The 114,718-nt window shown below is 61.9% G+C and carries 103 protein-coding genes, 2 tRNA genes and 6 pseudogenes (2 of these 111 only partly in view); 50 read left to right on the top strand and 61 right to left on the bottom strand.

The features are described from left to right. Positions 1-572, bottom strand: partial view of an OFA family MFS transporter gene (locus RPMA_RS08490; RefSeq protein ID WP_211912396.1) — the 5' portion only. It extends 1,087 nt beyond the left edge of the window; the window shows 572 of its 1,659 coding nt (coding positions 1-572); the start codon lies at positions 570-572; the stop codon falls past the left edge of the window. A gap of 201 nt (positions 573-773) precedes the next feature. Next, on the bottom strand, positions 774-1,022 hold the full coding sequence (locus RPMA_RS08485) for a sulfurtransferase TusA family protein (RefSeq protein WP_211912395.1): 249 nt from the start codon (positions 1,020-1,022) through the stop codon (positions 774-776). A 65-nt stretch (positions 1,023-1,087) separates the two neighbouring features. Between RPMA_RS08485 and mobA the strand changes: the two genes are divergently transcribed. Both mobA and RPMA_RS08475 read left to right on the top strand, forming a co-directional pair. Further along, positions 1,088-1,726 (top strand): molybdenum cofactor guanylyltransferase MobA, encoded by a 639-nt coding sequence (mobA, locus tag RPMA_RS08480; protein WP_211912394.1) that lies wholly within the window; start codon positions 1,088-1,090, stop codon positions 1,724-1,726. 59 nt (positions 1,727-1,785) lie between these two features. After that, on the top strand, positions 1,786-2,994 hold the full coding sequence (locus tag RPMA_RS08475) for an ABC transporter substrate-binding protein (RefSeq protein WP_211912393.1): 1,209 nt from the start codon (positions 1,786-1,788) through the stop codon (positions 2,992-2,994). 99 nt (positions 2,995-3,093) lie between these two features. On the opposite strand, the gene RPMA_RS08470 is transcribed toward RPMA_RS08475, so the two are convergent. Continuing rightward, positions 3,094-4,056: a TAXI family TRAP transporter solute-binding subunit gene (locus tag RPMA_RS08470; RefSeq protein WP_211912392.1), complete on the bottom strand. Its 963-nt coding sequence runs from the start codon at positions 4,054-4,056 to the stop codon at positions 3,094-3,096. Between the two features lie 173 nt (positions 4,057-4,229). Between RPMA_RS08470 and RPMA_RS08465 the strand changes: the two genes are divergently transcribed. After that, positions 4,230-5,216 (top strand): Bug family tripartite tricarboxylate transporter substrate binding protein, encoded by a 987-nt coding sequence (locus tag RPMA_RS08465; RefSeq protein ID WP_211912391.1) that lies wholly within the window; start codon positions 4,230-4,232, stop codon positions 5,214-5,216. Positions 5,217-5,232: 16 nt separating this feature from the next. Here RPMA_RS08465 and RPMA_RS08460 read toward each other — a convergent pair whose 3' ends face one another. Further along, entirely contained in the window at positions 5,233-5,445 is a 213-nt protein-coding gene (locus tag RPMA_RS08460; protein ID WP_211912390.1) for a DUF1328 family protein, read from the bottom strand. A gap of 148 nt (positions 5,446-5,593) precedes the next feature. Between RPMA_RS08460 and RPMA_RS08455 the strand changes: the two genes are divergently transcribed. Beyond that, positions 5,594-5,669, top strand: a tRNA-Ile gene (locus RPMA_RS08455). A gap of 83 nt (positions 5,670-5,752) precedes the next feature. Here the strand turns inward: RPMA_RS08455 and RPMA_RS08450 are convergent. Next, a complete protein-coding gene (locus tag RPMA_RS08450; protein ID WP_211912389.1) occupies positions 5,753-6,145 on the bottom strand; it encodes an excisionase in 393 nt (130 codons plus the stop codon). A gap of 95 nt (positions 6,146-6,240) precedes the next feature. Between RPMA_RS08450 and RPMA_RS08445 the strand changes: the two genes are divergently transcribed. The 5 genes from RPMA_RS08445 to RPMA_RS08425 all read left to right on the top strand — a co-directional run bounded on the left by RPMA_RS08445 (position 6,241) and on the right by RPMA_RS08425 (position 9,485). Further along, positions 6,241-6,471 (top strand): helix-turn-helix domain-containing protein, encoded by a 231-nt coding sequence (locus tag RPMA_RS08445; protein ID WP_211912388.1) that lies wholly within the window; start codon positions 6,241-6,243, stop codon positions 6,469-6,471. A gap of 156 nt (positions 6,472-6,627) precedes the next feature. Further along, complete coding sequence (locus tag RPMA_RS08440) at positions 6,628-7,506, top strand: hypothetical protein (protein WP_211912387.1); 879 nt, start codon at positions 6,628-6,630, stop codon at positions 7,504-7,506. Further along, a complete protein-coding gene (locus tag RPMA_RS08435) occupies positions 7,490-8,377 on the top strand; it encodes a nucleotidyltransferase domain-containing protein (RefSeq protein WP_211912386.1) in 888 nt (295 codons plus the stop codon). The genes RPMA_RS08440 and RPMA_RS08435 overlap by 17 nt, the downstream gene beginning before the upstream one ends. 367 nt (positions 8,378-8,744) lie before the next feature. After that, complete coding sequence (locus tag RPMA_RS08430) at positions 8,745-8,930, top strand: hypothetical protein (RefSeq protein WP_211913877.1); 186 nt, start codon at positions 8,745-8,747, stop codon at positions 8,928-8,930. A gap of 78 nt (positions 8,931-9,008) precedes the next feature. Next, the gene (locus RPMA_RS08425; RefSeq protein WP_249225594.1) at positions 9,009-9,485 is read left to right on the top strand and encodes a TspO/MBR family protein; all 477 of its coding nucleotides are present in this window, start codon (positions 9,009-9,011) and stop codon (positions 9,483-9,485) included. Positions 9,486-9,506: 21 nt separating this feature from the next. On the opposite strand, the gene RPMA_RS08420 is transcribed toward RPMA_RS08425, so the two are convergent. Both RPMA_RS08420 and RPMA_RS08415 read right to left on the bottom strand, forming a co-directional pair. Beyond that, the gene (locus tag RPMA_RS08420) at positions 9,507-9,722 is read right to left on the bottom strand and encodes a hypothetical protein (RefSeq protein WP_211912385.1); all 216 of its coding nucleotides are present in this window, start codon (positions 9,720-9,722) and stop codon (positions 9,507-9,509) included. Between the two features lie 108 nt (positions 9,723-9,830). After that, entirely contained in the window at positions 9,831-10,292 is a 462-nt protein-coding gene (locus RPMA_RS08415; protein WP_211912384.1) for a hypothetical protein, read from the bottom strand. A gap of 978 nt (positions 10,293-11,270) precedes the next feature. Here RPMA_RS08415 and RPMA_RS08410 point away from each other — a divergent pair. Further along, a complete protein-coding gene (locus tag RPMA_RS08410; RefSeq protein ID WP_211912383.1) occupies positions 11,271-12,809 on the top strand; it encodes a hypothetical protein in 1,539 nt (512 codons plus the stop codon). Positions 12,810-12,915: 106 nt separating this feature from the next. On the opposite strand, the gene RPMA_RS08405 is transcribed toward RPMA_RS08410, so the two are convergent. The 9 genes from RPMA_RS08405 to RPMA_RS08365 form a co-directional block, all read right to left on the bottom strand. After that, complete coding sequence (locus RPMA_RS08405) at positions 12,916-13,365, bottom strand: CoxG family protein (protein ID WP_211912382.1); 450 nt, start codon at positions 13,363-13,365, stop codon at positions 12,916-12,918. Between the two features lie 26 nt (positions 13,366-13,391). Further along, positions 13,392-14,096 (bottom strand): ABC transporter ATP-binding protein, encoded by a 705-nt coding sequence (locus RPMA_RS08400; protein WP_211913565.1) that lies wholly within the window; start codon positions 14,094-14,096, stop codon positions 13,392-13,394. Beyond that, positions 14,089-14,844: an ABC transporter ATP-binding protein gene (locus RPMA_RS08395; protein WP_211912381.1), complete on the bottom strand. Its 756-nt coding sequence runs from the start codon at positions 14,842-14,844 to the stop codon at positions 14,089-14,091. Before RPMA_RS08395 ends, RPMA_RS08400 begins: the two co-directional genes overlap by 8 nt. Further along, positions 14,841-15,764 (bottom strand): branched-chain amino acid ABC transporter permease, encoded by a 924-nt coding sequence (locus RPMA_RS08390; RefSeq protein ID WP_249225706.1) that lies wholly within the window; start codon positions 15,762-15,764, stop codon positions 14,841-14,843. The genes RPMA_RS08395 and RPMA_RS08390 overlap by 4 nt, the downstream gene beginning before the upstream one ends. 82 nt (positions 15,765-15,846) lie before the next feature. Then, positions 15,847-16,713: a branched-chain amino acid ABC transporter permease gene (locus tag RPMA_RS08385; RefSeq protein WP_211912379.1), complete on the bottom strand. Its 867-nt coding sequence runs from the start codon at positions 16,711-16,713 to the stop codon at positions 15,847-15,849. 20 nt (positions 16,714-16,733) lie between these two features. Beyond that, on the bottom strand, positions 16,734-17,984 hold the full coding sequence (locus tag RPMA_RS08380; protein WP_211912378.1) for an ABC transporter substrate-binding protein: 1,251 nt from the start codon (positions 17,982-17,984) through the stop codon (positions 16,734-16,736). Between the two features lie 30 nt (positions 17,985-18,014). Next, complete coding sequence (locus tag RPMA_RS08375) at positions 18,015-20,387, bottom strand: xanthine dehydrogenase family protein molybdopterin-binding subunit (protein ID WP_211912377.1); 2,373 nt, start codon at positions 20,385-20,387, stop codon at positions 18,015-18,017. Next, a complete protein-coding gene (locus RPMA_RS08370; RefSeq protein ID WP_211912376.1) occupies positions 20,384-20,896 on the bottom strand; it encodes a (2Fe-2S)-binding protein in 513 nt (170 codons plus the stop codon). Before RPMA_RS08370 ends, RPMA_RS08375 begins: the two co-directional genes overlap by 4 nt. Further along, positions 20,893-21,756 carry an FAD binding domain-containing protein gene (locus RPMA_RS08365; protein ID WP_211912375.1) on the bottom strand — a complete coding sequence of 288 codons (864 nt, stop codon included), beginning with the start codon at positions 21,754-21,756 and terminating at the stop codon, positions 20,893-20,895. Before RPMA_RS08365 ends, RPMA_RS08370 begins: the two co-directional genes overlap by 4 nt. Before the next feature lie 147 nt (positions 21,757-21,903). On the opposite strand from RPMA_RS08365, the gene RPMA_RS08360 reads away from it, so the two are divergent. From RPMA_RS08360 to RPMA_RS08350, 3 genes are all read left to right on the top strand, one after another. Next, positions 21,904-22,572 carry a TetR/AcrR family transcriptional regulator gene (locus RPMA_RS08360; RefSeq protein WP_408056514.1) on the top strand — a complete coding sequence of 223 codons (669 nt, stop codon included), beginning with the start codon at positions 21,904-21,906 and terminating at the stop codon, positions 22,570-22,572. A gap of 207 nt (positions 22,573-22,779) precedes the next feature. Continuing rightward, positions 22,780-23,160, top strand: a complete 381-nt coding sequence (locus RPMA_RS08355) for a hypothetical protein (RefSeq protein ID WP_211912374.1) — start codon at positions 22,780-22,782, stop codon at positions 23,158-23,160. A 55-nt stretch (positions 23,161-23,215) separates the two neighbouring features. Beyond that, positions 23,216-24,139 carry a cation diffusion facilitator family transporter gene (locus tag RPMA_RS08350; protein ID WP_211912373.1) on the top strand — a complete coding sequence of 308 codons (924 nt, stop codon included), beginning with the start codon at positions 23,216-23,218 and terminating at the stop codon, positions 24,137-24,139. Between the two features lie 10 nt (positions 24,140-24,149). Here RPMA_RS08350 and RPMA_RS08345 read toward each other — a convergent pair whose 3' ends face one another. Then, positions 24,150-25,037 (bottom strand): LysR family transcriptional regulator, encoded by an 888-nt coding sequence (locus RPMA_RS08345; protein ID WP_211912372.1) that lies wholly within the window; start codon positions 25,035-25,037, stop codon positions 24,150-24,152. A 93-nt stretch (positions 25,038-25,130) separates the two neighbouring features. On the opposite strand from RPMA_RS08345, the gene RPMA_RS08340 reads away from it, so the two are divergent. From RPMA_RS08340 to RPMA_RS08330, 3 genes are all read left to right on the top strand, one after another. Continuing rightward, positions 25,131-26,321, top strand: coding sequence for a CaiB/BaiF CoA transferase family protein (locus RPMA_RS08340; RefSeq protein ID WP_211912371.1), 1,191 nt, complete (start codon positions 25,131-25,133; stop codon positions 26,319-26,321). A gap of 69 nt (positions 26,322-26,390) precedes the next feature. Then, positions 26,391-27,350 carry a Bug family tripartite tricarboxylate transporter substrate binding protein gene (locus RPMA_RS08335; RefSeq protein WP_211912370.1) on the top strand — a complete coding sequence of 320 codons (960 nt, stop codon included), beginning with the start codon at positions 26,391-26,393 and terminating at the stop codon, positions 27,348-27,350. 61 nt (positions 27,351-27,411) lie between these two features. Further along, a complete protein-coding gene (locus RPMA_RS08330) occupies positions 27,412-28,341 on the top strand; it encodes an NAD(P)H-dependent flavin oxidoreductase (protein ID WP_211912369.1) in 930 nt (309 codons plus the stop codon). Between the two features lie 30 nt (positions 28,342-28,371). Here RPMA_RS08330 and RPMA_RS08325 read toward each other — a convergent pair whose 3' ends face one another. Continuing rightward, positions 28,372-29,679 carry an MFS transporter gene (locus tag RPMA_RS08325; RefSeq protein WP_211912368.1) on the bottom strand — a complete coding sequence of 436 codons (1,308 nt, stop codon included), beginning with the start codon at positions 29,677-29,679 and terminating at the stop codon, positions 28,372-28,374. A 347-nt stretch (positions 29,680-30,026) separates the two neighbouring features. Between RPMA_RS08325 and flhA the strand changes: the two are divergent. Continuing rightward, positions 30,027-32,173: pseudogene (gene flhA, locus RPMA_RS08320) on the top strand (flagellar biosynthesis protein FlhA). Positions 32,174-32,500: 327 nt separating this feature from the next. Next, the gene (locus RPMA_RS08315) at positions 32,501-32,701 is read left to right on the top strand and encodes a hypothetical protein (protein WP_211912367.1); all 201 of its coding nucleotides are present in this window, start codon (positions 32,501-32,503) and stop codon (positions 32,699-32,701) included. A 230-nt stretch (positions 32,702-32,931) separates the two neighbouring features. On the opposite strand, the gene RPMA_RS08310 is transcribed toward RPMA_RS08315, so the two are convergent. From RPMA_RS08310 to fliI, 4 genes and pseudogenes are all read right to left on the bottom strand, one after another. Then, on the bottom strand, positions 32,932-33,810 hold the full coding sequence (locus RPMA_RS08310; protein WP_211913563.1) for an anti-sigma factor: 879 nt from the start codon (positions 33,808-33,810) through the stop codon (positions 32,932-32,934). After that, positions 33,810-34,357, bottom strand: a pseudogene (locus tag RPMA_RS08305) (sigma-70 family RNA polymerase sigma factor). The gene RPMA_RS08310 and the pseudogene RPMA_RS08305 overlap by 1 nt, the downstream one beginning before the upstream one ends. 262 nt (positions 34,358-34,619) lie before the next feature. Further along, complete coding sequence (gene fliJ / locus RPMA_RS08300) at positions 34,620-35,039, bottom strand: flagellar export protein FliJ (protein WP_211912366.1); 420 nt, start codon at positions 35,037-35,039, stop codon at positions 34,620-34,622. 109 nt (positions 35,040-35,148) lie between these two features. Further along, positions 35,149-36,474, bottom strand: a complete 1,326-nt coding sequence (gene fliI / locus RPMA_RS08295) for a flagellar protein export ATPase FliI (protein ID WP_211912365.1) — start codon at positions 36,472-36,474, stop codon at positions 35,149-35,151. A gap of 424 nt (positions 36,475-36,898) precedes the next feature. Here fliI and ctrA point away from each other — a divergent pair, with 424 nt between their 5' ends. The 4 genes and pseudogenes from ctrA to RPMA_RS08275 all read left to right on the top strand — a co-directional run bounded on the left by ctrA (position 36,899) and on the right by RPMA_RS08275 (position 39,715). Beyond that, positions 36,899-37,600: a response regulator transcription factor CtrA gene (ctrA, locus tag RPMA_RS08290; RefSeq protein ID WP_211912364.1), complete on the top strand. Its 702-nt coding sequence runs from the start codon at positions 36,899-36,901 to the stop codon at positions 37,598-37,600. A 141-nt stretch (positions 37,601-37,741) separates the two neighbouring features. Beyond that, complete coding sequence (locus RPMA_RS08285) at positions 37,742-38,152, top strand: DUF350 domain-containing protein (RefSeq protein WP_211912363.1); 411 nt, start codon at positions 37,742-37,744, stop codon at positions 38,150-38,152. Then, the gene (locus RPMA_RS08280) at positions 38,149-38,559 is read left to right on the top strand and encodes a hypothetical protein (protein ID WP_211912362.1); all 411 of its coding nucleotides are present in this window, start codon (positions 38,149-38,151) and stop codon (positions 38,557-38,559) included. Before RPMA_RS08285 ends, RPMA_RS08280 begins: the two co-directional genes overlap by 4 nt. Continuing rightward, positions 38,559-39,715 (top strand): annotated as a pseudogene (locus RPMA_RS08275) (glutathionylspermidine synthase family protein). Before RPMA_RS08280 ends, RPMA_RS08275 begins: the two are co-directional and overlap by 1 nt. A 118-nt stretch (positions 39,716-39,833) precedes the next feature. Here RPMA_RS08275 and RPMA_RS08270 read toward each other — a convergent pair. The 7 genes and pseudogenes from RPMA_RS08270 to chpT form a co-directional block, all read right to left on the bottom strand. Continuing rightward, positions 39,834-41,008, bottom strand: a pseudogene (locus tag RPMA_RS08270) (IS481 family transposase); the annotation flags it as partial. A gap of 110 nt (positions 41,009-41,118) precedes the next feature. Continuing rightward, complete coding sequence (locus RPMA_RS08265; protein WP_211912360.1) at positions 41,119-41,997, bottom strand: CheR family methyltransferase; 879 nt, start codon at positions 41,995-41,997, stop codon at positions 41,119-41,121. Beyond that, positions 41,994-43,157, bottom strand: a complete 1,164-nt coding sequence (locus RPMA_RS08260; protein WP_211912359.1) for a protein-glutamate methylesterase/protein-glutamine glutaminase — start codon at positions 43,155-43,157, stop codon at positions 41,994-41,996. Before RPMA_RS08260 ends, RPMA_RS08265 begins: the two co-directional genes overlap by 4 nt. A 101-nt stretch (positions 43,158-43,258) precedes the next feature. Beyond that, the gene (locus RPMA_RS08255) at positions 43,259-43,624 is read right to left on the bottom strand and encodes a response regulator (protein WP_211912358.1); all 366 of its coding nucleotides are present in this window, start codon (positions 43,622-43,624) and stop codon (positions 43,259-43,261) included. A 68-nt stretch (positions 43,625-43,692) separates the two neighbouring features. Further along, the gene (locus RPMA_RS08250) at positions 43,693-44,181 is read right to left on the bottom strand and encodes a chemotaxis protein CheW (RefSeq protein WP_211912357.1); all 489 of its coding nucleotides are present in this window, start codon (positions 44,179-44,181) and stop codon (positions 43,693-43,695) included. Positions 44,182-44,192: 11 nt separating this feature from the next. Beyond that, positions 44,193-46,916 (bottom strand): hybrid sensor histidine kinase/response regulator, encoded by a 2,724-nt coding sequence (locus tag RPMA_RS08245; protein WP_211912356.1) that lies wholly within the window; start codon positions 46,914-46,916, stop codon positions 44,193-44,195. Positions 46,917-47,120: 204 nt separating this feature from the next. Further along, entirely contained in the window at positions 47,121-47,768 is a 648-nt protein-coding gene (gene chpT / locus RPMA_RS08240; protein ID WP_211912355.1) for a histidine phosphotransferase ChpT, read from the bottom strand. 196 nt (positions 47,769-47,964) lie between these two features. Here chpT and cysQ point away from each other — a divergent pair, with 196 nt between their 5' ends. Continuing rightward, on the top strand, positions 47,965-48,765 hold the full coding sequence (gene cysQ / locus RPMA_RS08235; protein ID WP_328516569.1) for a 3'(2'),5'-bisphosphate nucleotidase CysQ: 801 nt from the start codon (positions 47,965-47,967) through the stop codon (positions 48,763-48,765). Here the strand turns inward: cysQ and RPMA_RS08230 are convergent. Then, a pseudogene (locus RPMA_RS08230) lies at positions 48,762-49,252 on the bottom strand (YHS domain-containing (seleno)protein). The gene cysQ and the pseudogene RPMA_RS08230 sit on opposite strands and share 4 nt — an antisense overlap. A gap of 114 nt (positions 49,253-49,366) precedes the next feature. Between RPMA_RS08230 and RPMA_RS08225 the strand changes: the two are divergent. The 3 genes from RPMA_RS08225 (at position 49,367) to RPMA_RS08215 (ending at position 51,566) form a co-directional block, all read left to right on the top strand. Beyond that, positions 49,367-49,948, top strand: coding sequence for a DUF1134 domain-containing protein (locus tag RPMA_RS08225; protein ID WP_211912353.1), 582 nt, complete (start codon positions 49,367-49,369; stop codon positions 49,946-49,948). A gap of 112 nt (positions 49,949-50,060) precedes the next feature. Continuing rightward, positions 50,061-51,320, top strand: a complete 1,260-nt coding sequence (locus RPMA_RS08220; protein ID WP_211912352.1) for a coiled-coil domain-containing protein — start codon at positions 50,061-50,063, stop codon at positions 51,318-51,320. 171 nt (positions 51,321-51,491) lie between these two features. Beyond that, positions 51,492-51,566: transfer RNA gene (locus RPMA_RS08215), tRNA-Val, on the top strand. Between the two features lie 493 nt (positions 51,567-52,059). Here RPMA_RS08215 and RPMA_RS08210 read toward each other — a convergent pair. After that, positions 52,060-52,302 (bottom strand): DUF6894 family protein, encoded by a 243-nt coding sequence (locus tag RPMA_RS08210; protein WP_211912351.1) that lies wholly within the window; start codon positions 52,300-52,302, stop codon positions 52,060-52,062. 338 nt (positions 52,303-52,640) lie between these two features. After that, the gene (locus RPMA_RS08205) at positions 52,641-53,342 is read right to left on the bottom strand and encodes a Crp/Fnr family transcriptional regulator (protein ID WP_211912350.1); all 702 of its coding nucleotides are present in this window, start codon (positions 53,340-53,342) and stop codon (positions 52,641-52,643) included. Between the two features lie 409 nt (positions 53,343-53,751). Here RPMA_RS08205 and RPMA_RS08200 point away from each other — a divergent pair, with 409 nt between their 5' ends. The 3 genes from RPMA_RS08200 to RPMA_RS08190 all read left to right on the top strand — a co-directional run bounded on the left by RPMA_RS08200 (position 53,752) and on the right by RPMA_RS08190 (position 58,399). Next, positions 53,752-53,964, top strand: coding sequence for a hypothetical protein (locus RPMA_RS08200; protein ID WP_211912349.1), 213 nt, complete (start codon positions 53,752-53,754; stop codon positions 53,962-53,964). A gap of 175 nt (positions 53,965-54,139) precedes the next feature. Further along, on the top strand, positions 54,140-56,713 hold the full coding sequence (locus tag RPMA_RS08195) for an HWE histidine kinase domain-containing protein (RefSeq protein ID WP_211912348.1): 2,574 nt from the start codon (positions 54,140-54,142) through the stop codon (positions 56,711-56,713). A 36-nt stretch (positions 56,714-56,749) separates the two neighbouring features. Further along, positions 56,750-58,399 (top strand): ATP-binding protein, encoded by a 1,650-nt coding sequence (locus RPMA_RS08190; RefSeq protein ID WP_211912347.1) that lies wholly within the window; start codon positions 56,750-56,752, stop codon positions 58,397-58,399. A gap of 26 nt (positions 58,400-58,425) precedes the next feature. Here the strand turns inward: RPMA_RS08190 and RPMA_RS08185 are convergent, their stop codons facing one another. The 4 genes from RPMA_RS08185 to RPMA_RS08170 all read right to left on the bottom strand — a co-directional run bounded on the left by RPMA_RS08185 (position 58,426) and on the right by RPMA_RS08170 (position 61,939). Further along, complete coding sequence (locus RPMA_RS08185) at positions 58,426-58,605, bottom strand: hypothetical protein (protein WP_249225593.1); 180 nt, start codon at positions 58,603-58,605, stop codon at positions 58,426-58,428. Positions 58,606-58,906: 301 nt separating this feature from the next. Then, entirely contained in the window at positions 58,907-59,887 is a 981-nt protein-coding gene (locus RPMA_RS08180) for an aldo/keto reductase (protein WP_211912346.1), read from the bottom strand. Between the two features lie 19 nt (positions 59,888-59,906). Beyond that, on the bottom strand, positions 59,907-60,758 hold the full coding sequence (locus RPMA_RS08175) for an SDR family NAD(P)-dependent oxidoreductase (protein WP_211912345.1): 852 nt from the start codon (positions 60,756-60,758) through the stop codon (positions 59,907-59,909). Positions 60,759-60,862: 104 nt separating this feature from the next. Next, positions 60,863-61,939: a substrate-binding domain-containing protein gene (locus RPMA_RS08170; RefSeq protein WP_211912344.1), complete on the bottom strand. Its 1,077-nt coding sequence runs from the start codon at positions 61,937-61,939 to the stop codon at positions 60,863-60,865. 130 nt (positions 61,940-62,069) lie between these two features. On the opposite strand from RPMA_RS08170, the gene RPMA_RS08165 reads away from it, so the two are divergent. From RPMA_RS08165 to RPMA_RS08155, 3 genes are all read left to right on the top strand, one after another. Further along, positions 62,070-63,548 carry an aldehyde dehydrogenase family protein gene (locus RPMA_RS08165; protein ID WP_211912343.1) on the top strand — a complete coding sequence of 493 codons (1,479 nt, stop codon included), beginning with the start codon at positions 62,070-62,072 and terminating at the stop codon, positions 63,546-63,548. Positions 63,549-63,642: 94 nt separating this feature from the next. Further along, positions 63,643-64,356 carry a glutamine amidotransferase gene (locus RPMA_RS08160; protein WP_211912342.1) on the top strand — a complete coding sequence of 238 codons (714 nt, stop codon included), beginning with the start codon at positions 63,643-63,645 and terminating at the stop codon, positions 64,354-64,356. A 151-nt stretch (positions 64,357-64,507) separates the two neighbouring features. Beyond that, the gene (locus RPMA_RS08155) at positions 64,508-66,001 is read left to right on the top strand and encodes an aldehyde dehydrogenase family protein (protein ID WP_211912341.1); all 1,494 of its coding nucleotides are present in this window, start codon (positions 64,508-64,510) and stop codon (positions 65,999-66,001) included. Between the two features lie 77 nt (positions 66,002-66,078). Here RPMA_RS08155 and RPMA_RS08150 read toward each other — a convergent pair whose 3' ends face one another. From RPMA_RS08150 to RPMA_RS08135, 4 genes are all read right to left on the bottom strand, one after another. Next, positions 66,079-67,710 (bottom strand): methyl-accepting chemotaxis protein, encoded by a 1,632-nt coding sequence (locus RPMA_RS08150; protein WP_211912340.1) that lies wholly within the window; start codon positions 67,708-67,710, stop codon positions 66,079-66,081. 199 nt (positions 67,711-67,909) lie between these two features. Then, positions 67,910-69,424 (bottom strand): acyl-CoA synthetase, encoded by a 1,515-nt coding sequence (locus RPMA_RS08145; protein WP_211912339.1) that lies wholly within the window; start codon positions 69,422-69,424, stop codon positions 67,910-67,912. Between the two features lie 79 nt (positions 69,425-69,503). Continuing rightward, complete coding sequence (locus RPMA_RS08140; protein WP_211912338.1) at positions 69,504-70,700, bottom strand: ABC transporter substrate-binding protein; 1,197 nt, start codon at positions 70,698-70,700, stop codon at positions 69,504-69,506. 31 nt (positions 70,701-70,731) lie between these two features. Continuing rightward, entirely contained in the window at positions 70,732-71,706 is a 975-nt protein-coding gene (locus tag RPMA_RS08135) for an NAD(P)H-dependent flavin oxidoreductase (RefSeq protein ID WP_211912337.1), read from the bottom strand. 108 nt (positions 71,707-71,814) lie between these two features. On the opposite strand from RPMA_RS08135, the gene RPMA_RS08130 reads away from it, so the two are divergent. Together RPMA_RS08130 and RPMA_RS08125 are read left to right on the top strand one after the other, a co-directional pair. After that, positions 71,815-72,705, top strand: a complete 891-nt coding sequence (locus RPMA_RS08130) for a LysR family transcriptional regulator (RefSeq protein ID WP_211912336.1) — start codon at positions 71,815-71,817, stop codon at positions 72,703-72,705. A 139-nt stretch (positions 72,706-72,844) separates the two neighbouring features. Then, a complete protein-coding gene (locus RPMA_RS08125) occupies positions 72,845-73,825 on the top strand; it encodes a Bug family tripartite tricarboxylate transporter substrate binding protein (RefSeq protein WP_249225592.1) in 981 nt (326 codons plus the stop codon). Positions 73,826-73,863: 38 nt separating this feature from the next. Here the strand turns inward: RPMA_RS08125 and RPMA_RS08120 are convergent, their stop codons facing one another. The 5 genes from RPMA_RS08120 to RPMA_RS08100 all read right to left on the bottom strand — a co-directional run bounded on the left by RPMA_RS08120 (position 73,864) and on the right by RPMA_RS08100 (position 79,564). After that, positions 73,864-75,513 carry a dipeptide ABC transporter ATP-binding protein gene (locus tag RPMA_RS08120; RefSeq protein ID WP_211912334.1) on the bottom strand — a complete coding sequence of 550 codons (1,650 nt, stop codon included), beginning with the start codon at positions 75,511-75,513 and terminating at the stop codon, positions 73,864-73,866. A 3-nt stretch (positions 75,514-75,516) separates the two neighbouring features. Continuing rightward, complete coding sequence (locus RPMA_RS08115; protein WP_211912333.1) at positions 75,517-76,347, bottom strand: ABC transporter permease; 831 nt, start codon at positions 76,345-76,347, stop codon at positions 75,517-75,519. Positions 76,348-76,360: 13 nt separating this feature from the next. After that, positions 76,361-77,380, bottom strand: coding sequence for an ABC transporter permease (locus RPMA_RS08110; RefSeq protein WP_211912332.1), 1,020 nt, complete (start codon positions 77,378-77,380; stop codon positions 76,361-76,363). Continuing rightward, a complete protein-coding gene (locus RPMA_RS08105) occupies positions 77,377-78,963 on the bottom strand; it encodes an ABC transporter substrate-binding protein (RefSeq protein ID WP_211912331.1) in 1,587 nt (528 codons plus the stop codon). Before RPMA_RS08105 ends, RPMA_RS08110 begins: the two co-directional genes overlap by 4 nt. Positions 78,964-79,333: 370 nt before the next feature. Further along, the gene (locus tag RPMA_RS08100) at positions 79,334-79,564 is read right to left on the bottom strand and encodes a hypothetical protein (RefSeq protein WP_211912330.1); all 231 of its coding nucleotides are present in this window, start codon (positions 79,562-79,564) and stop codon (positions 79,334-79,336) included. Positions 79,565-79,844: 280 nt separating this feature from the next. Here RPMA_RS08100 and RPMA_RS08095 point away from each other — a divergent pair, with 280 nt between their 5' ends. Further along, positions 79,845-80,171 carry a hypothetical protein gene (locus RPMA_RS08095; protein WP_211912329.1) on the top strand — a complete coding sequence of 109 codons (327 nt, stop codon included), beginning with the start codon at positions 79,845-79,847 and terminating at the stop codon, positions 80,169-80,171. A gap of 93 nt (positions 80,172-80,264) precedes the next feature. Here the strand turns inward: RPMA_RS08095 and RPMA_RS08090 are convergent, their stop codons facing one another. Further along, positions 80,265-81,809 (bottom strand): acetolactate synthase large subunit, encoded by a 1,545-nt coding sequence (locus RPMA_RS08090; protein ID WP_211913561.1) that lies wholly within the window; start codon positions 81,807-81,809, stop codon positions 80,265-80,267. 236 nt (positions 81,810-82,045) lie between these two features. On the opposite strand from RPMA_RS08090, the gene RPMA_RS08085 reads away from it, so the two are divergent. Further along, on the top strand, positions 82,046-82,654 hold the full coding sequence (locus RPMA_RS08085; protein ID WP_211912328.1) for a L,D-transpeptidase: 609 nt from the start codon (positions 82,046-82,048) through the stop codon (positions 82,652-82,654). A 137-nt stretch (positions 82,655-82,791) separates the two neighbouring features. Further along, positions 82,792-83,607, top strand: coding sequence for a DUF2927 domain-containing protein (locus RPMA_RS08080; RefSeq protein WP_211912327.1), 816 nt, complete (start codon positions 82,792-82,794; stop codon positions 83,605-83,607). 290 nt (positions 83,608-83,897) lie between these two features. Here RPMA_RS08080 and RPMA_RS08075 read toward each other — a convergent pair whose 3' ends face one another. Continuing rightward, the gene (locus tag RPMA_RS08075) at positions 83,898-85,070 is read right to left on the bottom strand and encodes an isovaleryl-CoA dehydrogenase (protein ID WP_211912326.1); all 1,173 of its coding nucleotides are present in this window, start codon (positions 85,068-85,070) and stop codon (positions 83,898-83,900) included. 220 nt (positions 85,071-85,290) lie between these two features. On the opposite strand from RPMA_RS08075, the pseudogene RPMA_RS08070 reads away from it, so the two are divergent. The 8 genes and pseudogenes from RPMA_RS08070 (at position 85,291) to RPMA_RS08035 (ending at position 96,009) form a co-directional block, all read left to right on the top strand. Further along, positions 85,291-86,549 (top strand): annotated as a pseudogene (locus tag RPMA_RS08070) (cytochrome P450). A 33-nt stretch (positions 86,550-86,582) separates the two neighbouring features. After that, positions 86,583-87,854 carry a cytochrome P450 gene (locus RPMA_RS08065; protein WP_211912325.1) on the top strand — a complete coding sequence of 424 codons (1,272 nt, stop codon included), beginning with the start codon at positions 86,583-86,585 and terminating at the stop codon, positions 87,852-87,854. A gap of 44 nt (positions 87,855-87,898) precedes the next feature. Beyond that, positions 87,899-89,074 (top strand): acyl-CoA dehydrogenase family protein, encoded by a 1,176-nt coding sequence (locus RPMA_RS08060; RefSeq protein WP_211912324.1) that lies wholly within the window; start codon positions 87,899-87,901, stop codon positions 89,072-89,074. A 153-nt stretch (positions 89,075-89,227) separates the two neighbouring features. Then, positions 89,228-90,325, top strand: a complete 1,098-nt coding sequence (locus tag RPMA_RS08055; protein ID WP_211912323.1) for a CaiB/BaiF CoA transferase family protein — start codon at positions 89,228-89,230, stop codon at positions 90,323-90,325. 9 nt (positions 90,326-90,334) lie between these two features. Further along, positions 90,335-91,183: an FAS1-like dehydratase domain-containing protein gene (locus RPMA_RS08050; protein WP_211912322.1), complete on the top strand. Its 849-nt coding sequence runs from the start codon at positions 90,335-90,337 to the stop codon at positions 91,181-91,183. Positions 91,184-91,345: 162 nt separating this feature from the next. Then, a complete protein-coding gene (locus tag RPMA_RS08045) occupies positions 91,346-91,738 on the top strand; it encodes a hypothetical protein (RefSeq protein ID WP_211912321.1) in 393 nt (130 codons plus the stop codon). A gap of 275 nt (positions 91,739-92,013) precedes the next feature. Next, on the top strand, positions 92,014-93,630 hold the full coding sequence (mdlC, locus tag RPMA_RS08040; RefSeq protein ID WP_211912320.1) for a benzoylformate decarboxylase: 1,617 nt from the start codon (positions 92,014-92,016) through the stop codon (positions 93,628-93,630). 24 nt (positions 93,631-93,654) lie between these two features. After that, a complete protein-coding gene (locus tag RPMA_RS08035; RefSeq protein WP_211912319.1) occupies positions 93,655-96,009 on the top strand; it encodes a molybdopterin guanine dinucleotide-containing S/N-oxide reductase in 2,355 nt (784 codons plus the stop codon). A gap of 154 nt (positions 96,010-96,163) precedes the next feature. Here RPMA_RS08035 and RPMA_RS08030 read toward each other — a convergent pair whose 3' ends face one another. The 3 genes from RPMA_RS08030 to trhA all read right to left on the bottom strand — a co-directional run bounded on the left by RPMA_RS08030 (position 96,164) and on the right by trhA (position 99,072). Continuing rightward, positions 96,164-97,342 carry an IS481 family transposase gene (locus RPMA_RS08030; protein WP_211912318.1) on the bottom strand — a complete coding sequence of 393 codons (1,179 nt, stop codon included), beginning with the start codon at positions 97,340-97,342 and terminating at the stop codon, positions 96,164-96,166. Between the two features lie 110 nt (positions 97,343-97,452). Then, positions 97,453-98,247, bottom strand: coding sequence for an SDR family oxidoreductase (locus RPMA_RS08025; RefSeq protein ID WP_211912317.1), 795 nt, complete (start codon positions 98,245-98,247; stop codon positions 97,453-97,455). 120 nt (positions 98,248-98,367) lie between these two features. Beyond that, on the bottom strand, positions 98,368-99,072 hold the full coding sequence (gene trhA / locus RPMA_RS08020; RefSeq protein ID WP_211912316.1) for a PAQR family membrane homeostasis protein TrhA: 705 nt from the start codon (positions 99,070-99,072) through the stop codon (positions 98,368-98,370). Positions 99,073-99,290: 218 nt separating this feature from the next. Between trhA and RPMA_RS08015 the strand changes: the two genes are divergently transcribed. Continuing rightward, the gene (locus tag RPMA_RS08015) at positions 99,291-100,754 is read left to right on the top strand and encodes a YcjX family GTP-binding protein (protein ID WP_211912315.1); all 1,464 of its coding nucleotides are present in this window, start codon (positions 99,291-99,293) and stop codon (positions 100,752-100,754) included. Then, a complete protein-coding gene (locus RPMA_RS08010; RefSeq protein ID WP_211912314.1) occupies positions 100,751-101,779 on the top strand; it encodes a YcjF family protein in 1,029 nt (342 codons plus the stop codon). The genes RPMA_RS08015 and RPMA_RS08010 overlap by 4 nt, the downstream gene beginning before the upstream one ends. A 22-nt stretch (positions 101,780-101,801) precedes the next feature. On the opposite strand, the gene RPMA_RS08005 is transcribed toward RPMA_RS08010, so the two are convergent. The 3 genes from RPMA_RS08005 to RPMA_RS07995 form a co-directional block, all read right to left on the bottom strand. After that, on the bottom strand, positions 101,802-101,948 hold the full coding sequence (locus tag RPMA_RS08005; protein WP_211912313.1) for a hypothetical protein: 147 nt from the start codon (positions 101,946-101,948) through the stop codon (positions 101,802-101,804). Between the two features lie 123 nt (positions 101,949-102,071). Beyond that, a complete protein-coding gene (locus tag RPMA_RS08000) occupies positions 102,072-103,175 on the bottom strand; it encodes a helix-turn-helix transcriptional regulator (protein ID WP_211912312.1) in 1,104 nt (367 codons plus the stop codon). A gap of 174 nt (positions 103,176-103,349) precedes the next feature. Beyond that, positions 103,350-104,576: a CaiB/BaiF CoA transferase family protein gene (locus tag RPMA_RS07995; RefSeq protein ID WP_211912311.1), complete on the bottom strand. Its 1,227-nt coding sequence runs from the start codon at positions 104,574-104,576 to the stop codon at positions 103,350-103,352. Positions 104,577-104,903: 327 nt separating this feature from the next. Here RPMA_RS07995 and RPMA_RS07990 point away from each other — a divergent pair, with 327 nt between their 5' ends. Then, on the top strand, positions 104,904-105,491 hold the full coding sequence (locus RPMA_RS07990) for a hypothetical protein (RefSeq protein WP_249225705.1): 588 nt from the start codon (positions 104,904-104,906) through the stop codon (positions 105,489-105,491). Positions 105,492-105,734: 243 nt separating this feature from the next. Here the strand turns inward: RPMA_RS07990 and RPMA_RS07985 are convergent, their stop codons facing one another. From RPMA_RS07985 to RPMA_RS07975, 3 genes are all read right to left on the bottom strand, one after another. Beyond that, the gene (locus RPMA_RS07985; RefSeq protein WP_211912309.1) at positions 105,735-105,935 is read right to left on the bottom strand and encodes a cold-shock protein; all 201 of its coding nucleotides are present in this window, start codon (positions 105,933-105,935) and stop codon (positions 105,735-105,737) included. Between the two features lie 301 nt (positions 105,936-106,236). Next, positions 106,237-106,476, bottom strand: coding sequence for a hypothetical protein (locus RPMA_RS07980; protein ID WP_211912308.1), 240 nt, complete (start codon positions 106,474-106,476; stop codon positions 106,237-106,239). Positions 106,477-106,604: 128 nt separating this feature from the next. Beyond that, entirely contained in the window at positions 106,605-108,368 is a 1,764-nt protein-coding gene (locus RPMA_RS07975) for an adenylate/guanylate cyclase domain-containing protein (RefSeq protein ID WP_211912307.1), read from the bottom strand. A gap of 118 nt (positions 108,369-108,486) precedes the next feature. Between RPMA_RS07975 and RPMA_RS07970 the strand changes: the two genes are divergently transcribed. Next, positions 108,487-110,088: a glycosyltransferase family 39 protein gene (locus RPMA_RS07970; RefSeq protein ID WP_408056513.1), complete on the top strand. Its 1,602-nt coding sequence runs from the start codon at positions 108,487-108,489 to the stop codon at positions 110,086-110,088. 7 nt (positions 110,089-110,095) lie between these two features. Here RPMA_RS07970 and RPMA_RS07965 read toward each other — a convergent pair whose 3' ends face one another. The 3 genes from RPMA_RS07965 to RPMA_RS07955 all read right to left on the bottom strand — a co-directional run bounded on the left by RPMA_RS07965 (position 110,096) and on the right by RPMA_RS07955 (position 112,783). Further along, a complete protein-coding gene (locus RPMA_RS07965) occupies positions 110,096-110,254 on the bottom strand; it encodes a hypothetical protein (RefSeq protein ID WP_211912306.1) in 159 nt (52 codons plus the stop codon). Positions 110,255-110,273: 19 nt separating this feature from the next. Next, complete coding sequence (locus RPMA_RS07960) at positions 110,274-111,758, bottom strand: hypothetical protein (RefSeq protein ID WP_211912305.1); 1,485 nt, start codon at positions 111,756-111,758, stop codon at positions 110,274-110,276. Between the two features lie 95 nt (positions 111,759-111,853). Beyond that, a complete protein-coding gene (locus RPMA_RS07955; protein WP_211912304.1) occupies positions 111,854-112,783 on the bottom strand; it encodes a hypothetical protein in 930 nt (309 codons plus the stop codon). A gap of 175 nt (positions 112,784-112,958) precedes the next feature. On the opposite strand from RPMA_RS07955, the gene RPMA_RS07950 reads away from it, so the two are divergent. Further along, complete coding sequence (locus tag RPMA_RS07950; RefSeq protein WP_211912303.1) at positions 112,959-113,570, top strand: glutathione S-transferase family protein; 612 nt, start codon at positions 112,959-112,961, stop codon at positions 113,568-113,570. A gap of 3 nt (positions 113,571-113,573) precedes the next feature. On the opposite strand, the gene RPMA_RS07945 is transcribed toward RPMA_RS07950, so the two are convergent. Both RPMA_RS07945 and RPMA_RS07940 read right to left on the bottom strand, forming a co-directional pair. After that, positions 113,574-114,071, bottom strand: a complete 498-nt coding sequence (locus RPMA_RS07945) for a TPM domain-containing protein (RefSeq protein WP_211912302.1) — start codon at positions 114,069-114,071, stop codon at positions 113,574-113,576. Beyond that, positions 114,071-114,718, bottom strand: partial view of a TPM domain-containing protein gene (locus RPMA_RS07940; protein WP_211912301.1) — the 3' portion only. The gene runs 240 nt beyond the window's last position; the window shows 648 of its 888 coding nt (coding positions 241-888); the start codon falls outside the window, past its right edge; it ends in the stop codon at positions 114,071-114,073. Before RPMA_RS07940 ends, RPMA_RS07945 begins: the two co-directional genes overlap by 1 nt.

Raw genomic sequence — 114,718 nt, 5'->3', positions numbered from 1 at the left:
AAGCCCATGATGGCCATGCCCGTGGCCATGCCGCGGCGATCCGGGAACCATTTCACCAGCGTCGAGACGGGCGAGATGTAGCCGAGACCGAGACCGATGCCGCCGATCACGCCGGAGCCGAGCCACAACAGCCAGAGCTGATGCGTGTAAACGCCGATCGCGCCGAGCGCGAGACCGCCGCACCAGCACAGCGCGGAAACGAAGCCAGCCTTGCGCGGACCGACGCGCTCGAGCCAGCCGCCCCAGATGGCAGCCGCAGCGCCAAGCAGCACGAAGAACAGCGTGTACATCCAGCCGAGGCTGGCGACCTTCCAGTTACAGTTGGTGGTGAACAGTTCGGACATCAACGACATGCCGTCGCAGACTTCCTTGGACGCCGGCGTCGGAATCGCCTGCGACAGCGGCAGCCAGAACACGCTGAAGCCGTATGCCATGCCGATACACAGATGAATGCAAAGTGCCGCAGGCGGCACCATCCAGCGATTGAAGCCCGCCGTGGCGATGATGCGCTCACGGTCCAATATGCCCGGCTTGGCGCCGGCCAGAGTTCCGGCATTGCCGATTGTTGTCATGAATTCCTCCCCTGCAGCGACCCTTCTGAGCCGAACTGCGTTTCGAAACAGTCTTGTCGTCGATCAATCCCCAGCCGCGTGCAGACGACAGATTCTCGCGCGTAGCTGATTAGAACAGGACCAAAGACCGTCACGGGAGTCGATAGGGCAAAAGTATCAATTCGCGAAATTTCTCAATTATCTCAGTGGTATACCAGAGGTTCAATCGTCATTTGCTATCGCAGCATTCATTTTTTCGATGATGAAAATGATGACGGCATCGCGGCGCTCTGACCTGTCGATGCGATCTCCGAACTGCTGCACCAGGACGGGAATGTCGATCACCGCCATCGGGTCAGTGCAGTGAACCTCGATGCGGTCGCCAACGGACAATGTCCGCAACGCCTTGCGTGTCATCAGCGCCGGCAGTGGGCATTTCAGTCCGGTGAGATCGAGTTTGGTCGCGGCCACGCAAGCGCTCCGATTGATGTGGATGCGTTATATCCGGGCGGCGGCGAATGTCATATGCAGGCGGCATGGCAACCATCGATGATCATCCACCGACACTCGGCCTGCTGCTGGCCGGCGGCCTCGCGCGCCGCATGGGCGGCGGCGACAAGCCGATGCTCACCATCGCCGGCCGTAGCATGCTGACACGGGTCGTCGATCGCTTGGCGCCGCAATGCGACGCGTTGATCCTCAACGCGAATGGCGATGCCGCGCGCTTCTCGGCGTTTGGCCTGCCGGTGGTCGCCGACAGCGTCGCGGATTTTCCCGGCCCCCTCGCCGGCATTCTCGCCGGGCTCGACTGGGCCGCCGCGCATCGGCCGGAGATCCGCTGGGTGGTGAGCGCCCCCGGCGACTGCCCGTTCCTGCCACGCGATCTCGCACCGCGTTTGCACCATGCGCGACGCGATGCGGATGCGCAGCTCGCTGTTGCGTCGTCTGCCGGACAGACGCATCCGGTGGTGGGATTATGGGACATTGCATTGCGAGATGAACTACGCGACGCGCTGGTGAAGGAGCAGCTCCGCCAGGTCGGCCGTTTCATGGCGCGCTATCGGTTGGCGACGGTGGACTGGCCGACCGAGCCGGTCGATCCGTTCTTCAATGCGAATACGGCGGAAGATCTCGGCGAAGCCGAGCGGCTCGCATTGCTCGACGACAAGGCCTGACCTAAGCTCCTTCCCAACATGCGGCCGCCACGAGCCGCAATCCATCGGGAGGACTGCTCATGCGCGGCACGCGTTTGTCCGTGATCTCTTCACTCGCCCTCGCTCTTCTCGCTTCCACCGCCTCCGCACAGGTCTCCGACGATGTCGTCAAGATCGGCGTGCTCACCGACATGAACGGCCCGGCCTCGACGCCGTCTGGCCAGGGCTCGCTCACCGCCGCGCAGATGGCGGTGGAAGATTTCGGCGGCACCGTGCTGGGCAAACCGATCAGCGTCATTGTCGGCGACCACCAGCTCAAGCCCGATGTCGGCGCCGCTTTGGCGCGACGCTGGTACGATGTCGACCAGGTCGATCTCATCGTCGATGTCCCCGTCTCTGCCGTCGGCCTTGCCGTGCAGAATGTCGCCAATGACCGCAAGCGGCTGTTCATCACGCATTCCACCGGTGCTGCGGATTTCCATGGCAAGTTCTGCTCGCCCTATACGATGCAATGGGTGTTCGACACCCGTGCGCTCGCCGTCGGCACCGCGCAGGAGGTGGTGAAGCGCGGCGGCGACAGCTGGTTCTTCATCACCGATGACTATGCGTTCGGCCATGCGCTGGAGCGCGATGCGGCCGCTGTCGTGACCAAGACAGGCGGCAAGGTGATCGGCTCGGTGCGCCCGCCCTTCGGTGCCTCGGACCTGTCGTCATTCGTGCTGCAGGCGCAGGCTTCGAAAGCGAAGATCATCGGCATTGCGGCGGGCCCGCCGAACAACATCAACGAGATCAAGACGGCCGGCGAATTCGGCGTGTTCAAGGGCGGCCAGCAGATGGCGGCATTGCTGGCGCTGATCACCGACATCGACTCGCTGGGATTGCAGACGGCGCAGGGCCTGCTGCTGACCACATCCTTCTACTGGGACATGGACGACAAGACCCGCGCCTGGTCGAAGCGCTATTTCGACAAGATGAAGCGCATGCCCACCATGTGGCAGGCCGGCGTCTATTCATCGACCATGGTCTATCTCAACGCCATCAAGGAGGCCGGCACGGATGATCCGCTGAAGGTCGCTGCGAAAATGCGCGAGAAGCCGATCGAGGATTTTTTCGCGCGTAACGGCAAGCTGCGCGAGGACGGCTTGATGGTGCACGACCTCATGCTGGTGCAGGTGAAATCGCCGGAGGAATCGAAATATCCGTGGGACTACTACAAGATCCTCGCGAAGATTTCCGGCGAGGACGCGTTCGGCCCGCCGGATCCGGCGTGTGTGTTTGGGAAGAAGTAGGTGCTCGTCATTGCGAGGAGCCCCTTGGCGACGAAGCAATCCAGCCTTCGCTTGCGGCCCTGGATTGCTTCGTCGCTACGCTTCTCGCAATGACGACAACTACTTCACCACCCCGATTTCCCGAAAATACTTCAACACGCCCGGATGGATCATCGCGAGCTCCGGCGCGGCGCTTACCGTATTCCCGGCCGTCGTCTCCTTCGCCTGCGCGAGTTTCGCGCCCAGCGTCGCCTCCGCGCCGTGCAGCGTCTTCGCCAGACGATAGGCCACGTCGTCCGGCAGCGTCTCGCGCGCGAGGATGTAGCTCCACGATCCCACCGAGGCGATCGGCGCCGGCTGGTTCGGATAGCTGTTCGCCCCCACCAGCAGCGGCTTGAGGAAACTGTGCTTGGCCCTGATCTGCGCGATCTCCCCCGCATCCGGCGCGATGAAACGCGCGCCGCCGGGGCTCTCGCTCATGGCCTTGAAGCCGGGCCAGCCGATACCGGCGCCCCATAGGGCAGCCACGCGGCCGTCCAGCACCATGGCCGGACCATCGCCCGCACGATCGAGATAGACCGCCTGGAAATCCTTGTCCTGATCGAGGCCGAGCCCGTCCAGCACATAGCGCGACAGGAACACCAGCCCCGAGCCCTTGGCGCCGAACGCCACGGGCTTGCCGACGAGATCGCGGATCGTCTTGTAAGGACTGTCCGCGCGGACCACGAACATGCCGGGATTTGAATAGAGCGCGGTCAGGATCTTCAGCTTTGTCGGCGCCCGCTTGATGCCCTTGAAGGCTTCATAGGCCGGCTCGCCCGCCACTAGCGCGAGATCCAGCTTCCCTTCTTCCAGCAGCGGGATGTTCTCGGTAGAGCCCTTGGTGTTCTGCGTCTTCAGTTGCAGACCGGGATCGGCGGCATTCATCACCTCCGCAAAGGCATCCCCATAGAGCGGAAAGCCGCCGCCCGGCGTCGCCGTGCCCAGGCTGAGGGTATTGGACGACATCGGCTTCGCTCCCTGCTGCGCCAGCGCACTGCCCGTCATCAGCACGGCCGCGCACATCCATATGACGATCTTCATGAGACATCCTGACGCGATGGCGACGACGATGCAGCTACAGATAGGCAAAGCCCGGATTCTATGAAAGCATGCGAATAACGGGCGGAAAAGCCCGATCAACGCCGCGCAGCCATGTCGATCATGATCGTGCAGATCAGATCGGCACCGATGCGGTTACAACACTGGGAGGGATCATGTTCGCATCTTTGCGTGCGAGGACGCGTCGCGTCGTCGCTGTTTGTGCCGTCGCCCTGATCGGTTTCACCGCCACCCCCGCATCCGCTGCCGGCTATCCGGACCGCCCGGTGCGCTGGCTGATCGGCTTTGCCGCCGGCGGCCCCGTAGACATCGTCGCCCGCATCATGGCGCAGTGGCTGTCGGATCACTTCAACCAGCAATTCATCGTCGAGAACCGCGCCGGCTCCGGCGGCAATCTCGCCGCGGCGGCGGCGGCCACCGCAGCGCCCGACGGCTATACGCTGCTGTTCGTCGCGCCGAACAATGCGATCTCCACCTCGCTCTACAAGAAGCTGCCCTTCGACTTCATGCGCGACATCGCGCCGGTCGCCAGCATCATGCAGCTCACCAATATGCTGGTGGTGTCGAACGCTTTCCCGGCCAAGACCGTGAAGGAATTCGTCGATTACTGTCTCGCCAATCCGGGCAAGATCTCCTACGCCTCATCGGGCAACGGCACGTCAGTGCATATGTCGGCCGAATTGTTCAAGGCGATGACGAAATGCGACATGACGCATGTGCCCTATCGCGGCTCGGCCATTGCCTTCCCCGACATCATCTCCAACAAGGTGCAGCTGATCTTCGACAACCTGCCGACGGCGCTCGAACAATCCCGCGGCGGCAATGTCCGCGCCCTCGGCGTCACCTCGCCGCAGCGCTGGCCGAGCGTGCCGGATGTGCCGGCCATCGCCGAGACCGTGCCGGGCTTCGAATCCATCGGTTTCTACGGCATTGGCGCCCCCAAAGGTACGCCGCCGGAGATCATCGCCACGCTCAACAAGGCCGTGGGTGAAGCGCTGAAGGACCCCAAGCTGATCGCACGACTCGCCGACACTGGCGGCGTGCCGAAGCCGATGACCCCCGAGGAATTCGGCAAGTTCGTCGGCAACGAAACCGAGAAATGGCGCAAGGTGGTGGACTTCGCGAAAGTCTCGGTGGACTGACGCGACGCCCAGGGGCCTACACGCTGACAGCGACCAGCGCCGGCAGCATTTCCGAATGACTGACGGCGCCGGCCACCAGCCAGGCGAAGCCGAGCAAGGCCAGGAAGCCGAGGAAGAACAGGCCGAACAGGATCAGGGAAATCTTCTTGGCAAAGGCGGAGATATTGGTGAAGCCGAGCCCGCCGGCAATCAGCGATATGATCAGAGAAATAATGGCCCAGCGCAGCATCCCGGCTCCCCCGCTTTGAAAATGCGGACGGAAACGCCGTCTGAACACCAAAGTTCCGCTCTGCGCGGTCCCGGCATTGCGGGGCGGCGGCGAGCCATATAAGGAGAACCCAGCACCGCCGTCCCCGTGCCCTGCGCTGGACGCCGGCGGGCCTATAGCTCAATGGTTAGAGCCGACCGCTCATAACGGTCTGGTTCCAGGTTCGAGTCCTGGTGGGCCCACCAATGATTTCAATGGGTTACGAGCAAAAATTTCCAGTGTAAAGATCTACGGTACAGGTGTCGGTACAGGTTGGTTCCACATAAATTCAACCATCTCGAATTGACTTCTTCTTTCCTTTCGCCATTCGCGCTTGCTGACGCTTTGCTCGACTACGCTCAAGATCAGCCTTCACAAGGCGTAGTAATGCCGAGCTTGCAGCGTGCGTTTCTTTCGCGGCGATGGACGCAACATCGCGCTGAGTCAGCGTCTCCGACGCTGCAGTATCCATCGGATTACTCCTGCATCGCTCTCGCATTCGTTCGATGGCAGCAAGCGTCGTGAAGTGTTTTCCGGCTATGAGTTCGACCTCCAAGCGCCCGCGAGCGATCTCCTTCCTGAGACCTGCAACAGTTAGGCCCCCTGCCGGAAATGCTGCCTTCACTGCTACCTCCAAGCGCAGCGGAGCATTTGGTGTAAACTTGCTGTGCTCTTCGTCCAAGTCCGGGTCTCCATCACGCGGCGCTATGCTCACTACATGATTCTTGAATACTATAGTCTGTGGAACTTTAGTGTTCAGCAGACGACGATGAGAATGTGGAAAACTCTAATGTCGCGTTCGGAAAAGTTCTCGCTTCGCTGAGACAGTCTGCCCGCCTCTCACAGGAGGAACTGGCAGAGCGTGCAGATATTCATCGGACATACGTGAGTCAGGTCGAACGAGGCCTAAAATCCCCGACGTTGATAGTTCTTTTCCGACTGGCGAGCGCGCTCGAGACAACACCCAGCAGAATACTTAAGCAGGTAGAAGCGAAGGTCAGCCTTTGAAGGTCGGGCTTCGTGCCTGGAGGCTTCCCCGGCCAATCTCCCAGCATCATCGCCAGCGGAGCGATCCGAAAAGACGCGGTGGACAGTGATCATCGACGCCTACTCGGCACCTCGTTTTTGCTGTAAAGATTGAGCTTTACAACCGTAAGGATTTTGATGTCTCTTTCATCGGCAAACCTTGTCGGCTATCTCCGCGCGGAATTTGCAAAGAGTGCTACGTACCGACTCTGGCTCTTCATCTTGCAGCTCGCTGCAGCAGTGCCCGCCGCAGTCGCCGTCCTGATCCCGGACCATCATAGCGACGCACTGTATTGCCTCGCCTTCTTGGGGACTGCGCTTATTGTAGTTTGGTGGTTTGTAAATGCACGTTACACCCGCATACGAGGTGCAGGACAGGCAGCGCTGCGAGGCGCTCTTCTGTTAGGTGGATTAAACACTTCACTTTCGCCAAGCGAAGCGCATGCGCTTCGTGAACGCTTCACCGTTTCTCCCAGTGAGGCAGCTAAGTGTGAAAAATCCGACTATTACGCAACGAAGCTTCCGCCTGGGCCAGCGCGCCTAGGAGAAATGCTTGAGGAGTCGGCCTTTTACAGTGAGCGCTTACAACGAATGAGCGCGCTTGTCATGCTAATCATCTTAGTTGGCTTCGCAGTTATATGTGCTGCAATTGCGTTTGGAGTAACGCCTTATGTTGGACGTGACACGGGGCAAGCTATCGTACGCGTAGTTCTCGCCCTCCTTGTTTTCGCAATGTCTGCAGACGTCTTCGGAGCATACCGGGCACATCGCGATGCAGCCAAAGAAATACGAGATGTTCGACAGCGTCTGATTACAGCTGATGCGGCCGCGTACCCTCTCGCTGACGTGCTTCTTGCTTATGCAGATTATCATAGTGCTGTCGAAGCAGCGCCCGAAAGCGTTCCACGAGCGTACGCAATGCAGGCCGATAAATTGAACGAAGGATGGGCAGCCTATCAACAAGATCGGGAAGAACGACGAGCAGCCCAGGAGCAGCCCAATGCCCTTAACGGTTGAGGATGCATTCGAGGCATTTCTCGTTACTCTAACAACATCTCGGCAAGAAACTCAAAGCGCGGCCTCCCATCGCGCTTCAGTGGAGGCAAAACTCAAAGCTGATTTCGAGCTTATTACAATGTTCCGTACTGGATCATTCGGCGCGGCAACCAACATACGCGGCTATAGCGACGTCGATTATTTTGCCGTCATTCCGACAAAAAATCTGAAAGCCAATTCGGCCTCGACGCTTACAGCGGTGGCTGCCTCCATGCGATCAAGGTTTCCCAATACGGCAAACATCCGCGTAAGCGGACCGGGAGTACAAATACCGTTTGGTGATGAAGGCGCAGAGCGCGTCGAGATCATCCCGGTCGACGCAACAGGTCAGACAAAGCTTGGTTTTCGTCAATTCGACATGCCCGACGAGAACGGAGGGTGGAAATTTAGTGCGCCCGAGTCGCACAAGGAATGGGTCGACTCGCTCGACAGGAAGCTAGATGGAAAACTCAAACCGCTAATCAGGCTTGTGAAAGCCTGGAAATTCTACCGGAACGTTCCCATTCGATCATTCTATCTCGAGATGCGTACAGCCGAACTGATGAGAAACGAGAGTGTCATCATCTATGACATTGATCTCAAAAACGTCCTGAAAACTTTGTGGAACGATCAACTTGCTGGCGTACCAGATCCAAGATTTCCAGATGATCAGTTCGTACTAAGCGCATGCTCCAGCGTTACTTCAAGAGCAGATGCCTTGAGCAAACTCAGCAACGCAGCCACATGGTCCGATCAAGCTGCCCAAGAAAAGAATGCAGGCAAACCCGCAGCTGCAATAGCGAAGCTGAATCTCCTCTACGCTGACCGCTTTCCAAAATTCGGACTATTGTGACCTAAGCAAGTCTTAACCTAGCGAGGGGAATGCATGTGCACGAATGCAAATGAGCGCGCATAAACAGCAACAAACGTGCAAGAAAAGCAAATGTGTTTGCGTGATTTTCACAACACCATTTGCAATGCAAACGTTTGATTTGATTTATATTTTTTGATCCTGCGCGGGGGATCGCTCATAACGGTCTGGTTCCAGGTTCGAGTCCTGGTGGGCCCACCAATGGTTTGAATGGTCTGTTTGCGCTCCTCACCGGACCACATAGATTCGCCAAAAGCGCTTCGCTTGCCCCGAGCTGGGTCCCGACCTACTTCGACATCTCACGATATAAGCGCGAAGAGATGCCTGGCCAGAAACAACGGAGCAGCGCGTGGCTGAACATGAACCCATCACCCATCCCGAAGAGATGCGCGCGGCTGGTGAAATCCAGATCGGCAAATACATCGATCTCCGGGGCACCGCGCGCGTGACACCGGCTGGATTGATCTGCGCTGGCATCGCCGGCGTGGCCATCTTGCTTGCGGCGGCTGCCTTGGTACGTGCGTCGCGGCGCTAGCCTGTTTCGAAAGACGGCAGCGAGCGGCGTGATTACTGAACACCTGAGCGCCGATCCATCGGACCATTGGAGATTCCCGTGCCCAACAGCAGATCACTGATCGCGCTCGCCGTCGCTCTCGCCGCTTGTTTTGCAGTGGCGGCGCTGGGCGCGACCGTTACGACGCCCGAGATTCCGACCTGGTATGCCGGGCTGCAGAAGCCATCATGGACGCCGCCACGGATCGCTTTTCCCATCGTGTGGCCGATCCTCTATTTCTTGATGGCCATTGCGGTCTGGCGCTTTTGGGAAGCCATGCCATCGCGTGCTCGGACGGCGGCGCTTCTGTTGTTCGTTGTGCAGCTGGCGCTCAATGCGATCTGGTCCCAGGTATTTTTCGGGCTGCATAGCATTGCTGGCGGGCTGGTCGTGATCCTATTGCTGGATCTTGTTCTGGCAGCCACTATCGTCGTTGGAAGTCGGGTCGACCGGATCGCAGCCGGCCTGCTTCTACCCTACATCGCATGGACGATCTTCGCGACGGCCCTGAACGGCCGCATCTGGATGATCAATTGAGCTATCCCGACACGACGCCGATCACTTCGGCTGAACCGGCGCCTTGCCGAGATCCTTCTCATGTATCGGGACCTCGCTGGGCTTGACCTGCCCCGACTGCTGCGCACGCGTGTCTTGTGCGTGTTGCATGTTCAGGCCGACGAACATCGTCACAATCATCAGCGCGACGATGATGCCGGCGATCACGATGAACTTGCTCGCACCACGCGGGGGCGGCGTCGGACGACCTTCTGCCATATAGCTGCGCTTTCGATTGCCATGATGTCGATGAGGGAACACCGACGGGATTGCATCGTTCCAGCGCATAAGCAGGCAGAAGGACGCGTCGATCAGCTTGCGGTCCCGCTATGGACAGGCAGGATATCCGAAACGCCGGATCATCTCGTCACCGGAAATAGTGTGAAAATCAAACCTGTCCATATAGCCATTGCTGGTCAGATATTTGCGCAGCGCGGGCTTGTAGGCGTTGAGCATCTGCCCGGTGTAATAGGGATCGACGCCCCGCCTCGGATTGCCGCCAGCGTGGAAGGCCAAACTCGCGCCGGGCGCGATGCAGACCTTTCGCACGCGCAGGAACATCGTGCATGCAGAGGGGCAATGCGTATCGATGCGAAATCGTTCGCCTGACGCATTGTAGCGACTGGCGGTCGCCTGAAACTGCTTGAACATTTCAGCAGACGGCGCCCCGTGGCCCATACCGATGGCCGCAAGAGACACATCCGCGATCGCTGACGTGCTGAAAATGCAGCAGGCAGTGATCAAAGACGCCAGGCTGGCGCCTCCCGCGATCCACATCCGTTTGGGCATAGGCTCCTCCTCAATGTTTTGGTTCTCAAATTTGAAGAACGTTGCCGTGCCCGATCATCGTGTCAAGCGCTCACGCACCGCCATGCGCTCGATATCGCCAGGCATTGCCGCTTGTTGCAAAATCAGACGTCGCGGATAGTCTCGACGTTTTGATATTGCGGATTTTGGAGTTCAAATGATCAAGTCAGTTTTCGCTGCCGGCGTTGCGGCCTTTTTATTGTTTGATGCCAGCGCCGCTTTCGCAAACGGCATGGACGGACGGCCGCGCCCTGGCGATTGCAATACAGCAGACTGCCGCCAGAACTTCGGCCTGCCCGGACGTGGCGGCGGCGGAGGTCGCATGATGGGCGGTGGAGGCGGTGGCGGTGCTTGCGCAAGTGACATCGCGACATTCTGCAGTCACGCTGCAAACGATCCCGACGCCCGCAGATCGTGCATGCGCCAGCATCGATCGCAACTGTCGCCTGGCTGTATCGCCGCGGCCCGGAGCCGTCGTGGTGGCGGAATCTAGATCGCTCCGCGACGGCCCTTAACCACGCCCATTCAGATTAGATGCCTTCTGATGGCGTCCAGTGGGACCGCGTAATAAGATACCCACGTTGTAAAAGTTCATTGTGCGGGTCCGATGTTCGACCTTCCTTCAATTGCATTCCTCGGATTTTGTCTGCTGGCCCTCGTTGTCAGCCTGTCCGATCGCTTCATGAAATGCTGATGCGCTATTGGCCATAGGCCAATAGCGAACGCGCACGTGATCGTTGCGACGTTCCTGCCAGCAGCATGTCTGTGTGTTCGACTGCTGATCGGTAGCATCTTCCGTGCAGTTCCCGGCGCGCCGCTTTCGAACTGATTTTGATGCGTAGTGCACTCAAACCATTAGCCTGAGATTTGCCCTGTCTGCCTCCGTGCGCAGCCATGGCGAAACGTTGCGCGTCTTTCACGATTTCTCCCGCGGTGCTGATCGACAACGGAGAAGTACAGATGTCCCAGGCGTACGAAACATCTTACGACGGCAACACGAAATACGTTTATGTCCCGGGCGGAGCCGGTGCCACGCCTCCGCCCGCCAGCGGTGATCCATCGTCGCCTGGTGGAGGCGGCAACACCGGCGGAAGTGGAAGCAATCCCGGTGGAGGCAATGCAGGCGGTGGCAATACCGGCGGATCCGGTGATGGCGGCGGTACGGGTGGCTCGGTGATCGGCATCGATCCGATTCTGACCGTCGGCGTTGGTGGCGACAACGGAAGCGGCCTGTCTGTGAACGTCCTTACGCCGCCCGATCCGACTGACACCGGCGGCCTCAATCTGAACGTCATCGGCGATGGTGACGGTCAGAACCTGCTCGATGTCGGCGTGCTGCCGGGAGCGGGCGGCCTTCTCCCTGGTCTCGTACCGGGTCTTGGCGGCGACGGATCGGATGGTCCTGTCGGCGGCCTGATCGGAAGCGACGGCTTGCTGGGTGGCCTGCTTGGCGGCGGTGAAAATGGCTCGATCGGTATCGATCCGCTTCTCACAGTGAATCCCGGCGGACAGGATGGCACCGGTCTTTCGTTGAATGTGCTGGCAGAGCCAAATGCGAGCGACACAGCCGGCCTCAACCTGAATGTGCTCGACACCGGTGACGGCCAGAACCTGCTCGATGTCGGCCTGTTGCCGGGCGCTGGCGGCCTTCTTCCCGGTCTCGGTGGTGACGGATCGAATGGTCCCGTCGGCGGCCTGATCGGTGGCGACGGCCTGCTGGGTGGCCTTCTCAACGGTGGTGAAAATGGTTCGATCGGCATCGATCCCCTTCTCACCGTGAACCCTGGCGGACAGGACGGCACCGGTCTCTCGGTGAATGTGCTGGCAGAGCCGAATGCTGACGACACGAATGCACTGAACCTGAACCTGCTCGACAGCGGCGATGGGCAGCACCTGCTGGATGTCGGCCTGCTCCCCAATGACGGTGGCCTCGGCCTGCCCGGCCTTGGTGGTGACGGGGCGGGCAATCCGGTCGGCAACCTGCTCGGTAGCGACGGCCTGGTCGGCGGTCTGCTTGGCGGGCTCGGCGGCGATGGCGCCTTGCTGTCGGGCGTCGTCGGCAATCCCGGTGCTTCGCCGACAGGTCACCTGATCGATGTCGATCTCGGTCCTGAAAGCACGAACGGCCTGGGCCTCGACCTGCTGTCGACGCCGGGCGCTGATCCGAACCATACCGTGAGTGTCAACGCGATCGACGTGGGCCCCAATGGACAGCAACTGCTCGGTCTCGGTGCACTCACAGGATCGGGAATCCTCGACATCCCTGCCCTCGGCGGCTCCGGCACCGATGGACTGACCGGCAGCCTGCTCGGCAGCAACGGCCTCATCGGCGGATTGCTCGGCGGCACCGGCCTTGCGGGCGGCTTGCTGAACGGCGACGTCGCGTCAGGCAATACGGTGTCCGCGCCAATCGATATCTCGGCGTTGACCGATATCCTGACGGCACCGCTCGGTGGCGAGCATGGCTTGCTCGATCTTCAGGGCGCTCACATTCTCTGAGCATCCATGACGGAGTGCCGCCCAAGAATGAAAAGCCTCGGATCTCAACGATCCGAGGCTTTTCAAATATCAGATGATATGAGCGAGTAGACTAGCTTTCGCGCGGCTAATTCGCGCCGGAGACAACGGCGCCGAATTTGGTGAAGAACTCGCCCGCCAGCTTCTTGGCTGTCGCATCGATCAGGCGACCGCCGAGCTGGGCGAGCTTGCCGCCGATCTGCGAGTCGACCTGATAGTGCAGGATCGTCTCGTTGTCGCCGACCGCTTCCAGCTGGATCGCCGCACCGCCCTTGGCGAAACCGGCGACGCCGCCGGAGCCTTCGCCGGTGATCTTGTAGCCGTTCGGCGGATCGAGATCGCTGAGCGTGACCTTGCCGCCGAAGGTTGCCTTCACCGGGCCGACCTTGATGACGACCTTAGCCGTCATCTCCGTCGGCGACGTCATCTCCAGCTCCTGGCAACCGGGAATGCACTGCTTCAGCACGTCGGGATTGTTGAGCGCGGCCCACACGGCTTCGCGCGAGGCCGGAATGGTCTGGCTGTCATTCATCTGCATGGGATTGATCCTCACCTGCTCGCGCGTCAGACCGCGCAATAACGTTCCTGCATGTCCTTGTCGGCGAGCAGCGCTTCCGAACTGCTCTCATAGACGACCTCTCCCTGATCCAGGATCACAGCACGATCGGCGAGGCGCAGTGCCCATTCGACATTCTGCTCGACCAGCAAAAGCGTGACGCCCTGATCGCGCAGCTTGCGGAACAGCACGCCCATCTCCTCCACCAGTACCGGCATGATGCCTTCGGACGGCTCGTCCAGCAGAATCATCTTCGGCTTGGCGATGGTGGCGCGCGCAATGGCGAGCATCTGCTGCTCGCCGCCCGACATGGTGACGCCTTCCTGATCGAGACGCTCCTTGAGGCGCGGAAAGCTCTCGGCGATCTCCTCGATGGCCTCGCGCTCGTCGATCTTGCCGCTCCCGGCAACGAGGCCGAGCTGCAGGTTCTCGCGCACGGTGAGCCCGGGCACGATGCGGCGTTCTTCCGGCACATAAGCGAGGCCGAGGCGATAGCGCTCATGGGCTTTCAGCGAGACAAGGTTCTTGCCATCGAACTGCATGCTGCCGGTGATCTTCGGCATCAGGCCCATGATGGAGCGGATGGTGGTGGTCTTGCCAGCGCCATTGCGGCCAACCAGTGCGACGACTTCGCCCTGCTTCACGTTCAGCGAGACGCCGTGCAGCGTGTGGCTGGAGCCATACCAGGCGTTCAGGTCCTTGATCTCAAGCATAGCCATGGTTCTGTCCCAGATAGACGCGACGAACCTCGGGGTCCGTCTGGATCTCGTGCGGCGTGCCGTCGGCGATGAGCTGGCCGTGATGCAGCACGAGGATGCGATCGCTGAGGCCGAGGATCATCTTCATCTTGTGCTCGACCAGAAGGATGGTGCGCTCCGCTGCGAGTTTCTCCAGCAGCGCGACCATTTCCTTGGTTTCCTCCGGGCCCATGCCGGCGGTGGGCTCGTCGAGCAGCAGCAATTCGGGATCGGAGATCAGGGCGATCGCGATCTCCAGCGCGCGCTGCTGGCCGTGAGCGAGGAATTTCGCCGTCTCATTGCGCTTAGCGATGAGGCCGACGGATTCCAGCGCCTTGTCGGCACGGGCATCGAGCTCGGGAAACCTGTTGCGGTTGGTCCAGATGTTGTAGCGCGCGCGGCCGGCTTGCGCCGCGACGCGGACGTTTTCGTGCACGCTCAGATCGGGGAAGATGTTGGTAATCTGATAGGAGCGCGCGATGCCGCGGTGAACGAATTCATGCTGGCGCGTGCCCTTGAGATCGTCGCCCTTGAAACGCACCGATCCCGTGGACGGCGTCAGCACGCCGGACAGCACATTGAAGAACGTGCTCTTGCCGGCGCCGTTCGGCCCGATGATGGAGGTGACGCGGCCGGGACGGAATTCGGTGGTCACGCCCTGCAGCGCGATGAAGCCCCCGAATTTCATGCCGACATTTTCGACGGCGAGCAGTGGCGCACTCATCGGACGACCCTCGACAGGAATGTGCCCCAGATGCCCTTGGGCAGGAACAGCACGAACAACACGAAGATGGAGCCGACGATGATCTGCCAGTGCGACGTCCACAGCGAGAACACGTCTTCCATCAGGAGGAACACCAGCGCGCCGATGAACGGGCCGAAGAAACTCGAGGCGCCGCCGAGCAGCGTCATCATGACGATCATGCCCGATGTCAGGTAGTGCAGCGATTCCAGCGGAACGAAAGCGAGATGTAGCGCCGACATGGTGCCGCCGAGGGCGCAGATGGTGCCAGACAGCGTGAAGGACAGCAGTTTCGTGCGCTCCACATCGTAGCCGCAGGTGCGGGCGCGGCGCTCATTCTCGCGGATCGCCTCGATGGCAGCGCCGAAGGGCGAATTGAGAATCCGCGACACCAGCCACAACGCGGCGGCGGCGAACACCATCAGCACGTAATATTTGTTCACGGGATCGAGGAAATTGATGTCGAAGCCGAACAGGTTGATCTTGTTCACGGTGAAGCCGCGCAGGCCGTTCTCGCCTCCGGTCCAGCTCGATGCCTGCAGCGCGACGTAATAGACGAGCTGCGCCAGCGCGAGCGTGACCATGGAGAAATAGATGCCGCGCGTGCGCGTGGACATGCCGCCGATGATGAAGGCGAGCACGGCGCCACCCGCAACGCCCATCAGGACGGCGAGATACCAGGGCACACCGAACTGACCGATGGCGATGCCGGTGATATAGGCGCCGGCGCCGAAGAAGGCGGCGTGGCCGAAGGACAGCAGGCCGGTGTATCCGAACAGCAGGTTATAGCCGACGCAGACGACGCCGTAGATCAGCACATTGACCGCCAGCGCCTTGGACGGCAGCAGCCATGGCAGGATGCACAGCGCCAGGATCGACAGCGGCACGCGATAGGTTGTCATGATCGCCTTGAGACGCGCAGGCTTTCGCGCCTCGGCAGGCAATGGGGCGGCAACGGATGGGGCATTCATGATTGTCTCTCCGTTACGCGAGTTTGCCGAACAGGCCCTGTGGCCGGATCAGAAGCACGATGGCCATCAGCGCGAACATCACGATGGTCGCCATTTCGGGCGCGAACAGCGCGGTCATGCTGATGACGACGCCGACCAGAAGGCCGGCGATGATGGCGCCGACCAGCGAGCCGAGGCCGCCGATGACAGTCACCACGAAGGCTTCGGCCAGCACCAGCGCACCCATCTCGGGATTGACCGAGCGCATCGGCCCGGCAAGCACGCCGCCGAGCGCGGCGAGACCAATGCCGAGGCCAAACACCGCGAGCCAGACCTTGCTGATATCGACGCCGAGCACGCGCATCATCATCGGATCACGCGCGCCGGCGCGGACGATGAGGCCGAATTTCGTTTTCTCCAACCCGAGCCACAGCAGCACGACGATGGCGAAGACGAGACCGACGACGAAGATGCGATAGATCGGGAAGAAGCCGACGCCGAGATCGACGACGCCGGTGAGCAGCGACGGGGTCGGGAACGGAATGCCGTCGCTGCCGAACACGATGCGCACGCCTTCGACCAGCACATAGCTGAGGCCGAAGGTGAGCAGCAGCGGATCGTCGATCGAGCGGCCATAGAGCCGCCGGATCAGGACGAATTCGATCAGCATGCCGAACACGCCGATCATGATGGGGGCGACGAGCAGCCCCCACCAGAAACTGCCGGTCAATGAGGCCACCCACAGCCCGGCATAGGCGCCGACCATGAACAGGGCGCCATGCGCGAAATTCACGACGCCCATCATGCCGAAGATGATCGACAGGCCGAGCGCGGTGATCACGAGGATGGCACCGAGGGCAACTCCCGAGAAGAGCTGCATCAGAATGAGTTCTGTATCCATGGGACGGCGCGTGCCTTCGCTTAGGTGGGGAAGCCGAGTTCGGTGCAGGTGCGCAGCACCTGTTCCGACGGCGCTTCATTGGCGACGATGCTGAACAGATCGCTGTCGCCCTTCATGTCGGCCTTCTTCTTGGACTCGAGGACGAGAACCGACTGCACCGACTGGTGATCGCACTTCCGATAATATTGCGGGCCCTTGGCGACGTCGTATTTCAGCGCTTCGAGGGCCGCGATCACCTTGTCGGTGTCGGTGCCGCCCGCAGCCTGCATCGCCTGCAGCAGCGACATCACGCCTGTATAGCCATAGGCGCCGTAATCGGTCGGGATGGCACCGCCATTGGCCGCACGATAGGCATCGTTGAACGCCTTGGCCGATGGCAGCGTGCCTTCGAGCCCCCAGTAATAATTGGAGCCACCGACGACGCCTTCGAACACTTCAGGCGTGACGGCGAGACGCTGGTTGTGCAGCAGCACTGGCACGACGATTTTCGAACTTTGCTTGAGGCCGAAATCGACCGCCTGCTTGATCGAATTTGCCTGGTCGCGACCAAAGTTGCTGATGCAGAGGATGTCCGGACGCATGGAGCGCAGGCGCGGCATGAAGGTGGAATAATCGGCGGCGCCGAACGGGTGCATGATCTCGCCCACCGTTTCCGCGCCGATCGCCGCTTGCGCGCGCTTGAAGCCGCGCAGCATCTCATGGCCATAGGCATAGTCGGCGACGAGATGGGCGACCTTGGTGCCCTTCTTGAACGCGTAACGCGCCACGGCGGCCGTGGTCATGGTCGGGTTCAGCGCTTCGTGGAAGGTGTATTTGCTGAAATCCTTGACCTCGTTGATGGTGTCGGACTGGCTGATCGAAACATAAAGCACGCCGCGGGCGCGGGTGACTTCGTTCACCGCGAGCTGCACGGCGCTGGACAGCGATCCGACGATCGCATGCACCTTGTCCTTCTCGATCAGTTCGAGCGTGCGCGTGGCGGCTTCGCCGCCATTCAGCTTGTCGTCGCGCACCAGCAGCTCGACCTTGCGGCCATTGACGCCACCCTTGTCATTGACCTGCTTGACGGCGAGTTCGGCGCTCTTGACCTGATCCTTCGCTTCAGCGGCGAACGGACCGGTCAGCGGCGTCGGAAAGCCGATGCGGATATTGTCGTCGGCCGCGCGGGCGATCCACGGCATGGCCATCACGCCGGCACCGGTGCCGAGCGCCGCCAGCATATGGCGACGGGAAATAGTGAAACGGTTCGAGTTTCGGTTGTCCTTGGTCATGTGCTCCCTCCCTGTTGTCAGTCTTGTCGATCAGATATGTCCAAGTGCCTTGAGAATACGCGCAGGCGTCATCGGCACTTGCGCGATGGTGCCGCCGAACGGCGACATTGCATCATTGATGGCGTTCATAGCTGCCGCCGAAGCCGCCGCCGTGCCAGCTTCGCCGACTCCCTTTGCACCAAGCTGGGTATCCAGCGTGGGCGTCTCCACATGGGCGACGACGATATCCGGCATCTCCACCGCCATGGGGACGAGATAGTCGGCCAGCGAGCCGTTGGTGAGCTGGCCGCCCTCGCCATAGACGCATTCCTCGAAGAACGCGGCGCCCAGCCCCTGCACCACGCCGCCGCGGATCTGCTCATCCACCAGCAACGGATTGATGACACGGCCGCAGTCTTCCACCACCCACACTTTCAGGATTTTCACCATACCGGTCTCGACATCGAGTTCGAGATGGCAGGCCTGCACGCCATTAGTGAAGGCGAAAGGATAGCCCTCCGGCGCATAGTGATGCGCGACGGAAAGTTGCGCCTGCGTGCCCGGCGGCAACGTATCCGAGCGGAAGTAAGCGATACGCGCGATCTCGGCGAGTTCGATGCGCTGCTGGCCGGTGGCCTTGTCGATGATCCAGCCGGCCTGCATGTCGAGCTTGCCGGCATCTTCCTGCAGGATCGCGGCGGCGACGGAGAGCACGTTGCCCTTGAGCTTCTGCGCCGCCTGCAGCGCCGTCTCGCCGCCGATGCCCGCGCCGCGGCAGGCATAGGTGGCGCCGCCATGGGGCGTCGTCTCTGTGTCGCCGGTGATCACCTTGATGCGGTCGCGATCGACACCGAGATGCTCCGCCACGATCTGGCCGACGATGGTCTCGGTGCCCTGCCCAAGTTCGGTAATCGAAATCAGGCAGCGCACATCGCCGGACGGCGTGATCTTGAGGATGGCGCCGTCCTGCGACGAGATGCGGACACCGCCGACGCCGTAGAAGGCCGGGCTCGGATTGGTGATCTCGACAAAGGTCGCGATGCCGATGCCGCGATGGATGCCCTGCTTGCGCAACTCGGCCTGCTCGGCGCGCAGGCCATCATAATCCATCAGTTCGCGGATCTTTGCGAGGCAGGCATGATGCGACAGCGACTCGAATTTGTAGCCGGTGGGGGACGTGCAGGGATAGGCGTCGTCCGGAATCAGATTGCCGCTGCGGATGGCGAACACATCCTGCGCCGTCTTCGCGGCGATCATGTCTACCAACCGCTCGGTCACCGTGCAGGCCACGGGATGGCCGACGGCACGATACTGGCTCATCTGCACCTTGTTCTGGAACACGACCTGCAGATCGGCGCGGTAGTTCTTGAACGTGTAAGGCGCGCCCATCAGGCGATAGACCTGATTGCCCTCCACCACGCTGGTGCGCGGATAGGCGGAGAAAGCGCCGATACCGGTGACATCCTCGACATCCATGGCCAAGATATTGCCGTCGGCATCCGCAGCCATCCGTGCGCGGACGCGATGATCGCGCGCGTGGATGTCGGAGACGAAGGATTCCATGCGGTCGGCGACATATTTCACCGGACGCCCCAGCATGATGCTGAGCCCGACCACCGCCATGTCCTCGTGATACATGTGCAGCTTCATGCCGAAGGAGCCGCCGATATCCGGCGCGATCACGCGCACGCAGGATTCGGGAATGCCGTAGTGGCGGGAATAGATATCCTGGAACTGATACGGCGTCTGGGTGGCATGATGCACCGTGAGCTTCGGCTCGCTGGCATCGTAGTCGGCAATGATCGCGCGCGGCTCCATGGTGACGGCGGTGTGGCGGCCGAAATGGAATTCCTCTTCCACCACCAGCGCGGCGCTCGCGAACACGTCATCGACACTGCCGGTGTCGAGCTTGCCCTGGAAGCAGAGATTGCTTCCGAGCTCAGGCGAGATCACCGGCGCATCGGGATCGCGGGCCGCATCGATATCGACGACGGCCGGGAGTTCATCGAATTCGATGTAGACAAGCTCAGCCGCATCCTCGGCCAAAGCGCGCGTGTCGGCAACGACGGCGACCACCGCTTGCCCGGCCCACACGACCTTGTCGATGGGCAACGGCAATTGCGGCGGCGACTTCATGCCCTTGAAGTGATCCATGGTTCCGACCCATGGCGTGCAAAGCTTTGCCAAGTCTTCACCGGTGGCGACAAGGCGAACACCCGGCGCCTCGCGCGCGGCCTGCGCATCGATGGACACGATCTTCGCATGCGCATAGGGGCTGCGCACATAAGCGACATGCAGCATGCGCGGCAGCGTGATGTCGGTGACATAACGGCCGCGGCCAGCGAGCAAGCGCTTGGCATTCGGCCGCGGAACCGAGCGGCCGATATAGGAATTCGGACGATCGAGGGAGGTGATCGCGCTCATGCCTCGACCTCCTCGTGCGCAGGCGCATCGCGGCCTTCGGCGCGGTTGCGCGCCGTGGTCTCGATGGCATCGACGATCGCTTCATAGCCGGTGCAGCGGCAGTAGTTGCCCGACAAGGCGTCGCGGATTTCCTCGCGCGACGGCACGCCCGGCTGCGACAGCAGGCTATAGGCGGTCATCAACATGCCCGGCGTGCAGAAGCCGCATTGCAAGGAATTGCGCTGATGGAAGGCGTCCTGGAGATCGGCGATCACCGCGCGCTCGGTGAGCCCCTCGACCGTCTCCACAGCCGAACCGCTCGCCTGCACAGCGAAGGTCAGGCAGGAATGCACAACGGTGCCATCCAGCAATACGAGACATGCGCCACAAACGCCCATCTCGCAGCCCGTATGCGTGCCGGTGAGTTCCAGCGTCTGCCGCAAAAAGTCGGCCAGCGTTGTCCGCGCGGGGACGCGATGCGACACTTCACTGCCGTTCACCTTCAGCGTGACATCGACGAGATCGCTCATGGCTTTTGCCTCGCGATGTCGCCGAGCAACCGGCCCAGCACCACGCGCGCCAGATGACGCCGCATGGCGGGTGGCACATTCTCATCTTCCGGTGGATCAAGGTCATGGATCACGGCGGCCTGCGCCGCAGCGATGGCGTCCTCATTGAGGACGCGGCCCATCAAAGCATCTTCCGCTTTCCACGCCCGCAAAGGTGTGTTGCCGACGGAGAAGAACACGATGCGGATTTGCTCAATTGCGCCGTCGATGACATCAGCCAGAATTCCGCAGCCGACCAGCGCGAAATCACCACGCCGGCGCGCGAGCTCGTGAAATGCCCAACGATGCGTCGGCCGAACGACAGGTACGTGAATGGCGACCAGCAACTCGCCGGGCTCAATGGCGGTCTGAAACAGATCGACGAAGAATTCATCCGCGGACACGCGGCGCGTCCCGTCGCGATTGGCGATTTCGAGTTCGGCGCCGAGCGCCAGCGTCATGGCAGGGAATTCCGAGGCGGGATCGGCATGCGAAATGCTGCCGCCAAGCGTCCCCTTGTTGCGGATCGCGGGATGCGCGACATGCGGCGCGGCTTCGCTATAGAGCGGCGCGTGTTTGCGGATCAAAGGATCGGCCAGCACCTCGGCATGGCGCGTCAATGCACCGATACGGAGCCAGCTGCCTTTGAGCTCGATGCCGCGAAGATCGGGAATATGCGCGATGTCGATCAGCAGTTCGGGCGCCTGCAAACGCAGGGCAAGCGACGGCACGAGGCTCTGCCCGCCTGCGATATAGCTCGCATCGCTGCCGGCTCCCTCGAATGCTTCAAGCGCCTCCACGATCGTGGAAGCCCTCACATAGTTGAACGCCCTCGCCTTCAACGTATCCCCCGAGGCGTCTCGCGGACGCCGCTTTGTGACCATTTGGTCTTAAATCTAGAACACGTCGAATACCGCCGGTCAAGAGAAATGACCATTTGGTCTCTTTTTGCGAATGCGATATTCAGTCACAAGTAAATCGAAGTGAAAATGGTCAAAAAGCCCGTCAAAACTGCCGAAAAGCCGCCCCGCCGCAACATGCGCGCCGCCGAGCGCGAGCGTTTCATCCTCGACGAAGCCATCAAGTTCTTCGCCGAACAGGGTTTTGGCGGGCAGACGCGGGAGTTGGCCAAGCGCATGGGAATCACCCATTCGGCCATCTATCGCCACTTCCCGAGCAAGGAAGCGCTGATCGAACGCGTCTATGAGGAAATCTACCTCAGCCGCTGGTCACCCACATGGGCCGGCCTGATCCAGGACCGCTCGCTGACGCTGGAGACGCGGCTGTCGCGCTTCTACCTCGAATATGTGCAGCAGGTGTTCGAGTATAACTGGGTTCGCATCTTCGTGTTTTCGGGGATGAAGTCGTTCGACATCACCAAGCGCTATCTGGAGATCGTGCGCGAGCAGATCATCGAGCCGGCCTGCCGCGAACTCCGTCACGACCTGAAGCTCGCATCGAGCGACAAGGTCCCGCTGTCGGAACGCGAAGTCGAGCTGTTCTGGGGCCTGCACGGCCGCATCTTCTACATGGCCATCCGCCGTTTCGTTTATGAGACACCGACGCCGGACAAGCTCGACGACATCGTCGTCGATGCCGTCAGAAGTTTCCTCGGGGGCGCTACGCGGCTGCTGCCTGAAATTCTGGAAGCCCGTTAGTCCATACGATCGAATCGACGCGGAACGCCCTTCACACGAAGGTGCGTGAGAGCGTGAAACACCACATTCTGGCTGACATGGAAACATGTTAGGTTCACCGGTATTTCCATTGTCCGGGCTCCTGTGACGTCGTCCTACGCCTCATTTTGCAGATTTTTAGCCGCCACCGCGGCGTGTTGCGCCGCGGTTTGCGCGCTCGCATCTCCGGTGACCGCAGATGTTCGACGCCTGTCGCTGATGCCCGACCCGCGCGGCGAGTTCATCCGCCTCTGCGCGCCCTTCATGGCGCCGCGCTACGTGCATCCTGAAGGCGTCTGCGATTGCGTCCGTAATGCGATGTTCGACGAGATCCCCGATTTCGAAATCCTGAACGCCGCCTTGTACGGGATGACCGAGCGCGGCGTGCCGACGCTGAACCGGAATTGGCTCGATCGGGAAAAGTGGCCACTGATCGAAACCACGATGACGGCCATCGCCGAACCCGTGATGGAATGTATGTTCGGCACCGGACCGGTCAAACGGGCTTACGAATATGTCCCTCCCGATGGCCTGCCATCGATGCCGCCGGTGCAGGACCTCATTCCCTAAGCGACCGCATCGCCTCAGCCTCGTTCCTTTTTCTCGAATTTCTTGCGTAAAAACCATGACCAGTTCGCAGCACGACTTAGACAATCGGAGTGAGCGCAAGACGCTCGTCTACTCCATCATCGTCACGGCATTCGACGCCGCGGTCGGCATCGCCGTGGGGCTGGCGATCAATTCCAGCTCGATCGTGTTCGACGGCATTTACTCGGTGATCGATGCGGCAATGACCGGACTGTCGGTCGGCGTCTCATTGTTGCTGGCGCGTGGATCGACACGATACTTCCAGTTCGGCTTCTGGCAATTCGAGCCGATGCTCGTCCTGCTCAACAGTCTCGTGCTCGCACTGTCCTGCGGTTATGCGCTGCTCGGCGCGCTGAACGACTTGTTCAGCGTCGGCCGTTCGGTCTCGTTCGGGCCAGGCGCGGCTTACGGCATCATCGCGGGATTGCTCGCGCTGGTGATGGCCTACGTGATCGGAACGCGGGCAAAGCGTCTGGACTCCGAGCTGTTGCTCATGGACGCTCGCAACTGGTTTGCTTCCGGTCTTGTCAGCGTTGCACTTGGCATCAGCTTCTGGGTGGCCGCACGGATGCACGGAACGAGTTACGATCATCTTGTGCCCTATCTCGATCCTGCAGTCCTGGCGACGCTGAGCTTGCTGCTCCTGCCATTGCCACTGCGCGCATGCTGGCGATCGGTGAAGGATATCATTCAGGTGGCGCCGGTCGATCTCGACGAAGAGGTGCGCGAGATCGCCCGCGACATCCAGAAGCGACACGGCTTCGAGAATTTCTCCACCTATGTCGCCAAGATGGGCCGCGCGCGGTTCGTCGATATCACCTTCCTCGCGCCGGACGATCTCGGGCCGCGCGAGGTCGATTACTTCGACGGCATCCGGCGGGAGATTGCGGAGCGGCTCGGAGCGGTGCCGCCGAGCCATTGGCTCAACATCGAATTCACCAGCGATGAGGCCTGGCTGTAACTTTCAAGCCTCAGCCGTTTCGCGCCAGTCCTTTGACGATCATGTCGGCACATGTTTCGGCCGCTGAAGAGAGCCGCCTTCCCTTCAGGGTGATTAGATAGAGCTGGCGCACCATCATCGGTTCGGTGAGGTCGGCAACGACATAATTGCCCGGCCGCCGCGGAACGCATGTCCGCGGGACCAATGCCATCCCCATTCCGTGTTCGACGAGACTGAGAAGCGTTTGCTGTTGTAGGACCTGGAAGAGAGGGACGAATGTCAACTTCCTGGCCTGGAAGGCACTCTCGATCATGGCCGCCGTCGCCGAAGCCGGTCCCATCGCCAGTTGCGGCAGATCGGCCACTTCGGCGAGCCTCACTTTCTTGCGGCCAGACCATGGGGCGGTGTTGGGAAGCACGGCCACCATCATATCCTTCATGACAGGCCGAAGGTCGAAGCCGGACAGTCCCTTGAGGCGAGGTCCGATCGCAAAGTCCGTCAGGCGTTCGGACAGGTCGGAATACATCCGCTTGGCAAACGACTCGTGCAGCTGCAACGCCACCTTCGGAAAATTTTTCTGATAGGCTGCCAGGATCTTCGGCAGCCGGTGGGCGCAGAGCGACGGCGCGCAGCCGATCGAGACATGGCCATGCTGCGCCGTCGAATCCTCCCTCAAATCCTGCACGACAGAACGCAGGTCGGTGAGAATACCCTTGCTGCGCATCAGCAGCTTCTCACCGGCCGAGGTCAGACTGACCTGGCGCGTCGTCCGTTCTAGCAACATCAAGCCGATCTCATCCTCGAGCTGCTGCACATGTGTGCTCACCACCGACGGGGAACGATGCAACTGCTCGGCCGCGCGCCGAAAGCTGCCACTCTGCGCAACCGCAAGAAATGTCTCGATCTGCCGAATATTCATTGTTGCGATATCCCGAACGATTGTCTCGATAATCCCGATTGTAACAAGCGAAAGCGCAGATAAACATCCGCGATCTTTGTTGGAGACGTCGTGATGCAATCCCCGGACACGCAGGTCCTGCGGAATCTCAAAGTTCTTGATTTCTCGATGGGCGTGGCGGGACCGCATGCCGCATTGCTGTGCGCGCAGAACGGTGCCTCTGTTGTGAAAATCGAGTCCCTGGAGGGAGACTGGTGCAGAACCCTCGGGACTCGCGTCGGCGATCTCAGCCCGTTCTTCATCACCTACAATCGCGGCAAGCGATCCGTGGCGATCGATACGAAAAATGCCGCAGCACGGGAGGCGGTGCTGAGCATGGCAAATCAAGCTGACATCATCATCGAGGCTTTTCGCCCCGGCGTGATGAACAAGCTCGGCTTCGGCTATGACACGATTGCCAAAACCAATCCGGGCATCATCTACCTGTCGGTCAACGGGTTCGGCAGCACGGGCCCGATGATGAACGCCCCTGCGACCGACGTGGTGCTGCAGGGATTTGCGGGCATCATGAACATGAACCGCGATACGAGCGGCGTGCCGCAACGCATCGACCATGTCGTCATCGATGTCATCACAGGCCTTTACGGATTCCAGAATATCCTGACCGCCGTGATGGCGCGGAACACGTCGGGCGGAAGCGGACGTCATCTGGAATGCACCATGCTCGGATCCGCCATGGCGTTCCAGGCAGGAAAGATCGTGGAAGACGCGATGCAGGTCGGCCAAAATCTGTGGTTCGTTCCGCAAGGTGGATTTTCCACCGCGGACGGCCAGATCAGCCTGTCGGTGAGGCGCGACGATGCGTTTGCCAGAATGTGCGAAGCGCTGGGCCGAGCGGACATGATGGCGTCCGGAAAATTCGACACCGTCGCGCTGCGACTGGAGCATGCGGATGAATTGCTCTCCATCCTGCGCGAAGACTTCAAACAACGCAGCACGGCGGAGCTCTCGGCCATTCTGACAAAGGCCGACATCCTGCATGCGCCGATCAACACCTATGCCAGCCTGCTTGCCCATGAGCAGACACAAGCTGCCGATGCCTATTACTGGGGCGACCAGAACGGCATCGACAAGCCCCTGCCCTTTCCCAAAGCGCCTGGCGCCACGCATGATGAATCGCTTTCGGACGCACCACATATCGGCCAGCATACGCACGAAGCGCTCAAGGATTGGGGCATCACCGATGAGGCCATCGCAGCGCTCGTCGCGTGCCATGCGATCGCTGCGGATGCGCGGTCTCCTTAGGGAGCGCCGGATCGACGCACAACGACAAGAACATCACATCAAGATGAAACAACCCCAAGGACAACGACCATGAAATTCGGACGCTATCTTCTTGCGAGCCTTGCCTGCTGCCTTGTTTCGACCACTCAGGTTCACGCACAATTCCCCACCCGGCCAATGACCATGGTCGTCACCTTCCAGGCGGGCGGTATCACGGACAGCATTGCTCGGCTGCTGGCGCAGAAAGTGTCGGAGAGCTTGGACAAGCCGATCATCGTCGATAACCGGCCGGGTGCCGAAGGCCAGATCGGCGCGCAATATCTCGCGAAAGCGGCGCCTGATGGCTACACGTTCGGCTTCGTGTCGTCAGGCAATTTTTCCGGCCTTCCGGCCATGAGCGTCAATCCGCCCTATGACGTCGTCAAGGATTTCACACCGATCGCCGAGGTCGGCCGTTATGCCTTCTACCTGTTCGTCAACACCAAGGTCCCGGTCAAGACGTTCAAGGAGTTCGTCGACTATGCGAAGGCCAAGCCCGGCGTTCTGAACTACGGCACGGGAAACAATACGGGTGTGCTGGCTTTCGCGCAGCTTCAGCGCATGTTCAACATCAAGCTGGCCCACATCCCCTACAAGGGAGAGCCGGCCGCGACCACCGACCTGATCTCGGAGCGCATCGATGCGATGATCGGCTCGAGCGCCGCCCTTCCCTATGTGCAGGAAGGCAAGTTGCGCAACCTGGTGACGCTGTTGCCGGAGCGCAGCAGCCTGGCACCCGACGTTCCGGTGCTGCGCGAAGTCGGCACGGAAAATCTCGGCATCTCATCATGGGCAGGCATTGTCGGCCCTGCCGGCATGCCGGCGGACATCCAGGAGAAGCTGAGCAAGGCCTTCGTCGCCGCCGCCAATTTGCCGGACGTGCGTGAGAAAATCGAAAAGCAGGGTTTTACGCTGACCCCGGCCGGACCTGACGGGCTTCGCAAGACGATCGAAACGCAGCTCGACGCTCACCGCACCCTCGTGAAAGAGTCGGGCATCCCGCTCAAATAGCCTGAACGCACATACATCTGATGACCCTGCTTCCCTCCGCTTCAACCGTGAATGTTGCATCATGACGTTTCCATCTTCACTTCGCCGTCGCATGACATTGCCGTTGATCGCCGCGCCCATGTTCCGGGTCTCCGGACCGGATCTCGTGATTGCGGCGGGCAAAAGCGGGGTCATCGGATCGTTTCCCACTGCGAATTGCCGGACGATCGAAGAGCTGGACTCCTGGCTCGTCAAGATCACAAGCGCGCTCGGCCCGGACGATGCGCCCTATTGTCCAAATCTCATCATGCGCCGCGATGCGCTGATGGGGGAATTGAAATGCCTCCTCAAATTCCGTCCGGAGATCGTCATCACCAGCGTCGGCTCGCCCAAGCCGGTGATCGAGCCGCTGCATGATATCGGCTGCCTGGTCTTTGCCGATGTCGCATCCATCAAGCACGCACAGAAGGCACTGGAAGCCGGTGCGGACGGACTGATCCTGCTAACCGCCGGTGCCGGCGGGCAGACCGGCTGGGCCAATGGCTTCGCCTTCGCCCGCGCCGTCCGCGCCTTTTTTGATGGCCCGCTCGTTATGGCCGGCGGTATTTCGGATGGCCAGGCGCTCTGGGCCACCGAAGCGCTCGGCTGCGACCTCGCCTATATGGGCACCAAGTTCATTGCGACGCAGGAGAGCATGGCATTGGAAGGCCACAAGGCTATGCTCGTGAACAGTTCGCTGGACGATGTCATGCTGAGCAACGCCTTCACCGGGCTGCTGTCGAACACGCTACGCCCGTCAGTGATCGCAGCCGGACTCGATCCCGAAAATCTGCCAACGAATCTCACGGAAGAGCGTGCAGCCCAGCTCTACGGAAGCGGCGCCGAAGGTCCCAAGCGTTGGCGCGACATTTGGTCGGCGGGCCACAGCGTGTCGGGCGTCACGAGCGTTCCGACCGTGCGAGAACTAACTGAAACGATCCGCGATGAATACGACCGTGCGCGTAACCGGTGACGTGAGGACGGAACTCATCTGTGTCAGCCGTTATGCCGGCGCACTCCGCATCACCGCCAGACGTTTCCGGGCACGCAGCAGCAGCCACGTGACAATGGTGACGTTGAACAGGTTAAAACCGATGCCATTGATGAAGGCCGCGCGATAGGAGCCTGTCGCGTCGAAGATCACGCCGGACAGCCAACCGCCCAGCGACATGCCGACAATGGTGCCGAGAATGACGATGCCGACGCGCGTGGCCGCCTGCGATGCCGGCATCGCCTCACGGACGATGATCGCATAGGCGGGCACGATGCCGCCCTGGAACAGACCGAACATCCCCGAGATGATGTAGAGCGAGGCCAGCCCGTCGAAGAACAGGTAGAACACCAGGGCCACGCCCTGGGCAATCGCGCCAACCAGAAGCGTCCGCAGCCCGCCAATGCGATCGGCAAGAAAGCCCGAGCCGACGCGGCTGATGATGCCGAGTGCCAGCATCACCGACAGCATCTCGGCGCCACGCGCCGCGCCATAACCGAGATCGGTGCAATAAGCGACGATATGCACCTGCGGCATCGCCATGGCGACACAGCAGCCAATGCCGGCAATGAACAGGATCGCCGTCAACGCATTGTGGCTGAGCTGCAGATCGACTTTCGGCGGCGGCGCATTGGCATGGCTGCGGCGTTCGTTCGCGCCCATTTTCGCGCGCAGCACCGCAAGCGTCACCAGCGTGAGAGCGGTCGTCACGACGGCGATGCCGATCTGCGTGGGGCGCCAGCCGAATGTGAGCATGCCCCAGCTCACCAAAGGCGGCCAGAACGTGCCGCCGATATAGCTGCCGGTCGCGGCCAGAGCGACGGCAATGCCGCGCTTGCGCTCGAACCAGTGCGAGGCTTCCGCCATCAAGGGTGCGAACGTGGCCGACGAACCCGCGCCGATCAGAAGATGCAGCAGGACAAATTGCCAGAGCGCTGTGGTGAAGGCGGACAGCACATAGCCGACAGCCATCAGTGCGGTGGCCAGCGCGATGCTCGCGACGATCCCGAACCGATCCGTCAGCCGGCCGACAACGACGCCGCCGATGCCGAAACCGGCCATGGTGAAGGTAAACGCTAGCGACGCCGCGCCGCGCGTGGCGGCGAAATCGGCCTGCACGGCCGGCAAGACCACCACGACGGACCACATGCCGACGGAGCCGAGCGAACCGACCACGAGGGCCAGGGTAAGGCGGGTCCATGCCTGAGGCGAGTCGGGCTGGAAGGCGGACGTTTCCGGGATGGCCGTTTCTGAATTCACGGAAGCAACCTGAAGGGGAGTTCCTTTCGGGTCAAGCGATCCTGCTGAAGGATTAGGCATGCGAAAGTGGTGGAGCGGAGGAAGAATTTCTCCGGCCCGGCCTCACCTGTGCAAGTCGCTCCGGCCGCGATGCCATTCTCCCGCTCTAGCGAAGCTTCGCTTCGTGGGGCCGCAAAGTGCAAGAAACCTGCGTCACACCGCCCTTCCGCCCCTCCGGTTAACCGAAATTAACCCTTTGCTAACCATACACACGGCAAAAATTGCCCAGTGAAATCGTGTCTCGTCAGCCGATCGGGGGAATGCCCGTGGATGCCAGTGCGGTGCCTCACTTGCGGATCGGCGGCCCTCCGGCTGCCAAGCATACGTTTGGTGCGCATGATCGACATGCGCGCGGGGAAGCAGTGACGATGACGGATTTGGTGGCGGGTCAAGGCATCGGCGGCCCGAGCGGCGGCGGCTTCGATCTCGAAAAGATCAAGCGCACGATCTTGCGCGGCGACATTGCGCTCGCGCTCGGCGTCCTGGTCATCCTGATCGTCCTGATCATGCCGTTGCCGGCCTTCATGCTGGACATATTCCTGGCGATCTCGATCATCATGTCGGTGCTGATCCTGATGACGGCGCTGTTCACGCAGACGCCGCTGGAATTCTCGTCGTTCCCGACCGTCCTGCTGATCTCGACCATGCTGCGGCTGTCACTGAACCTCGCCTCGACCCGCCTGATCCTGTCGCACGGTCATGAAGGCACTGCGGCAGCCGGCCACGTCATCGAGGCGTTCGGCCATTTCGTCATGGGCGGCAATTTCGTCATCGGCGTTGTCGTGTTCGCGATCCTGCTGATCGTCAACTTCATCGTCATCACCAAGGGTTCGGGGCGTATCGCCGAAGTCGCGGCGCGATTCCAGCTGGACGCCATGCCCGGCAAGCAGATGGCGATCGACGCCGATCTCTCTGCAGGCCTGATCGACGAAGCCACAGCAAAGGCACGCCGCAAGGATCTGGAAGACGAAAGCGGCTTCTTCGGCGCCATGGACGGTGCCTCGAAGTTCGTCCGCGGCGACGCGATCGCCGGTCTGCTCATCACCGCCATCAACGTCGTCGGCGGCATCATCATCGGCGTGGCCCAACAGGGCATGCCGTTTTCTGAAGCCGGCCGCACCTATACGTTGCTCACCGTCGGCGACGGTCTCGTCACCCAGGTGCCGGCGTTGATCGTCTCCACCGCCGCCGGCCTGCTGGTCTCCAAAGCGGGTATCACCGGCGCTGCCGACAAGACGCTGCTCAAGCAGTTCTCCGGCTATCCGCAGGCGCTTGCCATGTCGGCGGGCGTGATGTTCACGCTGGCGCTGCTGCCGGGCATTCCGATGCTGCCATTCATCACCCTCGGCGGCGGCGCCGGCTGGCTCGCCTACACTGCCAGCAAGCGCAACAAGGCGCAGAAGACCGTTGCGGCCCAGCAAGCTGCGGCCGGTCCGGGTGGCCCCGCGGCCACGGCAGCGCAAGCCGCTGCTGCCGAGGAAGAGCCGATCTCCGCATCGCTCAAAATCGACGACCTCAAGATCGAACTGGGCTACGCGCTGCTGCCGCTGGTCAACGGCCCGGACGGCACCGATCGCCTCACCGAACAGATCAAGGCATTGCGCAAGTCGCTGGCGGTCGAGATGGGGTTTGTGATGCCGTCGGTGCGCATACTCGACAACGTCCAGCTCGAAGCCAACACCTACGTCATCAAGATCAAGGAAGTCGAAGCCGGCACGGGTCGCATCTGGCCAAACCAGTTCATGGTCATGGATCCCGGCGGCAATCAGGTCAGCGTGCCCGGCATTCACACGACCGAGCCGACCTTCGGCCTGCCTGCGACCTGGGTCGACGCTGCACTCAAGGAAGAAGCCTCGTTGAAGGGCTACACGGTGGTCGATGCGGCCACGGTGCTGTCCACGCACCTGACCGAATTGCTCAAGGGCAACATGTCGGATCTGCTCTCCTATGGCGAAGTGCAGAAGCTGCTCAAGGATCTGCCGAAGGAACAGGGCGAGCTCGTCAAGGATATCGTGCCGGCGCTCATCACCGTTTCCGGCATCCAGCGCGTGCTGCAACTGCTGCTCACCGAACGCATTTCGGTGCGCGACCTCTCCACCATTCTCGAAGGCATCGCCGACGCCCTCGCCTTCTCGCGCAACCCATCGACCATCGTCGAACATGTCCGCACACGACTGGCCCGCCAGATCTGCGCGCAGAACACATCCTATGCCGGCTATCTCCCGCTCATCGCGCTGTCAGCGCAGTGGGAGCAGGCTTTTGCGGAGTCGATCATCGGCCAAGGCGAAGAACGCAGCCTCGCGATGCAGCCGTCAAAGCTGTCGGAATTCATGGTCGCCGTGCGCAACAGCTTCGAACAGGCGGCCCGCGAAGGCGAAGCGCCGGTGCTGGTGACGTCTGCCGGTATTCGCCCCTTCGTCCGGTCGCTGGTGGAACGGTTCCGCTCGCAGACGACCGTTTTGTCGCAGGCCGAAATCCACCCCGCGCTCGCCTGAAGACCGTCGGCAGCGTCTGATCGGCCAGGATCAGACGCAAATCACTGCAGCAAGAGCGATGCAAATTCATCACACACAAGAGCCTTGCCGATCTGTAATGTCTTTCGGCAAGTTCCGCACAAGCCGCGACAATCGTGACTACCGAACTGTAAACAAATAACTATTTTGTAAATTTCCGCTCCGATCCGGCTTTTACGCGCCTTAGTATCACGGACTCTCACCGTCTTGTGATGACGATTCAGGAACGTAAGGACTGGTTCTTACGTTTCTTGCCACACAGATGATGAACCTGATCAGCGAAGCTCGACACCAACGAGCAGTCAGGCAGTGAACGGCAGGAGCGTTCCATGAACCACTCGATTTACAGCGCGGATCGCATGACCCACCTGAAAGTGGTGGTCGTTGCTCTCATCGCCGGTATTTTCGTGGCCGGTGTGGGCATTTCAGCGCGCGTCAATTCTGGCGATGGATACACACAGGCCGCGCGCGTCATAAAAGCAGGCGCCCCGGTGACGACGGCAACGTCTAACGCGAGCATGGTCCGCTAACGAGTTTTACGAATTCGCATGCCGATGTCCCCCAAGGTCGTCATGCGATTATGCAGCAGACCCCACTCCCCCCAAGTGGACTGCAAAATGGAAAACGCCCGCTCCCCACGGGCGTTTTTCTTTTGTCTGGTGTTCATGCACAATGATCGTCATTGCGAGCGCAGCGAAGCAATCCAGTTCTTTGCTTGTGGCTTTCTGGATTGCTTCGCTGCGCTCGCAATGACGGAGCGTTACTTCGGCGGTGGTACCGTTTCGATCAGCTTGCCTGTGAACACGATCGGACCCGTCGCAGAACCCGTCGGCGAGCCGCCTTCGGGTTCGACGGTTACGGCGTAGGTCGCAGCATTGACGGTATCCGGATCGTAAGACGCAAGAGCAGCGCGGGTGGTGAATTCATCGCCGCCGATCACGCCGAGCGAACGCGGCGCCTGAAATTTGTCGGAGACGATCCAGAGCTCATAGCTCTTGCCAGTCTGCGGCTCGGCACCGACGCGGCGGACCGTGAAGTTCTTCGTGGCAGCATCCACCGTGAGGATGAAGGCCGGCGACGTTGCATCCGTCTGCAACAAAGCGACATATTGCGACTGGGCGGCGAGTTGCTGCACGGTCGGCGCCGGCGTGGGTGCCTGGACGACCTGAATTTCCGGCTTCGGACGCAGCCCGGCGGGCAACAGATCCGGCCGCGTCGCCTGCACACCGATCAAAGCGATCAGAGCAGCAGCGATCGCGGTCATCGTCGTCGCGATACCGCGCCAGCGCTGCGCACGGCGGCTGAGATCGATCACATTCGACGTGTCAGCCCGCACGGGCTCAGGCATCGCTTCGACAACGGGCGTTGCAACCGGCTCCGGCGTCTGTGGCAGAACCATTGATGCCTGCTGTCCCGACATGCCGATGGCGGTACGGATATTCTCCCACACTTGCGGACCCGGCTCGACCAGGCCGACCATCTGGTTGAGCACTGCGAGCGCACGCTCCCAGCTATCGACGACGGCGGCATAGTCCTTGTCGACCGCCATCATCTGCTCGACCTGCGCGCGCTCATCAGCATCAAGGGTGCCGAGCGCGTATTCCGCGGCAAGCGCGATATGGTCTTCGCTGTAGTCCATCATGCCAGTCCCAGACATGCGCGGATGTCCAACATGCTCCGGCGCAGCCACGTTTTCACGGTATTCACGGGCTTCTCGAATTTCACTGCGAGTTGCTCGCGGCTCCAGCCATTGTAGTAAGCAAGCAAGACCAACTTCTGCCGCTCGGGTTCGAGCTGTCCGACGCATTCCAGCAGACGCCGCAACTCTTCGGTCATCTCGCGGCGCGCGAGCGGATCGGGGTATCGGCGGCGACTTCCATGGCGGCCGGCTCTTCCTCTATCGACGTCTCGCCCTTCTTGCGCACGACATCGATCGCACGGTTGCGCGCTATCGAAGCCATCCATGTGATCGGCGAGGCAACGCCCGGATTAAACTGGCCGGCGCTGTTCCAGATTTTGACGTAGACCTCCTGGATCACTTCCTCCGCGAGGTCCTGTCTGCGCAAGATACGGAGCACGACACCAAACAGTTTCGCACGCGTAGCGGTATAAAGCCGCTCGAATGCAGCTTCGTCGCCCTTTGCGACCGCGGCGAGCAGCCAAACCAATTCTGCCGGCGTCAGCATTCCGTCTCCTCAACCTCAAAATACCTTCTTCTGCGCAACCGGGTCGCTCAGCGGTATTCGCGACTCGTAACATGAATACCGACGCGCAAGCCATGTTGCTCTTCACGCTGTGGACGGCAGACGCAAAAAACCCGGGCCGCGAGGGCCCGGGTTTTGGCAAAATCCTATCCGCCGTCATTGCGAGCGCAGCGAAGCAATCCAGAGCGACACGGAAGGAAGACTGGATTGCTTCGTCGCCAAGAGGCTCCTCGCAATGACGAAGTCAGGCCACTGCGCCGATGCGGGCGCGCATCAAGCCGATGCTGTCGAGATCGGCCTGCTCGCGGGCATTCTCTTCCTCGCGGGCGCGGGCCTGGTCGCGCTCGTCGAGCAGTTCGACCTTCTTGAGTTCTTCGAAGGCTTCGCCGAGCAGCGCCTTGGCGTCTTCGAGCTGGCCGCGCAGCTCATCGGCCGAGCGGGTCAGGTTCTCGCGGCGCTGGATCGCGGCCTTGGCATAGGTCGGATAGGCGAAATGGGTGGGATCCTGGATACCAGCGCGGTCCTGCTCGGTCTGGATCTCCCGTTCCAGATCCACCGACATGCGCTGGAAGTCGGCGATCATGCCTTCGATCTGATTGACGCGGCGGCGCTTCTCGTCGACCTGAAACTTCTTCAGGCGGATCAGGGTGTCACGTGACTTCATCGACTCATACTCCCCAGAAGTCCCTGTATCACAGCGGGACAACACCAGCTGTCCGAACAGGCCCAGCCGGCTGAATTCCATCTCTGGCGATCATGATGGCGCGACAAAGTTAGCGTTCCGTTGCCGAAGTACCAACAATTTGGTGCAGTTGCTGGTATCCCTCCAACAACCCACAGACCTCGTCCTTGCGCTGGCGCAGGAAGGCCTCGAGCGGCTCGTGCAGCTGGATGGCCTCGTCCACCTCCGGGCTGGAACCGGCCCGATAGGCGCCGAGGCGGATGAGCTCTTCCATATCCGAATAGGTCGCCATGATCTGGCGGGCCCGCGTGATGGTCGGCAAATAGGCGGGATCGCAGGACCGCGGCATCGTACGCGAGACGGATTTCAGGATGTTGATGGCGGGGTAGCGGCCTCGCTCGGCGATGCCGCGCTGCATCACAATATGGCCATCGAGAATGCCGCGAACGGCGTCGGCGACCGGCTCGTTGTGATCATCACCGTCCACCAGCACCGTGAAAATGGCGGTGATGGAGCCTTCATCGGTGCCCGGCCCCGCCCGCTCCAACAGTTTTGGCAGTTCCGTGAACACCGTCGGCGTATAGCCCTTGGCGGTAGGCGGCTCGCCGACGGACAGGCCGATCTCGCGCTGCGCCATCGCGAAGCGGGTGACCGAGTCCATCATGCACATGACGTCCTTGCCCTCGTCGCGGAAGTATTCCGATATCGAGAGCGTCAGATACGCCGCCTGGCGACGCATCAGCGCGGGCTCGTCGGACGTCGCGACGACGACTACGGCGCGGGCAAGGCCTTCATCGCCAAGATCTTCCTGGAGGAACTCCTGCACTTCGCGGCCGCGCTCGCCGATCAGGCCGATCACCGAGACATCGGCATCGACATTGCGCGCCAGCATGGAGAGCAGCACCGACTTGCCGACGCCGGACCCGGCGAAGATGCCCATGCGCTGGCCACGGCAGCAGGTGAGAAACGTGTTCATCGAGCGCACGCCGAGATCGAGCGGCGCGCCGACACGCTTGCGCGAATGCGCCGGCGGCGGCGACGCACGATAAGGCATCGGCGCCGGCCCCTGCGGCAGTGGCCCCTTGCCGTCGATCGGCTCGCCCATCGCATTGACCACGCGGCCGAGCCAACCGATCGAGGGACGCACCATGCTGGCCGCATTGGCAATGACGGCGCGGCAACCGCGGCGAACACCTTCTAGCCCGGCGAATGGCATCACCACCGCGTTGTCGCCGCTGAAGCCGATCACCTCGGCAGGAATGAAACGATTGGTGCCGGTTTCGATCACGATGCGCGCACCGACCGACATGGCATGGATCGGGCCAGCGATCTCGACCATGAGACCACGCACACCCACCACGCGCCCGTAGATGTTGATGCCGTCGATATCGGCGATCTGCTCGGCGAGTGCCTTCACGGAATTCGGGCCTTCACTGCCTTACCCTCGCCTTCAAGGTAAATCCTTCGTAGCGAAAGCTTTAAAGTTTCGCCTCATTGCCGTTGGGCCCTTAACTCCGTGTTTACCCGCATCGTTAATCATTCCATCACTGTCTTGGATGACTGAGAGCATTCGCGCCGGCAGAACGGTGGGGCGAATCGATGGAAGCGGCTAGCGCCTAATCCTAATGCGGAACTTAAACGGGCACGGTTACGAAAAGAGTCTTTGACGCAACATCTTACGGCGATTCGACAAAAATTGCACGATTAGAGCTTGCGAAGAAGAATCAGCATTTGTTAACCATATCCCGTCAGGATCCGAATCAGTTGTTCGTAGGCGTTTCTTGGTGCCGCAAGTATGGCGGCCGACCTGACGCCCAGCACGGCGACTAAAGGGGACTGGCATGCGCGTTTTGCTAATTGAAGATGATAGCGCTGTTGCGCAGTCGATTGAGCTGATGCTCAAATCCGAGAGCTTTAACGTCTATACGACGGATCTCGGTGAAGAGGGCGTCGATCTCGGCAAGCTCTACGATTACGATATTATTTTGCTCGACCTGAATCTGCCGGACATGTCCGGTTACGATGTGCTCAAGCAGCTGCGGGTCTCGAAGATCAAGACCCCGATCCTGATCCTCTCCGGCCTCGCCGGCATCGAGGACAAGGTCAAGGGTCTCGGCGTCGGCGCCGACGACTACATGACCAAGCCTTTCCACAAGGACGAGCTGGTTGCCCGCATTCATGCGATCGTGCGCCGCTCCAAGGGCCATGCCCAGTCGGTCATCCAGACCGGCGACCTGGTGGTCAATCTCGATACCAAGACGGTGGAAGTCGGCGGTCAGCGCGTCCATCTGACGGGTAAGGAATACCAGATGCTGGAGCTGCTCTCGCTCCGCAAGGGCACCACCCTCACCAAGGAAATGTTCCTGAACCACCTCTATGGTGGTATGGACGAGCCCGAACTGAAGATCATCGACGTCTTCATCTGCAAACTCCGCAAGAAGCTGGCCAACGCTTCCGAAGGCCGCAACTTCATCGAAACGGTGTGGGGCCGCGGTTATGTGCTCCGCGAGCCGAGCGAAGACGAGATCCGCATCCCGGCTTAAGTCATCTCTCCCCGAACGTTCTCACGAAAACCCCGCCGAAAGGCGGGGTTTTTGTTTGCGCTTATGAACTCTCCCATCGGCCGCCGCGACGAATACAATGGGTGCATCGGGCGATGGCGCCTGACAGCTATTCGGGGCGGAATGGTTCTGCAATCTCTGGCCGGGCTACCGGCATTCCTGGTCTATTTCTGCACCGGCATCGTCGCCGTGATGCTTTATCTATTCGTTTATCTGCGCGCGACATCCCATGACGAATTCGCGCTGATCCGCAATGACTGTGCGCCGGCATCGATCGCGCTCGGACTGAGCCTGCTCGGCTTCGTGCTGCCTGTGGCCAGCGCGATCGTGCATTCCGCCAATGTCATCGACTGCCTGATCTGGGCCGTCATTGCCCTGATCGTGCAGATCGCGGTCTATTTCATCCTGCGGATTCCCGTGCCGAAGCTCTCTGACCGCATCGCCGATGGCCAGATGGCGCCGGCCCTGTGGCTCGGCCTTGCCTCGCTTGCGGCCGGCATCCTCAATGCGGCGTCGATGGTGTATTCGCCATGACGGACGAGAGCATCAAGAACTTCAACAAGCGCCATTCGCCGCAAGCCGCGCCTGAGGAACCGACATCCCGCAAACGTTCGAGCCAGATCGCACTGCTCCTAATGGGAACCATGGCGGTGGGTGGCGGCGCCTATGCGCTGATGCCGAACGAGAACTGCGATCCGAACCGGGTCATCACGCCGGGACAACCGCGCCAGGAATGCCAGCAGCGCAGTTCGTCGTGGTCGTCTTCATCCGGTGGCCATGGCTACAGCAGCAGCGGCAGCAGTTCATCGTCATCGCGCGCGAATTTCACCGGTAGCAGCACCTCTTCCGGCACCAGCGTGGCAGGAACGTCGTCCAGCGGCACCCATGTGGCGCGCAGCGGTTTCGGCTCGTTCGGATCGCACTTCTCAGGCGGTGGCTGATGCAGCGTATCACCTGCAGCGAGCGCGATGACTGGCAGGCCACGGCCGCCAGCATGGGCTTCGCCTTCCACACCGATGGGGCGAACGCTATTGGGACGAGCGCGCTTACTATGCCTTCACGCTTGAGGAGATCGAGCAGCAGATCGAGGGGCCGACAGGCGAGCTCGACGCCATGTGCCGCGAGCTGGTCAGCCGCGTCGTCAAGGACGAGCAATACCTTCAGCAGCTAAAGATTCCCAAGGCCTACTGGACCTATATCACGGCGAGCTGGCAGCGCGGGGATCCGAGCCTCTATGGCCGGTTCGACTTCTGCTTCGACGGCAAGGGATCGGCAAAGCTGCTCGAATACAATGCGGATACGCCGACATCGTTGTTCGAAGCTGCCGTTTTTCAATGGACCTGGCTGGAACAGGCCATCGAGCGACAAATCGTGCCCAAGCGCGCGGACCAATATAATTCGCTGCATGAGCGACTGATCGACGCCTGGCGCAAGATCGGTGCCGGCCAAACACTGCATCTCGCCGCCGGCATGGACAGCGCCGAAGATCGCGGCACCGTGCAATATCTCGCCGATGTCGCGCAGCAAGCTGGGCTCACACCTGAGCTACTCGACATCACGCAGATTGGTTATGCCGATAGCGGCCACTTCGTGGACATGAAGGACCAACCGATCGAGCTGATCTTCAAGCTCTATCCCTGGGAGTGGATGTTCCGCGAGCAGTTCGGCGGCAAACTGAAAGGCGCATCGGCCCGCTGGATCGAGCCGCCCTGGAAGTCCATCCTGTCCAACAAAGGCATCCTGCCCTTGCTCTGGTCGATGTTTCCGAACCACCCGAATTTGCTGCCGGCTTATTTCGACGACGATCCGGCTGCACGCGCGCTCGGCACCAGCTATGTGCGCAAGCCGCTTTATTCGCGCGAAGGTGCAAACGTCACGCTGATCAGCGGCGGCAATGCCATTGATGCACAGCCCGGCCCTTACGGCGAGGAAGGTTTCATCCGGCAGATGCTAATGCCGCTGCCGAACTTTTCCGGAAATTACCCGGTGATCGGAAGCTGGCTGGTGGGGGACGCGCCATGCGGGCTCTCGATCCGCGAGGATGAGAACCCGATCACAGGCAATACGTCACGGTTTATCCCGCACGCGATTTTGTGAAGCGAGTTGGGTGAACTCTGCTTGTCACCACCCGCGAAAGCGGGTGGTCCAGTAAACGCGATCGTCTGAGCTCGCGCACTATAATCGGAGTGTACTGGATCGCCCGGTCGAGTGTATGGCCCGGAGACATGGGTAACGGGTGTTCGGAGACATAGGTAACGGTTTTCATGTTGCCTCGTTGCGCAGATCGATGGAAGCGATCTGATGGGCTCCGAAGAAGACACCGAACGCGCCATCGGTGGCGAGCGGCCGGATGGCCAATAGCTCGCCGCTAAAAGCTTCCGGCATCCGCCAGCGCTTTTTACCGAATCTGAACTGAGCCTTGTGCCAGCTCGCCCGGCGCACGATCGTGCCCTCGTCATAGTCTGGCTCCCGCAACTGGCCTGGCATGGCACGAGTGCTCGGTCGGTAGCGGTTCGCCGGCACGTCGTAGCCGAGCGCTTGGTGCGGCCGCTCGGCATTGTAGACATGCCGCCAGCGGTCGAAAGCCTGCTGCATTTGTTGGGTGGTGCGATAGGTCGCCATCGACAGGACTTCGCTCTTGAGGGTGCGATGGAAGCGTTCGTTCTTGCCCTTGGTCTGCGGGTGATACGGGCGGGCATAGATGACATCGACGCCGAGCTTGAGCAGCCAGACGCGCAGCCGCGTCCACCTGACTTCAGAGCAGGTGCCCCACGGTACGCCGTTATCGACCAGAAACGCCTGCGGCAGGCCGTAGCGCCGGAAGCAGCCGATGAGATGCTGCTGCACCGTATCCTGCCGCTCATTGCTGCAGGCCTGAAGGCACAGCGCATAGCGGGAATGGTCGTCGATCATGGTGAGTGGATGGCACATCCCCTCACCGAGCGGGAAGCGCCCCTTGAAGTCCATCTGCCACAGATCGTTGGGAGCCGGATGCTCGAAGCGCGTGTAGTGCGACGGCTGGTTAGGAGCCGGCACACGGTCGTGCCGTGCCAGCATGGCATGCACCGTCGAGGCGGCCGGCAGGCTTGCTTGCCGATCGTCGAGCCGGCGCCGGATCTTGCGCGCGCCCCAGGCCGGATGCGCATCGCGTATCGCCAGCACAGCGGCTTCGACCTCCAGATCGCTCCGCTTGGGCGAGACATGGGGTTGGCGCGATTGATCCTGTGCCCACCGGGCTTCAGTGGTTTGGGCACGGGCCAGCCATTTATAGCCGGTCTTCGGGCTGATCTGGAAACGGCGGCACAGTTCCCGCCGATTGACGTCCGGCTGCTGAAACAGCCGAACGAACTCCATTCTCTGATCCATGTGTGACACCTCGCGCCAAGGCATGCCGGCCTCCTTAAGCCATCCATGCCGACGATGTGTTACCCATGTCTCCGAACGGGTGTTACCTATCTCTTCGGGCCGTACATCGAGCCGGGCGATGACAGCTTACGCGATCACCGCGCCGGCATCGCTGTCTTCAGGCCCACCGGCGCCATCGGCGGCACGATCGACGGTGCGACGCGCATGGCCGTCGGACGGTACAGGCCACGCTTGTCGGCATGCGGCTTGAACGCGTCGGTGAGGCCGACCACGGTCTCTGCAGCGCCGAGGGCGAGGAAGCCATCGGGCTCCATGCACTTGGCGAGGCGACCGAAGATCTGCGACTTCATGTCCTGATCGAAATAGATCAGCACGTTGCGGCAGAAAATGATGTCGAACTTGCCGAGATGCGAGAAGTCCGTCAGCAGATTGAGCGGCTTGTACTGGATCATGCTGCGCAGCTCAGGCGCGATCTGCCACATGTCGCCGATCTGCTTGAAATATTTCACCAGCAACTGAATCGGCAGGCCGCGCTGCACTTCGAACTGGGTGTAGATGCCGGCCTTGGACTTCTCGAGCACCTGCTGCGAGATGTCGGTGCCGATGATTTCGATGCGCCAGCCGGCGAGCTGTGCACTCATCTCCTTGATCACCATGGCGATCGAGTAAGGCTCCTGCCCCGTCGAGGCAGCCGCACACCAGATGCGGAGGCTGCGACGGGCGCTACGCGCCTGGATCATTTCCGGCAGCACGACGTCGCGCAGATGATCGAACGGCATCTTGTCGCGGAAGAAGAAGGTCTCGTTGGTGGTCATGGCCTCGACGACCTCGGCAGCCAGTGCCGACGAGCCGTGCTTGATCTTCTGAACGAGATCGTCGATGCCGGCGAGGTTCGCCTTGCGGGCGAGCGGCACCAGGCGGCTTTCGACCAGATACTGTTTGTCCGCCGAGAGATCGAGGCCGGACTTTTCCTTCAGAAACTTGCGGAGGAAATCGTAGTCGGCGGGGGTCATGAACGATCTCCAGAGAACAAACGGGTAATTTTGGCGCCAATCTGATTCAGCGGCAGAATGGCCGAGCAGATGCCGGCATTGGCAGCAGCTCCAGGCATGCCCCAGACGACGCTGGTAGCTTCGTCCTGCGCGATCACGTTGCCACCGGCGGCGACGACTTCCTTGCCGCCGCGCATGCCGTCCGAGCCCATGCCGGTCAGCACCACGGCGAGAACACCGCCCTGCCAGACATCGATGCCGGAGGTGAACAGCGGATCGACCGCTGGCTTGCAGAAGTTGACGGGCGGCCCGTCATCCAATGCGATGACGATATTGGCTCCCTGCTTCGCCGCACGCATGTGCTTGCCGCCTGGCGCCAGATAGATCGTGCCGGGCCTGACGGGCTCGCCATCGATCCCCTCATGCGCAGGACGCTTGCTGGCCCGCGCGAGATGTTCGGCAAGAATGGTGGTGAAGGTCGGCGGCATGTGCTGGGTAATCAGCACCGGCACGCGATCGATCACCGAACCGATTTCAGCAACCAGCGCCATCAGCGCCTGAGGACCACCGGTGGACGATCCGATCAGCAGCGCACGCGGCATGGACGCGCTGAACGGGCGGGTGACGACCTTGGAGGGCGCGGTCACGAGCGGCGCGACAGCAGGGCGCGCTGCGGCGGCGACCGGTGCAGCCGGAGCAATCGACGGGCTCGTCACTGACTTCAGACGACGCGTCCGCGCACCGAGCTGGCGGATCTTCTGCAGCAGATCGTGCTTGAAGATATCGGCTGCGGAGATCTCGCGCGTGCTTTCCGGCTTCGGAATGTAATCGGCGGCACCGAGCGACATGGCCTTGAAGCTGATTTCCGCGTTCCGGCGGGTCAGCGTCGATGCCATGATCACGACGAGATTGCGCTTCTTCGCCAGCAGTTGCGGCAGCGCAGAGATGCCGTCGAGTTCAGGCATTTCGATGTCGAGAATGGCAACGTCGGGATTGATGCGCTCGACCTGATTGACCGCATCGAGGCCCGTGCGCAGCGAGCCGACCACCGTCATGTCCGGCTCAGCTTCGACCCACCGCGCGATCAGCCCGCGGATGACGACACTGTCATCCACAAGCATGACACGCAGCGGCTCATACCGCGACTCGGCCGTAGCCGGACTCACAACAGCAACACTCATCAACTCACCAGACGCAACTTACGCAACAGAAATATACTTCAACACAAAGGCATTAACTAAAAGCGGCACTGGAAACGAAACGCGCTTCCAGTGCCGAATAATCAGATCAAGCCAACTTCAGCAAACTTCGCCGAAACGATATCCTTGTCGAACGGTTTCATGATGTATTCGTTCGCACCCGCATGCAGCGCACGCGCGATATGAGCGACATCATTTTCGGTCGTGCAGAACACGACCTTGGGCGATTCGCCACCCGGCATCCGACGCAGATTGCGCAGGAATTCGTAGCCGTCCATCACCGGCATGTTCCAATCGAGCAGAACGGCATCCGGCAGATGCTGCTTGCACGCTTCGAGCGCCTTTTCACCATCCTCGGCTTCCGTGATCTCGAAATCGAGACCTTCAAGAATCCGGCGGGCGACCTTGCGGATGACGCTGGAGTCATCGACGACCAGACAAGTTTTCATGAGAGCCTCGTTTTCCATATCCCAGACGGGACGTTTCCACCGCGGACAGGATCGTCCAGTTGCTGGTCTTAAGCGGCCAGCTTGTCAGTCGGAATTTCAAGTACGCGATCAACATCGAGTACGACCATCAGCTGACCGTCGAGACGGTGCACGCCGTCAGCCATCTTGGCCATGCGCGGATCCAGATTAACCGGATTCACTTCACGGCTTTCGTCGGCGAGCTTCAGCACTTCGCCGATGGAGTCGATCAGCAAGCCATAGGATTCGCCGCGCAGTTCGACACCGACGGCCATCGGCGGCTTGCCATCATCGTTCTTGGGCAGGCCGAGACGCGAACGCATGTCGATTGCGGTGACGATGCGGCCACGCAGATTGAGCACGCCAGCGACATCGCTGGATGCGAGCGGCACGCGGGTCAGACGCTCCGGCATGAAGACATCCTGAACACGCGAGATCGGCATGCCGAACAGCTGACCACCGATCATGGTGGTAACGTATTCGGTGACAGCGCCATCGGCATTGTGGGTCACGTTGGTGGTCGTCGTGGTCGTGGTCATGATAGTGCCCCTTATGCCGCCTGCTGCTGAACTTCAGCGGTCTGTTCCTTGAGCGCGGCAATCAGGCCGGGCCGATCGAACTTGGCGACGTAATCGTGGAAGCCGGCGAGACGGCCGCGCTCGATTGCCGCCGGCGAAATCATCGCCGAGAGCGCGATGATCGGCGTCTGGCCGAGCTTCTGATCCGCGCGAATGGTTTCGGCAAACTCGAAGCCATTCATGTCGGGCATTTCGATGTCGGTGAGAATGACGTCGAATTCCTGACCCGAGCGCAGGACGGTGAGACCTTCCTGGGCGTTGGTGGCGACACGCACCTTGTAACCGGCAGCCTTGAGGACCGGCGACAGCATGTTGCGGAAGAACGCACTGTCATCGACCAGCAGCACCGACTGCGCGGTGGCCGAGACACGCATTTCCTTGCGCGAGAACCAGTCGGCGAAAGCCTGCGGCAGGAAGTGCCCGACATCGATGACTTCGGTAGCGAGGCCCTTGATCACGGCCGAACCGAGAATGCCTTCGCGGCCGGATGCCACTTCGATATGCAGACGCTCTTCGACGATATCGACGATCTCATCGACCACGAGACCCATCGAGCGGCCGTCGTCGGCGAAGACCAGGATCGCCTGGGTGCCCGAGCTGCGAACGGAGACATTCTCCATCTGCACCAGCGGCATCAGCTGATCGCGGTACTGAACCATGTAGCGGCCGTTCGACAATTCGATCTTATCGACGCCGATCTCTTCGAGGCGCGTGACGAGACCGAGCGGAACAGCCTTCGGCTGCGCGGAGCCGGCACGGAAGACCAGCAGCGAGGTGAGCTGTTCGGCACCGAGAGCGCGTGCAGCGGCGTTCTCGTCGGCGATCTCGCCCATATTGGAGGCGGCAGCGCCGAGTTCCTGCGCGATGCCGTTGGGATCGACGATCATGATCACGGCGCCGTCACCAAGAATGGTGTTGCCCGAGAACATGTTGATGTGGCGCAGCTTGGTGGACATCGGCTTGACGACGATTTCTTCCGTGTGGAAGACGCCATCGACGACGATGCCGAACGTCTGGTTGCCCACCTGCGTGACGACGATGAAACCGTTCTCCGGATCGGCCGACGAACCGTCGTCGATCTGCAGCAGCTTCTTCAGATGCATCAGCGGCAGCAGCTTGTTGCGCAGGCGGAGGACCGGGGTCTCCTTGATGCGCTCGATGCGATGTTCCGAATTGGCACGCGCACGCACCAGTTCGACCACTGCGAGCTGCGGGATCGCGAAACGATCACCACCGGCTTCGACGATCAGCGCCGAAACGATCGCCAGCGTCAGCGGAATCTTGATGGTGACGCTGGAGCCCTCGCCGGCCACCGACTTGATGTCGATGGTGCCGCCGATCTGATCGATATTGGTGCGCACCACGTCCATGCCGACGCCGCGGCCCGAGACGCTGGTGACAGCGGCTGCGGTCGAGAAGCCTGGCGCGAAAATGAACTTGTGGATCTGCGCTTCCGTCATCTTTTCGATGTCGGCTTCGGTGGCGAGACCGTTCGAGATCGCCTTCGACTTGATCCGCTCGGTGTTGAGACCACGGCCGTTGTCGGCGATGCAGATCAGGATGTGACCGCCTTCATGATAGGCGGAGAGACGGATCGTGCCCTGCTCCGGCTTGCCGGTAGCGGCGCGTTCGGCCGGGGTTTCGAGACCGTGATCCGCCGAGTTACGCACCATATGCGTCAGCGGATCCTTGATGAGGTCGAGCACCTGGCGATCGAGTTCGGTATCGGCGCCGTGCATTTCGAGTTCGATCTGCTTGCCGAGTTCACCGGCGAGATCGCGGACGATGCGCGGCAGCTTCTGCCAGGCATTGCCGATCGGCTGCATGCGCGTCTTCATGACGCCGTCCTGCAACTCGGCCGTCACGGTGGACAGACGCTGCAGCGGCACCTTGAATTCGGTATCTTCGTGACGACGCGAGATTTCGAGCAACTGGTTGCGGGTCAGCACCAGCTCCGAGACCATGGTCATCAGATGTTCGAGCGTATCGACATTGACGCGGATCGACTGGTTGGCGACCTTATCGGCCTCACCATGTTCGAGTTCGACGGCGGTCTTCTTGGCGGCGGGCTTCGGTGCGGCCGGCTTTGCAGCAGGCTTCTGCTCGGCAACCGGCGCCGCGACAGGGGCCGGCGCGACTGCGGCAGGCGCAGCAACGACCGGGTGAAGTTCGGTTTCGGTTTCCTGGAAAGCACGCTCAAGCTCGTCGAGCGATACTTCGCCCGGACGCAGTTCGCGCTCCAGCGCCTGCACGACCAGCGGCGGCGAATCCATGACAGGCGGAGCGACCTCTTCGACGGCGGCACCGTTCATCGCTTCCATGCCCTTTTCGACCATGTGGTGCAGTTCACCGATCAGGTCTTCATCCACGCCTTCCGGCTCGGCTTCCGTCGCTTCAAGTTGGCCGAGAATGTCCTTAATGCGGTCAATCGTCGTCAGGATCAGCGTCACCGCTTCGCCAGTCACGGGCATTCCGTCACGGAATTTGCCCATCAGCGTTTCAGCGGCGTGTGCAAGAGCCTCCAAACGAGGCAGGCCTAGAAAGCCGCACGTACCCTTGATGGTGTGAACGAGTCTAAAAATATTATCGAGAATTTTCGCGTTGTTCGGATCCTGCTCGAAGCGAACCAGCTGATTGTCAACTGTGTCCAAGCTTTCGTTGGTCTCGGTCAGAAACTCGCGGAGAAGATCATCCATGGAAATAGGCCTTCAACTCAAGGCTCGCAAAGGTGCTACGCCTTATCGCAGTAGGGCCACTCTCGCCGCAAAGCGTTTAATATTAGTTGAGCATTCCGCGAAACAGTGAACGTCCGCGCTGGAACGAAGCTGCATGAACGCAACGAGGCCGCTCTGAGAGCGGCCTCGTAAAGGGTTTGTTAAGTTAGCAGCTGCGCTGCGCGCTCATGCCGCAGAAATAACGGCCGCCTCGCCTTCCAACGCCATGGAGACTTTCAGAGCCGCGGCTGCGGCCAGCAGCCGCGTATAGTAAGGCTGCACGGCATGCGCATCGATATTACCAACCTGTTCGGCCGTAAGCATATCGACGATGTTCTGCGGCAGGCGTGCATTGATACCCGTTGCGGTGATGCGGAAGCCGGTCGGCTCCCCCTCACCAATCGGATCGACCTTGAGCAGACCGCCGCGCGGGATCGTCTGCTGCGCGATGATCAGCATGTTGAGCAACAGCTTCACCTTGTTCTTCGGCAGCAGCAGCCGGGGAAGATTCCACTCGATCTTGGTCTTGGCATCTTCAAGATGGCCACGCGCCATGGTCTGCGCATCGCCGAGATCGATCTGGGCGCCGGCCGACCCCGCCGCACCGAAAGCGAGCCGGCAGAACTGCAAGCGGGCTGATGCAGTCTTGGCGCTCTTGCGGATCAGGTCGAGCGCGAATTCCTTGTCTTCGGGCTTCGGATTGTCGTCGAGCACTTCGAGGCCATTGACGATGGCGCCCACAGGGCTGATGAGATCGTGACAGACACGTGACGACAGCAAAGCCGCAAGCTCGAGGGCATCGGGAGCCGGACCGGGCGATGGTGCATCAGACATGGGTTATGCTCCTGGAGCCGCGCAACATGACATGAACGGCGAATCAAACATTTGCTCTCAAGTTTGATACACTGCGACCGCGAGGCGGACCACCGCCGGACGGCACATCATCTGCACCATGCAACCGGCTGCAACGATAATAACGAGCGAGACACGAAAGCTTGCCATGACCAACGATTCGCGACCGTCCCTTGATATGAGTACCGCAGCTGCGCTGCTGGAGCCGCTCACACAGCTGGCCGCTGAAGCCGGCGCCGCCATTCTCGCGGTCAACCGGAACAGCATGACCATCGATGGCAAAGCCGACGGCTCGCCGGTGACGCAAGCCGATCTCGCGGCCGATCATGTGATCAGCGAAGGACTGGCCAAACTGTTTCCCGGCATTCCGACCCTCTCCGAGGAGCGGCTGCACCTCGCCGAGCCGCCTTATGCCGGCGCATTGTTTCTGATCGACCCCCTCGACGGGACCAAGGAGTTCGTCGCCGGCCGCCAGGAATTTACCGTCAACATCGCATTGATCGTCGATGGCACGCCCTTACTCGGCATCGTCGGCGCCCCCGCGCTCGGATTGATCTGGCGTGGACTGGTCGGGCAAGGCGCCGAACGCGTCGAGATCCGGCCAGACCTCAGCATCGGGAAAGTGACGGCGATCAAGGCACGGACCATACCAGACCGGGACCAGCCATGGGTTGCGGCTGTCAGCCGATCGCATGGCGACCTCCGCAGCGAAGCCTTCATCGCCAGTCGCCCGGGCGCCGTCAGGCAGGAATTCGGCTCGGCGCTGAAATTCTGCCGCGTGGCCGAAGGTCAGGCGGATATCTATCCCCGCCTGTCTCCCACATGCGAATGGGACGTTGCCGCGGGCCATGCGGTGGTGGTTGCGGCGGGCGGTTTTGTCGCCGACAGCCACGGCCAGCCGCTGCATTTCGGCGGCCGGAGAGAGGATTTCATCATTCCGGAGTTCATCGCCTGGGGCGGCCGTGGCGCGGCTGCCTAGCGCGCCAGGGTATCCTGTACCGCAGGCCAGCGTTTGACAGCCTCGGGCAGGAACCGGGACGGCGTTGCGGCAAAACTGTCGCGATTGTCTTCGCGGCCGAACAGATAGAGCCGCTGCCCGGACACCAGCCAGAACCGCGGATTGCCCGCGATGGCGATTCCGCGGGCCATATCGACGGGGTCATACCCCCGAATTGCGGCCCGTAGATGTCCGGATGCGCAATGAACTGGGCACGGTTGCCTTCATTGCGAAAGCGCCAAACGGCACCTTCCTCCGTCAATTCGAAGTCCGGCAGGCCCGCAACGGCCTCAGCCTCGACGAAATAGGCCAGCGGATCAAAACCGCCAATTGCCAGCCCGGTATAGCGATCGGTGACCACACGCTCGGTCGTTCCGGCCCCCGCGCTGGTCGCAAACAGGTGAATCGCCAGCAAGATCAAGGCAATTCCGCGGCCCAAACCGCTCCAATCCCGCCGTTGTGCCGTCATAGTTCATACCGATATTATAGAGGAGTCGGGGACATTGACCGCGGATTAGACGCCGTGCTTCTCAGCATCCGGTTAAAGCTGCGGTCGCTAGATTGAATACCAGGGGTTCTTTTCATGACCTTCGCATCACGCCTTGCAGCGCTGGCGCTTGCAGCGCTTGCACTCGCCTTCTCGCCGGCATCGGCCCAACAGGCCTCGCGCGGCCCAGCGCCCGATAGCTACCGGTCGGACGAACTGGTCAATGCCGGTCATCGCTTTTTCGGCAATGTCTCACGCGGGCTGGCTTCGGTGATCGAAAAAGCCGTCAGCCAGTGGGGCCTGCCGAATGGCTACATTCTCGGCGAGGAAGGCTCCGGCGCCATCGTGGCCGGCCTCCGCTACGGTGAAGGCACGCTCTACACGAAGAATGCGGGTGACCTGCGCGTGTATTGGCAGGGCCCCTCGCTCGGCTTCGACTGGGGCGGCGACGGCGCACGCACCATGACGCTGGTCTACAACCTGCCGGCCACCCAGGCGATCTATCAGCGTTTCGGCGGCATCGACGGTTCCGCCTATATCATAGGCGGCTTCGGCATGACCGCCCTGACGGCGAACAATATCGTGCTGGTGCCGATCCGTTCCGGCCTGGGTCTGCGTCTGGGCGCCAATATCGGCTACCTCAAATTTACGCCGACGGCGACCTGGAATCCGTTCTAACCGGGCGCCCGAGCCCGCCGCGGCGTAAAGGTTAACGAAGCGCTAAGCTGTCTTTGCCTGTGGCTGCATGGCATGTTAACCGCGACAATCTTCTGCGTGGGAGCACTCTGCCATGGTCGAGCCGATCATGTATCTGGCGATCGGTTTTCTGGCCGCGATGTTGTGCAGCCTGTTGGTCATGCCACTGGTGCATAATCGCGCCGTCCGGCTGACCACACGCCGCCTCGAAGCTGCGACGCCGCTGTCGATGGCTGAAATCCAGGCCGACAAGGACCAGCTCCGCGCCGAATTTGCAATGTCGGCGCGACGCCTGGAAATGAGCGTCGACCAGCTCAAGAGCAAGACGACCAATCAGCTGGCTGAACTCGGCAAGAAGTCCGACGCGCTCAACCGCATGAAGGTCGAACTGACGGAAAAGACTGCCAGCATCTTCGATCTCGAGGCGCGCGAGACGGCCGTCAAACAAAAGCTGGCCACGACCGAGAACGAATTTACGGCAAAGACCGAAGCGCTCGCCGCTGCCGAACGCGCCCTGGTCGACAAGCAGAACGAACTTGCCCGCCTCAACAGTGAATTGTCGGATCGCACGCAGACTGCCGAAAACCGGCAGATCGAATTGGTGGCCGTCCGCACCCAGGTTGAAGAGCTGCGCAGCCGCCTCGGCCTCGCCGAACAGGACTTCTCTACCACGCAGCACAAGCTTGAACTGCAGCGCGGCGAATCCGAGACCGCAACGCGCGACCTTCTGGAAGCGCGCGCACGCGTCGCAAGCCTCAGTCAGCGCGTCACCGACCTTGATCAGCAGCTGGCGATCCAGGTCAAGGAAGCCGAGGTGCTCGGCAATCGCATCGACGTGCTGGAGCAGCAATCGCTTCAACAGACCAAGCAGCTCGCCGAGCGCGATTTCGAGAATGCACAATTGCGGCAGGCCAACGAGGCGGCCGAGCAGATCGCGCGCGACCTGCGCGTGGAAATCGCCGCCAATGCCGGCGGCCGCAGTTCGGCGCTTGTCGAGAAGCTCCGCGCGGAGCGGCTCGCCGCCGAACAAGAGCTGAGCGTTGCGCGCGAGGAACGCGCCAAACTGCAGCGCGACCTCAATACCATCCATCAGCAGGCCGAAAACGCCTGGGCCACCGAGCGGACGGAAAACGCGATCCTGCGCGAGCGCATCAATGACATCGCCGCCGAAGTGGCGAAGATGGCGATGGCGCTGGAAGGGCCGAATTCGCCGATCGAGGCCATTCTGGCGGCAGATCCTAGCGCCAACCAGCCGCGCCCCGCCAATGACGTCGGATTTGCCCCCAACAGCACGCTGGCAGACCGCATCCGGGCCCTGCAGTCGCACGCCTCACGCGCCCGCCAGCCCGGCTGAAACCACCTTTTGGGCTTCCGTGTCCAATTATCTGCGGGTGTCCGGCCGGGTGCGCTTGACACCCTGCCCCCTATTCCCTAAATCGCGCCACTGACGTCACGCATCGCCGGGCACCGCTCGGCCGTTTCGTGTGCAGGCTTTCGGAATGAATACATTCTGGAACCGACGTCCGGGCGCATAGCTCAGCGGGAGAGCGTTCCCTTCACACGGGAGAGGTCCAAGGTTCGATCCCTTGTGCGCCCACCATCCAAACCCGAACCACCGCCAAGCGTAGCGATCAGAGGCGATACCTGCGCATACAGGCGGCGTAGCTCAGTCGGCTGAGGTCGATCGACGGCCCCGAGACCCTCGCCAGCTTGCCGGCGCGAAGGGCAATGCCGCGTTGAGGGAAGCGAGTTCCTGCACCGATGATTGTTGGGAAAGCTTGTCTTCTGTGCTGGCCGCAGCCCGGTCAGATGTCATGGCCTGACGCCTGGCCAGTGACGCTCGGGTGTTTGAGGAGATGGTGTTGAGGCCAAATTGCCGGGGCATACAATCCTCCATCGATACGCACCTGGGCGACTCAACGGATCATCAGCCCCAAGTGATCAATGTTTCGATACCCGACAATGCTTGCCGCAGACTTGCGTTAGATCAATCAATTGTATCGCTCATACACAGCATTACGCTTGGGCTGGAAAGCGCAGCAACCAGGGTGGAATCGCCTCGCCGGGCGAACCGCGTTTGCGGATAGATCGATCTACGCCAGACAGGACGGCAACATCGTCCTGATGTCTATCACGGCAACCTCGTTACCGCCTTCCGAGACCACCACGACGAAACGCGGGATGTGATGCTTACCGGCCTTGATCGCCTCGGCCAGAATTTCACGCGCCGATAGCACTGCCTGCTCACGCGCGATGGCCATACCGGGAAGGTCACTGCCTTCGGGATCGCAGATGACGTCCTCGCCATCCACGAGATGGATGAAATACCTGGTCATGATCGCGGCCGCTCATACAATGAGTGACAACTTGCCGTCGCAAAACTAGTTTCGCGAATACGCTTCCGCCGGCGGAGTACCGCCTTCACGATCTTGCGCTTGCAGCGAATTTACCTTTGCCGCGGTCTCACGAACACCGACAGCAGGTTCGTTGCTATCCGCCAGACGATCCCATCGCTGCGCTCTGGCGAGCCACAAGACCTCATCCACCCCGCGATGCCCGGCGCGCTCGCGGCACATGAGTGCCTGCGCCTTGCAGATTGTTGTCCGGTTCATGAGCAACACTCCGGCAAACTCAGGAGATGAGCCTATCCCTTTGCGCGCGCGCCATCTGCACGCTAGCCGACACTCGGCGGGAAAAGACGAATATAGTGCTGGCGCACATCCTCGTGACACTCGCAGGCCCAGCGGCGGATCTTTTCGACATCCATGATGTGGATCCGGCCACGGCTATGCGAGATCATACCGGCCTTCTGAAGCTCGATAGCCACGCCCGTCACGCTTGTGCGGCGCACACCCATCATCTGGGCGAGGAACTGCTGCGTCACGGTGAGTTCGTCGCCGGCCAGCTCGCGCATGCGCAATAGCCACTTGCATGTCCGCGCCTGCACCGAATGCACGGCATTGCATGCTGCCGTCTGCTGCACCTGTGCGAGATGGAAATGCTCGTAGGACATCAGCAGGCGACGGAACGACGGATGCTTGTCAGCGAACTGCACAATGACCTTTGCATCAAAAACCGACGCGACACCGCCAACCTGAACGGCCGAATGATTGAGCGAAATCCTGTCGTCAAGCGCCATGCCGGCACCAAACGAGCCGTCCCGGCCGATCATGCCGGTCTCGATTGCGCCGCCACCCGCGAGTTCCACCACGCATGAGATGATCCCTTCATGCGGAAAGTAAACCTTGTCGACAACATCATGCGACTCGGCAAGAACATCGCCCTGCCTCAACTCGACGAGCGTCGCATGCTTGACCAATTCATCGAATATTGAAGTGTCGATACGCGATAACAGGCTGTTGTCGTGCCTTCGCATAGTTGCTCCCGTGTCAGTACCGAAGGGAGCGCAGTCAACTTACCCGTGGTCGGAGCGGATCATCGTGATCCCCACCCTTCAGACCAAATACGGATAATTGTCTGTCCAAACCATGTCGGTCCGGTAGCCGACACAGGGTTTCGAAATTCACGTCAATTCGTGATGCCTTCGATCTATTTCCGGGTCATCGGCTGTTCTGCCGGCGCTCCCGCGGCAGACGGTCGCGAACAAACGCAACGAGGAAGCAACAAAGCCTGCCGCTCGGCGTTCCATACGAACATTGCTGTTCGCCTATTATGTCCGATAGCGGACCGACGCGATGTTTTTCATGCGTTAGTTTTTCGAGACGAGCTCACATCGAGCAGCCCCAGGGCGTACTGACGCTGTCATATCCGATCGATCAATCAGAATGCCTCGCCTCATCACTCGCAAATGGTCCGACGACGACATTGCCCGCTTGATCATACTGGCGGAGCAAGGCTCATCGCTGATGCGCGCTGCCAGCGCGCTCAATCGCAATACGGCATCCGTGCAGAAGAAGGCGCGACAGCTCGGCAAGAGCTTCCCTGGTGTTCGCGAAACGCGCGCCGAATTGCGGGCCATCAACGTTCAAGGCGAATGATCCGACTTGCAGATTTTCAGCCTGCGTGATTGCCAATAGTGCCGGCCATTGTTTCGCGGCATCCCCCACACGGCGAGGCCCCCGTCATCCAGATATGCCGACATGGAACCTAAAGCGATACGCGGCGTTATCGCCCGTTTAGCATCGCCATTTTCCATGTCAGGCTACGGACCGAGTGAACAAACACCAATTCCGGGTTGATCTCACCAATTGCGATCGAGAACCCATCCATATCCTCGGCGCCATACAGCCGATCGGCTTTTTGATCGCAGTGAGCTCGGACTGGATCGTGGCGCGCATGTCCGCGAACGCCGCAGAGTTCATCGGGCGCACGCATCAGGAAATGATCGGCCAGCCGCTTGCCGAGTTCCTGCCATCGATGGCGATCCACGATTTACGGAATCGCGTGGCATTGCTTCGCGGCCAGGACGCAGTGGAGCGCTTGTTCGGCTGCGAGCTCGTCAAGGGAGCAGCGACATTCGATGTGGCCTTGCACATGTCGGGCGGCCAGATCGTCATTGAGGCGGAACCTTCGACCGGTGAGCGCAGCGACACCACGTCCATGGTTCGCTCAATGGTCAGCCGGCTCGATCAGGCTCCGGACATGAGTGCGTTCTTCCGCGAAGGCGCGCGACAGATTCGCGGGCTTCTCGGTTACGACCGCGTCATGGTCTACAAGTTCGACCCGGAAGGCTCGGGCGAAGTCGTCGGCGAAGCCTGCCGTTCGGGCATTGGAACCTTCAAAGGCCTGCACTATCCAGCCAGCGACATCCCGCAGCAGGCGCGTGCACTCTACAAGCGAAACCTGTTGCGCATCATCACCGATGTGCATGCTCCGGCCGTACCGATACTGCCAGAGCGCGACGAAGACGGGCGTCCGCTCGATCTATCGCTATCGGTGCTGCGATCGGTATCGCCGATACATATCGAATATCTCAAGAACATGGGCGTCGGTGCCTCTCTCTCGATCTCGATCATTGTCGAGGGCGAGCTGTGGGGCTTATTCGCATGCCATCACTATTCCGCACGCTGCCCCGCGTTTCAAAAGCGTTCCGTCGCGGAGCTGTTTGCCCAGATGTTTTCGATGCGGCTGGAGAGCCGTGAGCGCCGGGAAGCCATGGAATATGAGCGCCGCGCCCGGGATATTTCGGATCAATTGCTTGGCGCCGTTGCGTCTGACGAAACGCTACTGAAAGATCCCGACTGGCTCGCCGACATTCTCACCCATGCCATTTCAGCGGAAGGCGTCGGCGTCTGGATCAATGGCAGCTACGCTTTCTCCGGCATCACGCCGCCGACCGACGGTTTTCGTCGCATCGTGCGCGCCCTCAATGGCACGGCAGCCGGAAAGGTATTTGCGACGGACAACATCTCGTCTCTCGTCGATGGCGCCAAGGAATATTCCTCGGACGTTGCGGGCATGCTGGCGATTCCGATCTCACGCTCGCCACGCGACTATGTCGTGCTGTTTCGATCCGAATTGATCCGCTCGGTGCGCTGGGCCGGAGATCCGCACAAGCCGATCGAATACGGCCCGAACGGCCCGCGCCTCTCGCCACGCGAAAGCTTTGCGGAATGGAAGGAACTGGTCGAAGGACGTTCGAAGCCGTTTACGTCGTCCGAGATCCGCGTCGCCGAGACACTGCGTGCCACGCTGATCGAAGTCGTGTTGCGCCTTGCCGATGAGGCGGCCGCCGAACGGCATCAGGCCAGCGCGCGACAGGAATTGCTGATCGCAGAACTCAATCACCGGGTCCGCAACATTCTCGGTGTCATCCGCGGCCTGATCCGGCAGTCGCAGCCGGATGAAGATGCGGTGAAGCAATTCGTCAAAGTCGTCGATGGCCGTATCCATGCGCTGGCGCGCGCGCATAATCAGATCACCGACGATCATTGGGGGCCCGCGCCGTTGCAGGCACTCATCGACGCCGAAGCCGCCGCCTTCGCCGACCGACCGGAAGCGATCGGCGCCAACGGGCCGCCGACCCTGCTCAACCCATCCGCCTATTCGACCATGGCCCTCGTGGTGCACGAACTCGTCACCAATTCCACCAAATATGGCAGCCTCAGTTCGCCGCAGGGGCGGGTGAGTATCGACTGGTATCGCGAGCGCAATCGTGACCTTGTTCTGACGTGGCGCGAAACAGACGGGCCACCGGTCACTCCGCCCACCCGCAAAGGTTTTGGCACGACCATCGTCGAGCGTTCAGTCCCCTATGATCTCGGCGGCACCGCTGAAGCGACGTATGGCGCAAGCGGTTTCAGCGCGCGCTTTTCCATTCCGGCCCGTCATGTGTCAGAGCCGAAGAACCATGCAGGGCCTGCCATCAAGCTGATGCGCCCGACCCACAGCCACGCGCCGAAGCCGCCGCCAAGCCTGCTGGTCGGCAAGACCGTCATGCTGGTCGAAGACAGCCTGATCATTGCTCTCGATGCCGAGGACATCATCACGCGCCTCGGTGCGACATCGGTCGCAACCTCATCCACAGCGGAAGCCGCATTCGACAGCCTGATGCGTTTCAAGCCATCGATTGCGATCCTGGACATCAATCTCGGCGACCAGACCAGCTTCGGCATCGCCGACCGTCTGCTCGAAATGGATGTGCCTTTCCTGTTCGCCAGCGGCTATGGCGAGCAGGCCAAACTCCCGATGGATCATCGCGCCCGGATCGTTGTACAAAAGCCCTACACCATGGAGAACCTCGCGCGCGGTATCGCCGAGGTTCTGGGTATTGATGGTGACGTCTAATCCCGCCGGACCGTTTTTGTTTAAAAGCTTGAAACGATGACCATTGCCGACGAGAGAAATGAACGGTCTGCTGCCGCTGCGGTACAGGATCGTTATCGGACCCTGTTCGAGTCCATGGATGAGGGCTTCTGCATCATCGAGTTCTTCGATGGTCCGCATGGTCCCCTCAGCGACTACCTGCACATCGAGGCCAATGCCGCTTATGCCCGGCATACCGGCATACCGAATGTCGTCGGACAGAAGCTGCGCGAAATGGTGGGCGAGGAAGCGGACGGCTGGGTCGAACTCTATGGCAGCGTATTGCGTACCGGCCAGGTCATCCGCTTCAGGCGAGAACTAGTGGCCACAGGCCGCCATCTCGAAGTCAGTTCGTTTCGCGTGGGGCCCATCGAGGACCGTCAGGTCGCCGTGCTGTTCAAGGATGTCACCGATCGCGTTCGCGCGGAGGCTGCACAACAGCAACTCAATGAAACGCTGGAAAGCCGAATCGCCGAGGCTCTTGCCGATCGCGAAAAAGCCGAAGGCGCATTGCGGCAAGCGCAGAAGATGGAGGCGGTCGGCCAACTGACCGGTGGCCTTGCCCACGACTTCAACAATCTCCTCGCCGGCATTTCGGGCGCCTTCGAGATGATCAGCGCACGTCTGGCACAGGGCCGGCATGCGGATGTCGAAAAATACCTGTCCGCCGGCCAGGGCGCTGCGCGCCGCGCGGCAGCGTTGACTCACCGCCTTCTCGCATTTTCACGGCAGCAGACACTGAGCCCGCGTCCCCTCGTCGTGAATCGCTTGCTGCCGGATTTTGCCGAACTGGTCCGTCGCACGGTCGGTCCCGCCATCGATGTCGAGACGATCGGAGCGGCCAGCCTGTGGACCACGCTGGTCGACTCCAACCAGCTTGAAAATGCGTTGCTCAATCTCTGCATCAATGCGCGCGATGCCATGCCGGATGGCGGCAAGATCACCATCGAGACTGGCAACCGCTGGCTTGACGAGCGCGGTGCGCGCGAACGTGGACTGGATGCCGGGCAATATATCAGCATCTGCGTCAGTGATACCGGCACCGGCATCGACAAGATCAATCTCGACCGGGTGTTCGATCCGTTCTTCACGACCAAACCGATCGGCCAAGGCACCGGCCTGGGCCTGTCGATGGTGTACGGCTTCGCCCGGCAGAGCCACGGCTTCGTCCGGATCTATTCCGAAGTCGGCCAAGGCACCATGGTCTGCATCTATTTGCCTCGGCATCATGGCGAGGAAGACATCGTCGGCGATAGCCACGACGCCGAATGGATCGATGCAGGCTCTGGCAAGACGGTGCTGGTGATCGATGATGAGCCGACCGTGCGCATGCTGGTGACCGACGCGCTGTCCGATCTCGGCCATGCTTGCCTCGAAGCTGGAGATGGGCCATCCGGCCTCAAGGTCCTGCAGTCGGACACGCCCATCGATTTGCTGATCACGGATGTCGGGCTGCCCGGCGGAATGAACGGCCGACAGGTCGCCGAAGCCGCACGCGCGCTGCGACCGGGGCTGCAGGTTCTGTTCATTACGGGCTATGCGGAGAATGCCGTGCTCAATCACGGCCATATCGAACGCGGTATGGAAGTGCTGACGAAGCCCTTCGCCGTCGATGATCTGATCAGGCGTGTCGGTCGCCTGCTGCAAAGCGATCCATCCGGCGACTAACGTCCAGGCCAGATCGCTGAGGTGACTTAGTGCAGAACGGCGTGCAGACGTGCCGGCTCTGCCTCTCGGGCGGCGAGCTGAGCCTTGAGCTCGGCCAGTTCGGTTTCGAGCTGACGGTTGACCATGATGAGCGCGCCGACAACGCCACGGGTATCGCCATGGCAGGCGGCAACGAGGTCATCTATTTCAGAATCGAGTTGGGTCACAAAAATCTCCTGCCACGCTTTCGGTTGCCTTCAATTATCGGCTAGGCGTTGCATCAATATTAAACGATACCGGAGTCCTCATCGGCATTTATGAGCGTGCATGATTACCGGTTAAGGGGCTCTTTCCGGGGTTGCAGAATCCACAGGCGAGTTTCTGCGATCATCCAGCCGCGCCGGAGGGCACCGCTTGGCTGCAGTTGCCGGGATAGTTGATGTCCACCAGAGATTTAGCTGATTTCTTGCAGCGCATTTGAACGATACCTCCGTGCCAGCCCAGCCGGCACGGAGGCGAAATATTTTACTAACCGAAGCCCGCCACCGCATGCGGGACGTAAGGCGCCTCCAGCGAGGCGATCTCCTCCTTCGTTAATTTGAGCGACAGCGCCGCCACCGCATCGGTCAGATGCGCCGGCTTGGACGCCCCGATAATCGGCGATGTGATATCCGGCTTCTGCAGCAGCCACGCCAGCGCAACCTGTGCCTGGGGCACGCCACGGGCCTTGGCAACGGCCGCCACCTGCTCAACGATATTGCGGTCGGCCTGCTCGGCCTGGACATAGAGCCCCTTGCCGAATTCGTCGGTCTTCTGGCGTTCGCTGGTCTCTTCCCAGGCCCGGGTCAGGCGGCCGCGGGCGAGCGGGCTCCACGGCATCACGGCAATACCCTGATCGGCGCAGAACGGCAGCATCTCACGCTCTTCTTCGCGGTTGAGCAGGTTGACGTGGTTCTGCATGCTGATGAACTGGGTCCAGCCATTCAGCCGCGACGTGTAGACCGCCTTGGCGAACTGCCAGGCATACATGCTGGAGGCCCCGATATAGCGCGCCTTGCCGGCCTTCACGACATCATGCAGCGCTTCCATCGTCTCCTCGATGGGCGTCTTCTTGTCGAGGCGATGGATCTGGTAGAGATCGACATAGTCAGTACCCAGGCGACGCAGCGAGTGATCGATCTCGGTCATGATCGCCTTGCGCGATAGACCAGCGCCGTTCGGCCCCGGGCGCATGCGGTTGAACACTTTCGTCGCGATCACCACATCGTCGCGCTTGGCAAAGTCCTTCAACGCGCGGCCAACGATCTCTTCCGACGTACCGTCCGAATAGACATTGGCCGTATCGAAGAAATTGATGCCGAGCTCGATCGCCTGCTTGATCAGTGGACGGCTGTTCTCTTCATCCAATGTCCAGGCATGCGACCCGCGATCCGAGACGCCATAGGTCATGCAGCCCAGACACAGCTTTGAGACTTCGAGGCCGGTATTTCCGAATTTAACGTAATCCACTGCGTCACTCCCTGATTGATTATTTGGTCTTCACGAATTCGGCAAAGGCATCGGCATAGTCGGGATGCCAGCGCGATAGCGCCGGGCGATTCTCGACGATGTCGTCGATCGCCCACAGCATGCGCCGCTCGTCGAGTGCGCGCGGCACGTCATTGTCTGGGCAAAGGATGTAGAAGTCGCCCGCGTCGATCCGCTGCATCATGAACGTCACCGTCTCCTCCGGTGTCCACGCCGCAGCTGGTTTCTCCTTGCGATCGCCCGCCGTGAGCCCGGTAAACACAAAGCCCGGGATCAACAGATGCGCGGTGATCTGGCAGCCATCTGTGTTACGCAGCTCATGCGACAGCGCTTCCGTATAGGCCTTCACGCCGGCTTTGGAGACGTTATAGGCTGGATTGCCGGGCGGCGTTGTGATGCCCTGCTTGGAGCCGGTATTGATGATCAGGCCCGGCTTTATGCCTGCGATCATGTTGGGCGCGAAAGCCTGGCAGCCGTTGACGACGCCCCACAGATTGACGCCGATCAGCCGCTCCCAATTGTCACGCGGACCGATCGCCGAAGTCGGCACCTGAATGCCGGCATTGTTCATCAGGACGTCGCAGGTGCCAAAACGTTGCTGAACGTCTGCCGCCAGTTTGGACATCGCCGAGAGATCGCTGACATCGATATTGGCTGTCATGACAGCGTCACGCCCACTTGGAGCTTCTCCTGCGATCTTGGCTGCTGCGCCGCTCAAGCGGTCGTCGCCGATATCCACAATGCAAATACGCAGGCCCAGTTTCGCAAACGCGACCGCCGCGGCAAGGCCGATACCCGACGCGCCTCCGGTGATGACGGCAACAGAGCCGGCGGACAGTGCGGGATGTGTCATGGGGATCTCCTGAATTCGCAGCGCGATCGTTGCCTATAGCATTCCCTGGCGGCAGCGCATGTCACATCATCGCCAGCGCAGGTCCGCTGCCCGCTTCTGCATGGCTAGGGCTTCTTGCCGAGAAAGACCTCGTTCACGGATTTGATTTGGCCCGTGTCCGACTCGGCATAGCCCGGCAGTTTGGCTAACGCGTCGCGAAACTCCCCACCACGCAGCACGGCCAGAACGTGTTGCATGGGCTCTTGCTCCAGCAAAGCCTCACGGCAGACGAAGTAGTAGTCTTCCGTCAGCAGCCGGACGAAATCGAGACCGAACTGACATGCAGCGGCTTCCACACCGAACGCCACATCGGCCATATCGCTTGCCACATAAGCAGCGACAGCAGCGTGGGTGAACTCGACCTGCTCGTAGCCATTGATCTGCTCCGGCGCGATCTTGTGCTGATGCAGGATCTGATCGAATAGCAGACCCGTGCCGGAATCCTGATCGCGATTGACGAAGCGGATGGCCGGGTTGACCAGTGCCTCCATCGACGTGATGCGCAGCGGATTGCCGCGTTTCACCATCAGCCCCATTTCGCGTGTCGCAAATCCAATGACACGATGAATGCGATTGTCGAGCCACTCCTTGCAGGCATTGACGCTCTGCTTGCGCAGCTCACCACACGGCAGATGCACGCCGGCGAGATCGCAGGTGTCATGCGCAAGAGAAACCAGCGACGTCTGATTGCCAACGTAACGGAGATCGATGCCGATCCCGCCTGCGGCATTCAGCATTTCGCGCAGTTTCGGCACAGCGAAACCATGGCTCGCATGCACCCGAATGATCGCGGGATGCCCGGGCAGAAACTCTTTCAACTCAGTGGCAAGCTCCTGGGCGAGATTTTCCAGCTGCGGACCAAGTCTCGCTTCGAGACGTTCGCCCGCCCATACGAGCTTCTCGCCAAATGCTGTCAGCCGCGTCCCCTTGCCCTTGCTGCGCGCGACCACGGGCGTACCGAAGAATATCGACCAGTCATTCACCAGGCTCCAGGCATGGCGATACGACATGTGATGACGGCTGGCGGCGACGGTGATCTTTCCGGTCTCGCTGATATCCTTGAGGAAAGAGAGCATCACCGCTGTCGGCTGCCGCGAGCCGGGCTTGCGAAAACGCCAAACGGTCTCGATGTCGATCCGCATCGCCTCCCCTCATTTTCTTGGCTAAGATATGTTCGTGACTTCATATCTGCAGCCGTTCTTTGTCTCTCGTTATCATATTTACTGCTGATGTCCCTGCTGATCCCATCTCTGGCATACCAGGGAGGATCTCATGCAGAAGATTTCCAGTGCCGAACTCGCATCCACCACAGAAGTGATGCGCAAGCGGCTTCTCATCGACGGACAACAGGTTGAGCCGTTGTCCGGGCGCTATTTCGATGTTCTCAATCCCGCCACCGGCGAGATCATCGCCGTGGTTGCCGAGGCCGATGCCGCCGATATCGATCGCGCCGTCATCTCTGCGCGCAACGCGTTTGAAGGTCCATGGGGCCGCATGCGCGCCGCCGATCGCGGTCTCGTGCTGCAGCGGCTGGCGCAGCTGCTCGAAGATCACGCCGAAGAACTGATCGCGCTGGAAAGCCTCGACGCCGGCAAGCCATTGGCGGCGGTCAAGCGTCAGGACCTGCCCGCGGCGATCGACACGCTGCGTTATTACGCCGGCTGGGCCGACAAGATCAGCGGCCAGGTGATCCCCGCGCGGCCGGATGCACTGACCTATACGGTGCGCGAGCCGATCGGCGTCGTCGGCGCCATCGTGCCTTGGAATTTCCCGCTGATGATCGGCATGTGGAAGATCGCGCCGGCGCTGGCCTGTGGCTGCACGGTGGTGCTGAAGCCTGCCGAGATTACACCGCTCTCTGCACTGCGGATCGGCGAATTGGCGCTTGAAGCCGGCCTGCCTCCGGGCGCGCTGAACGTCGTGCCGGGACACGGCAGGATCGCCGGCCGCGCCATCGTCGATCATCCCGATATCGACAAGGTCACCTTCACAGGCTCGCCGGCCGTCGGTCGCGAGATTCTGGCCGGTGCGGCCGGCAATCTCAAACGCGTCACGCTCGAACTCGGCGGAAAATCCGCCAATGTGATCTTTGACGATGCCGATCTCGATGCAGCCACCAAGGCTGCCGCATCGGGCATCTTCTTCAATTCCGGGCAGGTCTGCTCGGCCGGCTCCCGAGTCCTCGCCCACGACTCCGTTTATGACGAAGTGGTCGAGCGGCTCACCGCCCGCGCCCGCGCCATCAAGGTTGGTGATCCCCGCGAAGCCGGCGTCACCATGGGTCCGATCGTCTCGGAAGCGCAGATGAAGCGCGTACTCGACTATGTCGATATCGGCACCAGGGAAGGCGCGAAGCTCACTACCGGCGGCGAACGGATCGGCGATCGCGGCTATTTCGTCGCGCCCACGGTCTTCGCCAATGTCGATCACGACATGCGCATTTCGCAGGAAGAGATTTTCGGCCCCGTCGTCAGCGTGGTCCGTTTCAGCGACGAGGCGGATGCGATCCGCAAGACGAACGGTACGAAATACAGCCTCGCCGCCGGCGTCTGGAGCAAGGATATCGGCCGGGTGCAGCGCTTCGCCCAGCACGTGAAGGCTGGCACGGTGTGGATCAACACCTATGGCTACACGGATGTCCGGCTGCCCTGGGGCGGATCGCGGGATTCCGGCTTCGGCCGCGAGCATGGCGATGCGGCCCTGGAGAACTTTACCGAGCCCAAAGCGGTCTGGATGAACCTGAACGTCTGAACTGAACATGGTTGCAGCGCGCAAAAGCGGGTTTATCGATATATTCATGGCGATATAACGATCGTGTGAAAACCCGTCTTTGCGTGAGCCTTCCATGAACCGTCACCGGCGCTCTGCCGTAGCTTTGCGCCATGTGGCGTTCGAGGATCTCGGCCTGCTGTCGTCCGTGCTGGATCGTGCAGGCTGGGATGTCGCCTTTTGCGAGGCCGCCATCGACGACCTCGCTCATCCGTCCATCGAAAATGCCGATCTCCTGATCGTGCTGGGCGGCCCGATCGGCGTGTATGAGGCCGAGGCCTATCCGTTTCTCACCCGCGAGATCCAGCTGCTGGAACGGCGGCTGAAGCAGGATCGCCCAACCCTCGGCATCTGCCTCGGCGCGCAGCTGATGGCCCGCGCGCTGGGCGCCCGCGTCTATGCCGGCGCCACAAAGGAAATCGGCTGGGGCAACATCACCCTGACGGAGCAAGGTGCGGCGACGTGCCTCGCACCGCTCGCCGAAGACGGCGCAGCGGTTCTGCATTGGCATGGCGACACATTCGACCTGCCTAACGGCGCCATGCGGCTCGCCTCAAACGCGCATTACGAGAACCAGGCATTTGCCTACGGTCGTAATGCACTGGCCTTGCAATTTCATCTCGAAGCCGATCCGCGGCAGCTCGAGGAATGGTATGTCGGCCATGCCCTCGAATTGGCCGCCGCCGGCATTCCGGTGACGCAACTGCGCGCGGCGACCGTATCTGTCGCACCGCAATTGCAGGATCGGGCAAGCCGTATTTTCGGACGCTGGGTCCACGCGCTCGATTGAATGAGTCCAGACGCGAATTCACACTGATGAATTGCGCACGTAGACCTCCCATGCAGCGCGCGGCCAGTTCCACAGCTTTACCCGTCAGACGGAAACGATATATTCCGCGCGCCACAACGGCAGAAAAATTCAGACCTCCGGGAGGATCATCATGGGCTTGATGCAGCCAATCTCCGCCACCGCGCATCCCTACGCGAACGGCTCCTACAAGCAGATGCTGATCGACGGCAAATGGGTTGACGCGCAGTCCGGCAAGAAGTTCGAAACGCACAACCCCGCAACCGGCGAACTGCTCGCCACCGTCGCCGAAGGCGATGCCAAGGATATCGACCTCGCGGTTGCCGCCGCCCGCCGGGCCTTCGACGGTCCGTGGAGCAAGGTCAAGCCGTATGAGCGCCAGGCGCTGCTGCTGAAATTCGCCGAGCTCGTCGAAAAGCATTTTGACGAACTCGCGCTGCTCGACACGCTCGACATGGGCGCGCCGGTCAGCCGCACCTTCGCCGGCAAGCAGCGCATCCTCGGCATGCTGCGCTTCTATGCGGGCCAGGCCACGCTGATCTATGGCGAGACCATCGAGAACTCGCTCCCGGGCCAGATCTTCTCCTACACGCTGAAGGAGCCGGTCGGCGTCGTCGGCGCCATCATCCCGTGGAATTCGCCGCTCTCGGCCAGCGTGTGGAAGATTGGCCCCGCCATCGCCACCGGCTGCACCGTGGTGCTGAAGCCGGCCGAAGAAGCGCCGCTGACCTCGCTGCGCCTCGGCGAGCTGGCGATGGAAGCCGGCTTCCCCGCAGGCGTCATCAATGTCGTCCCGGGCTATGGCGAGACTGCCGGTGCCGCGCTTTCCTCGCATCAGGACGTCAACAAGGTCGCCTTCACCGGTTCGCATTTCACCGGTCAGTCGATCATCCGCGCCTCGGCCGGCAACCTCAAGCGCGTGTCGCTTGAACTCGGCGGCAAGTCGCCGAACATCGTGTTCGCCGATGCCGATCTCGACGCCGCCGTTCCCGGCGCCGCCATGGCGGTGTTCGCGAATTCCGGCCAGATCTGCAGCGCCGGCACCCGCCTGTTCGTCGAGAAGAAGATCTATAACGAATTCGTCGGCAAGGTCGCCGAATTCGCCAAGAAGCTGAGGGTCGGCAACGGCGTCGATCCCTCGATCCAGCTCGGGCCGCTGATCTCCAAGGAACAGTTCGACCGCGTCAGCGGCTATCTGACCACCGGCGCAGGCGAAGGCGCAAAGGCCTTGGCTGGCGGCGGTCTCATGACCGATGGCGATCTCGCCAAGGGCTTCTTCGTGCAGCCGACGGTGTTTGCCGACGTGCAGGACAATATGAAGATCGCGCAGGAAGAGATCTTCGGCCCGGTGATCTCGGCCATCGCCTTCGAGGAGATGGACGAGCTCGTGCAGCGCGCCAACAACACCATGTTCGGTCTCGGCAGCGGCGTCTGGACCAAGGATGTCAGCAAGGCCCATCGCCTCGCCAAGGCGCTGCAGGCCGGCTCGGTCTGGATCAACTGCTATCAGGCAATGGATCCCGCCGTGCCGTTCGGCGGCTACAAGATGAGCGGCTACGGCCGTGAGTCCGGCGTCCACCACGTCGAAGAATATCTCAACATCAAGTCGGTATGGATCAACACCTGATCCCGGCCGCCTGAAACAGAAACGGCGCGGGGTCATGAACCCCGCGCCGTTTTTCTTTTTGCATGCGCGCTCGTCGCTCAGGCCAGTTCGGCAGCGGCCTTCTGCATGTTGACGGACATGTCACTGGTGACCGTGCTCTGTTCCTCGACCGCTGCAGCCGTCGAATTGACGAACTCATTCACATCCTCGATGGCGATCTTGATCGCGCTTAGCGCCGCCACGACATCACCGCTGACGCCATTGAGGCCGTCGATTTCGGCCGTGATCTTGTCGGTCGCCTGCTTGGCCTGATTGGCGAGATTTTTGACCTCGGCGGCGACGACCGCAAAGCCGCGCCCAGCTTCGCCCGCACGCGCCGATTCAATCGTTGCATTCAGAGCAAGCAGATTGATCTGGTTGGTGATGTTTCCGATCAACTCGACGATGCCGCCCATGGACTCTGCCGCCTCATTGAGGCGCTGGGCCTGCGCATCGGCGGCTTCGACCCGCTCGGCTGCGCTCGTTGCGGTCTGACGTGACTTCACCATGGTCTCCGAAATCTCCCGAATGGACGCGCTCATCTCTTCACTGCCCGCAGCGACGGAATCGATGAGCGCACGCGCACGGGCTGCCTTGACGCGACCGATCGCCAGCGCCGTCGTATCCGTTGCGTATTTGACGACCTTGAACGGCTTGCCGTTGAGATCGAGGATCGGATTGTAGGACGCCTGGATCCAGATCTCCTTGCCGCCCTTTCCGAAGCGCCGATATTCGGCAGCCTGATATTGGCCCTGATTGAGCTTGGCCCAGAACTCCGCGTAAGCGGGGCTCGTGCGTTCGTCCGCCGCCACGAACATGCTGTGATGCTTACCCTTGATCTCATCGAGCCGATAGCCGACCGCGTCGAGGAAGTTCTGGTTGGCTGTGACGACCGTGCCGTCCATGCGAAACTCGATCACGGCCTGAGACTTGTCGATGGCGTCGATCTGGCCGCTGGTATCGGCAGAAATCAGTTTCTGCCGGGTCACATCGGTCGCGAATTTCACGACCTTGAAGGGCTTTCCGCGCTCATCAAGGATCGGGTTGTAAGTCGCGAGAATCCAGACTTCGCGACCGCCTTTACCGATGCGTTTGTACTCGGCTGACTGATAGTCGCCACGGTTCAGTTGATCCCAGAAGGCGCGATAGGACGCTGTTTCGCGCTCGGCCGCAGGCACGAACATGCCGTGGTGCTTGCCCTGAATATCCGACAGCGCATAGCCGACCACACCGAGAAAATTGTCATTCGCGGTGATGATCGTGCCGTCCATGTTGAATTCGATTACCGCCTGCGCGCGGTCGATGGCAGCAATCTTGCCATCGGCTTCCATGCTCCGGCGCTTTTCCGCCGTGATATCGGTGGCAAACTTGATAACGCCGGCCGGCTTGCCCTGTTTATCCAGCAACGGATTGTAGGACGCCTGGATCCAGATCTCCCTGCCGCCCTTGCCGACCCGCTTGTATTGGGCCGCCTGCGACTTACCATTTCCGAGCGTGGCCCAGAATGCGCGATATTCTGCGCTGTCGCGTGTCTCGGCCGCGACGAACATGCTGTGATGCTTGCCTCGGATCTCATCGAGGGAATAGCCGACCGCGGCGAGAAAATTCTGATTGGCCGTCACGATGGTGCCGTCGAGCGCGAATTCGATTACGGCCTGTGACCGGTCGATGGCATCCGCCCTCGCGGCCATGGATTGATATGACTTCTTCTCAAATAGATGAAACAAAACGGCCCCCCGGCCCGTGAGCCATCAATGCCTGCACGCGAATCGTGCAACAAGCTCGAGGGGTATTCTGCTACGCGAGAGTTACCAGAGTGTGATCGGCGGCATCAGGCTTTCTGATGCCGCCATAATCCACCCGGTCCTAATCGACGCCGGAACCTGGCGATCAGGCTGCCGTCGGCTGATACAGATCGCGCAGCTTGCGCTTGAAGATCTTGCCGGTGGACTCCCGTGGCAGCGCCTCGTGGAAGTGGATTTCCTTCGGCACCTTGAAGTTAGCCAGTCGCTGCTTGAGATAGGCCTGAATGTCGGCGCTGGTGAGCGTCGTCCCCTCCTCGAGTTCGACGCAGCCGACCAATCGTTCGCCGAACTCGTCATCGGGGACACCGAACACCGCGCAGTCGCGCACGCCGTCCAGACCGATCAGCGTGCTTTCGATCTCGGCGGGATAGATGTTGACACCCCCCGAGATGACCATATCGCGCTTCCGGTCGCACATGAAGAGATAGCCATCGGCATCGAGATAGCCGACATCACCCACGCTGATGAGACCGTCGCGCCCGGCTTCAGCGCGCGCATCCGGGCGTCCCTGATAGTCGAAGTCCGGCACCGAGGTCTGACGCATGAAGATTTCACCGGCCTCGCCCACGTCGCACAAGGTGCCATCGGGTCGATAGATGCGCACGACGCCGCCTTCGATGGTGCGGCCGACGGTGCCCGGCTTTTTCAATGCCTCTTCAGAGGAATGCCAGATCGGGACGCCGGTCTCGGTGGAACCGAGATACTCGTTGATCACCAGCCCCCACCATTTGATCATGGCCTGCTTCACATGCACCGGGCACGGCGCAGCACCGTGAATGATGAAACGCAACGACGAGAGGTCGTAGCGTGACTTCACCTCTTCCGGCAAACGCAGCAGGCGCACGAACATGGTCGGCACCATGTGCATATTGGTGACGCGGTGCTTCTCCGTCAGCTGCAGCAGATCTTCGGGATCGAACCGCGCCTCCAGCACGATGGTGCTGCCGTGTCGGAAGGCCATCAGGCCATATGAACTCGGCGCCGAGTGATACATCGGCCCGTTCATCATCACGACCTGATTCTCATTAGGCTTCAGACCATAGGCGATACCGCCGACGCGTTCGGAGGCCGCTGCCTGCTCCGGCGTCATCGGCGCACGCATCACGCCCTTCGGGCGGCCAGTGGTTCCCGACGTGTAGAACATGGTCAGCGCGCGCTTTGGCGGGTTCTCCATCGGCGCCTGCTGCTCACGCCATGCATCAAAATCGATACTGCCGGCGGGGACCCGCGTTGCCGCCTCCGGAACACCATAGGCGGCAGCGATCTCGGGCGGCGTCGCCACGATCAGGATCGGCAGATCCGCCGGCAACCCATCCTTGATCTGGGGCAGCAGATCGGCATGGCAGACCAGCAGCTTCGCTCCGCTATCCGCGAGGATATAGCCGACCTCCTCGCCCTTCAAATGCCAGTTGATCGGCACGACACGTGCACCGACCGCACCTGCGCCGAAGGCAGTCTCGAACAGCGCAAAATCGTTGCGCAGCATCATGCCGACCGGCGCACTCGCACCGGCACCGAGAGTCTTGAACCCCGTCGCCACGCGCGCGATACGCGCCATGATGTCGGGATAGCTGATCGTCCGGTCGCCGCTGATAATCATGGTCCGCCCTTACTTTCTTATGCAATCGACCGGAGCCATACCTGGCTCCGGTGCATTCCCTGTTTGATGACACATCCGCTCACTGATCGTCGAGCAATTCGCCAAAACCTTCCCAATTCTTGCCGTTGAAACGGCGAAGCCGGAGCTGCTGGAACGACAGGTAATCGTCCTTGCTGGTGCTCACCGAGACCCCCGTGAGCAACAATGGCAGCCTGACGTCTTTCATCGATGTCGCCTGGCGCAGGATATTCTCGCGGCTGATGTCGTTTCCGCAGGCCTTCAGAATATGCGTAATCAGATGCGCATTGAGGAAACCGGTGGCGTAATTGGTGTTCCGCGCATCGGCCGTCGGCAGATGCTCCTTCATGAAAGCGAAATAGGCTTTGACGTCATCGTCCTTCGCCCATTGCTCGTCATTGATATCCTTCTGATAGCTCGACGTGATCAGACCGGTTGCATTGTCCAGCCCGGCCGGCTCGAGAAAGGTGATCGACGAGGCCGATGTCGGCACGAACATCAAATTCGGCTTCCAGCCGATCTCGGCGACACCCTTGATCATCTGCGACGAGAATTTGCCAACCACGGCGCCGAACAGAACATTGGCGCCGGAAGCCTTGAGCGCAGCGAGCTGGGACGAGATAGTCGGCGAGCTGGTCTCATAGGTGACCTCGCTGACGATCATCTTGGCGGCCTTGTCACCCAGGCCGCGCTTGAAGCCGGCGACATAGTCTTTCCCGAGATCGTCATTCTGCGCGAGAACAGCGATCTTCGCATCCGGCTTGGTCTTAAGGATGTGCTTGGCATAGACAACGCCTTCGGACTCGTAAGCCGCCATGCCTGGCATGGTCCATGGAAAGGCTTTCGGATCGGCCCATTTGGTGGCGCCTGACAGCACGAACAATTGCGGGATCTTCTTGCCGTTGAGATAGCGATGAACCGCATTGTTCGTCGCCGTTCCCAGCGTGCCGAACATCATCAGTACCTCGTCCTGCTCGACCAGCTTGCGGGTCTGTTCGACGGTCTTCGGCGGCGAATAGGCATCGTCGAGGCTGATGAACTTGATCTTGCGCCCGTTGATTCCGCCTTCGGCGTTCAGCTTGTTGAAATACGCTTCCTGCGCGCGGCCGATCACACCAAATCCCGACAGCGGCCCGCTATAGGGCAGCGTCTGGCCGATTCGGATTTCATCGGCGCTGTTCGCAAAGACTCCACTCGCAATGCTCACACCTGCTCCAATAATGCAGATGCCGAGCGCCCTCCTTATCGCTACCGTCATGTCCCTCTCCCCGTTTTATATCGGACCGCGCTTATGCGCGTGCCCGTCTTGCAAAGTCGTTCGTCGCGTCCGCATATTCTGACTTCAGGCGTTCCACCAGCTCAGCCACCGGCGGCACGTCATGGATCTGGCCGATCCCCTGACCGCAGCCCCAGATGTCCCGCCAGGCCTTGGCCTTGGTGTTGCCGCCGGAGCCGAAATTCATCTTGGTCTTGTCGGCCACCGGCAGATTGGCGGGATCGAGGCCGGCGGCTGCGATCGACGGCCCGAGATAGTTGCCGTGAACACCAGTGAACAGGTTGGTATAGACCGTGTCATGCGCCGCGAATTCGGTGAGCGCCGTCTTGTAGGCGGCGTCGGCATTGGCTTCCTGCGTCGCGATGAAACGCGTGCCCATGTAAGCGAGGTCAGCGCCGAGTGCGAGCGCGGACGCAATGCCATAGCCATCCGAGATTGCACCGGACAGCAACACAGTGCCCTTGAACCACTGCTTCACTTCACGCACGAGCGCAAAAGGCGACAGCGTGCCGGCATGACCGCCTGCACCGGCGCAGACGAGAATGAGGCCGTCAACACCCTGCTCCGCGGCCTTGCGGGCATGTTTGACGTTGATGACATCGTGAAACACCACGCCGCCATAGGAATGCGCGGCTTCGACGATTTCCAATGGCGGGCGAAGCGACGTGATGATGATCGGGACCTTGTGCTTCACACAGGTCTCCATGTCCTTCATTAGCCGGTCGTTGGAGGCGTGGCAGATCTGGTTGACTGCATAGGGCGCAACCTTCTTGCCTGGATTCTTTGCCTTGTAATCAGCGAGTTCGTCCTCGATGCGCGTCAGCCACTGATCGAGCATCTCGACCGGGCGCGCATTGAGCGCCGGGAACGAGCCGACGATGCCGGCCTTGCATTGCGCGATGACGAGTTCGGGGCCGGAGACGATGAACAGCGGCGAGCCGAGCACCGGCAGTTCCAGCGTCCCGTCGAGAGCCTTGGGCAGCGGCATGGAGCGTTTCCTCATGTTCTTGTGGCCCGAATTATAGGCCTTGACCCAAACCGCGTGTTGTTCGAATTTGAACAACGTTATTTCCATAATTGTTCAGCGGATCAAACGATGGACTGGGATCTCTGTCGCACATTCAACGCCGTCGCCCACGCCGGGAGCTATCTCGGCGCGGCACGTCAATTGCGATCGAGCCATCCCACCGTGAGCCGGGAGATCGCCGCGCTGGAGAAACAGCTCGGCACCAAGCTCTTCGTCCGCTCCGACAAGGGCCTGGTGCTCACCGCCCGTGGCCGACGTTTTCACGAGAACACGCAGGCGATGGCGCATGCGGCCTTGAAGGCCGAAGCCTCAGCAGCCGCGACCGGCGCCGGCGCGCGCGGCGTCGTCAAGGTCTCGATCGGCCCGACGCTGGCCAATTTCTGGCTGATGCCGCATGTCGGCGGCTTCCTGCGCGATCACCCGCATGTGGAAATCCAGTTCGTCACGCACCCCTTTCCCGTCAGCGTGCGCAAGCGCGAGGCGGATATTGTGCTGCGGCTGCATCAGGCCGGCGATGAGAACCTGACCGGACGCAAGGTGGCGCGGCTTGGGACGGGCTTCTATGCGTCGAGCGATTATGCGGCGCGCCACGGACTGCCGGAGCAGCGCGGCGCCTGGAAGGACCACACGGTGATTGGTTTCGCCGACAAGGCCACCAATCCCGAACTCGGCCGCTGGAGCGACCACGTGACCCGGGACGCGACGGTCGCCATGCGCTGTTCGTCACAGGCCGACATGCTGGCCGCCGTGCGCGCGGGTATCGGCATCTGCGTCCTGTCCTGCATCGTGGGTGACGCCCATGCCGATCTCGTTCGCGTTGCACCGCAAAAACTCACCAGCCAGTCCGATATCTGGCTGCTGGCCCATCCCGATCTCACCGATCAACCACCGGTGCGCGCCGTCCTGGAATTCCTCGCCGCGCGCGCCAAGGCGGATCGGACGCAGCTGCGCGGGCACTGACTGGCAGGTTCCAATATTGGCGGGATCATACCGACTATAGTTTGAGTTGCACCGCCGCTGGATACCTTGCATCCGCCGGGTATCTCGCCGAACATGCGCCGAAGCGTCGCCAATGACGCATGACATCGGGAGGATCACCGTGCGGATCAAAGCCGTTCACTTCGCCATGCTTGCTGCCGTGGCAGGCCTTTCAGCCTTTGCCGGCAATGCGCACGCTCAAGCCTGGCCGCAGAAACCGGTCACCTTCATCGTCCCCTTCGCCGCAGGCGGCGGCACCGACGCCTTCGCGCGCCCCCTCGCCGCACAGCTCGATCAGCAACTCGGCAAGCGCGTGATCATCGAGAACCGTGCCGGCGCCGGTGGAACGGTCGGCGCGTCCGCTGCAGCCAAGGCAGCGCCGGATGGCTACACGTTCTTCATGGGCGCGGCGCATCACGCCATTGCCCCGTCGCTCTATCCCAATCTCGATTATGACATCGAGAAGGACTTCATCCCGGTGGCGCTGGTGTCGCGACCGCCGCAGGTCATCGTCGTCAATCCCGAGAAAGTGCAGGCGAAGACGCTCGGCGAATTCATCGCCTATGCCAAGGCCAATCCGGACAAGCTGACTTATGGCTCGGCCGGCGCCGGCACCACGCATCATCTGGCCGCCGAACTGTTCAAGATCCTGACGCAGACCAAGATCCAGCACGTGCCCTATCGCGGCGCTGGCCCCGCCATGCAGGATCTGATCGCAGGTCATGTGCCTGTGGTGTTTGACGGGCTTGGCTCATCGGCCGCGCCGATCAAGGCCGGCCAATTGCGCGCTTTGGCAGTTGCCGCGCCGAAACGCGTGACGGCGTTCCCAGATCTGCCGACAGCCGCGGAAGCCGGCCTCCAGAATTACGAGGTATCGACCTGGTATGGCCTGTTCGCGCCGAAGAACACACCGCCGGAAATCGTGCAGCGCATGACCAAGGAAGTTCAGACCGCGTTGCAGGCGCAAGCGGTCAAGGATGCATGGGAGCGCAACGGTTCGGACGTGCCCGATGTGAAGGGCGCCGAATTCGGCAAGCTGGTGTCGTCCGAAGTCGCGCGCTGGCGCAAGGTCGTCACCGAGGCCGGCGTCAAACTGGACTGAGCCGGCCTCTAGAAGACTGATATGGGAGCCGTGGCTGCTTACGCAGTCACGGCTTCTTTCGTTCCGGGACCAGCAAACAGGCTGCGGCCGGGGATCGCATCGAGCAGCGCCTTTGTATAGGCGTCGCTCGGGCTTTCGAAGATGGTCTGGGTCGGCCCCTGCTCGACGATCTCACCACGACGCATCACCACGATGCGATCCGCGATCTCGGCGGCGACGCGAAGGTCGTGGGTGATGAAGATCATCGCCAGGTTCATCTCCTCGCGCAGTTCGGCGAGCAACTTCAGCACCTGCGCCTGCACCGACACGTCGAGTGCCGATACGGCTTCGTCGGCCACCAGCACGAGCGGCTTCAAGGCAAGCGCACGCGCGATGCAGATACGCTGACGCTGGCCGCCGGAGAATTCATGCGGATAACGCTCTGCCGCACTCTCCTGCAAGCCGACACGAACCAGCAGACGCTTGGCATCGGCCATGGCGTCCTTCGCCGAGGTGCCATAGGCGATCGGACCGGCCGCGATGGCATCGCCGACCTTCTGGCGCGGATCGAGCGCGGCATAGGGATCCTGGAACACGATCTGGATCTTGCGGCGCATCTGCCGGAGATTCTCGCCGCGCTGTGCCAGCAGGTCGGCACCGGAGAACTTCACCGAACCCGTATCCGGTTCGACCAAGCGCATGATGAGACGGCCCAGCGTCGATTTGCCCGAACCGGACTCGCCCACGATCGCCACCGTCTCGCGCGCCTTCAATGCGAGCGAGATGTTCTGCACCGCATCGGTACGACGCGGCGGCAGGAACATGCCCTGCTTGGTGATGAAGGTCTTGTTGAGACCAGCCGCATCAAGGATCGGCTCACCGGTGATCTTGCGATCATGCACGGCGAGCGACTGCCCGCCGGGAACGGCCGCGATCAGGCTCTTGGTGTAGTCGTCCTTCGGATTGCGCAGCACCTCATCAACGGTGCCTTGCTCGACGACACGGCCATTGCGCATCACGACGACGCGATCGGCCACGTCGGCGACGACACCGAAGTCGTGGGTGATGAGCAGCACGCCCATGCCGCGTTCGGCCTGCAGCTTCTTCACCAGCGCGAGAATCTGTTTCTGCGTGGTGACGTCGAGCGCGGTGGTCGGCTCGTCCGCGAGCAGCAGCTGCGGATTGTTGGCCATGGCCATCGCGATCATGATGCGTTGGCGCTGGCCGCCCGAGAGCTGGAACGGGAAGCTACGCGCAAGCGCCTTCGGATCCGGCAGGCCGACAGCGTTGATCAACTCCTGCACACGCGCATCGACCGCTTCCTTCGAAGGCTCCGGCTTCGTGTGGGTGATGATCGACTCGGCAATCTGATGGCCGACGCGGGCCAGCGGATTGAGCGCGCTGAGCGGCTCCTGGAAGATCATCGAAATCGCGCCACCGCGAAGCTTGCGCATCGCAGTTTCATCGATCCGGGCAACGTCCTGCCCGTCGAACTTGACGCTGCCTTCTGCGATGCCCGTTCGGTCAGGCAGAAGACGCAGGATCGCATGCGCCGTCATCGACTTGCCCGAGCCGGATTCGCCGACCAGACATACGATCTCGTTGCGGTTGACGTCGAACGACACGCCCTCGACCGCGAAGGCGCGGTCCGCGCCCGACGGCAGGCTAATGGCGAGGTTCTCGATGGCGAGAAGAGTGTTGTCTGTCATCGGTTATCGCCTGCGTGAGATGCGCGGGTTCATGACGTCGTTGAGACCTTCACCCACGAGATTGATGGCAAGCACGGTGAGCAGGATGGCGAGACCAGGAAACACGCTCATCCACCATGCCTGACGGATCACGGTGCGCGCGGCACCGATCATGAAGCCCCAGGACATCAGATTGGGATCGCCGAGGCCCATGAAGCTCAGCGCGCTCTCGATCAGGATCGCGCTGGCGACCGCCAGCGAGCCCGTCACGATAATCGGCGAGACCGCGTTCGGCAGAATGCGGCGGATCACGACGGTGAGCGCACGCTGGCCTTGACAGACCGCTGCCTGCACGAACTCGCGGCCGCGCAGCCGCATGAATTCAGCGCGCGTGAGGCGCGCCAGCGACGGCCAGCTGACGATGCCGATGGCGAAGATCACGTTGGAGATCTTCGGACCGAGCGTCGCCACCAGCAGGATCGCCAGCACGAAACCCGGGATCGTCTGGAACAGTTCGGTGAGGCGCATCATGACCTCATCGACCTTGCCGCCGAAATAACCGGCCGTGGCGCCGATGGTGACGCCGATGATCAGCGACGTCAGTGTCGAGACGACACCGATGATCAGCGAGATACGCGCGCCATGGGCGATGCCCGCAGCGACGTCGCGGCCCAGCATGTCGGAGCCGAGCCACAGTCCTTCGGTCAGTGGCGGCTGGAACGGCGCGCCGACCATGTCCCAGGGATCGTCGGGAAACAGCCACGGCGCCGACACTGCGAGAAGAACTACGCAGAGCAGGATGAACAGACCGATCATCCCGGTGGGATGGCGGAGGAATGCTTTGAAAGTCGTCATCACCAGTTTCCGTTCACGAAGCCGCACGCACGGAGACGCGCGGATCGATCATCCGGTAGATCGCATCCGTCAGAAGATTGAGCGCGATCACGATCACCGACATCACCAGGAACACGCCGAGCAGCACCGGATAGTCGCGCTGCAGCAGTGCGTCATAGATGAGCCGGCCGAGGCCCGGCCAGGCGAACACGGTCTCGATCACGACAGCGCCGCCGACCAGCGCACCAGCCTGCATGCCGGCGACCGTCACGATCGGCAGCATGGCGTTGCGCAGGATGTGATGCATGATGATCGCACCCTGCTTCAGGCCCTTGGCCTTGGCCGTCTTGATGAAATCCTGATGCGTGACATCGAGCACAGACGAGCGCATCAGGCGGGTGTAGATCGCGAGATAGATGGCCGCCAGCGAGGTCACCGGCAGGATCATGTGTTTGCCGATATCGAGCATGCGCTCGAATGCCGACAGCTGCACGCCGATCGTGGCATAACCGAAGGCCGGCAGCCAATTGAGCTCCACTGCAAAGAGCAGCACCAGCATCAGGCCGAGCCAGAACACCGGCGTCGCATAGAGCAGAAGCGAGACGATGGTGAGCAGCGTATCCGACCACTTGCCCGCACGAATGCCGGCGAGCGTGCCGAGGAAGATGCCCGAAATCAGCGCCAGAATGAATGCCGTCGCGGTCAGCAACAGCGTGGCCGGCAGGCGCTCCATGATCAGCGACGAAACGGTCCGCTGCTGGCGATAAGAATAGCCGAGATCCAGGGTCAGCACGCGTCCGAGATAGTTCGCAAGCTGCACCGGATAAGGCTTGTCGAGACCGTATTCAGCACGGAGCTGTTCCAGCAGCTTTTCATCGGACGCGCCGCTCTGGCCGGCAATCACCTGAGCGGGATCGCCGGGTGCCGCATGGACGAGAATGAAATTGAAGGTCGCGATGACGAGAACCACCACGACAAATTTCACAACCCATCCAGCGAGGGCGAGAGCGACCGCGCCAGCGCGGCCGCCCTTGTTGATGGTCGTAGAGCTCATCCGAAATACACCGAGCTGAACGATTCATGGATGCCGACGCCGGTCGAGATGACGTTCTTCAGGCGCTTGTCGATGAAGGTCGGATAAGCGGCTTCGAACATCCAGACAACCGGCACGTCCTCGACCAGGATCTTCTGCACCTTGCTGTAGAGTTCCTGACGCTTGGCTTCGTCGATGGTCGATGCAGCCTCGTCGAACAGTCTATCGACTTCCGGATTGGAATAGCCGGCCGTGTTCGAGAACAGGATGCCCTTCTTGATGTTCGACGAGATATAGGTGCGCGACACACCCAGCGCGGGATCGCCGAACTGATAGACGAGGTTGCCGGTGATCTCGTAGTCCCAGTTGCTGAACTTGTCGGCCCAGCCGCCCACGTCGGTGTTTTCGAGCTGGATGTCGATGCCAGCGCGACCGAGCGACTGACGGATGAATTCGCCAGCGCGCTGATAGACCTCACCATAAGGCGGGATCAGATACTTCAGCGTGACGCGCTTGCCGTCGGCACCCGGCTTCAGGCCCATCTCGTCGAGCAGAGCCTTGGCCTTCTCGAGCGAGTAGTCGTAACGCTTGACGTCCTTCTCGTAGAAACGGGTCTTCGAGGACACCGGACCGGTGGCGATCTTGGGCAGGCCGAAATAGACGCGGGCGGCCATCGACTTCAGATCGAGCGCGTGCGCGATCGCCTGACGGAAGCGCTTGTCGTCCATCGGCTTGACGCGGTTGTTGAGCTCCAGCCACTGATGCGGGGCAAAATACTCGTAGCCCTTGGTGGTCATCTCGTAGTTCGGTAGCTTGGACAAGCGCGCCACGTCGTAGAACTCGATGTCGTTCCACTGCGTGAGATTGATCTTGCCCTGCTCCAACGCCACCGAGCGCGATGCGGCGTCCGGAATGATGCGATAGATGACTTCGTCGAGATACGGCTCGTCCTTGCGGTAATAGCCTTCGTGACGCACGAGATGGACGTGGGAGCCCTTGACCCATTCCTTCAGCTTGAACGGACCCGAACCGATGGCCTGCGCATTGGCCGGGTTCTTGCGGTAGTCCGAACCGTCATAGATGTGCTTCGGCACGATCGGGCCGGTGGTGCAGTCGAGCGCGGTGAGGAACGGCGCGAACGGCGCCTTCAGCTTGAAGATCACGGTGAGCGGATCGGGCGTCTCGGCGCTCTCGATGCGCGAATAGATCGCGCGCGCACGGGCATGCGTCTCCGGCAGCATCTTGGTCATGGAGAACGCGACGTCTGCCGAGGTCAGCGGCTTGCCGTCATGGAAGGTGACATTGGGGAAAAGCTTGAAGGTGTAGGTCAGGCCGTCGGCGCCGACTTCCCAGGACTGCGCGAGACCCGGCAGCGGCTTGAGATCCGGCGAGTAGCGCAGCAGGCTCTCATAGATCTTGCCACCAAGCGTGAGCGTCGGCTGCTGCTGGTTCAGCGCCGTGACGAGGATCGGCGGCTCCGGCTGAATGATCGTATTGAGCGTACCGCCCTTGGTCTGGCCGGCCACACGCGTAATGCCCAGCGGAATGCCGGACAGAGCCACAGCGCTCACACCCATCATCTTCGCAAATTCACGCCTGTTCATAGCTTTTTCCTCGTTTCAAGCGACGACGCCGGACCATGACATGTCAGGATCAGCGCCGCATCATTAATTGGATATCATCTGGCCATCGCATGCCTGACGTCTTCACCGCATCGGCGATGGATAGTCGCATGTCGATTTTCGATGATGTCTGGAAGTCTCTGTCGAATGACTGGACTTCTTCTAAGATGATTTTCGTCTTGCTCCGGCATGTCGATGCCGGGATTTCACAGGACGGTCTCGCATAACCCGTCTGTCCTGCAATTGGAATAGGCAGACGCGATTCAACGCTGCATAGCTTGCTTAAATAGTTATCTTTTGGAGACAGTTTTCAGTGCATCGGGCCGTAACATGCGGCACCAGCCCACGCTGTTCAGCGATCCGTATCGGTGCGCGCCTCCGCGGCTGCGCGCAGGCGACGAATGCCGCCTTCGATCGCACCGATATCTTCTTCGAGTTGGCCCAACAGGACGCCGAAGTTGAAATCGGCGCGATCGCGAACCGTTGCCATTAATCGTTCGCGATGGGCTTTCAGATCAAGCAGCACATCGAGCTGTCCTGTCTGAACGTAAGCGGCGACGACCGATTCGATAGCGCTGTTCACCGGTGCGGGGGCTCCTCTGTTGATCGTTCTTGCCGACATTCTCTGCGTCGGACGACAGTGTGACAATTAATCGCTTATCGGCTCGTGCTGTCTCCCGCAACGATTGCACCAACATTCAGCGCATGGCTGCAATGCAAGCTTCCCCAAGTACCGCGCACAATTCACCAGTGTGAATAGCCAGCTGCGACAATAGGTTCGCCGGTTGGCGGGAAACTACGGAACGTGTCCGGATTCGCCTTGTTACGTCTGCAGGGGAAGACACCAGCAGAGGACACGAACAATGAAGAAGACCTTGATCGCAGCGACTGCAGCAATGCTCATGACCGCGCCCGCTGCATTCGCACAGAGCGGCGCCAATCCGAACGCGCCTCAGATGAATTCGACAGGAAGTGGCGTGACGCAGCCTGGCACCAACAGCCGGGGCACGGCTGTCGATGTTCCGGAGCGTAGCGGCTCCAAGATGGCGCCGAGTGCGACGGGATCGCAGGCAGGAAACAACGCGAATTCCATGGGCGGCTCGAACTCCGCTTCCGGAACGACGGGCATGGGTAATTCAAATGCCGTCCAGGGCCGCACCTCGGGTGGCGGCGGAGGTGGCGGCAACTAAGCCCTCGCCTTACGATCCAATGTGGAAAGGCTCCGGATTGCTCCGGAGCCTTTCTTTTTCGTTACCGCTGAGCGGATGTAGGAGCGTTGCCGCTTACATCAGGACTTCGATCAGCTTCGGACCCTGCGCAGCATTCGCGTCGGCGAGTGCCTTGCTGAATTCCTCGGCGGTCGTGACGGCGACGCCGGGGACGCCCATGCCCTTGGCGAGCGACACCCAGTCGAGATGCGGACGGTCGAGCGTCAACATGTCCAGCGCGCGGCTGCCCATGGCGCCGGCGCCGACATTGTCGAACTCGCCCTTCAGGATCTGATAGTTGCGGTTCGCGAACACGATGGTGGTCACATCAAGGTTTTCGCGCGCCTGGGTCCACAGCGACTGCGGCGTGTACATGGCCGAGCCGTCACCGACCATGCAGATCACCTTGCGGTCCGGGCAGGCCACCGCGGCGCCGACGGCAACCGGGGTGGAGAAGCCGATCGAGCCGCCCATGTTCTGCAGCCAGTCATGCGGTGCGGCGCCGGCGGTCACCGGGAAGAAGCCACGGCCGGTGGTGATGGACTCGTCGATGACGATGGCGTTCTCGGGAATGCCGGCCGCGATGGCAGCGGCCACCGACGCATGGTCCAGCTTGCCGGTCGGCTTGACCAGTTCGGCATGCTTCTGCGGCTTGACGTCCGACGGCTTGGCGCCGACGGCGCTGGCCAGGGCTTCCAGGGCAGCGACCGAGTTCTCACCATTGGCGGTCATACGGTGCACGTTGCAGCCTTCGGCCTTCAGCATGCTCGGCTTGTTCGGATAGGCGAAGAACGCGACCGGATCGTTGGCTTCGATCAGAACGATGTTCTTGAAGTTCTTCAACACCGGCAGTGCGGAATCGACCACGTAAGGCACGCGCTCGACGAAGAAGCGACCGCGGCCACGGGCCATGCGCGGATTGTAGGTCTGGCTAATCACCTTGCAGCCGGTCTTGCCGGCGATCTGCTCGGCGAGTGCCAGGCCCTGCTCGGTCAGCGCCGAACCGGTCAGCAGCAGCAGCGTGGTCTCGCCTTCCTTGGCGAGCTTTGCGGCGGTATCGACGGCCGGGGCGTGGAAATTAGCGCGCTGCTCGGGGGCCGGCACCTTGGCGATGCCATCGGCTTCGTTCCAGGCGGTGTCAGCCGGCAGGATCAGGGTGGCGATCTGGGCCTGCGCGCCGCTGGCGGCGGCGATGGCGGCAGCGCCGTCGGCAGCCACGGTCTTGGCGCTCGGCGAGGTGCGCACCCACTGCGACATCGGGCGGGCGAGGCCCTCGATATCCGAGGTCAGCGGCGCATTGTGCTCGATGTGATAGACGGCGTGCTGGCCGACGATGTTGACGATGCCCGAATTGGCCTTCTTGGCATTGTGCAGGTTGGCGAGACCATTGGCGAGGCCGGGGCCGAGATGCAGCAGGGTCGAGGCCGGGGTGCCCTTCATGCGGTAATAGCCATCCGCCGCACCGGTCACGATGCCTTCGAACAGGCCGAGCACGCAGCGCATGCCTTCGACACGGTCGAGCGCCGCGACGAAATGCATTTCCGACGTTCCCGGATTGGCAAAGCAGACATCTACGCCGCCTGCCACCAATGTTCGTACCAGGCTCTCCGCACCGTTCATCATCCAGCTCCAAGTTTTCCTGCGAAATCGCGGAGTTGATCAATCATTGTTCGGCCGCCCCGTCAAAGGGGGCAGGCGCAACGCTTGTGCGAGAGGCATGCGCGACGGACGGGCGGGCACGGTATGGTTGAGCGAGATCATTTCGCTAGCTGGAATGCTTCTCACCAAGCGGTGGGTTGCGAAGCGGCATGAATTGTGGCCACTCTGCGGCTCATTCCTGATCTGGCGAGGAGTCCATGAAGCGCTTTTTTGCTGCCCTGTCCGTCGCAGTCGCTGTTGTTGCGGTTGCACTGCCTGCCGAAGCCCGCCCCCGTAACCAGGCGGCTCAGGATTTCGTCGTCGACGACAGCCCGTCGTTCTCGAACTTCTTCTCCAATTTCGGCAGTGGCGGCGGCGGTTCGGGCCCGATTCCGCGCCAGACCGTCGGCTTCCAGAGCAATTACGCGCCCGGCACCATCGTGGTGAATACCGCGGAGCGCCGGCTGTATCTGGTCCAGCCTGGCGGCAGCGCGCTGCGCTACGGCATCGGCGTCGGCCGCGACGGCTTCCGCTGGGGCGGCGTGCACCGCGTCACCGCCAAGAAGGAATGGCCGTCATGGACGCCGCCGGCCCAGATGCTGCGCCGCCGGCCCGACCTGCCGCGCCACATGGAAGGCGGCCCGGACAATCCGCTCGGCGCCCGCGCCATCTATCTCGGCTCGACACTGTACCGCATCCACGGCTCCAACGAGCCGGAGACCATCGGCCAGGCCGTGTCGTCCGGCTGCTTCCGCATGACCAATGAGGACGTCACCGACCTCTACAACCGCGTCGCCGTCGGAGCGACTGTGATCGTGAAGAACTGATCCTGCGACATCATGACGGTCCCGCCCCTTGCGGGACCGTCGTTCCGGCGACCTTCAATAACGCGTCCTTCAATTCTACGTGGGCGCGACTATTGAGCGCTTGCGCCGCTACGCGCGTTGCGCGAATTTGGCGGCAAATGCCCCCTCCTCCGCACCATCACGTCTTTCGTTTCAGCCTCTGCCTGCTGACGGCCTTCGGCCTCTTTGCCATCGCGCTGCCGCAGCCGGCCCATGCCGGTGAACCCGCGATCATCGCCGCGCATCAGCGCCACCAGAAGCGCAGCTTCACCGACACCCAGATCATCGACGGCTTCCTGAAGACGGCATTCGGCGCCGAATATCATCTCGCCGGGCGCGTCGACCGCATCCGCAAGTATCAAACGCCGGTGCGCATCGTCATCGATGGCGGCACCGCACAGCGCAAGAAGCAGATCGGCAAGGTGGTCGCCGATATCGGCCGCCGCGTGCAGCATCTCAACATCGCCGTGGTGGAGAACAGCGCCGACGCCAATGTCACCGTGAAGCTGGTGCGCGACCGCGATCTTTATCCGACGCTGTCGGCTTTCTACGGCGAGGACCGCGCCAACGAGATCCGCACCTCGCTCGATCCGCAATGCCTGTCGGGCTTCCGCAAGAACGATGCCTTCGAGATCGAACGCTCGGACGTGATCCTCACCACCGACAATGGCGACTTTACCTTCTACGACTGCGCCTATGAAGAAATGCTGCAATCGCTCGGCCCGATCAACGACACCAATTCGGTGCCGTGGACGATGTTCAACGACAACGTCTCCATGGGCTTCTTCGATATCTATGATCAGTATCTGCTCAACATCCTCTACGATCCCCGCATCAAGGCGGGCATGACCGTGCAGGAGGTCCGCAAGGTGCTGCCACAAGTGCTCGCCGATGTGCGCGTGTGGGTGGCGAAGCTGAACGACCTCGCGGATTAGCGCTCTGCTCTCGGCCCAAGCTGTGTGATCTTCTCCCTCCCCAAGCGGCGAAGCCGCACCGTGGGGTCCGACGGACGAATTCGTCCGTCGTAGGTGGATCAAAGCGAGCGTCCAGCGAGCTTTGAGACGGGTGGGGTGTTTCCACAAACGCTGACGTCACCTGGGGAGAGACCCCACCCGTCTTCGCTCTTCGAGCTTCGCCGGGGCAAGCCCCCGCCTCCGCTTCGCTCGGCGGCCCCCCAGTCGCTTCGCTCCGGGGAGGGAGGCCACGCGCAGCGGCGCGTCGATCACTAGCCACTCTTCGTGAACAGCTCCCGCCCGATCAGCATGCGGCGGATTTCGCTGGTGCCAGCGCCGATTTCGTACAGTTTGGCGTCGCGCAGCAAACGTCCGGTCGGATAGTCGTTGATGTAACCGTTGCCGCCGAGGAGCTGGATCGCATCCAGCGCGCATTGCGTGGCGCGCTCGGCTGCATACAGAATCGCGCCGGCGGCATCCTCGCGCGTGGTCTCGCCGCGGTCGCAGGCCTTCGCCACCGCATAAACATAGGCGCGCGAGGCGTTCATGGTGACATACATGTCGGCGACTTTGCCCTGCACCAGCTGGAAATTACCGATCGGTTCGCCGAACTGCTTGCGCTCATGCACATAGGGCAGCACCACATCCATGCAGGCCTGCATGATGCCGAGCGGCCCCGCAGCCAGCACCGCGCGCTCGTAATCGAGACCCGACATCAGGATGTTGACGCCCTTGCCGACGGCGCCGAGGACGTTCTCCTCCGGCACTTCGCAATCCGTGAAAACGAGCTCGCAGGTGTCGGAGCCACGCATGCCGAGCTTGTCGAGTTTTTGCGCGGTCGAAAAACCCTTCATGCCCTTCTCGATGATGAAAGCCGTGATGCCACGCGGGCCACCATGGGGATCGGTCTTGGCGTAGACGATCAGCGTCTGCGCCACTGGGCCGTTGGTGATCCAGAACTTGCTGCCATTGAGAATGTAGCGATCGCCCTTCTTGTCCGCGCGGGTTTTCATGGACACCACGTCGGAGCCGGCGCCGGGCTCGGACATCGCCAGCGATCCCACATGCTCGCCGGAGATCAGGCCCGGAAGATATTTTCGCTTCTGCGCGTCATTGCCGTTACGACGGAGCTGATTGATGCAGAGATTGGAATGCGCGCCATAGGACAGGCCGACCGACGCCGATGCGCGCGACACTTCCTCCATGGCGATGACGTGTTCAAGATAGCCGAGCCCTGCCCCGCCATACTCTTCCTCCACGGTGATGCCGTGCAGGCCGAGATAACCGAGCTTGGGCCACAGATCGATCGGGAACTGGTTGCTCTTGTCGATGGCTTCGGCGCGCGGCGCGATCTCGTTCTGCGCGAAATCACGCACGGTCTCGCGAATGGCGTCGGCGGTCTCCCCGAGATCGAAGTTGAACATGCTCTGGGCGTTCGGGATCATCGTCGGGTGCCTCCGGTCACATCATTCGTTTGCCGCGCGTCAGGCGCGCATTTGCCCCATTGAAGACAGCAAAGTCCCAGCCAAATCAACCTTTTCAGCTCGTCCAATGGTTGTAGTCACGCTTGCGCGAGGGGGCGTTCCAGCGTCTAATTAGACGCAATAAAGCCACCGGAACGCAACACGGTGCGCATCAGGGACGAAACGAAACCGGGGGATTGTCATGCACGGGACAATTGAATCGGACCACGCGCTCCGCCAGCGCCGCGCCCGCGATACCGCTTATGCGACGCCGCTCGATCAATTCGATCCCGGCAATCCCGAACTGTTTCGTGACGATACGTTCTGGCCCTATTTCGAGCGGCTGCGCCGGGAAGACCCCGTGCATTACTGCCGCACAGCATGTTCGGCCCGTATTGGTCGGTGACCAAATATAACGACATCATGGCCGTGGAGATCAATCATGCGGAGTTCTCGTCCGCCGCCTCGTTCGGCGGCATCACCATTCGCGATGCCGGCGTGCAGTTTCGCCGGCCGATGTTCATCGCCACCGATCCGCCACACCACTCCGCCCAGCGCAAGACGGTGGCGCCGATGTTCGCGCCCAACTACATGGACGAACTCGCCGGGTTGATCCGCTCCCGCACCGCGGAGGTGCTCGATGCCCTGCCCCGCAACGAGACCTTCGACTGGGTCGATCGCGTGTCGATCGAACTGACCACGCAGATGCTGGCCACCTTGTTCGATTTTCCCTGGGAAGAACGCCGCAAGCTGACGCACTGGTCCGACGTCGCCACCATGCTGCCGCAGACGCCGGAGGCCGAGCTGCAGCGGCAGAAGGAGCTGCGCGAATGCGGCGAGTATTTCGGCAAGCTGTTCCAGGAACGCATGAACGCGCCGCCAAAGAGCGACCTGCTGTCGATGATGGCGCATAGCGATGCAACACGGAATCTCGACCCCGAGAATTTCCTCGGCAACATCATCCTGCTGATCGTCGGTGGCAACGACACCACGCGCAATTCCATGTCCGGCGGCGTCTATGCGCTGAACCGGTTTCCCGCACAGTATGACAAGCTACGCGCCAATCCGGCGCTGATCGACAGCATGGTGCCGGAGATCATTCGCTGGCAGACGCCGCTCGCGCATATGCGCCGCACAGCGGTGGCCGATACCGAACTCGGCGGCAAGCTGATCAAGAAGGGCGACAAGGTCGTCATGTGGTACGTCTCCGGCAATCGCGACGACGAGATGATCGAGCGGCCGGATGAGTTCATCATCGATCGCGAGCGGCCGAACCGCCACCTCTCCTTTGGCTTCGGCATCCACCGCTGCGTGGGCCTGCGCCTAGCCGAACTGCAATTGAAGATCGTGTGGGAAGAAATCATGAAGCGCTTCGAGCGGATCGAAGTCGTGGACGAACCCCACCGGGTCTTTTCGTCATTCGTGAAGGGCTACGAGACGCTGCCCGTCCGTATCCACTGATCGACACCGCATATTATCGAAAGAGCAAACGCCATGAATATCCAGAACCGTATCGACCCCGACAAGGCGACTCGCGACCGCATCGCGCGCGAGCTCGCTTATTCGATGCCGTTGAAGGACTTTCACCCCGGCGCACCAAAACTGTTTGCCACCGACACGCTGTGGCCGTTCTTCGAGCGGCTGCGCGCGGAAGAGCCGGTGCATTACTGCACCAATGCGCCGATCGAGCCCTATTGGTCGATCACCAAATACAACGACATCATGCATGTGGACACCAATCACGGCATCTTCTCGTCAGATGTGAAGCATGGCGGCATCGCCATCCGCGACGTGCCGGTGGGCTATGACTGGCCGAGCTTCATCGCCATGGACGAGCCGAACCACAGCCGGCAGCGCAAGACCGTGACGCCGATGTTCACGCCCGAACATCTCGACGAACTCGCAACCTTGATCCGCGGCCGCGTCTGCAAGGTGCTGGACGGCTTGCCGCGCAACGAGACTTTTGATTGGGTCGATCGCGTCTCGGTCGAGCTCACCACGCAGATGCTGGCGACCCTGTTCGACTTCCCGTGGGACGAACGCCGCAAGCTGACGCGCTGGTCGGATGTCTCCACGGCGCTGCCCAAGAGCGGCATCGTGTCATCGGAGGACGAGCGCCGCCGCGAGATGGACGAATGCGCCGCCTATTTCCAGAAACTCTGGAACGAGCGCGTCAATTCCGACCCGCGGAATGACCTGATCTCGATGATGGCGCATAGCGACGCCACGCGCTTCATGGATCCCGATACGCTGATGGGCAATATCATCCTGCTCATCGTCGGCGGCAACGATACCACCCGCAACACGATGACCGGCTCGGTGCTCGCGCTGAACGAGAATCCTGACCAATATCAGAAGCTGCGCGACAATCCGGCGCTGATCGAGACTATGGTGCCCGAAGTGATCCGCTGGCAGACGCCGCTGGCGCATATGCGGCGCACCGCTTTGCATGACGCCCAGATTGGTTCGAAGACCATCCGCAAGGGCGATCGCGTGGTGATGTGGTATGTTTCCGGCAACCGCGACGACGAGGTGATCGAGCGGCCGAACGAGTTCATCATCGACCGCAAACGGCCGAAGATTCACCTGTCATTCGGTTTCGGCATACACCGCTGCGTGGGCATGCGCCTGGCGGAGTTGCAATTGAAGATCGTTTGGGAGGAAATACTGAAACGGTTCGAAAACATCGAAGTTGTGGGGGAACCCAAGCGCGTGTATTCGAGCTTCGTCAAAGGCTACGAGCATCTTCCTGTCAGGATTTCGTAGTCCGGTATTACGTCAATTTCCCCTCAAGAAGAGAAGCCAATTCCTTGACGAAACATGCAGCCGCGGAACAAGACGAGTATCATGACATCCGCGACGCCGTCGCAAAACTGTGTGCACAGTTTCCCGGCGAATACTGGCGCAAGCTCGATCGCGAGATGGCCTATCCGAAGGCGTTCGTCGATGCGCTGACGGAAGCCGGATATCTCTCGGTTCTCATTCCGGAAGAGTTCGGCGGCTCGGGCCTCAAGCTCTCTGCGGCCGCAGCAATCCTCGAAGAGATCCAGCGCGCCGGCTGCAATGGCGGCGGCTGCCACGCCCAGATGTACACGATGGGCACCGTGCTGCGTCATGGCAATGACGAGCAGAAGGCCAAGTGGCTGCCGAAGATCGCCTCGGGCGAAGTGCGGCTGCAGGCGTTTGGCGTGACCGAGCCGACCTCGGGCACCGACACCTCGTCGCTGAAGACAGTCGCCAAGAAGGACGACAACGGCGACTACATCGTCAACGGCCAGAAGATCTGGACCAGCCGCGCCGAATATTCCGATCTCATGGTGCTGCTCGCGCGCACCACGCCGAAGGAACAGGCCGCCAAGCGCACCGACGGCCTCTCGGTGTTCCTGGTGGACATGAAGGAGGCCAAGAAGAAGGGTCTCGAAATCCGCCCGATCCGCACGATGATGAATCATGCGACCACCGAAGTGTTCTTCACCGACATGAAGGTGCCGAAAGAAAATCTCATCGGCGAAGAGGGCAAGGGCTTCCGCTACATCCTCTCCGGCATGAATGCCGAACGCATCCTGATCGCCGCCGAATGCGTGGGCGACGCCAAGTGGTTCATCGCCAAGGCCTCCGCCTATGCCAAGGAACGCCATGTGTTCGGCCGGCCGATCGGCCAGAACCAGGGCATCCAGTTCCCCATCGCCAAGGCCTATGCATCGATGCGCGCGGCCGAGCTGATGGTGAAGGAAGCCACCCGCAAGTACGAAGCGGGCCTCGACTGCGGCGCCGAGGCCAATATGGCCAAGATGCTCGCGGCCGATGCATCCTTCGAAGCGGCCAATGCGTGCATTCAAACGCATGGTGGTTTTGGTTTTGCTGAAGAATACGATGTCGAGCGAAAATTCCGCGAGACGCGGCTGTATCAGGTGGCGCCGATCTCGACGAATTTGATCCTGTCGTTTGTGGCAGAGCACGTGCTCGGAATGCCGCGGTCTTATTGAGCTTTCCTCCTTCACCTCTCCCCACTGGGGAGAGGTCGGATTGCGAAGCAAGCCGGGTGAGGGGGCGCCACACGCTCCGTCACCAAGCCCCCTCACCCGCGCGCAAGTGCGCGCGACCTCTCCCCGGAGGGGAGAGGTGAACCGGAGAACATCATGCTGCCGCTCAAAGGCCTCACCGTCGTCGCTGTCGAACAGGCCGTGGCGGCGCCCTATTGCAGTTCGCGCCTCGCCGATGCCGGCGCGCATGTCATCAAGATCGAACGCCCGGAAGGCGATTTCGCCAGGGGCTATGACGCGGCGGCCAAGGGCCAGAGCAGCTATTTCGTCTGGCTCAATCGCGGCAAGGATTCGGCCGTGGTCGATCTCTCCACGCCGGAAGGCCGCAAGCAGCTCGAAGAGCTGATCGCTACCGCCGACGTGCTGATCCAGAATCTCAAGCCCGGCTCCATGGACAAGCTCGGCTTCACGCTGGAGCGCCTGCGCAAGGATTATCCGCGGCTGATCTGCGCCACCATCACCGGCTATGGCGACACCGGCCCTTATGCGCATCGCAAGGCCTATGACCTCTTGATCCAGGCGGAGAGCGGCCTCGCCTCCATCACCGGCGGCCCGGAAGGCCCATCGCGCGTCGGCGTCTCCATCGTCGATGTCGCCACAGGTGCGGCCGCGCATGCCGCCATCCTCGAAGCGCTGATCGGACGCAGCGTATCCGGCGAAGGCGCCGATATCCGCATCTCCATGTTCGACGTGATGGCCGACTGGCTGACCGTGCCGCTGCTCAATGCCGAGAACGGCAAGGAGCCGAAGCGCATGGGCCTCGCGCATCCCTCCATCGCGCCCTATGGCGTGTTCAATTCGAAGGAAGGCAAGGGCATTCTCATTTCGATCCAGAGCGAGCGCGAATGGAAGATCCTATGCGCGAAAGTGCTGGGCAATGCCGATCTCGCCACCGACGCGAAGATGGTCAACAATGTCGAGCGCGTGCACAATCGCGACTACACCGACAAAGTGGTCGGCGACATCTTTGGTTCGCTCAGCCGTGAGGAGTTGCTGAAGCGTCTCAGCGATGCCGACATCGCCTTTGCCGAAGTGAACACGATGGCGGATCTGTCAAAGCATCCGCATCTGCGCCGCATCACCGTGGACACCCCGAACGGCCCCGTCGCCTATCCCGCGCCCGGCGCGATCTGGATGGATGCGGACCGCGACAGCTATGGCGCGGTGCCGGGTATCGGTGACGTACAGAAGTAAGGAGCTGACATGACCGAACAACTCGACATCGATCATCTCAAGCAGTGGATCGGCCGCACCGAAGAGGCCTCCGACGTGATCACCGCGCAGCTCGTGAAGGGCCTGCGCGCCACGCTGTTTCTCGACATTGGCACGCCGAAGACCGGCGACATCGCCCCCTTCACCACGCATTGGTGCCTGGCGCAGCCCGTCGCTGCCATGGACAAGCTCGGCACCGACGGCCATCCCGCCCGCGGCGGCTTCCTGCCGCCGGTGCCGCTGCCGCGCCGCATGTGGGCTGGCGGCGAGGTGCAGTTCATTGCACCGCTGCAGGTCGGCGACACCGTGACCCGCTCGTCGAAGATCCTCGATGTGAATGTGAAGACCGGCTCCACCGGCACGCTGTGTTTCGTCAATGTGGAACACGTGATCACCACGCCGCGCGGCGTCGCCGTGCGCGAGCGACAGGACATCGTCTATCGCGCCATGCCCACCAGCATGGCGCCGCCGGCGCCCGCGCCGAAGGACGTGCCGAGCGCCCAGCGTCAGGAAACGCATTACGCCGATCCCGTGCTGCTGTTCCGCTACAGCGCGCTGACTTTCAACGGCCACCGCATCCATTACGATCGCGACTACGTCACCAAGGTCGAATTCTATCCCGGCCTCGTCTTCCACGGCCCGCTGCAGGCCGCGCTGCTGGTGGAGTTCGCGGCGAAGCTGAAGGGCAAGGCCCCGGCCAAGTTCAGCTATCGCGGCGTGTCACCGCTGTTCGACGGTGCCGACTTCACGGTGAATGCGAACGAGACCGCGGATGGGCTCGAGGTCTGGACCGCCAATGACAAGGGCGCGCCGACCATGAAGGCGACGGCGAGCTGGTAGGCCTGCCACTCACTCCGCCCTCATCCTGAGGAGCGCGCTCTTGCGCGCGTCTCGTTGTGAATGGCATAGCCATTCACTTGGGATGGTGAAGAGTGCGCAGCCATGGTTCGAGACGGCGCTTCGCGCCTCCTCACCATGAGGGATGAGTGTAGGGCGACTGATATGCAGAACCAGACCAACATCGACGACACCAGATTGAAGGACTTTCTCGCCTTCTTCGCGGGAAAATACCGGCCTGCCGAAAGACTGCTGACCGAGGCGCTCGCGCAGGATGGATTGCGCGACGCCATCAGCGACTGCATGGACATGTCGCTGCAATTCACGCCCATGGAAGTCGCCAAATTCGACAGCGAATTGCGGCTGCACGACATTCCCTCGCTCTCCGAACTGCGCCGCCGTTACTCGCGGACCTATGCACGCGTGCTGAAGCGCGACCGGATCGAGGACGAGACGGAGTATTTTCTGCTGCGCAATGTGCTGTTCGATCCCGGCGAGAAGGCGGACGGAGAACGCGAACAGCTGGAGCGGCTGATCGCGGGATTTGAGAAGAAGTAGGCGAAGGCGCTCCGTTCTTACCCTCCCCCTTGCGGGGAGGGTCGGCCGAAGGCCGGGGTGGGGGTGCCCCACGTGACGTCGAGCTTGGGAAAGCACCCCACCCGTCGCGAAGCTCGCTGAACGCTCGCTTCGCGCCACCCTCCCCGCTGCGCGGCTACGCCGCTTGAGGGACCCCGCTCCGCTCATTTCCTCACAGTTGACACATCGCAGTTTCTCGCAGTTGATGAGTCAACAACACGCGGCAGCCCACTGCCCGACACTGTGAGGAAATCGCCTTGGCTCGTACTCCGAAATCCAAAACCACCACCGTCAAAGACGCCACGCTTAATCTGATCCGCGGCTTCGGCATCACCAAAGTTTTCGGCAATCCCGGCTCCACCGAACTGCCCTTCCTGTCCGACTGGCCCGACGATATCGACTACGTCCTCGGCTTGCAGGAAGCTTCCGTCATCGGCATGGCCGATGGCTATGCGCAGGCGACGCGCAATGCATCCTTCGTCAATCTGCATTCCGCTGCTGGCGTCGGACACGCGCTCGGCAACATCTACACCGCGCATCGCAACCAGACGCCGATGGTGATCACGGCCGGGCAGCAGGCGCGCAGCATCCTGCCGCTGCAGGCGTTTCTCTATGCCGAGCGCGCGTCGGAATTTCCGCGGCCCTATGTGAAATACAGCGTCGAGCCCGCCCGCGCGGAGGACGTGCCAGCAGCCATCGCGCGCGCTTACTATGTGGCCATGCAGCCGCCATGTGGGCCGACCTTCGTCTCCGTGCCGATCGACGACTGGGCGCATCCGGCACAGTTGATCGATGCGCGCAATGTCAGCCGCGCGATCGGGCCGGAGCCAGAGGCGATGCAGCAGCTTGTCGCTGCACTCTCGACGAGCAAACACCCTGCCCTCATTGTCGGCCCCGGTATCGATCGCGCCGGCTGTGTGGACGAGATGGTCGCCGTCGCCGAGAAGATCAAAGCCGCCGTATGGGTCTCCCCCTTCTCCGCGCGTTGCAGCTTCCCGGAGCGGCATCCGCAATTCCACGGCTTCCTGCATGCATCGCCTGCACAGCTATCGGATGCGTTGAAGGAATACGACCTCGTCGTCGTCATCGGCGCGCCGGTCTTTACCTTTCATGTGGAAGGCCATGCGGCGATCTTCGATGGCGGCGCGACGATCTTTCAGATCACCGACGATGCGGATTCAGCAGCAGTCGCGCCGATCGGCACCAGCATCATCGCCACCATGAAACCGGCGTTGACGATGCTGCGCGAGCTGCTGCCGGACACACAACGAAACATCGCAAAGGGCCGCGTGCTGCCGCCGGCGCCCGCGGCTGCCGATCCGATCCCGATCGATTACCTCTTGCACACGCTGTCGCAGGCGATGCCGCCAGATGCGATGCTAGTGGAGGAAGCGCCGTCGCATCGGCCCGCGATACATAAATATCTGCCGATGCGCGGCGCCAATTCGTTCTACACGATGTCCTCCGGCGGCCTCGGCTGGTCGCTGCCCGCCTCCGTCGGCATCGCGCTCGCGCATCCCGGGCGTCGCACGGTGTGCCTGATCGGCGACGGCTCGGCGATGTATTCGATCCAGGCGCTGTGGACGGCGGCACAGCGGAAACTGCCGATCACCATCGTGGTCATCAACAATTCCGGCTATGGCGCCATGCGCTCGTTCAGCCAGGTGATGCAGGTGCGCAATGTTCCCGGTCTCGATCTGCCCGGACTAGATTTCGTCAAAATTGCCGAAGGACTGGGCGCGCATGCCACGCGCGTCAGCACATCTTCGGAACTTGAAAAGGCTTTCCGGCATAGCTTGCAGCATGCGGGCGTCAGCCTTGTCGAGGTGGTCGTCGACTCCGCGGTTCCCGTGCTTTATGGACAGAAGCATTGATACTGGAATGATGGATTGGAACGGATGAAGCAAGCGAACGAGCGCACGATCAGGCCGCAAGGCAAGATGACCCACTCCTCGCATTGGGGCGCCTTCTCCGGCGAGTGGGTCAATGATCAGCTCGTGATCTCGCCGCATCCCATCGATCCCGATCCGAATCCGATCATCCAGAATTTCCCCGAAGCGCTGCGCCACAAGGCGCGCATCGCCAAGCCGATGGTTCGCCGCGGCTGGCTGGAACACGGCCCCGGCCCAAGCGACCGCCGCGGCCGCGATGGCTTTGTCGAGATGGAGTGGGATGAAGTCCTCGACCTACTCGCCGGTGAGCTGAAGCGCGTGAAGGACAGGCGCGGTCCGCAGGCGGTGTTCGGCGGCTCCTATGGCTGGTCTAGCGCCGGCCGCTTCCATCACGCGCAGAGCCAGGTGCATCGCTTCCTGAACTTTGCACTCGGCGGCTATGTGCGTTCGGTGAATTCCTATTCGGCCGGCGCGTCCACCGTGATCATCCCGCGCATCCTCGGCGACTACGAGGACATGACCCGCCGCAATATCGGCTGGGATGAAGTGGTCGAACATTGCGATCTCGTCGTCGCCTTCGGCGGCATGAACACCAAGAATTCGCGCGTCGCCGGCGGCGGCATCAGCAAGCACACCGAACATGGCGACATGATCGCGGTGAGCAAGCGCGGTGGCGAATTCGTGCTGGTCTCGCCGCTGAAGACCGACCTGCCCGACGAAGTGAACCAGGACTGGCTGCAGGCAATGCCGGGCAGCGACGTCGCACTGATGCTGGCGCTGGCGCATACGCTGGTAATGGACGGCACGCACGATCGCGCCTTCATCGACCGCTGCAGCGTCGGCTTCGACGAATTCGAAACCTATCTGATGGGCCGCAGCGACGGCCAGCCGAAGGATGCAGCCTGGGCCGCCCCGATCACCGGTCTCTCGGCGGATGTGATCCTCAAGCTGGCGCGTCGCCTGCCCGGCAAGCGCGTGCTGTTCACCGTCGCGCATTCGCTGCAGCGGGCGCGGCATGGCGAGCAGCCGGTGTGGATGTCCGCCGTGCTCGCGACAATGCTCGGCCAGATCGGCCTGCCCGGCGGCGGCTTCGGTTATGCTCTGGGCGCCATCGCCAATTACGGCCGCCGCTACAATGCAGTGCCGATCGCCGGCCTGCCGCAGGGCAAGAATGGCGTCGCCGATTTCATCCCCGTGGCGCGCATCTCCGACATGCTGCTCAATCCGAACGGGCCGTTCGACTATAACGGCAAGCGGATGGCCTATCCGGACATCAAGCTGGTCTATTGGGCCGGCGGCAATCCGTTCCACCATCATCAGGACATCAACCGCCTGCGCAGCGCCTTCGCGCAGATCGATACGCTGGTGGTGCATGAGCTGGCCTGGACCGCAACGGCGCGTCATGCGGATATCGTGCTGCCCGTCACCATGTCGCTGGAGCGCGAGGATATCGGCAGCGCACAGACCGATCCCTTGATGGTCGCGATGCACCAGATGGCCGAACCGTTTGGCGAGGCGCGCAACGATTACGATATCTTTTCGGGACTGGCCGAACGTCTCGGTAAGGGCGCAGAGTTCACCGAAGGCCGCACCGCGCGCGAGTGGCTGCAATATCTCTACAAGACCACTTATGACGGGCTTGTCGCCGGAGGCCATGAGGCGCCGGACTTCGAGACGTTCTGGGCCAATGGCGAAGTGCTGCTGCCGCAGAAGCCGCTCGACGGCGGCACGCTGCGCGCTTTCGTGAACGATCCCGAGAACAATCGCCTGCCGACGCCGAGCGGCAAGGTTGAGATCTTCTCCTCGACCATCGCCGGCTTCAATTATGCGGACTGCCCCGGCCATCCCGCCTGGCTGCCGCCGCTCGATGTGCCGACCGCGGAGACGCCGCTGCATCTCGTCGCCAACCAGCCGGCCTCGCGCCTGCATAGCCAGCTCGATTTCGGCGGGCATAGTGCGGCCGAGAAACGCCGCGGCCGCGAAGTCGCGCGTATGCATCCGAAGGACGCGGACGCACGCGAGATCAAGGATGGCGATATCATCAAGCTGTTCAACGAGCGTGGCGCGTGTCTCGCATCGGTGGTCGTCACCGAGGATGTGATGGCCGGCGTGATCCAGCTGCCGACCGGCGCTTACTACGACCCCGAAGATATCAACGACGACAAGCCACTGTGCGTGCACGGCAATCCGAATGTGCTGACGCGCGATGTCGGCACGTCGAGCCTGGCGCAGGGATGTACGGGGCAATTGACCGTGGTGCAGGTGGAGAAATTCACCGGCAACCTGCCACCGATCCAGGCCTTCGATCCGCCAGTGCCGGTGGAGCGGCCACAGCCGCCGCGGTTGGAAGCGGCGGAGTGATCTCGCTTACCCTCCCTGCAGAGGGAGGGTCGGTGAGCATTACGCGTAGCGTGATGCGAGACGGGGTGGGGTGGCGCGGCCTATGACGCACGCCACGCCTGCCACCCCACCCCGCCGGACGCTGCGCGTCCGTCAACCCTCCCCTGCAGGGTGTTCAGCCCGGAGACATAGCTGACACCTGTTCGGAGACATGACTGACACTTTTGCGGCGGGTCAAGTCGATGGTTGCGACCTGCCTGCTGCCAAAGAAAACGCCGTATTGGCCATCGATACCGCTCGGGCGGATGGCCAAATGTTCGCCGCGGAAAGCGCGTGGCACGCGCCATGGCTGCCCCTTGAAGCTGATCGAGGCGCCGCGCTGGGTCGATACGCTGCGGACGATGTCGCCCGGGGCGTAGACAATGTCTGCGAGCCGCTCAGGCATCGATCGCAGCGATGGCCGGTAGCGGCTGGCCGGCACGGCCATGCCCAAGGCCTCATGCGGGCGCTCCAGATTGTAGACGCTGCGCCATGTATCGAAGGCCCGCTGCAATTCGGTGAAGCCGTTGAAGCGACGCACGGCCAGCACTTCGGCCTTCAGCGTGCGATGGAAGCGCTCGTTCTTGCCGCGGCTCTGCGGATGCAGCGGCCGCGCATAGATCACCTCGACGCCGAGCTTGAGCAGCCAGACCCGCAAGCCGGTCCAGCGCGATTGCGAACTGTCGCCCCAGGGCGGGCCGTTATCGACGAACAATGCGTCGGGCAGTCCGTAGCGACGGAAGGTCTGCGTCAGCTGCTCCTGCACGGTCATGCGCTGCTGGTTACTGCAGGCGGCAAGACGCAGGGCATAGCGCGAGTGATCGTCGATCATGGTGAGCGGGTGGCACGGCGTGCCGTCGGCCAGCGGGATATGGCCCTTGAAATCCATCTGCCACAGCGCATTCGGGGTGTCCTTCTCGAAGCGCGTGAACGGCTGCCCCGGACCGTTCGGCGGCACGATGATGCGGCCATGGCGCTGCAGGATCGCATGTACAGTGGAAGCCGCCGGCGGCACGAGGCCGTCGCGGCTCAGGCAATGGACAATCTTGCGTGCGCCCCAGGCCGGATGGGCATCGCGAATGGCGAGCACCTGCCCCTCGATCGCTGCCGCACTGCGCCGCGGGCTGGCATGTGGCCGGCGCGAGCGATCGGCAAGCTCCGCATCGCCGCCGACATGCCGCGCCAACCATTTGTAGCCGACGTCGGGACTGATGCCGAACCGCCGACACAACTCCCGCCGGTTCGCACCGTCCTGCAGCGCCAGCCGCACGAACTCCAACCTCTGATCCATTACCGACACCTCGCACCACGGCATGGAAGCCTCCCAAAAAGGAACTTCCACCCAATATGGATGTGTCAGCTATGTCTCCGAACACCTGTCAGTGATCTGTCCGGGCTGAACACAGGGGAGGGTAAGGAAGCGCATCACTTCCCAAACTCCTCCCGCATCTTCGCCTGGATCTTTGCCATGCCGCCGATCCAGCGGTCGTAGTTCTCGGTCTTCTTGCGCATGTAATCGATGACCTGCTTGTGCGGCAGGATCAGAAACGTCTCCGCCTCGATCCCCGCCAGCGCATCGGCTGCCACCTGCTCCGGCGACAGGTTGCCGTCATTCGATTGCGGGCCCTTCGGGATGTTCTTCAGCATGTTGGTATCGACGCCCTGCGGGCACAGGATCGAGACCTTGATGCCATGGGCGCGATGCGCGATCGCGAGGCTCTCGGCGAAACCGACCGCCGCATGCTTCGTCGTCGAATAAGCGGGACTGCCCACCTGCGACAGCAGGCCCGCCGCCGAGATCGTGTTGAGGAAATAGCCGCCGCCGCGCGCCTGCATCCGCGGCACCAGATGGCGGGCGGCATAGACATGGGCCATCACATGGATCGCCCAGCTTTTCATCCAGGGCTCGTCCGAGATGCCGCCGGCATTCGGGCTCATCGGATCGAAACCGCCGCCGATGCCGGCATTGGAGCAGAAGAGGTCGATCGATCCGAACTGGCGCTCGGTCTCGTCGATCACATGCTTAATGTCATCCTCGCGGCCGACATCGCATTTGAACGACGCGCCGCCGATGCCATCGGCCACGGCCTTGGCACGCGCTTCATCGAGATCGACAACGACGACCTTCTTCGCGCCCGCTTTGTGAAATGTCTCGCACAGCGCCTGGCCGATGCCATTGCCGCCGCCGGTCACGACGACGATCTTGCCGCCCACCTGCATGCCTTCACTCCCCTTTTGTTTTTCTTGTAGCCTGGATGAAGCGCAGCGCAATCCAGGAATCAGCGCTTCAGAAATTCGCCGGTCCCCGGATTGCGCTACGCTCCATCCGGGCTACAGCCGCTAAGCCGTCGTGCTCAGCACCATGTCGAGCACTGCCGTATAGTGGCATGCGGCACCGAGCAGGACAAATGCGTGCCAGATGGCATTCTGGAAACGCAGGCTGCGCCAGGCATGGAAGATCACGCCCAGCGTATAGAGCGTGCCGCCGGCGGCGACGAACCACATGCTCAGCGGCGGCAGCGGGGAGAACACGGCGTCGTAGGCCATCATGCCGCTCCAGCCCAAAGCGAGATAGAGCAGCACCGCTAACCGATCGAAGCGGCCTGGAAACCGCAGCTTGATGACGATGCCGGCAATAGCTGTGCTCCACACGAAAGCGAGCAGCCCCGCGGCAAGCCAGCCATTCGCTATTTGTGCGAGGAACGGCGTGTAGGTGGCGGCGATCAGGAGATAAATCGCGGAGTGATCGAAGCGGCGCAGAAACCATTTTCGCGGCGACACCGGCCACATATTGTAGGCGGCGGAGAAACCGAGCATCGCCAGCAGGCCGGCGGCATAGATCGAGACCGTGACGATCTCGGTGGCGGTGGCGAAGACGGCGGTGAGGACGATGAGCACGGTCAGCGCGATCAGGCCGGCGGTGACACCGAGACCGTGAACGACGCCATCGGCGATCAGTTCGGCGCGGTCATAGTTCCAGCGGATCGCACCCGCGACCATTGTGGCGGAATTGGCGGTGAACTGCTTCAGGCGGAAAACGGTCATGGCGAATGCTGGCCGGTCGGCTGGTGATGCAGATGGCGCGCCCACCCCAGGCACGCCGGTTCATTCCCCAGGAAATTGCGATAGATGATGCGCTGCGGAAGGTCAATGAACGCTGAATGACGAAGACGTAATGCAAAGTGAAGCGACTTGATTTCAGCCTGATAATCGCCACGTTGTGATCCCGTTCCATTTTCTTAAAGTGAGTACCCACGCGCAATATGGCCAGCCTTTCCGAACTCGTCGAAGAAGCCCGGCTGTCCGCGCGCGCATTGCTCGATTATGGCGACGGTCTGTTCAATCCCACCGTGCGGCTTGGGGTCACAGGCCTGTCGCGTGCCGGCAAGACGGTCTTCATCACCGCACTGGTTCATGGGCTGACCCGCGGCGGAAAATTTCCGGTGTTTGAATCGCTGGCAACGGGGCGCATCGCTGCCGCGCGCCTCGCGCCGCAGCCGGACGATGCGGTGCCGCGTTTTGCCTATGAGCAGCATCTCGCCACGCTGATCGACGAGCGGCGCTGGCCGAACTCCACCACCGATATCAGCGAGCTGCGCCTTGTCATCGACTATCAGCGCACCAGCGGCGCCGATCGCAAGCTGACGCTCGATATCGTCGACTATCCCGGCGAGTGGCTGCTCGACCTGCCGCTGCTCAACAAGAGCTATGAGGAATGGTCGGCGGAAAGCCTCGCGCTGTCGCGGCAGGGCCCGCGCGCAACGATCGCTAAGGCATTTCTCGCGCATCTCGCAACGCTTGCACCGACGGCGCCGGAGAACGAGCAGTTCACGCTCACCGCCGCCAAACTCTTTACCGATTATCTGCGCGCCTGCCGCGACGAACGCTTCGCCATGAGCCTGCTGCCGCCCGGCCGCTTCCTGATGCCCGGCAACCTCGGGGGATCACCTGCCCTCACCTTTGCGCCGCTCGATGTGGCCGCCGATGGCAGCGCGCCGGATGGCACGCTGTGGGCGATGATGAAACGACGCTATGAGGCCTATAAGGACGTCGTCGTCCGTCCGTTCTATCGCGATCACTTCGCGCGGCTGGACCGCCAGATCGTGCTGGTCGATGCGCTCTCGGCCTTCAATGCCGGGCCGGAAGCGCTGAGCGACCTCGAAGCCGCGCTGGCCGGCATTCTCGATAGTTTCCGCATCGGCCGCAGCAGCATTCTCTCCACGCTGTTTCGTCCGCGCGTCGATCGCATCCTGTTTGCGGCGACCAAGGCGGACCATCTTCATCACCTCAGCCACGACCGGCTGGAGGACGTGCTGAAGCAGATCACGCGCAAAGCGCTGGCGCGCTCGGAACTGTCCGGTGCGGCGGTCGATGTCGTCGCCATCGCGGCGGTGCGCGCGACCAAGGAGGCGCTGGTGCAGCAGGGACGCGACAAGCTCCCCTCGATCCTCGGCACGCCCGTCGCGGGCGAATCCGCCAATGGCGAAATCTTTGACGGCGAGACGGAAGTCGCGACCTTTCCCGGCGATCTCCCGACCAATCTCGACGGGCTGTTCACCGGCGGCGCCTTCACCGGCCTTTCCAGCGCAACGGCGGACAAGGCCGATTATCGCTTTCTGAAATTCCGGCCGCCGCTGCTGTCGCGCGAAGCTGGCACCGAGCCCGCACTGCCTCACATCCGCCTCGACCGCGCGCTCCAGTTCTTGATCGGAGACAGGCTGCAATGACCGACCGCACGCGCCGCCCGGCCACGTTCCGGCTCGACGATCCCCATGTCACCGTGATGGATGCCGACGAGGACGCCGGCCGCCTGGCCCGCGGCGCCATCCGCATCACGCCGGAGCCCGAGCCGCAATTGCCGGTGGCGCTCGACGATCCGCTGCGGCCGGCGCGAAAAGGGTTCGGCTGGGGCACGCTGTTCTGGAGCGCGCTCGGCGGCCTCGTGCTGCTCGGCCTCGGGCTCGGCGCCACGAACCTCATTCGCGACCTGTTCGCCATCAATGACGCGCTCGGCTTCCTCGGCCTCGGCCTCGCCGGGCTGGTGTCGCTGGCGCTGGTCGTGATCATTGCGCGTGAGACGCTCGGCTTGGCCAGGCTGGCCACCATCGAGAAGCTGCATATCCGCGCGCTGGACGTGATCGCCAGCGACGACCGCACGGAAAGCCGAGCGGTGCTGGCGGACCTGCTCACGCTCGCGCACAAGAATCCGCGCCTTGCCCGCGCACGCACGGCGCTGCAGGCCCATGCCGGCGAGATCATCGACGGCGCCGATCTGATCCGCCTTGCCGAACGCGAACTGATGTCGCCGCTGGATATCGAAGCGCGCCGCCTCGTCTCGGTCGCGGCGCAACGTGTTTCGGTCGTCACCGCGATCTCACCGCGCGCGCTGGTGGACATGCTGTTCGTCGCGGCCGCCGCGATCCGGCTGGTGCGGCAGCTCGCGCATCTCTATGGCGGGCGGCCCGGCACACTCGGCATGATCCGGCTGCTGCGCCATGTGATCAGCCATCTCGCCATCACCGGGGGCATGGCCGCAAGCGACAGCGTGATCGAGCAGATGCTTGGCCACGGGCTCGCGGCAAAACTTTCGCAGCGCCTCGGCGAAGGCATCTTGAACGGCATGCTGACGGCAAGGCTCGGCCTCGCCGCCATCGATGTCACGCGTCCTTTGCCCTTCACCGCTTTGCCACGTCCGCAGCTCGCCGATCTCGCGAAGGACCTGCTGCGGAAGAAGGACAAGGACGAGAGCTAGTCGCGCAGCTCACGCACGCAGATCAGCAACGCTGCCCATTCGACAGGCGGCACTGGCTGTTGCCGGCCTGGCTCTTGGGATCATAGGTGGTCTGCGCCTGAACCAGCGAGGTGCCGATAAAGAATGACAGCGCAAGGGCAGCGAGCGTGGCGGCCGAAATACGAAGCATGATGTCCTCCATATGCGAAATGCCATCTCCGCCCCAGCGGGAGATGGTGACAGGTACTGTCACGCATAAAGTGCGATCGGCCTCCGATCGCGTCATCCGCCAAATTGATGAAGGACTGACACGCTATGCCGAAGGCGCGTTGGCACTGCCCGGCCCGAGCGAGATATTGGCCAGCAGCGAGACCACTTCCGCCTGCCTTGTGCATCCGGTCTTTTCGAGCACCTGACGCACCTGGGTGCGGATCGTCGAGATGGCGACGCCGCCGCTGGCTGCGATTTCCTCCAGCGTCTGCCCCGCCACCAGTCCGCGCGCCACCCGCGCTTCGGAAGCGGTGAGGTCGAACAGCGAGCGCAGCAATTCGACCGGCGGCGCCTTGCCGGTGGTCACCGGCGTGATCACCAGCAGCGCGTAGCTGCCGGCGAAGATGTCCTGCGCCGTGCGCCGGACCGGAACGATATGCGCCACCGACACCGCCTTGTCCTCGGCATCGCGTAGCGGGAACGAGCGCACGGCGGCGGCGGGATCGTTGTTGAGCGCCGCGAGTGCTGCGCCGAGCAATTCATTCGCGCGGCTATCGAGCAAGGCGACCCGATTGTTGGCGCGCCACTGCAGCTGGGTCGGCATGTCGGCGATCTGCGCATTGGCCTCGATCACCGTGCCGTCGAGCCCGAGCAGCAGCGCCGGCAAGCCCATCGCGGACAGCGTGTCGCTGGCGCCCTTGGCGCGCTGCAGGCCGAGCCGCGCCGCCACGAAAGCACTACGCGCCAGATGGCCACGCAGCTCGTTCAGCAACGTCACGCGCTCGCGCTCGATCGGCCCGCGGCTGAAATCACGCTCGACGCTGAACACGATATTGTCGCCGGTGGGCATCTGCAGCCCCGTCCCCGCCGACCAGCCGAGACCGTGCGGCCGGAAGAAGTCGCGATAGATCGGATTGGTGTCGATCTCTTCCGACGTCCAGAAATCATGCTCGACGAAAAAGCTGGGCTCCGTCTGACCGAACAGGCAAACGCGCCGCTTGCATTGCGGAAACCAGCCATCCTCCACATAGGACCGGAAGATGTCGCTCAGCCTGTCGGAGGCCGTCCATTTCAGCACCCGGCTGCGCACCGAGAACAGCAGCCCGCCGCGGGAGTCGGTGAGAGCCGCGAGTTCGTCGAGGACGCCCGGCCACAGGTCAGGCACGAAGGAGCATTCATAGATACGATCGACCAGACCAGACTGCATATGCGATCCCGCATGACCCAATGAACGATTGAAATAAGAGCCGGCAATGCCGGAAATAAATACCAATCGATCATGCCGTCAATCCGGCCTGCCGCCAAGCGGTCACCCTGCCGTGATCTGCGACAAGACGCCATGCGCGAGCACCACGGCCATCGGACGGATGACGGCTTTGCCTCACCCGCCCCGTGACTTCAAATTAGCCCACTGCCCCGCCGCACGCAGGCCTTCGATCTGGTGATCGTCATAGCCCATGGCGCGCAGGATTTCGTCGCTGTGCTGGCCGAGTGACGGCGGCAACTTTGGCTGGCGCTTGGTTTCGCCGCCGACCCAGATCGGACTGTTGATGGTGAGGATGTCGGTCCCCTCGAACGGCACCAGCACATCATTATCCTTCATCTGCTGATCGTTGGGGATGTCATCGAGAATGCCGACAAAGCCGAAGACGAGACCATTGCCGTCGAGGCGCTTGCGCCAGTCCGCGAGATCGCGTTTGGCGAAAACCTCGTCGAGGATCTTGATCAGTTCGACTGAATTGGCATGGCGATCCGGCTTAGTGGCGAAGCGCGGATCTTCGAACAGGTCCGGACGCTCGAGGCACTTGGTGAAAGCCGGCCACTGGCGTTCTTCCGCCAAGAGCGAGAGCATCAGCCAGCGGCCATCGCGGCACTTATAGTGATTGGTAACGGCGTTGAGCGCCTCCTCGCGGCCGCGGCGCTTCTCGAATTTCGCGCCGACAAGCCTGGCCTGCGCCAATACGCTGGACGACCACACGCCATTGGCCATCAGATTCGATTTCACCTGGCATCCCTTGCCGGTCTTCTCGCGCTTGTAGAGCGCGGTGACGATGGCGCCATACAGTGCCATGGCGCAGGGATGGTCGCCCATGCCCGCGATCGAGCGGGCCGGCGTGGTGTCTTCATCGGCGCGGACGAGATCCATCATGCCGGAACGCGCCCACCAGGCGGTGCTGTCGAAACCGGGCTTGTCGGCCTCGGCGCCGGTTTCACCATAGCCGGTGAAGCTGGCATAGATCAGCTTCTCGTTGAGATGGGCGATATCCTCGTAGGCGATCTTCAGTTTCCGGCGCACCGGCGGCGGGAAATTGGTGATGAAGACATCGGCTTCCGCGATCAGCTTGTAGAGGATCTCGCGGGCTTCCGGATTGGCCAGATCGAGCGCCAGACTCTTCTTGTTGCGGCTCTCCATCATCCACGCATAGTTGTGCTCGCTCCTGGGATAGCCGGGCAGATTGGGCAGGTTGCGATAGGGATCGCCGGCGCCGGGCGGCTCGATTTTGATGACGTCGGCGCCGAAGTCGGACAGCACGGTGGCTGCAGCCGGTGCCGCGATAAAACTCGCGCAATCCAGAACCTTCAGCCCCTTGAACAGACCGTCTTCCATCGCGTCACTCCCGTCGATTTCATTGCTCTTGCCGTCTGCCGGAATTAAATTCCACGATCAATCCGACAGCCCATTTGGCCCATGTCGCATGGTCGATGCAACGCACTTTCGCCCCACGCCAGAGAGTGGCGGGGTGATGCACACGCATGGCAGCGCGGACACGTCGTGCCTGCCACTCCAAGGCTGCCGTCCCCGCTAGTGGCAATATCTCAGCGAGCTTGGCATCATGAGAGCCCTCCGCTAATTTCAACGACGGATGTGACAGGGCTCGGCGAATTGATGTCATTCGGAATTTTGCAACGCAGCGCGTTGGTCGCGGCCGGTGTGATGCTCACCGTGACGCTGGCGTCCCCGGCAAAGGCCATCGAGATGTCGCGTGAGGTCGCCGATCTCTACACATCGGTCTCGATCTATCCGCCCTCGGCGAGTTCCATGACGGTCTGCTACGGCTTCACCTGCAAGCGACGTCATATCTTCGATTTCACCACCGCGGATCGTTCGGCCCTCACCAAGATCATGGCCGGCGGCAAGGCATCGGCGGTCGCCGAACGCGCAGCGGTGCAGAAGGCGGTGATCTGGTTCGATCGTCGCGTCGGACCGGTCATCGGCACCAGCAAGCGCATCGCAAAGGCCGACTTTCGCTATTTCGACGACAAGCACAATTTCGATTGCTGGGACACGACCCGCAATGTCACCAGCCTGCTGCTGATCATGCAGGACTGGGGCTTGCTCAAGCACCACACCGTGGGCAACCCGCATTATCGCGGCAATGCACTGGCGCTGCAGACGCCGCACAATACCGCGGTGCTGCTCGACAAGGCGACGCGGGCCGAATGGACCGTGGATATGTGGACGCAGGCTTTCGCCCAGCCGCCAGCCGTGATGCCGGTCGCGCAATGGGTCAAGGAAGACTGAGTTTTAGGCGTTCGGGGAAACCGGATTTCGGTGAAGCCGAATCCGTGGCGTCGTCGCGTCACGCGCGCAGCACGCATATGGCATCCTGCACGCGGGAGGCTCTCGCAAGCCACCCTGCCGGATGCATCGTCAAAGTCCTGGCGCGATAGTCTGGAGTTCCGTCACCCGGCCGATCCGGCCGGTGCCCCGATCACACCACGCTCAGATCCGGATCAGGCGCCGCCTGACCGAACCATGAGAAGATCAGACCTTGAGGTTCTCGGCCGAGGTCTTGCCGCGATTGGCGACTTCCTCGAACTCGATGGTCTGACCTTCGTTCAACGACGTCAGGCCGGCCTTCTGAACCGCGGAGATATGCACGAACACGTCTTTGCCACCCGCTGCCGGCTGAATGAAGCCATAGCCTTTGGTCGGGTTGAACCACTTCACAGTACCTTTAGCCATCACGTCGTCTCCGCGGGACTCACACCAGAATGGATATCGGTCCCCGCCAACCGATCGCTCCAACCCGGGCAGCTTACGCGCGGGTATCGCAGCTTGACAGCACAAAGGGTGGGCGGCAATCGCGAATTTTACGCTCACTTTGAAATCAGTCGCGCCGTATCGTCGCTTCGGAAGCGGTTGACGCGACGGAAGGTCGCAAAAGCGGACCAGAAACGGACAATGATAGTTCGGCACGTACTATGCACTGCAACACGACAAAGCCCCGACCAACCGGGCCGGGGCTGCCATCGTCAGGCGAGGATCAGTAGCAGACGTTCACGGTGCGCCAGCGCAGGCCATAGGGCGTCATGACACGGCGGGTGACGTAGCAGCCGGGGCCGACGCCGATATAGCCGACGCGGAAGCCGTGGCCGTAGCCGTGGAAGTGGTGGTGATGGCCATGATGATGCTTCCAGCCATGGGCCGATGCAGTGGACGGCGTCAGCGCTGCTGCGCCGAGGGAAGCTGTTGCGACGAGTGCGAGAGCAAGCTTGCGAAACATGGTCGGTCTCCTTCAGTGATGCGCGATGCGCTGGTTGCGGGATCGGTCTGTGTGATCCGTCACCAGTTCGTCGCACCCGTTTCGGAGCGGGTTCGAGATGGTTCGACAGGAATTTTCTGAATATCCGTTCAGACCGTCACGGTGTCCGACGGCGCATGCGGTGCGAGCGTCGTCAGCAGACGCGTGTCCGATACCGCACGCACCTTGATCGGCGCGACACGGCCACGGATCGGCAGATCATGCGCCGGAAGCGTCTCGACATCGACACCGGCAGACGCAAATACGCCTTCCGACACGATCGCATCGCAGGACAGGCTCTTGGTCATGTCCTGCAGCCGCGCAGCGACATTGACGGGATCGCCGAGTGCGGTGAACACCATGTTGTCGCGATAACCGATATCGCCGACAATGACTTCGCCGCCGTGAATGCCGATGCCAAAACGCAGCGGCTGCGGCAGGTCGTGCTGCAAGGCTTGATTCAACTCGTCGATATTGTCGGCAATCATGGCAGCCGCCCGCAAAGCCTGCCGGCAGGCCGTCTGCGGATCGCAGTTCAGTCCGAACAGTGCGAGCTCGCCATCGCCGATGAACTGGTTCGGCTTGCCGCCCGATGCGACCACGGCCTGCGAGACGGCGGCAAGGAAGCGGTTGACGATGAACACCGTATCGTAAGGCAGTCGCTTCTCGGCAAGCATCGTCGAGCCGCGCATGTCGATGAACATGCAGACGAGATAGCGCTCCTGCCCGATCCGCGCGGGATGCGTGGCATGGGCATTCGCACTCGACGCATGCGGCGCCAGCAACTGCACGAAAGCGAGATCGGCGGTTGGATGAAGCTGGCAGGCGAGACGGATGGCGGGATCGCCATCCGTGCCGAGCCGGCTGAGCACGAAACTCTCGCGCGCCGATGGTTCGGGCAGCACGGCGAGGTCGCTGGTAACGCGGATACGGCAGGTGGAGCAGCGCGCACGCCCGCCGCAGACGCTGGCATGCGGCACCCGGTGACGCAGGCTGGCTTCGAGCACGCTGAGCCCGATCGGCACGCGCACAATGCGGCCATCACCATAGGCGAGGCTGATCATGCCGACACGCCGCTCGACAAGGATGCGGATGCCGCGCGCCGCCAAAACGAGCAGCAGCAACACCAAATAGCCGATCAGCAGATTGTCGATGATCGCAGCCAGCGTGACTTGCTGGGCGGCGGTGCCGACCTGGCCGGGGCCGAGATTGGCGGCCTGCCATTCCGGCGATGCGAGGCTTGCAGCCACAGCGCGCTGCCCCTGGAAGACACCGAGCATCGCCAGCGTCGGCAGCAGGACGGCCGCGGCCAGCAGATAAGGCGATGCGCGCCTGAACCATGGCTTCAGGCGCAGCCAGAAGTACAAACCGATGCAGCCATGCGTCCATGCCACCAGGATGACGGTGTACATCGACCACAGCCGCAGCGGCGACGTGATCCAGCTTGCCAGCACCTGCGGATAGCTGCGATCGATATCGTAGAGATTTTCACCGAGCCGCACGCCGACCACATGGCCGACAATGAGTGTGGGAATGGTCAGCCCGAGCACGAGCTGCAGTGGCTCCACCGTCCGCCACTGAAACTGGCGGCGTTCATACAGCGCCCAGACGCCAAGACCGGCATGGATCGCAGCGGATGTGTAGAAGATCACCGCGATCGGAAAGAACTGCCAGATGCCCGCATGGATGACGACGCCGGCCTGCAGCGCGTCTATCGAAATATTGCCGAGCGCATGATTGATGAAATGGCTGAGCAGATAGGTGAACAGCACCAGCCCGCAACTAAGGCGAACCTGGCGCAATCCGATCCCGCGCCACCACGACGATGGCGTGACAGCGGATGGAGCAGAACGTGACGCGGCGGCTGGAAACATGCAGAAACCTTAAGACGCGATCGGGCAATTGACCATCCTGCAGCGCATCGCCAACAGGCTATCCCGTCATACAGTCAACAAGTTGACACCACCTCGCTGCCAGCCCACAAGCTCGGCGATGTCGCCCTTCCCGGTTCGCCCCCTCCATCGCAACGTCACCCCTCAGGCGCTTTTTGCGGTCGGCGGACTACTCATCGCCATGATGGCGATGCGGCTGGTCTTTGCCGGCATTTTCGAACTCCGCACCGACGAGGCCTATTACTGGACGTGGTCGCAGGAGAACGTGCTGTCGTTCCTAGATCATCCGCCGATGATCGCATGGTTCGTCCGGTTCGGCACCGCGATCTTCGGGGACACGGCGTTCGGCGTCCGCTTCGCCGGCATCGTCGCCATGGCCGTCATGCAGCTCCTGCTCGTCGATATCGTCCGCCGCGTCACGCAGGATCTGCGCGCGATGGTGGTGACCGCTCTGATGACGGAAGCGGCGCTGTATTACGGATTGCTGATGGCAAAGGTGGCGCCCGACGTGGCCATGATCCCGTTCGCGGTGGCCATGCTGTGGTCCATGGTGCGGGTGGCAGAGACCAATGACGGACGCTGGTGGCTCGCCACCGGCCTGTTCGGCGGCCTCGCAATGCTGGCCAAGCTCACCGCGCTGATGTTCGTGCCGGGCATCCTCGTCTTCATGCTGGTGCCGGCCTGGCGGCTGCGCTGGCTCACAAGCCCCTATCCCTGGCTGGCGACTCTGATTGCAATCATCGTGTCGTCGCCGGTGCTGATCTGGAACGAGGCGCATGACTGGGCTTCGTTCCGTTTCCAGTTCGTGCGGGTGACCGCAGCCCATGACTGGTCGCTGCGGACATTCGGCGAGTTCTTCGGCCTGCAATTCGTGCAGGTCGGCTTCGTCCTGCTGCCGCTGATCGTGTCGGCCTGCGCCGTCACGGCCTGGCGCGGATGGCGCCGGCAGGATCCGATCGCGCTGCTGTTCTCAAGCTCGGTGCTGGTGCCGTTTCTGTACTTCGTGTGGACATCGCTGAGCCTGCGCGTCGGCGATACCTGGCCGATGTTCCTGTGGCCCGCCGCCATCGCCGGTGCTGCGATCAACATGGTCGAGCTGCCGGGCGAAGGCTGGTCGAACGGGACGATCCGCATCTATTGGCGCAGCGTTCAAGCGTCGATCGCGGTCGGGATGACGTTTGTCGTTCTGTCATTCCTCTACTGCACGGTGGCGCCATGGAATCTGTTCGGCCGCAACGATCCGGTCGGCACGGAAGCCGGCTACGACAAGGTCGCCGAAAGGGCCCTGCAGGACATGCGAAACACCGGCGCGACCTGGATCGCGACGACCAATTACCGCGTCTATGCCATGCTCCGATGGCATCTGCGGGATCGCGTGCCGGTGGTCCAGGTGACCGAGCGCGCCAGATTTCTCGATTTCAGCGATCCCGGCTCGGCGCAGATCACCGGTCATCCCGGCCTGCTGATTGCGGGCATCGATGACCAGCGCGAATTGCTGCGCGCGGCGGGCGCGACGCTGGAGCCTATCGGGTCCTTCACCACCATGTGGCGCGGCACGCCGATGCGCTATTTCGAGATCGAGAAGATCACGGGCTGGACGCCGGAGCTCAATCCGGCGCCGGATACGCCGCTCTATCGCTGGCGCAATCTGGCCGATGCACCGCGACCGATGCGACTGGCGCGCGTCGCGCGAGCCTCATGAGCGGCGTTTAGCGCGCCAGCAGCCAGCCGAAGAAGCCGAGCCCGAGCAGCACTGCGACGGCGATGGCCCAGACGCTGACGCGGATGTCGCTGGTGGTCTGCTTCGCGCTTTCGTTTTCGGCGATGGCGATGTCGCGGTCCTTGATCTCTTTCTCGGTCTCGTTCATCGCCCTGTCCCTGGCTTCGTCATTTCACAAAACACATGCCGATCTGCGCATTCGCATCCCCAGCTGCCTGGCATGACAGACCGTCAGCGCAGGTCCATGACGCAAAGCTGGCATCCGCCGGCCCGCGCGCAGCCCGCCGGTAGCAGGTCGCGCCCCAGCCATTAAGCAGCGACGTGCCCGCCAGTTCCGCACTGCCGCGCTTTTGCGGCCGATCGGAGAATCCCCGCGAAAAGTCCGGCAACTTCCCATCGCGTATCGACATGACGATAGCGCGACGGCGCGGCTGATCCCCGGCAAAGTGCGGCGAGGCCGGCACCGCGCCCTGCACCACTTGCGTCGCCAAGGTGTCTGCACCCGTGAAGTGGAAACCGCCGATGCCCCGGATCTGATGACAGCCGCCGCAGGTGATATCGCTGAGCCGCCGCGCAAAGCCGTCCGGTGAGCGGATATTGTCCAGCGCGCCGCCCTGCGCCGTGGCCCGCGCCAGCGCCGTCACGACATCGCGCTCCGTGAAGACGCCGCCCCCCTTGCCGTCGCCCATCAGGCCGAAGGCGGGCTGCAGCGATGACGGCGCGAAGCCAACCGGCGTGGCGGCAAGCGAGGCTGTTGCGAGAAACTTCTCGGGGATCACCACCGTGCCGCGATCGAAGGCGCGAAGATTGTCAGGCGCAAGCAACCAGTCGCGGAATTCGCGGCCGAGAACGGCATCCGACAGCAGCCGGTCGCGGTCGATCTGGTTTTCCATCGGCGCTTCGCGGAATTGCTTAGCCGCGATATCGTAATGAAAGACCTTTTGCAGATAGTCGGTCCTGAACTCGGTCGCTTCCGACTTCGGCCGATGCGAAATCTGCAGGTTGGTTTCGATCCGATCGATCTGCGCGGCACTCATGGCAGCGAGCGGACCACTGCCGCCCTGCAGGCGCTCGGCCGACGCCATGCCTGATGTCGTCGTATCCAGCCAGCGTCGTGCGAGATCGGCGCAGGTGATCGTCTCGTTGGGTGTCCTGGCATGCAGCACGAGATTGAGCGTCATCGGCAACCGCGGCGGCGTGTCCGTCTGCCCCGTGCGAGTCAGCCTATAGATCAGCCGGATCTCGCCGCAGGTCTCCGGTGCCACATAGGCGCGGTCCATCCGGTTGACGATGCCAGCGAGGACGAAACGCGTCGTGCCGGCCGTGAGCAGCGTCTTGTCGAACAGCAGGGCGTCGTGACCGGCACCGATGCCGATGCTCTCCTGGGTCGAACGCCCCTTGTGATCGGCGACATAGCGCGTGACGGCATCGTCGAGCGCCACGGAGATCGGTGACATCGCAGGCAGTGCGAACAGCGCATCATTGGCGATCGGACGCGGCTGCGCGGGCGCGAGCAATTGCGCGAGGCCGAAGCGTGATGCTTCCAGCTCACGCAGAACCTGCGGGTCCATGATGGCCAGACCCGTCTCGGCCTGCGCGGCGCATGGCACGAGGCAGAGCAGCAAGGCAAGCAGACGAAAACGAAGTCGCACGGCGCCATCCCGACAGGTCAGACGACAAGGCTAGCGCAAAACAAAGGCCGCTGCACGGGCAGCAGCCTTGTCAAAATCGATCGGAACGGAGGGGATCAGCGGGCGACGATCAGGCCGCGGCTGGTGACGACGGTCCAGCGGCCATCCTGCTTGCGGACCGCATCGACACGGCCAAGGCCAGGAACGGGATCGCCGGGATAGACCTCGAACACGCCCTGACGGCTCTCGATGGTGGCGCCGCCACCGGCCACATCGAGGATGCGCCAGCCATCCACCGTTGGCAGCCGGGCCACTTCAGGCTTCGGCGCCGGCGTGGCGTTGTTGATCGAACCGGTGACGTCCTTGGCGGGCACCGAGGCCACGGGTGCAGGCGCCGGGGCCGGAGCCGCTGCGGGCGCCGGCGGCGGTGCGGTGCGCAGCTTCTCGACGGCTTCGTTCAGCTTCGCGATCTTGGCGTTCGGCTCGGCCTGCGCTTTTTCAAGCTTGTCGAGACGATCATTGAATTTGGCGCGCGCGGCAGCGGTTGCCTTGTTGGCCTTGTCCGCATCGGCCTTCAGCACGGCGACTTCGGTCTCCAGGCGCGTGATGTGCTCTTCGAGTGCGTGGGTGGCTGCGGCCTTGCCGTCATCGGCGGCGAACAGCTTGCCGAGGCCATTGGTGGCCATCGAGCCGCCGACGGCTCCGACCGTGATACCGATGGCGATCATAGCGGCGATGGCCAGCATCCGCGCGGTGCCCGGCTTCTCCGCCTGCTCGGAACGGGGCTCGGAATTGACGAGATCTTCCCAGGAACGCTCGCGCTTGGTGTCCTCGCGCTGCGCACCGTCGCGCGACGGCGCCATTATGGTCAGGCGATGCGGCGCGCCGAGCCGTGGGGCGTCCTTCCTCGGCATCTGGCCGCGCGGGCCTTCGCCCTGCCCGGGGGCGAGATTGGGCGAGTCCATATGCGAACCCGCCGCCATCGCGTCGTTGCCGACATGATCGCCGTGAACGTCGGAATTGGAATCGGGCTTGTGCTCGCTCACGATCAAAGTCTCCAGAATTGGTCAACGATTTGGTAACTTTCATTGCTTGCCAAATCCTTACCCACGCGCCTGCTTACGAAAATTTCACCTCTGGTCGGGTGCCGGCCGCGGTTGCTTGACGCGCGACCGCCCGGTCCGCACAACGGAGGCAACGAAATGCCATTGGGGACACGCCATGAAACTGTATGATTCCATCGGACCCAATCCGCGCGTGGTGCGCATGTTTCTGGCGGAGAAAGGCATCAGCCTGCCCGCGCAGACCGTCGATCTGGTGGCGGGGGAGAATCGCGAAGCCGCGCATCTGGCGCGCAATCCGCATGGCCAGATGCCGACGCTGGAACTCGACGATGGCAGCTTCCTCTCCGAGACCGTGGCGATCTGCGAATATTTTGAGGAAACACAGCCGCAGCCGGCCCTGATCGGCGCGACGCCGCAGGAGCGCGCGGAGGCGCGGATGTGGCGGCAGCGGATCGACCTCAACATCTGCCAGCACATTGCCAATGCCTATCGGTTTTCCGAAGGCCTCAAGCGTTTCGAGACGCGCATCGTCTGCGTGCCGGAGGCGGCACCGGGACTGAAGAAGATCATCGCCGACCGCCTGACCTGGCTCGACGGCCAGATGGGCGACAGACCGTTCATCGCAGGCGATCGCTTCACCATGGCGGACATCGTGCTCTATTGCTGGCTCGATTTCGCCGACAAGGTGAAGCAACCATGGGATCGCGGCAATGCGAAGGTGGCCGCGTGGTTCGAACTCGTGAGCGCGCGGGAGTCGATCAAGGCGTAAGCGCTAAAGCACCACCGGCGCATCCGGCAGCTCGTTCATCGCGGCACCGTCTGCCGGGAAATGCCTTGCCAGATGCGTCGTCACGGCCTCGATGCCGGCGATGACGCCCTGCTCGAAACGGCCGGCGCGGAAGTGCGTTTCCATCATCTGGCAGATCGCTTCCCAGCCGGCCCTGCCGACATGCCTGTCGATGCCGCGATCGACCACGATCTCCACATCACGATCCGCCAGCAGCAGATAGATCAGCACGCCGTTATTGTGCTCGGTGTCCCAGACGCGCAGTTGCGAAAACACGTCGATGGCCCGCTCGCGCGCCGCCTGGTTGCGAAACAGCGGCGCGCCATCGAGCGCGCCTTCCACCACGAAGCGAATCTGGCCGGCATGCGTCGCCTCGCTGGTCTTGATGGCCTGCTCGATCGCCGCGATTGCCTCTCGCGGAAATGCCTTGCGGACGCGGGCGCGGTTGGCGAGCAGATGTCTGCCGATGCGTTTCAGGCTCATCACCAACTCCCCGAAGCGCCGCCGCCACTGAAGCTGCCGCCACCGCCGCTGAAGCCACCGCTGCTGCTCGACGAACTCGAACTGCCCGACGACCAGCCACCGCCGCTGCTGCCACTGCGCCCCGACGACCCGCCGGTCGACAGCGCGGAATCGCCGATCAGCGTGATGAAAAAGGCCGCAAGGCCGCAGATGGCGCCGGCAATGACGCTGCTGACGATCAGCCACACCGCCGCCATGACCAGGCCGCCGGCGACCAGCGAGCCCAGCAGACGCCCGAGCATCTGGCGCAGGAAGGCGCCGCCGATGAACGCGCCGAACAGCAGGAAAGGCGCATATTCGAACAACTGGTCGAACAGCGCCGTGTCGGCCCTCCACTCCGACGGCTCGGGCGGTGGCGACAGCGGCTCGCCATCGATGATTTTCATCATCCGTTCGGCGCCGGCCTTGATGCCGCCGGCGAAATCACCGGTCTTGAAGCGCGGCGCGATGATCTCATCGATGATGCGCCGGGTGGTGGCGTCGGTGAGCGCCCCTTCGAGCCCGTTGCCGACCTCGATGCGCAGCTTGCGATCGTTCTTAGCGACCAGCAGGATCGCCCCGTCATCGACCTTGCTGCGGCCGAGCTTCCACGCCTCGGCGACACGGAT

It is taken from the genome of Tardiphaga alba (genome assembly GCF_018279705.1).
Lineage (GTDB): Bacteria > Pseudomonadota > Alphaproteobacteria > Rhizobiales > Xanthobacteraceae > Tardiphaga > Tardiphaga alba.
The sequence above is the reverse complement of the archived record's forward strand: the minus strand, read 5'-3'. Positions and strand labels throughout refer to the sequence as shown.

What these genes read in the sequence shown, in the direction of transcription:
- mobA (WP_211912394.1), top strand. Translation starts at nt 1,088, where the DNA reads ATGGCAACCATCGATGATCATCCACCGACACTCGGCCTGCTGCTGGCC.
- RPMA_RS08475 (WP_211912393.1), top strand. Translation starts at nt 1,786, where the DNA reads ATGCGCGGCACGCGTTTGTCCGTGATCTCTTCACTCGCCCTCGCTCTT.
- RPMA_RS08470 (WP_211912392.1), bottom strand. Translation starts at nt 4,056, where the DNA reads ATGAAGATCGTCATATGGATGTGCGCGGCCGTGCTGATGACGGGCAGT.
- RPMA_RS08465 (WP_211912391.1), top strand. Translation starts at nt 4,230, where the DNA reads ATGTTCGCATCTTTGCGTGCGAGGACGCGTCGCGTCGTCGCTGTTTGT.
- RPMA_RS08460 (WP_211912390.1), bottom strand. Translation starts at nt 5,445, where the DNA reads ATGCTGCGCTGGGCCATTATTTCTCTGATCATATCGCTGATTGCCGGC.
- RPMA_RS08440 (WP_211912387.1), top strand. Translation starts at nt 6,628, where the DNA reads ATGTCTCTTTCATCGGCAAACCTTGTCGGCTATCTCCGCGCGGAATTT.
- RPMA_RS08435 (WP_211912386.1), top strand. Translation starts at nt 7,490, where the DNA reads ATGCCCTTAACGGTTGAGGATGCATTCGAGGCATTTCTCGTTACTCTA.
- RPMA_RS08420 (WP_211912385.1), bottom strand. Translation starts at nt 9,722, where the DNA reads ATGGCAGAAGGTCGTCCGACGCCGCCCCCGCGTGGTGCGAGCAAGTTC.
- RPMA_RS08415 (WP_211912384.1), bottom strand. Translation starts at nt 10,292, where the DNA reads ATGCCCAAACGGATGTGGATCGCGGGAGGCGCCAGCCTGGCGTCTTTG.
- RPMA_RS08410 (WP_211912383.1), top strand. Translation starts at nt 11,271, where the DNA reads ATGTCCCAGGCGTACGAAACATCTTACGACGGCAACACGAAATACGTT.
- RPMA_RS08405 (WP_211912382.1), bottom strand. Translation starts at nt 13,365, where the DNA reads ATGCAGATGAATGACAGCCAGACCATTCCGGCCTCGCGCGAAGCCGTG.
- RPMA_RS08400 (WP_211913565.1), bottom strand. Translation starts at nt 14,096, where the DNA reads ATGCTTGAGATCAAGGACCTGAACGCCTGGTATGGCTCCAGCCACACG.
- RPMA_RS08395 (WP_211912381.1), bottom strand. Translation starts at nt 14,844, where the DNA reads ATGAGTGCGCCACTGCTCGCCGTCGAAAATGTCGGCATGAAATTCGGG.
- RPMA_RS08390 (WP_249225706.1), bottom strand. Translation starts at nt 15,764, where the DNA reads ATGACAACCTATCGCGTGCCGCTGTCGATCCTGGCGCTGTGCATCCTG.
- RPMA_RS08385 (WP_211912379.1), bottom strand. Translation starts at nt 16,713, where the DNA reads ATGGATACAGAACTCATTCTGATGCAGCTCTTCTCGGGAGTTGCCCTC.
- RPMA_RS08380 (WP_211912378.1), bottom strand. Translation starts at nt 17,984, where the DNA reads ATGACCAAGGACAACCGAAACTCGAACCGTTTCACTATTTCCCGTCGC.
- RPMA_RS08375 (WP_211912377.1), bottom strand. Translation starts at nt 20,387, where the DNA reads ATGAGCGCGATCACCTCCCTCGATCGTCCGAATTCCTATATCGGCCGC.
- RPMA_RS08370 (WP_211912376.1), bottom strand. Translation starts at nt 20,896, where the DNA reads ATGAGCGATCTCGTCGATGTCACGCTGAAGGTGAACGGCAGTGAAGTG.
- RPMA_RS08360 (WP_408056514.1), top strand. Translation starts at nt 21,904, where the DNA reads ATGGTCAAAAAGCCCGTCAAAACTGCCGAAAAGCCGCCCCGCCGCAAC.
- RPMA_RS08350 (WP_211912373.1), top strand. Translation starts at nt 23,216, where the DNA reads ATGACCAGTTCGCAGCACGACTTAGACAATCGGAGTGAGCGCAAGACG.
- RPMA_RS08345 (WP_211912372.1), bottom strand. Translation starts at nt 25,037, where the DNA reads ATGAATATTCGGCAGATCGAGACATTTCTTGCGGTTGCGCAGAGTGGC.
- RPMA_RS08340 (WP_211912371.1), top strand. Translation starts at nt 25,131, where the DNA reads ATGCAATCCCCGGACACGCAGGTCCTGCGGAATCTCAAAGTTCTTGAT.
- RPMA_RS08335 (WP_211912370.1), top strand. Translation starts at nt 26,391, where the DNA reads ATGAAATTCGGACGCTATCTTCTTGCGAGCCTTGCCTGCTGCCTTGTT.
- RPMA_RS08330 (WP_211912369.1), top strand. Translation starts at nt 27,412, where the DNA reads ATGACGTTTCCATCTTCACTTCGCCGTCGCATGACATTGCCGTTGATC.
- RPMA_RS08325 (WP_211912368.1), bottom strand. Translation starts at nt 29,679, where the DNA reads ATGCCTAATCCTTCAGCAGGATCGCTTGACCCGAAAGGAACTCCCCTT.
- RPMA_RS08315 (WP_211912367.1), top strand. Translation starts at nt 32,501, where the DNA reads ATGAACCACTCGATTTACAGCGCGGATCGCATGACCCACCTGAAAGTG.
- RPMA_RS08310 (WP_211913563.1), bottom strand. Translation starts at nt 33,810, where the DNA reads ATGGACTACAGCGAAGACCATATCGCGCTTGCCGCGGAATACGCGCTC.
- fliJ (WP_211912366.1), bottom strand. Translation starts at nt 35,039, where the DNA reads ATGAAGTCACGTGACACCCTGATCCGCCTGAAGAAGTTTCAGGTCGAC.
- ctrA (WP_211912364.1), top strand. Translation starts at nt 36,899, where the DNA reads ATGCGCGTTTTGCTAATTGAAGATGATAGCGCTGTTGCGCAGTCGATT.
- RPMA_RS08285 (WP_211912363.1), top strand. Translation starts at nt 37,742, where the DNA reads ATGGTTCTGCAATCTCTGGCCGGGCTACCGGCATTCCTGGTCTATTTC.
- RPMA_RS08280 (WP_211912362.1), top strand. Translation starts at nt 38,149, where the DNA reads ATGACGGACGAGAGCATCAAGAACTTCAACAAGCGCCATTCGCCGCAA.
- RPMA_RS08265 (WP_211912360.1), bottom strand. Translation starts at nt 41,997, where the DNA reads ATGACCCCCGCCGACTACGATTTCCTCCGCAAGTTTCTGAAGGAAAAG.
- RPMA_RS08260 (WP_211912359.1), bottom strand. Translation starts at nt 43,157, where the DNA reads ATGAGTGTTGCTGTTGTGAGTCCGGCTACGGCCGAGTCGCGGTATGAG.
- RPMA_RS08255 (WP_211912358.1), bottom strand. Translation starts at nt 43,624, where the DNA reads ATGAAAACTTGTCTGGTCGTCGATGACTCCAGCGTCATCCGCAAGGTC.
- RPMA_RS08250 (WP_211912357.1), bottom strand. Translation starts at nt 44,181, where the DNA reads ATGACCACGACCACGACGACCACCAACGTGACCCACAATGCCGATGGC.
- RPMA_RS08245 (WP_211912356.1), bottom strand. Translation starts at nt 46,916, where the DNA reads ATGGATGATCTTCTCCGCGAGTTTCTGACCGAGACCAACGAAAGCTTG.
- chpT (WP_211912355.1), bottom strand. Translation starts at nt 47,768, where the DNA reads ATGTCTGATGCACCATCGCCCGGTCCGGCTCCCGATGCCCTCGAGCTT.
- cysQ (WP_328516569.1), top strand. Translation starts at nt 47,965, where the DNA reads ATGAGTACCGCAGCTGCGCTGCTGGAGCCGCTCACACAGCTGGCCGCT.
- RPMA_RS08225 (WP_211912353.1), top strand. Translation starts at nt 49,367, where the DNA reads ATGACCTTCGCATCACGCCTTGCAGCGCTGGCGCTTGCAGCGCTTGCA.
- RPMA_RS08220 (WP_211912352.1), top strand. Translation starts at nt 50,061, where the DNA reads ATGGTCGAGCCGATCATGTATCTGGCGATCGGTTTTCTGGCCGCGATG.
- RPMA_RS08210 (WP_211912351.1), bottom strand. Translation starts at nt 52,302, where the DNA reads ATGACCAGGTATTTCATCCATCTCGTGGATGGCGAGGACGTCATCTGC.
- RPMA_RS08205 (WP_211912350.1), bottom strand. Translation starts at nt 53,342, where the DNA reads ATGCGAAGGCACGACAACAGCCTGTTATCGCGTATCGACACTTCAATA.
- RPMA_RS08200 (WP_211912349.1), top strand. Translation starts at nt 53,752, where the DNA reads ATGCCTCGCCTCATCACTCGCAAATGGTCCGACGACGACATTGCCCGC.
- RPMA_RS08190 (WP_211912347.1), top strand. Translation starts at nt 56,750, where the DNA reads ATGACCATTGCCGACGAGAGAAATGAACGGTCTGCTGCCGCTGCGGTA.
- RPMA_RS08175 (WP_211912345.1), bottom strand. Translation starts at nt 60,758, where the DNA reads ATGACACATCCCGCACTGTCCGCCGGCTCTGTTGCCGTCATCACCGGA.
- RPMA_RS08170 (WP_211912344.1), bottom strand. Translation starts at nt 61,939, where the DNA reads ATGCGGATCGACATCGAGACCGTTTGGCGTTTTCGCAAGCCCGGCTCG.
- RPMA_RS08165 (WP_211912343.1), top strand. Translation starts at nt 62,070, where the DNA reads ATGCAGAAGATTTCCAGTGCCGAACTCGCATCCACCACAGAAGTGATG.
- RPMA_RS08160 (WP_211912342.1), top strand. Translation starts at nt 63,643, where the DNA reads ATGAACCGTCACCGGCGCTCTGCCGTAGCTTTGCGCCATGTGGCGTTC.
- RPMA_RS08155 (WP_211912341.1), top strand. Translation starts at nt 64,508, where the DNA reads ATGGGCTTGATGCAGCCAATCTCCGCCACCGCGCATCCCTACGCGAAC.
- RPMA_RS08150 (WP_211912340.1), bottom strand. Translation starts at nt 67,710, where the DNA reads ATGGCCGCGAGGGCGGATGCCATCGACCGGTCACAGGCCGTAATCGAA.
- RPMA_RS08145 (WP_211912339.1), bottom strand. Translation starts at nt 69,424, where the DNA reads ATGATTATCAGCGGCGACCGGACGATCAGCTATCCCGACATCATGGCG.
- RPMA_RS08140 (WP_211912338.1), bottom strand. Translation starts at nt 70,700, where the DNA reads ATGACGGTAGCGATAAGGAGGGCGCTCGGCATCTGCATTATTGGAGCA.
- RPMA_RS08135 (WP_211912337.1), bottom strand. Translation starts at nt 71,706, where the DNA reads ATGCCGCTGCCCAAGGCTCTCGACGGGACGCTGGAACTGCCGGTGCTC.
- RPMA_RS08130 (WP_211912336.1), top strand. Translation starts at nt 71,815, where the DNA reads ATGGACTGGGATCTCTGTCGCACATTCAACGCCGTCGCCCACGCCGGG.
- RPMA_RS08120 (WP_211912334.1), bottom strand. Translation starts at nt 75,513, where the DNA reads ATGACAGACAACACTCTTCTCGCCATCGAGAACCTCGCCATTAGCCTG.
- RPMA_RS08115 (WP_211912333.1), bottom strand. Translation starts at nt 76,347, where the DNA reads ATGACGACTTTCAAAGCATTCCTCCGCCATCCCACCGGGATGATCGGT.
- RPMA_RS08110 (WP_211912332.1), bottom strand. Translation starts at nt 77,380, where the DNA reads ATGAGCTCTACGACCATCAACAAGGGCGGCCGCGCTGGCGCGGTCGCT.
- RPMA_RS08105 (WP_211912331.1), bottom strand. Translation starts at nt 78,963, where the DNA reads ATGAACAGGCGTGAATTTGCGAAGATGATGGGTGTGAGCGCTGTGGCT.
- RPMA_RS08095 (WP_211912329.1), top strand. Translation starts at nt 79,845, where the DNA reads ATGAAGAAGACCTTGATCGCAGCGACTGCAGCAATGCTCATGACCGCG.
- RPMA_RS08090 (WP_211913561.1), bottom strand. Translation starts at nt 81,809, where the DNA reads ATGAACGGTGCGGAGAGCCTGGTACGAACATTGGTGGCAGGCGGCGTA.
- RPMA_RS08085 (WP_211912328.1), top strand. Translation starts at nt 82,046, where the DNA reads ATGAAGCGCTTTTTTGCTGCCCTGTCCGTCGCAGTCGCTGTTGTTGCG.
- RPMA_RS08080 (WP_211912327.1), top strand. Translation starts at nt 82,792, where the DNA reads ATGCCCCCTCCTCCGCACCATCACGTCTTTCGTTTCAGCCTCTGCCTG.
- RPMA_RS08075 (WP_211912326.1), bottom strand. Translation starts at nt 85,070, where the DNA reads ATGATCCCGAACGCCCAGAGCATGTTCAACTTCGATCTCGGGGAGACC.
- RPMA_RS08065 (WP_211912325.1), top strand. Translation starts at nt 86,583, where the DNA reads ATGAATATCCAGAACCGTATCGACCCCGACAAGGCGACTCGCGACCGC.
- RPMA_RS08055 (WP_211912323.1), top strand. Translation starts at nt 89,228, where the DNA reads ATGCTGCCGCTCAAAGGCCTCACCGTCGTCGCTGTCGAACAGGCCGTG.
- RPMA_RS08050 (WP_211912322.1), top strand. Translation starts at nt 90,335, where the DNA reads ATGACCGAACAACTCGACATCGATCATCTCAAGCAGTGGATCGGCCGC.
- RPMA_RS08045 (WP_211912321.1), top strand. Translation starts at nt 91,346, where the DNA reads ATGCAGAACCAGACCAACATCGACGACACCAGATTGAAGGACTTTCTC.
- RPMA_RS08035 (WP_211912319.1), top strand. Translation starts at nt 93,655, where the DNA reads ATGAAGCAAGCGAACGAGCGCACGATCAGGCCGCAAGGCAAGATGACC.
- RPMA_RS08030 (WP_211912318.1), bottom strand. Translation starts at nt 97,342, where the DNA reads ATGCCGTGGTGCGAGGTGTCGGTAATGGATCAGAGGTTGGAGTTCGTG.
- RPMA_RS08025 (WP_211912317.1), bottom strand. Translation starts at nt 98,247, where the DNA reads ATGCAGGTGGGCGGCAAGATCGTCGTCGTGACCGGCGGCGGCAATGGC.
- trhA (WP_211912316.1), bottom strand. Translation starts at nt 99,072, where the DNA reads ATGACCGTTTTCCGCCTGAAGCAGTTCACCGCCAATTCCGCCACAATG.
- RPMA_RS08015 (WP_211912315.1), top strand. Translation starts at nt 99,291, where the DNA reads ATGGCCAGCCTTTCCGAACTCGTCGAAGAAGCCCGGCTGTCCGCGCGC.
- RPMA_RS08010 (WP_211912314.1), top strand. Translation starts at nt 100,751, where the DNA reads ATGACCGACCGCACGCGCCGCCCGGCCACGTTCCGGCTCGACGATCCC.
- RPMA_RS08005 (WP_211912313.1), bottom strand. Translation starts at nt 101,948, where the DNA reads ATGCTTCGTATTTCGGCCGCCACGCTCGCTGCCCTTGCGCTGTCATTC.
- RPMA_RS08000 (WP_211912312.1), bottom strand. Translation starts at nt 103,175, where the DNA reads ATGCAGTCTGGTCTGGTCGATCGTATCTATGAATGCTCCTTCGTGCCT.
- RPMA_RS07995 (WP_211912311.1), bottom strand. Translation starts at nt 104,576, where the DNA reads ATGGAAGACGGTCTGTTCAAGGGGCTGAAGGTTCTGGATTGCGCGAGT.
- RPMA_RS07990 (WP_249225705.1), top strand. Translation starts at nt 104,904, where the DNA reads ATGCTCACCGTGACGCTGGCGTCCCCGGCAAAGGCCATCGAGATGTCG.
- RPMA_RS07985 (WP_211912309.1), bottom strand. Translation starts at nt 105,935, where the DNA reads ATGGCTAAAGGTACTGTGAAGTGGTTCAACCCGACCAAAGGCTATGGC.
- RPMA_RS07980 (WP_211912308.1), bottom strand. Translation starts at nt 106,476, where the DNA reads ATGTTTCGCAAGCTTGCTCTCGCACTCGTCGCAACAGCTTCCCTCGGC.
- RPMA_RS07975 (WP_211912307.1), bottom strand. Translation starts at nt 108,368, where the DNA reads ATGTTTCCAGCCGCCGCGTCACGTTCTGCTCCATCCGCTGTCACGCCA.
- RPMA_RS07970 (WP_408056513.1), top strand. Translation starts at nt 108,487, where the DNA reads ATGTCGCCCTTCCCGGTTCGCCCCCTCCATCGCAACGTCACCCCTCAG.
- RPMA_RS07965 (WP_211912306.1), bottom strand. Translation starts at nt 110,254, where the DNA reads ATGAACGAGACCGAGAAAGAGATCAAGGACCGCGACATCGCCATCGCC.
- RPMA_RS07950 (WP_211912303.1), top strand. Translation starts at nt 112,959, where the DNA reads ATGAAACTGTATGATTCCATCGGACCCAATCCGCGCGTGGTGCGCATG.
- RPMA_RS07945 (WP_211912302.1), bottom strand. Translation starts at nt 114,071, where the DNA reads ATGAGCCTGAAACGCATCGGCAGACATCTGCTCGCCAACCGCGCCCGC.